General features: G+C 68.4%; 96 protein-coding genes, 2 tRNA genes and 5 pseudogenes (1 of these 103 running past the window's edge). 63 read left to right on the forward strand and 40 right to left on the reverse strand.

Features of this window, described 5'->3' with window-relative positions:
* The 5 genes from dnaA to ACQPYA_RS00025 all read left to right on the forward strand — a co-directional run bounded on the left by dnaA (position 1) and on the right by ACQPYA_RS00025 (position 6,428).
* Positions 1-1,830 carry a chromosomal replication initiator protein DnaA gene (gene dnaA / locus ACQPYA_RS00005; RefSeq protein ID WP_433530584.1) on the forward strand — a complete coding sequence of 610 codons (1,830 nt, stop codon included), beginning with the start codon at positions 1-3 and terminating at the stop codon, positions 1,828-1,830.
* 772 nt (positions 1,831-2,602) lie between these two features.
* Positions 2,603-3,736 (forward strand): DNA polymerase III subunit beta, encoded by a 1,134-nt coding sequence (dnaN, locus tag ACQPYA_RS00010; protein WP_433530585.1) that lies wholly within the window; start codon positions 2,603-2,605, stop codon positions 3,734-3,736.
* A gap of 43 nt (positions 3,737-3,779) precedes the next feature.
* Positions 3,780-4,652 carry a phosphogluconate dehydrogenase (NAD(+)-dependent, decarboxylating) gene (gene gnd, locus ACQPYA_RS00015; RefSeq protein WP_433530586.1) on the forward strand — a complete coding sequence of 291 codons (873 nt, stop codon included), beginning with the start codon at positions 3,780-3,782 and terminating at the stop codon, positions 4,650-4,652.
* Positions 4,653-4,666: 14 nt separating this feature from the next.
* Positions 4,667-5,800, forward strand: a complete 1,134-nt coding sequence (gene recF / locus ACQPYA_RS00020) for a DNA replication/repair protein RecF (RefSeq protein ID WP_433530587.1) — start codon at positions 4,667-4,669, stop codon at positions 5,798-5,800.
* A 34-nt stretch (positions 5,801-5,834) separates the two neighbouring features.
* Positions 5,835-6,428, forward strand: a complete 594-nt coding sequence (locus ACQPYA_RS00025; protein ID WP_433533711.1) for a DUF721 domain-containing protein — start codon at positions 5,835-5,837, stop codon at positions 6,426-6,428.
* A 79-nt stretch (positions 6,429-6,507) separates the two neighbouring features.
* Here the strand turns inward: ACQPYA_RS00025 and ACQPYA_RS00030 are convergent, their stop codons facing one another.
* Positions 6,508-7,089: a hypothetical protein gene (locus tag ACQPYA_RS00030; RefSeq protein ID WP_433530588.1), complete on the reverse strand. Its 582-nt coding sequence runs from the start codon at positions 7,087-7,089 to the stop codon at positions 6,508-6,510.
* Positions 7,090-7,619: 530 nt separating this feature from the next.
* On the opposite strand from ACQPYA_RS00030, the gene gyrB reads away from it, so the two are divergent.
* The 7 genes from gyrB to ACQPYA_RS00065 all read left to right on the forward strand — a co-directional run bounded on the left by gyrB (position 7,620) and on the right by ACQPYA_RS00065 (position 15,447).
* Complete coding sequence (gyrB, locus tag ACQPYA_RS00035; RefSeq protein ID WP_433530589.1) at positions 7,620-9,566, forward strand: DNA topoisomerase (ATP-hydrolyzing) subunit B; 1,947 nt, start codon at positions 7,620-7,622, stop codon at positions 9,564-9,566.
* Positions 9,567-9,696: 130 nt separating this feature from the next.
* A complete protein-coding gene (gene gyrA, locus ACQPYA_RS00040; RefSeq protein WP_433530590.1) occupies positions 9,697-13,476 on the forward strand; it encodes an intein-containing DNA gyrase subunit A in 3,780 nt (1,259 codons plus the stop codon).
* 4 nt (positions 13,477-13,480) lie between these two features.
* On the forward strand, positions 13,481-14,401 hold the full coding sequence (locus ACQPYA_RS00045; protein ID WP_433530591.1) for a DUF3566 domain-containing protein: 921 nt from the start codon (positions 13,481-13,483) through the stop codon (positions 14,399-14,401).
* 172 nt (positions 14,402-14,573) lie between these two features.
* Positions 14,574-14,647 (forward strand) — tRNA-Ile (locus ACQPYA_RS00050).
* 44 nt (positions 14,648-14,691) lie between these two features.
* Entirely contained in the window at positions 14,692-14,820 is a 129-nt protein-coding gene (locus ACQPYA_RS00055) for a DLW-39 family protein (protein ID WP_217705935.1), read from the forward strand.
* Positions 14,821-14,854: 34 nt separating this feature from the next.
* Positions 14,855-14,927 (forward strand) — tRNA-Ala (locus ACQPYA_RS00060).
* Between the two features lie 37 nt (positions 14,928-14,964).
* Positions 14,965-15,447: a hypothetical protein gene (locus tag ACQPYA_RS00065; RefSeq protein WP_433530592.1), complete on the forward strand. Its 483-nt coding sequence runs from the start codon at positions 14,965-14,967 to the stop codon at positions 15,445-15,447.
* A 57-nt stretch (positions 15,448-15,504) separates the two neighbouring features.
* Here ACQPYA_RS00065 and ACQPYA_RS00070 read toward each other — a convergent pair.
* The 3 genes and pseudogenes from ACQPYA_RS00070 to ACQPYA_RS00080 form a co-directional block, all read right to left on the reverse strand.
* Positions 15,505-16,536: pseudogene (locus tag ACQPYA_RS00070) on the reverse strand (recombinase family protein); the annotation flags it as partial.
* A gap of 1,068 nt (positions 16,537-17,604) precedes the next feature.
* A complete protein-coding gene (locus ACQPYA_RS00075) occupies positions 17,605-18,549 on the reverse strand; it encodes a replication-relaxation family protein (RefSeq protein WP_433530593.1) in 945 nt (314 codons plus the stop codon).
* Positions 18,550-18,986: 437 nt separating this feature from the next.
* Complete coding sequence (locus ACQPYA_RS00080) at positions 18,987-19,877, reverse strand: DUF2637 domain-containing protein (protein WP_433530594.1); 891 nt, start codon at positions 19,875-19,877, stop codon at positions 18,987-18,989.
* 938 nt (positions 19,878-20,815) lie between these two features.
* Between ACQPYA_RS00080 and ACQPYA_RS00085 the strand changes: the two genes are divergently transcribed.
* The 4 genes from ACQPYA_RS00085 (at position 20,816) to ACQPYA_RS00100 (ending at position 24,038) form a co-directional block, all read left to right on the forward strand.
* On the forward strand, positions 20,816-21,943 hold the full coding sequence (locus tag ACQPYA_RS00085; RefSeq protein ID WP_433530595.1) for a hypothetical protein: 1,128 nt from the start codon (positions 20,816-20,818) through the stop codon (positions 21,941-21,943).
* A 199-nt stretch (positions 21,944-22,142) separates the two neighbouring features.
* Positions 22,143-22,394 carry a hypothetical protein gene (locus tag ACQPYA_RS00090; protein ID WP_433530596.1) on the forward strand — a complete coding sequence of 84 codons (252 nt, stop codon included), beginning with the start codon at positions 22,143-22,145 and terminating at the stop codon, positions 22,392-22,394.
* 97 nt (positions 22,395-22,491) lie between these two features.
* On the forward strand, positions 22,492-23,130 hold the full coding sequence (locus ACQPYA_RS00095; RefSeq protein ID WP_433530597.1) for a hypothetical protein: 639 nt from the start codon (positions 22,492-22,494) through the stop codon (positions 23,128-23,130).
* 5 nt (positions 23,131-23,135) lie between these two features.
* Positions 23,136-24,038: a hypothetical protein gene (locus tag ACQPYA_RS00100; protein WP_433530598.1), complete on the forward strand. Its 903-nt coding sequence runs from the start codon at positions 23,136-23,138 to the stop codon at positions 24,036-24,038.
* 3 nt (positions 24,039-24,041) lie between these two features.
* On the opposite strand, the gene ACQPYA_RS00105 is transcribed toward ACQPYA_RS00100, so the two are convergent.
* Positions 24,042-24,389, reverse strand: coding sequence for a hypothetical protein (locus ACQPYA_RS00105; protein WP_433530599.1), 348 nt, complete (start codon positions 24,387-24,389; stop codon positions 24,042-24,044).
* A 266-nt stretch (positions 24,390-24,655) separates the two neighbouring features.
* On the opposite strand from ACQPYA_RS00105, the gene ACQPYA_RS00110 reads away from it, so the two are divergent.
* Positions 24,656-25,624, forward strand: coding sequence for a hypothetical protein (locus ACQPYA_RS00110; protein WP_433530600.1), 969 nt, complete (start codon positions 24,656-24,658; stop codon positions 25,622-25,624).
* 192 nt (positions 25,625-25,816) lie between these two features.
* Here ACQPYA_RS00110 and ACQPYA_RS00115 read toward each other — a convergent pair whose 3' ends face one another.
* The 7 genes from ACQPYA_RS00115 to ACQPYA_RS00145 all read right to left on the reverse strand — a co-directional run bounded on the left by ACQPYA_RS00115 (position 25,817) and on the right by ACQPYA_RS00145 (position 31,362).
* Positions 25,817-27,169: a serine hydrolase domain-containing protein gene (locus tag ACQPYA_RS00115; RefSeq protein ID WP_433530601.1), complete on the reverse strand. Its 1,353-nt coding sequence runs from the start codon at positions 27,167-27,169 to the stop codon at positions 25,817-25,819.
* Positions 27,166-28,089 carry an aKG-HExxH-type peptide beta-hydroxylase gene (locus ACQPYA_RS00120; RefSeq protein WP_433530602.1) on the reverse strand — a complete coding sequence of 308 codons (924 nt, stop codon included), beginning with the start codon at positions 28,087-28,089 and terminating at the stop codon, positions 27,166-27,168. The genes ACQPYA_RS00115 and ACQPYA_RS00120 overlap by 4 nt, the downstream gene beginning before the upstream one ends.
* Positions 28,090-28,190: 101 nt before the next feature.
* Positions 28,191-28,355 (reverse strand): hypothetical protein, encoded by a 165-nt coding sequence (locus ACQPYA_RS00125; protein ID WP_433530603.1) that lies wholly within the window; start codon positions 28,353-28,355, stop codon positions 28,191-28,193.
* Between the two features lie 111 nt (positions 28,356-28,466).
* Positions 28,467-29,357: a protein kinase domain-containing protein gene (locus ACQPYA_RS00130; protein WP_433530604.1), complete on the reverse strand. Its 891-nt coding sequence runs from the start codon at positions 29,355-29,357 to the stop codon at positions 28,467-28,469.
* Positions 29,358-29,368: 11 nt separating this feature from the next.
* Complete coding sequence (locus ACQPYA_RS00135) at positions 29,369-30,004, reverse strand: hypothetical protein (RefSeq protein ID WP_433530605.1); 636 nt, start codon at positions 30,002-30,004, stop codon at positions 29,369-29,371.
* A gap of 3 nt (positions 30,005-30,007) precedes the next feature.
* Entirely contained in the window at positions 30,008-30,742 is a 735-nt protein-coding gene (locus ACQPYA_RS00140) for a hypothetical protein (protein WP_433530606.1), read from the reverse strand.
* Entirely contained in the window at positions 30,739-31,362 is a 624-nt protein-coding gene (locus tag ACQPYA_RS00145) for a hypothetical protein (RefSeq protein WP_433530607.1), read from the reverse strand. The genes ACQPYA_RS00140 and ACQPYA_RS00145 overlap by 4 nt, the downstream gene beginning before the upstream one ends.
* A 131-nt stretch (positions 31,363-31,493) precedes the next feature.
* Between ACQPYA_RS00145 and ACQPYA_RS00150 the strand changes: the two genes are divergently transcribed.
* Entirely contained in the window at positions 31,494-32,882 is a 1,389-nt protein-coding gene (locus ACQPYA_RS00150; RefSeq protein ID WP_433530325.1) for an IS1380 family transposase, read from the forward strand.
* 137 nt (positions 32,883-33,019) lie between these two features.
* Here the strand turns inward: ACQPYA_RS00150 and ACQPYA_RS00155 are convergent, their stop codons facing one another.
* Together ACQPYA_RS00155 and ACQPYA_RS00160 are read right to left on the reverse strand one after the other, a co-directional pair.
* A complete protein-coding gene (locus ACQPYA_RS00155; RefSeq protein WP_433530608.1) occupies positions 33,020-34,933 on the reverse strand; it encodes a radical SAM protein in 1,914 nt (637 codons plus the stop codon).
* A gap of 36 nt (positions 34,934-34,969) precedes the next feature.
* A complete protein-coding gene (locus tag ACQPYA_RS00160; protein ID WP_433533712.1) occupies positions 34,970-35,404 on the reverse strand; it encodes an NUDIX hydrolase in 435 nt (144 codons plus the stop codon).
* A gap of 390 nt (positions 35,405-35,794) precedes the next feature.
* Between ACQPYA_RS00160 and ACQPYA_RS00165 the strand changes: the two genes are divergently transcribed.
* Together ACQPYA_RS00165 and ACQPYA_RS00170 are read left to right on the forward strand one after the other, a co-directional pair.
* Positions 35,795-37,207, forward strand: coding sequence for a hypothetical protein (locus tag ACQPYA_RS00165; protein WP_433530609.1), 1,413 nt, complete (start codon positions 35,795-35,797; stop codon positions 37,205-37,207).
* Between the two features lie 7 nt (positions 37,208-37,214).
* Positions 37,215-38,099, forward strand: coding sequence for a phosphotransferase (locus ACQPYA_RS00170; RefSeq protein ID WP_433530610.1), 885 nt, complete (start codon positions 37,215-37,217; stop codon positions 38,097-38,099).
* 108 nt (positions 38,100-38,207) lie between these two features.
* On the opposite strand, the gene ACQPYA_RS00175 is transcribed toward ACQPYA_RS00170, so the two are convergent.
* From ACQPYA_RS00175 to ACQPYA_RS00185, 3 genes are all read right to left on the reverse strand, one after another.
* The gene (locus ACQPYA_RS00175) at positions 38,208-38,765 is read right to left on the reverse strand and encodes an HD domain-containing protein (protein WP_433530611.1); all 558 of its coding nucleotides are present in this window, start codon (positions 38,763-38,765) and stop codon (positions 38,208-38,210) included.
* A gap of 90 nt (positions 38,766-38,855) precedes the next feature.
* Positions 38,856-39,326, reverse strand: a complete 471-nt coding sequence (locus ACQPYA_RS00180; protein WP_433530612.1) for an NUDIX hydrolase — start codon at positions 39,324-39,326, stop codon at positions 38,856-38,858.
* A gap of 3 nt (positions 39,327-39,329) precedes the next feature.
* Complete coding sequence (locus ACQPYA_RS00185; protein ID WP_433530613.1) at positions 39,330-40,100, reverse strand: XRE family transcriptional regulator; 771 nt, start codon at positions 40,098-40,100, stop codon at positions 39,330-39,332.
* Between the two features lie 175 nt (positions 40,101-40,275).
* Between ACQPYA_RS00185 and ACQPYA_RS00190 the strand changes: the two genes are divergently transcribed.
* The 7 genes from ACQPYA_RS00190 (at position 40,276) to ACQPYA_RS00220 (ending at position 48,101) form a co-directional block, all read left to right on the forward strand.
* Positions 40,276-40,629, forward strand: a complete 354-nt coding sequence (locus ACQPYA_RS00190) for a helix-turn-helix domain-containing protein (protein ID WP_433530614.1) — start codon at positions 40,276-40,278, stop codon at positions 40,627-40,629.
* Positions 40,630-40,968: 339 nt separating this feature from the next.
* Positions 40,969-41,223 carry a hypothetical protein gene (locus ACQPYA_RS00195; RefSeq protein ID WP_433530615.1) on the forward strand — a complete coding sequence of 85 codons (255 nt, stop codon included), beginning with the start codon at positions 40,969-40,971 and terminating at the stop codon, positions 41,221-41,223.
* 620 nt (positions 41,224-41,843) lie between these two features.
* The gene (locus ACQPYA_RS00200) at positions 41,844-42,473 is read left to right on the forward strand and encodes a GOLPH3/VPS74 family protein (protein WP_433530616.1); all 630 of its coding nucleotides are present in this window, start codon (positions 41,844-41,846) and stop codon (positions 42,471-42,473) included.
* A 44-nt stretch (positions 42,474-42,517) separates the two neighbouring features.
* A complete protein-coding gene (locus tag ACQPYA_RS00205; RefSeq protein ID WP_433530617.1) occupies positions 42,518-44,011 on the forward strand; it encodes an APC family permease in 1,494 nt (497 codons plus the stop codon).
* Between the two features lie 13 nt (positions 44,012-44,024).
* Positions 44,025-44,684 (forward strand): GNAT family N-acetyltransferase, encoded by a 660-nt coding sequence (locus tag ACQPYA_RS00210; protein WP_433530618.1) that lies wholly within the window; start codon positions 44,025-44,027, stop codon positions 44,682-44,684.
* A 313-nt stretch (positions 44,685-44,997) separates the two neighbouring features.
* Positions 44,998-45,273 carry a hypothetical protein gene (locus tag ACQPYA_RS00215; RefSeq protein WP_433530619.1) on the forward strand — a complete coding sequence of 92 codons (276 nt, stop codon included), beginning with the start codon at positions 44,998-45,000 and terminating at the stop codon, positions 45,271-45,273.
* Positions 45,274-45,575: 302 nt separating this feature from the next.
* On the forward strand, positions 45,576-48,101 hold the full coding sequence (locus ACQPYA_RS00220; RefSeq protein ID WP_433530620.1) for a BsuBI/PstI family type II restriction endonuclease: 2,526 nt from the start codon (positions 45,576-45,578) through the stop codon (positions 48,099-48,101).
* Between the two features lie 45 nt (positions 48,102-48,146).
* Here the strand turns inward: ACQPYA_RS00220 and ACQPYA_RS00225 are convergent, their stop codons facing one another.
* Entirely contained in the window at positions 48,147-50,027 is a 1,881-nt protein-coding gene (locus ACQPYA_RS00225; protein WP_433530621.1) for a UvrD-helicase domain-containing protein, read from the reverse strand.
* The gene (locus ACQPYA_RS00230) at positions 50,014-52,059 is read right to left on the reverse strand and encodes an ATP-dependent nuclease (protein WP_433530622.1); all 2,046 of its coding nucleotides are present in this window, start codon (positions 52,057-52,059) and stop codon (positions 50,014-50,016) included. The genes ACQPYA_RS00225 and ACQPYA_RS00230 overlap by 14 nt, the downstream gene beginning before the upstream one ends.
* 418 nt (positions 52,060-52,477) lie before the next feature.
* Between ACQPYA_RS00230 and ACQPYA_RS00235 the strand changes: the two genes are divergently transcribed.
* The 3 genes from ACQPYA_RS00235 to ACQPYA_RS00245 all read left to right on the forward strand — a co-directional run bounded on the left by ACQPYA_RS00235 (position 52,478) and on the right by ACQPYA_RS00245 (position 54,524).
* The gene (locus ACQPYA_RS00235; RefSeq protein ID WP_433533713.1) at positions 52,478-52,744 is read left to right on the forward strand and encodes a transposase domain-containing protein; all 267 of its coding nucleotides are present in this window, start codon (positions 52,478-52,480) and stop codon (positions 52,742-52,744) included.
* Positions 52,745-52,886: 142 nt separating this feature from the next.
* Positions 52,887-53,291: a hypothetical protein gene (locus ACQPYA_RS00240; RefSeq protein WP_433530623.1), complete on the forward strand. Its 405-nt coding sequence runs from the start codon at positions 52,887-52,889 to the stop codon at positions 53,289-53,291.
* Positions 53,292-53,724: 433 nt separating this feature from the next.
* Positions 53,725-54,524, forward strand: a protein-coding gene (locus tag ACQPYA_RS00245) for an IS5 family transposase (protein WP_433533714.1) whose coding sequence is annotated in 2 segments (ribosomal slippage) — positions 53,725-54,061 and positions 54,061-54,524 — 801 coding nt in all. Because the reading frame shifts where the segments join, the coding sequence is not laid out codon by codon here.
* Here ACQPYA_RS00245 and ACQPYA_RS00250 read toward each other — a convergent pair.
* Positions 54,487-55,362 (reverse strand): hypothetical protein, encoded by an 876-nt coding sequence (locus ACQPYA_RS00250; RefSeq protein WP_433530624.1) that lies wholly within the window; start codon positions 55,360-55,362, stop codon positions 54,487-54,489. The genes ACQPYA_RS00245 and ACQPYA_RS00250 overlap by 38 nt on opposite strands.
* Positions 55,363-55,738: 376 nt before the next feature.
* On the opposite strand from ACQPYA_RS00250, the gene ACQPYA_RS00255 reads away from it, so the two are divergent.
* The gene (locus ACQPYA_RS00255) at positions 55,739-56,668 is read left to right on the forward strand and encodes a restriction endonuclease (RefSeq protein WP_433530625.1); all 930 of its coding nucleotides are present in this window, start codon (positions 55,739-55,741) and stop codon (positions 56,666-56,668) included.
* A gap of 194 nt (positions 56,669-56,862) precedes the next feature.
* Here ACQPYA_RS00255 and ACQPYA_RS00260 read toward each other — a convergent pair whose 3' ends face one another.
* Positions 56,863-56,958, reverse strand: coding sequence for a hypothetical protein (locus ACQPYA_RS00260; protein WP_433530626.1), 96 nt, complete (start codon positions 56,956-56,958; stop codon positions 56,863-56,865).
* Between the two features lie 180 nt (positions 56,959-57,138).
* On the opposite strand from ACQPYA_RS00260, the gene ACQPYA_RS00265 reads away from it, so the two are divergent.
* From ACQPYA_RS00265 to ACQPYA_RS00275, 3 genes are all read left to right on the forward strand, one after another.
* Positions 57,139-58,551: a hypothetical protein gene (locus ACQPYA_RS00265; protein ID WP_433530627.1), complete on the forward strand. Its 1,413-nt coding sequence runs from the start codon at positions 57,139-57,141 to the stop codon at positions 58,549-58,551.
* An 8-nt stretch (positions 58,552-58,559) separates the two neighbouring features.
* A complete protein-coding gene (locus tag ACQPYA_RS00270; RefSeq protein WP_433530628.1) occupies positions 58,560-58,961 on the forward strand; it encodes a hypothetical protein in 402 nt (133 codons plus the stop codon).
* A 471-nt stretch (positions 58,962-59,432) separates the two neighbouring features.
* Positions 59,433-60,047 (forward strand): hypothetical protein, encoded by a 615-nt coding sequence (locus ACQPYA_RS00275; RefSeq protein WP_433530629.1) that lies wholly within the window; start codon positions 59,433-59,435, stop codon positions 60,045-60,047.
* 135 nt (positions 60,048-60,182) lie between these two features.
* Here ACQPYA_RS00275 and ACQPYA_RS00280 read toward each other — a convergent pair whose 3' ends face one another.
* The gene (locus tag ACQPYA_RS00280) at positions 60,183-60,407 is read right to left on the reverse strand and encodes a hypothetical protein (protein WP_433530630.1); all 225 of its coding nucleotides are present in this window, start codon (positions 60,405-60,407) and stop codon (positions 60,183-60,185) included.
* Between the two features lie 259 nt (positions 60,408-60,666).
* Between ACQPYA_RS00280 and ACQPYA_RS00285 the strand changes: the two are divergent.
* Positions 60,667-61,265: pseudogene (locus ACQPYA_RS00285) on the forward strand (transposase); the annotation flags it as partial.
* 26 nt (positions 61,266-61,291) lie between these two features.
* On the opposite strand, the gene ACQPYA_RS00290 reads toward ACQPYA_RS00285, so the two are convergent.
* Complete coding sequence (locus tag ACQPYA_RS00290; RefSeq protein ID WP_433530631.1) at positions 61,292-62,866, reverse strand: ISL3 family transposase; 1,575 nt, start codon at positions 62,864-62,866, stop codon at positions 61,292-61,294.
* A gap of 69 nt (positions 62,867-62,935) precedes the next feature.
* On the opposite strand from ACQPYA_RS00290, the pseudogene ACQPYA_RS00295 reads away from it, so the two are divergent.
* Positions 62,936-63,397: pseudogene (locus tag ACQPYA_RS00295) on the forward strand (IS256 family transposase); the annotation flags it as partial.
* An 87-nt stretch (positions 63,398-63,484) separates the two neighbouring features.
* Here ACQPYA_RS00295 and ACQPYA_RS00300 read toward each other — a convergent pair.
* The gene (locus tag ACQPYA_RS00300) at positions 63,485-65,053 is read right to left on the reverse strand and encodes a transposase (protein ID WP_433528777.1); all 1,569 of its coding nucleotides are present in this window, start codon (positions 65,051-65,053) and stop codon (positions 63,485-63,487) included.
* 83 nt (positions 65,054-65,136) lie between these two features.
* Here ACQPYA_RS00300 and ACQPYA_RS00305 point away from each other — a divergent pair.
* Positions 65,137-65,388: pseudogene (locus ACQPYA_RS00305) on the forward strand (transposase); the annotation flags it as partial.
* Here the strand turns inward: ACQPYA_RS00305 and ACQPYA_RS00310 are convergent.
* Positions 65,369-65,860 (reverse strand): hypothetical protein, encoded by a 492-nt coding sequence (locus ACQPYA_RS00310; RefSeq protein ID WP_433530632.1) that lies wholly within the window; start codon positions 65,858-65,860, stop codon positions 65,369-65,371. The pseudogene ACQPYA_RS00305 and the gene ACQPYA_RS00310 overlap by 20 nt on opposite strands.
* 423 nt (positions 65,861-66,283) lie before the next feature.
* Here ACQPYA_RS00310 and ACQPYA_RS00315 point away from each other — a divergent pair, with 423 nt between their 5' ends.
* Positions 66,284-66,976, forward strand: coding sequence for a DUF4184 family protein (locus tag ACQPYA_RS00315; protein ID WP_433533715.1), 693 nt, complete (start codon positions 66,284-66,286; stop codon positions 66,974-66,976).
* A gap of 345 nt (positions 66,977-67,321) precedes the next feature.
* Positions 67,322-67,648, forward strand: coding sequence for a transposase (locus tag ACQPYA_RS00320; protein WP_433530633.1), 327 nt, complete (start codon positions 67,322-67,324; stop codon positions 67,646-67,648).
* Here ACQPYA_RS00320 and ACQPYA_RS00325 read toward each other — a convergent pair.
* Positions 67,594-68,535, reverse strand: a complete 942-nt coding sequence (locus tag ACQPYA_RS00325) for a hypothetical protein (RefSeq protein WP_433530634.1) — start codon at positions 68,533-68,535, stop codon at positions 67,594-67,596. The two genes, ACQPYA_RS00320 and ACQPYA_RS00325, sit on opposite strands and share 55 nt — an antisense overlap.
* A gap of 60 nt (positions 68,536-68,595) precedes the next feature.
* The gene (locus tag ACQPYA_RS00330) at positions 68,596-74,913 is read right to left on the reverse strand and encodes an RHS repeat domain-containing protein (protein ID WP_433530635.1); all 6,318 of its coding nucleotides are present in this window, start codon (positions 74,911-74,913) and stop codon (positions 68,596-68,598) included.
* A 635-nt stretch (positions 74,914-75,548) separates the two neighbouring features.
* Between ACQPYA_RS00330 and ACQPYA_RS00335 the strand changes: the two genes are divergently transcribed.
* The 4 genes from ACQPYA_RS00335 (at position 75,549) to ACQPYA_RS00350 (ending at position 77,782) form a co-directional block, all read left to right on the forward strand.
* On the forward strand, positions 75,549-75,761 hold the full coding sequence (locus ACQPYA_RS00335; protein WP_433530636.1) for a Txe/YoeB family addiction module toxin: 213 nt from the start codon (positions 75,549-75,551) through the stop codon (positions 75,759-75,761).
* Between the two features lie 293 nt (positions 75,762-76,054).
* Positions 76,055-77,266, forward strand: a complete 1,212-nt coding sequence (locus ACQPYA_RS00340; protein ID WP_433530637.1) for a helix-turn-helix domain-containing protein — start codon at positions 76,055-76,057, stop codon at positions 77,264-77,266.
* A 133-nt stretch (positions 77,267-77,399) separates the two neighbouring features.
* Positions 77,400-77,606 (forward strand): hypothetical protein, encoded by a 207-nt coding sequence (locus ACQPYA_RS00345; protein ID WP_433530638.1) that lies wholly within the window; start codon positions 77,400-77,402, stop codon positions 77,604-77,606.
* Positions 77,603-77,782, forward strand: a complete 180-nt coding sequence (locus ACQPYA_RS00350) for a hypothetical protein (protein ID WP_433530639.1) — start codon at positions 77,603-77,605, stop codon at positions 77,780-77,782. Before ACQPYA_RS00345 ends, ACQPYA_RS00350 begins: the two co-directional genes overlap by 4 nt.
* 272 nt (positions 77,783-78,054) lie before the next feature.
* Here ACQPYA_RS00350 and ACQPYA_RS00355 read toward each other — a convergent pair.
* Positions 78,055-78,442 (reverse strand): annotated as a pseudogene (locus ACQPYA_RS00355) (transposase family protein); the annotation flags it as partial.
* A 51-nt stretch (positions 78,443-78,493) separates the two neighbouring features.
* Entirely contained in the window at positions 78,494-78,841 is a 348-nt protein-coding gene (locus ACQPYA_RS00360) for a hypothetical protein (RefSeq protein ID WP_433530640.1), read from the reverse strand.
* 385 nt (positions 78,842-79,226) lie between these two features.
* On the opposite strand from ACQPYA_RS00360, the gene ACQPYA_RS00365 reads away from it, so the two are divergent.
* The 5 genes from ACQPYA_RS00365 (at position 79,227) to ACQPYA_RS00385 (ending at position 85,358) form a co-directional block, all read left to right on the forward strand.
* The gene (locus ACQPYA_RS00365; protein WP_433530641.1) at positions 79,227-82,184 is read left to right on the forward strand and encodes a FlgD immunoglobulin-like domain containing protein; all 2,958 of its coding nucleotides are present in this window, start codon (positions 79,227-79,229) and stop codon (positions 82,182-82,184) included.
* 229 nt (positions 82,185-82,413) lie between these two features.
* On the forward strand, positions 82,414-83,100 hold the full coding sequence (locus ACQPYA_RS00370) for a hypothetical protein (RefSeq protein WP_433530642.1): 687 nt from the start codon (positions 82,414-82,416) through the stop codon (positions 83,098-83,100).
* Position 83,101: 1 nt separating this feature from the next.
* Positions 83,102-83,434, forward strand: coding sequence for a hypothetical protein (locus tag ACQPYA_RS00375; RefSeq protein WP_433530643.1), 333 nt, complete (start codon positions 83,102-83,104; stop codon positions 83,432-83,434).
* A gap of 27 nt (positions 83,435-83,461) precedes the next feature.
* Positions 83,462-84,232, forward strand: a complete 771-nt coding sequence (locus ACQPYA_RS00380; RefSeq protein ID WP_433530644.1) for a hypothetical protein — start codon at positions 83,462-83,464, stop codon at positions 84,230-84,232.
* A gap of 10 nt (positions 84,233-84,242) precedes the next feature.
* On the forward strand, positions 84,243-85,358 hold the full coding sequence (locus tag ACQPYA_RS00385) for a S8 family serine peptidase (protein WP_433530645.1): 1,116 nt from the start codon (positions 84,243-84,245) through the stop codon (positions 85,356-85,358).
* A 9-nt stretch (positions 85,359-85,367) separates the two neighbouring features.
* Here ACQPYA_RS00385 and ACQPYA_RS00390 read toward each other — a convergent pair whose 3' ends face one another.
* The 3 genes from ACQPYA_RS00390 to ACQPYA_RS00400 form a co-directional block, all read right to left on the reverse strand.
* Positions 85,368-85,640 (reverse strand): hypothetical protein, encoded by a 273-nt coding sequence (locus ACQPYA_RS00390; RefSeq protein ID WP_433530646.1) that lies wholly within the window; start codon positions 85,638-85,640, stop codon positions 85,368-85,370.
* A gap of 92 nt (positions 85,641-85,732) precedes the next feature.
* Entirely contained in the window at positions 85,733-88,123 is a 2,391-nt protein-coding gene (locus ACQPYA_RS00395; RefSeq protein ID WP_433530647.1) for an ATP-binding cassette domain-containing protein, read from the reverse strand.
* Positions 88,124-88,258: 135 nt separating this feature from the next.
* On the reverse strand, positions 88,259-88,960 hold the full coding sequence (locus ACQPYA_RS00400; protein WP_433530648.1) for a TetR/AcrR family transcriptional regulator: 702 nt from the start codon (positions 88,958-88,960) through the stop codon (positions 88,259-88,261).
* 103 nt (positions 88,961-89,063) lie between these two features.
* On the opposite strand from ACQPYA_RS00400, the gene ACQPYA_RS00405 reads away from it, so the two are divergent.
* On the forward strand, positions 89,064-89,786 hold the full coding sequence (locus ACQPYA_RS00405; RefSeq protein WP_433530649.1) for a DUF4386 domain-containing protein: 723 nt from the start codon (positions 89,064-89,066) through the stop codon (positions 89,784-89,786).
* A 38-nt stretch (positions 89,787-89,824) separates the two neighbouring features.
* Entirely contained in the window at positions 89,825-90,331 is a 507-nt protein-coding gene (locus ACQPYA_RS00410; RefSeq protein ID WP_433530650.1) for a hypothetical protein, read from the forward strand.
* 112 nt (positions 90,332-90,443) lie between these two features.
* On the opposite strand, the gene ACQPYA_RS00415 is transcribed toward ACQPYA_RS00410, so the two are convergent.
* Positions 90,444-91,244, reverse strand: a complete 801-nt coding sequence (locus tag ACQPYA_RS00415; RefSeq protein WP_433530651.1) for a prepilin peptidase — start codon at positions 91,242-91,244, stop codon at positions 90,444-90,446.
* A gap of 598 nt (positions 91,245-91,842) precedes the next feature.
* Between ACQPYA_RS00415 and ACQPYA_RS00420 the strand changes: the two genes are divergently transcribed.
* The 12 genes from ACQPYA_RS00420 to ACQPYA_RS00475 are packed head-to-tail and all read left to right on the forward strand — an operon-like array spanning position 91,843 to position 100,995.
* Positions 91,843-92,409: a hypothetical protein gene (locus ACQPYA_RS00420; RefSeq protein ID WP_433530652.1), complete on the forward strand. Its 567-nt coding sequence runs from the start codon at positions 91,843-91,845 to the stop codon at positions 92,407-92,409.
* The gene (locus ACQPYA_RS00425) at positions 92,403-93,413 is read left to right on the forward strand and encodes a hypothetical protein (RefSeq protein ID WP_433530653.1); all 1,011 of its coding nucleotides are present in this window, start codon (positions 92,403-92,405) and stop codon (positions 93,411-93,413) included. Before ACQPYA_RS00420 ends, ACQPYA_RS00425 begins: the two co-directional genes overlap by 7 nt.
* The gene (locus tag ACQPYA_RS00430) at positions 93,410-94,072 is read left to right on the forward strand and encodes an SAF domain-containing protein (protein WP_433530654.1); all 663 of its coding nucleotides are present in this window, start codon (positions 93,410-93,412) and stop codon (positions 94,070-94,072) included. The genes ACQPYA_RS00425 and ACQPYA_RS00430 overlap by 4 nt, the downstream gene beginning before the upstream one ends.
* 2 nt (positions 94,073-94,074) lie before the next feature.
* Entirely contained in the window at positions 94,075-94,875 is an 801-nt protein-coding gene (locus tag ACQPYA_RS00435) for a ParA family protein (RefSeq protein WP_433530655.1), read from the forward strand.
* A complete protein-coding gene (locus ACQPYA_RS00440; RefSeq protein ID WP_433530656.1) occupies positions 94,865-96,385 on the forward strand; it encodes an ATPase, T2SS/T4P/T4SS family in 1,521 nt (506 codons plus the stop codon). Before ACQPYA_RS00435 ends, ACQPYA_RS00440 begins: the two co-directional genes overlap by 11 nt.
* A gap of 30 nt (positions 96,386-96,415) precedes the next feature.
* The gene (locus tag ACQPYA_RS00445; protein WP_433533716.1) at positions 96,416-97,291 is read left to right on the forward strand and encodes a type II secretion system F family protein; all 876 of its coding nucleotides are present in this window, start codon (positions 96,416-96,418) and stop codon (positions 97,289-97,291) included.
* Positions 97,288-98,151: a type II secretion system F family protein gene (locus ACQPYA_RS00450; RefSeq protein ID WP_433530657.1), complete on the forward strand. Its 864-nt coding sequence runs from the start codon at positions 97,288-97,290 to the stop codon at positions 98,149-98,151. The genes ACQPYA_RS00445 and ACQPYA_RS00450 overlap by 4 nt, the downstream gene beginning before the upstream one ends.
* Before the next feature lie 27 nt (positions 98,152-98,178).
* On the forward strand, positions 98,179-98,415 hold the full coding sequence (locus ACQPYA_RS00455; protein WP_433530658.1) for a hypothetical protein: 237 nt from the start codon (positions 98,179-98,181) through the stop codon (positions 98,413-98,415).
* Between the two features lie 36 nt (positions 98,416-98,451).
* Positions 98,452-98,949 (forward strand): TadE/TadG family type IV pilus assembly protein, encoded by a 498-nt coding sequence (locus ACQPYA_RS00460; protein ID WP_433530659.1) that lies wholly within the window; start codon positions 98,452-98,454, stop codon positions 98,947-98,949.
* Positions 98,934-99,401 (forward strand): TadE/TadG family type IV pilus assembly protein, encoded by a 468-nt coding sequence (locus ACQPYA_RS00465; RefSeq protein WP_433530660.1) that lies wholly within the window; start codon positions 98,934-98,936, stop codon positions 99,399-99,401. The genes ACQPYA_RS00460 and ACQPYA_RS00465 overlap by 16 nt, the downstream gene beginning before the upstream one ends.
* Positions 99,398-99,823, forward strand: a complete 426-nt coding sequence (locus ACQPYA_RS00470) for a pilus assembly protein TadG-related protein (protein WP_433530661.1) — start codon at positions 99,398-99,400, stop codon at positions 99,821-99,823. The genes ACQPYA_RS00465 and ACQPYA_RS00470 overlap by 4 nt, the downstream gene beginning before the upstream one ends.
* 14 nt (positions 99,824-99,837) lie before the next feature.
* A complete protein-coding gene (locus ACQPYA_RS00475) occupies positions 99,838-100,995 on the forward strand; it encodes a LysM peptidoglycan-binding domain-containing protein (RefSeq protein WP_433530662.1) in 1,158 nt (385 codons plus the stop codon).
* Between the two features lie 98 nt (positions 100,996-101,093).
* Here ACQPYA_RS00475 and ACQPYA_RS00480 read toward each other — a convergent pair whose 3' ends face one another.
* Entirely contained in the window at positions 101,094-101,945 is an 852-nt protein-coding gene (locus ACQPYA_RS00480) for a Rieske 2Fe-2S domain-containing protein (protein ID WP_433530663.1), read from the reverse strand.
* Positions 101,946-102,100: 155 nt separating this feature from the next.
* On the opposite strand from ACQPYA_RS00480, the gene ACQPYA_RS00485 reads away from it, so the two are divergent.
* Complete coding sequence (locus ACQPYA_RS00485; RefSeq protein WP_433530664.1) at positions 102,101-102,847, forward strand: crotonase/enoyl-CoA hydratase family protein; 747 nt, start codon at positions 102,101-102,103, stop codon at positions 102,845-102,847.
* A gap of 182 nt (positions 102,848-103,029) precedes the next feature.
* Here ACQPYA_RS00485 and ACQPYA_RS00490 read toward each other — a convergent pair whose 3' ends face one another.
* The 6 genes from ACQPYA_RS00490 to ACQPYA_RS00515 all read right to left on the reverse strand — a co-directional run.
* Positions 103,030-107,316, reverse strand: a complete 4,287-nt coding sequence (locus ACQPYA_RS00490; protein WP_433530665.1) for a discoidin domain-containing protein — start codon at positions 107,314-107,316, stop codon at positions 103,030-103,032.
* Positions 107,317-107,420: 104 nt separating this feature from the next.
* A complete protein-coding gene (locus ACQPYA_RS00495; RefSeq protein WP_433530666.1) occupies positions 107,421-110,300 on the reverse strand; it encodes a discoidin domain-containing protein in 2,880 nt (959 codons plus the stop codon).
* Positions 110,301-110,453: 153 nt separating this feature from the next.
* Positions 110,454-112,091: a glycoside hydrolase family 13 protein gene (locus tag ACQPYA_RS00500; RefSeq protein WP_433530667.1), complete on the reverse strand. Its 1,638-nt coding sequence runs from the start codon at positions 112,089-112,091 to the stop codon at positions 110,454-110,456.
* Positions 112,092-112,116: 25 nt separating this feature from the next.
* Complete coding sequence (locus ACQPYA_RS00505) at positions 112,117-113,004, reverse strand: carbohydrate ABC transporter permease (RefSeq protein WP_433530668.1); 888 nt, start codon at positions 113,002-113,004, stop codon at positions 112,117-112,119.
* Positions 113,005-113,017: 13 nt separating this feature from the next.
* Complete coding sequence (locus ACQPYA_RS00510) at positions 113,018-113,974, reverse strand: carbohydrate ABC transporter permease (RefSeq protein ID WP_433530669.1); 957 nt, start codon at positions 113,972-113,974, stop codon at positions 113,018-113,020.
* 83 nt (positions 113,975-114,057) lie between these two features.
* Positions 114,058-115,343 carry the 3' portion of an ABC transporter substrate-binding protein gene (locus ACQPYA_RS00515; RefSeq protein WP_433530670.1) on the reverse strand. It continues 94 nt past the right edge of the window, so 1,286 of the gene's 1,380 nt are visible here — the last part of the coding sequence; the start codon falls outside the window, past its right edge — the gene reads right to left on this strand; it ends in the stop codon at positions 114,058-114,060.

Below are 115,343 nucleotides of genomic sequence, written 5' to 3' on the forward strand. Positions count from 1 at the left end.
GTGGCCGGTACGACCGACCTTGCCGCGGTGTGGACGGCGACCACGGACGAACTCGCCGACGAGATCATTTCCGCGCAACAGCGGGCATACCTGCGGCTCACCCGACTACGGGCCATCGTCGAGGACACCGCCCTGCTGTCGGTGCCGGACGCCTTCACCCGGGACGTGATCGAGTCACGGTTGCGACCGGCCATCACCGAGGCGCTCACCCGCCGGCTGGGCCGGCCGATCCAGGTCGCGGTGACCGTCCGCGCACCGGAGGACGGCCGCGGCCCGGGCACGGTCTACCACAGCGCGCCGAATGCGGGTACCGGTGAGCACGACGGCAACCCGGTCGCCTTCGACGGTCTGGCGGCGAGCCCGGACCCGGCCACCGACGCCGGCCGGCAGCAGTTCCCGCTCATACCCGAGCAGCCGCACCCGGGCCGGTTCGACCGGCCCGCCCCGGACGCGCCGCCGGCCGACGGCGGGCCCCGCACGGGCCCACCCGTCGCCGATGGTCAGGAGACCCTCTTCGGCACCGCGTTCGTCGAGCCGCCGGCCGACCGGTCGCCGGAGGCAAGCCGGCGGCCGGCCGATCGACTCGGCTTCACCGAGCACCCCAGGCCCCTGGATCCACCGCCCGGCGGCCCGCGTGGCTTCGGCACCCGGTTCGGCGAGGAGTCCGGCGTCTCCCCCCGGGACCAGCACGTCATCCGGGCCCTGCCGACCGACGGCGGCACCGACAGCGGGCCGGGCCGCAGTGGCGCGGATCACCGCCCCCGGGACGACCGGCGGCTGCCGACGGGCGCGGACAGCGGCGGTAACCGGCTCAACCCGAAGTACATGTTCGAGACGTTCGTCATCGGCTCGTCGAACCGATTTGCACACGCCGCCTCCGTGGCGGTGGCCGAATCGCCGGCGAAGGCGTACAACCCGCTGTTCATCTACGGCAGTTCCGGGCTGGGCAAGACCCACCTGCTGCACGCCATCGGGCACTACGCCACCACGCTGGGCAACGCCCGCTCGGTCCGGTACGTCTCGACCGAGGAGTTCACCAACGACTTCATCAACTCGCTGCGGGACGACAAGACCAGCGCGTTCCAGCGCCGCTACCGCGACGTCGACATCCTGCTGATCGACGACATCCAGTTCCTGGAGAACCGCGAGCGGACCCAGGAGGAGTTCTTCCACACCTTCAACACGCTGCACAACGCCAACAAGCAGATCGTGATCACCTCGGACCGCTCGCCGAAACAGCTGGCCACGCTGGAGGACCGGCTGCGGACCCGGTTCGAGTGGGGCCTGCTCGCCGACATCCAGCCGCCGGACCTGGAGACCCGGATCGCGATCCTCCAGAAGAAGGCCGCCCAGGAGCGGCTGTACGCCCCGCCGGACGTGCTGGAGTTCATCGCCTCCCGGGTGTCGAACTCGATCCGGGAACTGGAGGGAGCGCTGATCCGGGTCACCGCCTTCGCCAGCCTGACCCGCTCGAACGTGGAGCTGTCGCTGGCCGAGGAGGTGCTGCGGGACTTCATCCCGGACGGCGCCGGTCCGGAGATCACCGCCGACCAGATCATGGTCTCCACGGCCGACTACTTCGGGGTGAGCCTGGAGGATCTGCGCGGGCACTCCCGCTCCCGGGTGCTGGTCAACGCCCGCCAGGTCGCCATGTACCTGTGTCGCGAGCTGACCGACCTGTCGCTGCCCCGGATCGGCCAGGCGTTCGGCGGCCGGGACCACACCACCGTGATGCACGCCGACCGCAAGATCCGTCAACAGATGGCCGAGCGGCGTTCGCTCTACAACCAGATCGCCGAGCTGACCAACCGGATCAAGCAGAACACCTGAGCGCCACCACCTCGACGCCATCATCGAGCGCCCGGACGGAGCACCGGCCGGGCTTTTCCGTGCCCGACGGTTGACTCTCGACGAGGTCCAGACCACAGCATCGAAGGCGTGACCGCTTCGGCCCACGCTCGTTGTCCACAGCTCGTTGTCCACCGGCGGTGGAAAACCACGCTCCGTCTGCACCCAGTTACCCACAGCCTGTGGAGAAACCCTGGGGACAACGCTGTGGATGCCTGGGGACGGCTGGGGACAACCGGGCGCTCTGTCCACCGGCGACGGTCCGCCTGTGGGCGACCTGTTGAAGGTTCTGGGGATTACGGGGTCCCGAGCCCCCGCGTCAATCCACAGGACTGGGGAGAAAGTCGGTGGATTACCGGTGGACAACCGGTGGACGACGGTGGACAACCCGGTGCCCGGGGGCCGCCTGTGGACCGAGAGCCGGGTTGTACCCCTGGTTCTCCACAGCAAAACCACCGGTGGATAACCTCCTGACCAGCCCGGACACGGGTTCTCCACAGTTTGCACAGGTGCGATGAAGACGATGAGTTATCTCTTCTAAAAGAACGAAAACCAATCATCACCGTTGGACTTCCTGTGGATCGGCCGACTGCTGTCGGGAAGACCCGTCAGCAGCGACACGATCCACGGGGTCGGGCGCACAGCCGATACCCTCGCGCCCTAAGGTGCGATGGGTACCCGCACGCCAGGCGGGTCGGTGGGCAGCGTCCGGCATGAGAGAGTTGACGACGTCGACGTCGACGCGGAGGCATTAATGAAGTTCCGAGTGGAGCGCGACGCGCTCGCCGAGGCCGTGGCCTGGACCGCGAAGAGTCTGCCCAACCGGCCGTCCGTGCCGGTGCTGGCCGGCGTGATGCTTCGCGTCACCGAAGGCAGCCTGCAGGTTTCCGGCTTCGACTACGAAGTCTCCAGCCAGGTGACCGTGGAGGTGCAGGGCGACGCCGACGGCGCCGCGCTGGTCTCCGGGCGCCTGCTCGCCGAGATCACCAAGGCGCTGCCGGCCAAGCCGGTCGACATCGCCGCGGTGGGTGCACACCTCGAACTGGTCTGCGGCAGCGCCCGGTTCACCCTGCCCACCATGCCGGTGGAGGACTACCCGACCCTGCCCGACATGCCGGAGAGCGCCGGCACCATCGACGCGGCCGCGTTCGCCGCCGCGGTGGCCCAGGTGGCGATCGCCGCCAGCCGGGACGAGACGCTGCCGATGATGACCGGCGTACGCGTCGAACTCTCCGGCAGCACCGTGGCCATGCTCGCCACCGACCGCTACCGGCTGGCACTGCGTGAGATGGAGTGGAACCCGGACGACCCGGAGATCAGCATCAACGCGCTGGTGCCGGCCCGGACGCTCAACGACACCGCCAAGACCCTCGGCCCGATCGGCGGCCAGGTCACCCTGGCCCTGTCCCAGGCCTCGGCCGGCGAAGGAATGATCGGTTTCTCCGGCGGCACCCGGCGGACCACCAGCCGACTGCTCGACGGCGCCAACTACCCGCCGGTGCGGTCGCTCTTCCCGGCCAGCCACAACGCGGACGCCCGGGTGGCCGTCAGCACCCTCATCGAGGTGGTCAAGCGGGTCGCCCTGGTCGCCGAGCGGACCACGCCGGTGCTGCTCAGCTTCAGCGCCGACGGCCTGGTCGTCGAGGCCGGTGGCACCGAGGAGGCGCGGGCCAGCGAGGCCATGGAGGCCACCTTCACCGGTGAACCGCTCACCATCGGCTTCAACCCGCAGTACCTCATCGACGGGCTGGCCAACCTCGGGGCCCAGTTCGCCGTGTTGCAGTTCGTAGACGCCTTCAAGCCGGCGGTGATTTCCCCCGCCGGTGAGGATGGCGAGCTGATCCCTGGGTACCGGTACCTCATCATGCCGATCCGCGTCTCCCGCTGAGATTGGCAGAGCACACCCGCACCCACGAAAGGTAAGAAACGAGATGCAGCTCGGCCTGGTAGGACTCGGCCGGATGGGCGGCAACATGCGCGAGCGGTTGCGCACCGCCGGTCACGAGGTGGTCGGTTTGGACCACAACGCGGAGCTGAGCGACGTCGCGAGCGTGGCCGAGCTGGCCGACAAGCTGGATGCGCCGCGAGCGGTCTGGGTGATGGTGCCCGCCACCGTCACCGACCAGACCATCGACGAGCTGGCCGAGGCGCTCGGCGAGGGCGACCTGATCATCGACGGCGGCAACTCGCGGTTCAGCGACGACGCCCCCCGGGCCGTCCGGCTCAACGAGCGCGGCATCGGGTACATGGACGTGGGGGTGTCCGGCGGGGTCTGGGGCCGGCAGAACGGCTACGGCCTGATGGTCGGCGGCGCCAAAGAGCACGTCGAACGGCTCATGCCGATCTTCGACGCGCTCAAGCCCGACGGCGAGTTCGGCTTCGTGCACGCCGGTCCGGTCGGTGCCGGCCACTACGCCAAGATGGTGCACAACGGCATCGAGTACGGCCTCATGCACGCCTACGCGGAGGGCTACGAGTTGATGGCCGCCTCCGAACTGGTGACCAACGTGCCGGGTGTGATCAAGTCCTGGCGGGAGGGCACCGTGGTCCGCTCCTGGCTGCTGGACCTGCTCGACCGGGCGCTCGACGAGGATCCGGAGCTGAACCAGCTCAGCGACTACACCGAGGACACCGGCGAGGGCCGCTGGACGGTGGACGAGGCGGTCCGGCTCGCCGTACCGCTCAACGTCATCACCGCCTCGCTGTTCGCCCGGTTCGCCTCCCGGCAGGACGACTCGCCGGCGCTCAAGGCCGTCTCCGCGCTGCGCCAGCAGTTCGGCGGGCACACCGTCCGCAAGCGCTGACCGGCACCCGCCCCGTGTACGTCCGCCGGCTCGAACTGGTCGACTTCCGCTCGTACGAGCGGGTCGGCGTCGACCTCGAACCGGGGCCGAACGTCCTGATCGGCGCCAACGGCGTCGGCAAGACCAACCTGGTCGAGGCGTTGGGCTACGTGGCGACGCTGGACTCGCACCGGGTCGCCACGGACGCGCCGCTGGTGCGGATGGGCGCCGGCGCGGCGGTGATCCGGTGCGCGGTGGCGCACGAGGGGCGGGAACTGCTGGTCGAACTGGAGATCGTTCCCGGCAAGGCGAACCGGGCGAGACTCGGCCGTTCCCCGGCCCGCCGCGCCCGGGATGTACTCGGCGCGCTGCGGTTGGTGCTCTTCGCCCCGGAGGACCTCGAACTCATCCGGGGCGACCCGGCCGAGCGCCGGCGCTACCTCGACGACCTGCTGGTGCTGCGCCAGCCCCGGTACGCGGGCGTCCGCGCCGACTACGACCGGGTGGTCAAACAACGCAACGCGCTGCTGCGCACCGCGTACCTGGCCCGCAAGACCGGCGGATCCCGGGGCGGGGACCTGTCCACCCTGGCCGTCTGGGACACCCACCTGGCCCGGCACGGCGCCGAACTGCTCGCCGGCCGGTTGGAGCTGGTCACCGCGCTGACCCCACATGTGGCCAAGGCGTACGACGCGGTGGCTGCCGGGCGCGGTGCGGCCGGCATCGCGTACCGGCCGTCGGTCGAGCTGGTCGAGCCCACCACGGACCGGGAGATCCTCGCGGCGGTGCTCGCCGCGGCGCTGGAGGAGTCCCGCGCCGCCGAGATCGAGCGGGGCACCACGCTGGTCGGTCCGCACCGCGACGACCTGACGCTCAGCCTCGGCCCACTGCCGGCCAAGGGGTACGCCAGCCACGGCGAGTCCTGGTCCTACGCGCTCGCCCTCCGGCTGGCCGGCTACGACCTGCTCCGCAGCGACGGCATCGAACCCGTGCTGGTGCTCGACGACGTCTTCGCCGAGTTGGACGCCGGACGCCGGGACCGGCTGGCCGAACTGGTCGGCGGGGCGAGTCAGCTGCTGGTGACCTGTGCGGTCGCCGACGACGTGCCGGCTGCCCTGGGCGGCACCCGCTACGAGGTGGCCGAGGGGACGGTGAGCCGTGTCGGATGAGCCGCAGCGGCCGGGCCGCACCGGTGAGGGGCCGCTGCCGGACCGCGCCGGTGAACCGGCCGGGCAACCGGGCCGCCCGGCCTCGCCCGCCGGCGCGGAGACCCCGGTGGCCGGCGGTCCGGACGGGGTTTCGGGGCCGCAACTCGCACGTGCGGTGCTGGACGCGGCGAAGGCCCGGCGGGAAACGGCCGGGCGCAACCGCAGGCGCGGCGCGACCGGTGGGGCTGATGGCGAGCGCCGGCTGCGCGGCTACTCCGGCCCGGGGCCGGACCCGCGCGACCCGCAGCCGCTCGGCAAGGTGCTGGAGCGGCTGGTCAAAGCGCGCGGTTGGCAGCAGCCAGCCGCCGAGGCCACGGTGTTCGGCGCCTGGGAGCGGGTCGTCGGACCGGAGGTGGCCCAGCACAGCCGGCCGGTGAAGCTGGAGAACGGCGAACTGACCGTGGAGGCCCGGTCCACCGCCTGGGCGACCCAGTTGCGACTGCTCGCCGGCTCGCTGTTGCAGCAGATCGGCCGTGAGGTTGGCCACAACGTGGTGCGCAAGCTGCACATCCACGGCCCGGCGGCCCCCTCGTGGTCCCGGGGCCCGCGCCGGGTACGCGGCCGCGGGCCCCGGGACACCTACGGCTGAGCCGGCCGGCTCCCGCTGCCGGCTCCGGGTGCACCTGTGGTCGTCGGAGTAACCACAGATGCACCCAGAGCGTGGGCGGTTACGAGTGGGGTGCCCGACGTGGGGCGGCCGACTCGGCGTAGACGGCGAAACCACGATCGGCGCAGCGCCGGTAGAACGCGGCGACCACACTCAGCTCGGCGCAGGTGAAGGTCCACTGCGGCGCGGCACCACTGTCGTCCCGCAGCGCGTCGAGCCGGCTGTCCAGCCAGCGCAGCTGCTGCTCGGCCAGGCGGCCGTCGGCGAGCAGCGAGCGCAGCACCTCGCCGACCGACTCGAAGGTGACCGCCTCCCCGTGCGGGCGGTGCGCGGCGACGAAGCGCTCGATGCCGCCGGCGATCCAGGTGCACCCGTCGGGGTCGATCACCGGGTCCTCGTCCTCGGCGGCGGACTCGGTGGCGTAGAGCACACCATCCAGCCCGAGGATCAGATCCACCACCTCGGTGTACGCGGTGGCCCGGACTGTGCCTGTCTTCGCGATCAGCTCGGCGAGCGCGGCGGTCGGTGCCGAGATTCCCGGCACGTCCACGATGTCGCCGAAGTCGACGAACTCGGCCGGTGCGACCGGGTCGTAGAAGCGGCCGGTCCGCGGCCACTGGACCGCGACGTTGTCCAGCCCCATCTGGTGTCACCTCTCAACGGGCGCGGTTCGAGTCGATCGGGTCTGATCGTCCGGTTCTCGCCGTGAAAGATCAAGGCCGGCCCGCCAACCCGACGGACGGGACCAACCGGTGGGCCGGTCCCGCCGGACACCGTACGGCGGGACGGCGTCGCCGTCACGCGACGGATCCGGTGATCATGCCCTGGCGTGTAGGGGGAGTCGCAGACAGCGCGGTTCGGGCCGCTACGTAGATCTCAGCCGCCGCGAAGGGGTGCCGAGTGGTGGTTCTATCGCCCGCGCACAGTAAGATTGGTGTGAGACGAAGGCCCGGTGCGGAGTGACGGGTCACGGGTCCGGTGCGGGCCCGCGATCATCCGTCCGACTCGGGTCGAGCCGATCGCGATCCGCGGGCATCCGCGGCGACCGGCGCGTTCGACCCGTACTCCGGAAATGTCCCCGGTGCTGGTCCGCGTGCCGACGTCGCGTCCTGTCCGCCGAACCCGCGCCCGACCGTACCTCACGGTGCGCACGGCGCGAGAAAGTGGCCGAGGGTGGCAGCGCAGGACAATCAGCAGTACGGCGCCGAATCGATCACCGTCCTCGAAGGGCTGGAGGCGGTCCGCAAGCGGCCCGGCATGTACATCGGCTCGACCGGCGAGCGCGGCCTGCACCACCTGGTGTGGGAGGTCGTCGACAACGCGGTGGACGAGGCGCTGGCCGGTCACTGCGACACGATCAACGTGGTGCTGCTCGCCGACGGTGGTGTCCGGGTCACCGACAACGGCCGGGGTTTCCCGGTCGACCTGCATCCCAAGCTCAAGAAGCCGGGCGTCGAGGTGGCGTTGACGGTGCTGCACGCGGGCGGAAAGTTCGACGGCAAGGCGTACGCGGTCTCCGGCGGCCTGCACGGCGTCGGTGTCTCGGTCGTCAACGCCCTCTCCACCAAGATGGCGGTGGAGATCCACAAGGACGGCTTCGTCTGGCGGCAGCAGTACGACCACTCCAAGCCGACCCCGCTGGAGAAGGGCGAGTCGACCGAGAGCACCGGTTCGGCGGTCGCCTTCTGGCCCGACCCGGACGTCTTCGAGACCGTCGACTTCGACTTCCAGACCATCTACCGCCGCCTACAGGAGATGGCCTTCCTCAACCGGGGTCTCACCATCCGCCTGCTCGACGAGCGGGTCCGGGATGGTGAGGAGGGCAAGACCCGCGAGGTCACGTTCTGCTACGCGGGTGGCATCGCCGACTTCGTCCGCCACCTCAACGCCTCGAAGACGCCGATCCACAAGACGGTGGTCGAGTTCGGCGCCGAGGAGGAGGGCATGTCGGTCGAGATCGCCATGCAGTGGAACGAGTCGTACGGCGAGTCGGTCTACACCTTCGCCAACACCATCAACACCCATGAGGGCGGCACCCACGAGGAGGGCTTCCGGGCCGCGCTGACCAGCGTGGTGAACCGGTACGGGGCGGACAAGAAGCTGCTCAAGGGCGACGAGAAGCTCTCCGGCGAGGACATCCGCGAGGGACTTGCCTCGATCATCTCGGTCAAGCTGGCGAATCCGCAGTTCGAGGGGCAGACCAAGACCAAGCTGGGCAACACTCCGGTCAAGAGCTTCGTGCAGCGGGTCTGCAACGAGTGGCTGGTCGACTGGCTGGACCGGAACCCGGCCGAGGCGAAGATCATCATCACCAAGGCGTCCCAGGCCGCCCGGGCCCGGATCGCCGCCCAGCAGGCGCGCAAGCTGGCCCGACGCAAGTCGCTGCTGGAGTCCGGCTCGATGCCGGGGAAGCTGGCCGACTGCCAGTCCACCGACCCGCGCGAGTCCGAGGTGTTCATCGTCGAGGGCGACTCGGCCGGCGGCTCGGCCAAGCAGGGGCGTGACCCGCGTACCCAGGCGATCCTGCCGATCCGTGGCAAGATCCTGAACGTGGAGAAGGCCCGGATTGACCGGGTGCTGAAGAACAACGAGGTGCAGGCGCTGATCACCGCGTTGGGCACCGGCATCCACGACGACTTCGACATGGAGAAGCTGCGCTACCACAAGGTGGTGCTGATGGCCGACGCCGACGTCGACGGCCAGCACATCCAGACGCTGCTGCTCACCCTGCTGTTCCGGTTCATGCGCCCACTGGTCGAGCTGGGCCACGTCTACCTGGCCGCCCCGCCGCTCTACAAGATCAAGTGGAACAAGAAGGGCGACGACGCGCAGTACGCGTACTCCGACCGCGAGCGTGACGGGCTGATCGCTCTGCGCCAGCAGAAGAAGCCGAACGCCAAGCCGGACGACATCCAGCGGTTCAAGGGTCTCGGCGAGATGAACTACCCGGAGCTGTGGGAAACCACGATGAACCCGGCCACGCGTACGCTGCGTCAGGTCACCCTGGACGACGCGGCCACCGCCGACGAGCTGTTCAGCGTGTTGATGGGTGAGGACGTCGAGGCCCGTCGCTCGTTCATCCAGCGCAACGCCAAGGACGTCCGGTTCCTGGACATCTGACGGATTCGGCAGCCGGGCCGGTGACCCCACCGGCCCGGCTGGCAGTCCACAGAGTTATCCACAGCTTGGCCGGTATCCACAGCCGTTATCCACAGCACGAAAACGACTCTCAGTCTGATAAGGGTTAACAGTGACCGAATCCCCCGAGTCCACACCCAACGAGCCCGAGATCCCCGAGGCGCAGGCCGCCGTCGTCTCGCACGACCGGATCGAGCCGGTCGGGCTCGAGGTGGAGATGCAGCGCTCCTACCTCGACTACGCGATGAGCGTCATCGTCGGGCGGGCCCTGCCGGACGTCCGGGACGGGCTCAAGCCGGTCCACCGCAAGATCCTGTACGCCATGTTCGACTCCGGCTACCGACCGGACCGCGGCTACGTGAAGTGCTCCCGTGTGGTCGGCGACGTGATGGGCCAGTTCCATCCGCACGGCGACTCGGCCATCTACGACGCCCTGGTCCGGATGGCCCAGCCCTGGTCGCTGCGCTATCCCCTGGTCGACGGCAACGGCAACTTCGGTTCGCCCGGAAATGATCCGGCTGCCGCCATGAGGTACTGTATTACGGCAAATGCCCGGATTCGTACCGTCGGCGGGAGCGTGCGGATCGGCGATGTGGTGCCCGGCGCGGTGCCGAGCAGCGAGACCGACATCGACCTCAAGGTCCGCGACCGCAACGGCGACCTGGTCCGCGCCTCGGCGTTCTTCCACTCCGGCGAGCACCCGACGCTGCGGCTGCGCACCCGCGAGGGGTACGAGCTGACCGGCACCCACAACCACCCGGTGCTCTGCCTGGTGGACGTGGCCGGCGTGCCGACCCTGCTCTGGAAGCTGCTCGCCGAGATCTCCCCCGGTGACCGGGTGGTGCTCCAGCGCAGCGTGCCGGACGAGATCGGCTACCCGATGCTGGAACACGTCGAGGCGGCCGTCCTCGCGGGTGCCTTCGTCAGCGAGGGTTGGGTCTCCGAGACCCGCGCCGGCTTCAACAACGTCGACCGTGAGTTCTTCGTCCGCGTTCTGGCGGCCTACGACCTCGCCGTCGGTGGTCCGCGGTACGTTGCCGAGCGCGTGATCGCCTCCGGGAGCGTCCTGCACGAGCTCGACATCCAGGACCTCTCCGCACTGCGGGCCAGCGTCCTCGGCGAGATGGTCGGGACGCGCAGCGCCGACAAGTTCGTGCCGGAGTTCGTCTGGCAGGGGCCGGCCGCGATCAAGCGGGCCTTCCTCCAAGCCCTCTTCGAGGGCGATGGCTCCTCCTCGCTGCTGCCGCGCAACACCATCCAGATCTCGTACTCCACCCGCAGCGAGCGGCTGGCCCGAGAGGTCCAGCAACTGCTGCTGGAGTTCGGCGTCGTCAGCCGGCAGTGCCGGTACGACGACGGCGAGATCAAGGTCGTCATCACCAACCGCCGCGACGCGCGCAGCTTCGCCGCCCACGTCGGTTTCCTGGGCCGCAAGCAGGCCAAGCTGGAGTCGGAGCTGGCGTCGGTGCCGGCGAGCAGCACCGCGCTCTCCAGCGACCACGTGCCGTTGGTCGGTGACTTCATCCGTGAGCACGGCGCGAGCCGCTGGACCGAGCGGGACTGGCTGCGCCGGCACAACGTGGACCGGATCGAGCGCTGGGAGCGGGACCGCGACGAGATCGCTGCGCGGATCACCAACGCCGAGGTGCTCGACGTGGTCGAGCCGCTGGTGGACGGGCGCTTCTACTACGCCGAGGTGGCCGGCGTCACCGATGCGGGTGTGCAGCCGGTCTACAGCATCCGGGTGGACACCGACGACCACTCGTTCGTCTCCGACGGCTTCGTCAGCCACAACACCGAGTGCAAGCTCGACCCGCTCGCCATGGAGATGTTGCGGGACATCGACGAGGACACCGTCGACCTTCAGGACAACTACGACGGCCGGGCCAAGGAGCCCACCATCCTGCCGTCGCGGATCCCGAACCTGCTGATCAACGGTTCCGAGGGCATCGCGGTCGGCATGGCCACCAAGATCCCCCCGCACAACCTGCGTGAGATCGGCGCGGCGGTGCAGTGGTGCCTGGAGCACCCGGAGGCGGACGAGGCCACCACCCTCGAAGCGCTGCTGGAGATCGTCAAGGGCCCGGACTTCCCCACGCACGGTCTGATCGTCGGCCAGTCCGCCATCCAGGACGCGTACCGTACCGGTCGCGGTTCGATCCGGATGCGTGCGGTGGTGGAGGTCGAGGAGGACAAGCGCGGGCGGCCGGCGCTGGTGGTCAGCGAGCTGCCGTATCAGGTGAACCCGGACAACCTGGCCGAGCGGATCGCTGAGCTGATCAAGGAGGGCAAGCTCGCCGGGATCGCCGACATCCGCGACGAGTCCTCCGGGCGTACGGGTATGCGGATCGTGCTGGTGCTCAAGCGCGACGCGGTCGCGAAGGTGGTGCTGAACAACCTCTACAAGCACACCCAGCTCCAGGAGACCTTCGGCGCGAACATGCTGGCGCTGGTCGACGGGGTGCCGCGCACGCTGAACCTGGCCCAGTTCATCCGCTACTACGTCGAGCACCAGATCGAGGTGATCCGGCGGCGGACGGCGTTCCGGCTGCGCAAGGCGGAGGAGCGGGCGCACATCCTGCGCGGTCTTGCCAAGGCGTTGGACGCGCTGGACGAGGTGATCGCCCTGATTCGGCGTTCGCCGACGGTCGAGGACGCCCGACAGGGTCTGATCCGGCTGCTGGAGATCGACGAGATCCAGGCGACCGCGATCCTGGACATGCAGCTGCGCCGGCTGGCCGCGCTGGAGCGGCAGCGGATCCTCGACGATCTGGCCAAGCTGGAGGTCGAGATCGCCGACCTCAAGGACATCCTGGCCAAGCCGGAGCGGCAGCGGCGGATCGTCTCGGAGGAGCTGGGCGAGATCGTCGCGAAGTGGGGCGACGAGCGGCGTACCCAGATCATCCCGTTCGACGGCGAGGTCTCGATGGAGGACCTCATCGCCCGGGAGGACGTGGTGGTGACGATCACCCGAACCGGGTACGCCAAGCGGACGAAGGTCGACCTTTACCGTTCGCAGCGGCGTGGTGGCAAGGGTGTCAGCGGTGCCACACTGCGGCAGGATGACATCGTCAGCCACTTCTTCGTCTGCTCGACGCACGACTGGATGCTGTTCTTCACGAACAAGGGGCGGGTGTACCGGGCCAAGGCGTACGAGCTTCCGGAGGCCAGTAGGGTGGCCAAGGGCCAGCACGTGGCCAATCTGCTCGCCTTCCAGCCGGACGAGCAGATCGCGCAGATCATCGAGATTCCGAACTACCAGGTGGCCCCCTACCTGGTACTGGCGACGAAGAACGGCCTGGTGAAGAAGACGCGGCTTGAGGAGTTCGACTCCAACCGGTCCGGCGGCATCATCGCGATCAACCTGCGCGATGAGGACGAGTTGGTCGGTGCTGCACTCGCCGGCCCCACGGACGACCTGCTGCTGGTCTCCAAGAACGCTCAGGCGATCCGGTTCAACGCCACCGACGAGGCGCTGCGGCCGATGGGCCGGGCCACCTCGGGTGTGATCGGGATGCGCTTCAGCGAGGAGGACGAGTTGCTGGCCATGGAGGTCGTCCGGGAGGGTCTGGACGTTCTGGTGGCCACGAACGGGGGATACGCGAAACGTACTCCGATCGAGGAATACCCGGTCCAGGGCCGGGGAGGTAAGGGCGTGCTGACTGCGAAGATCACCGAGCGACGCGGTGGTCTGGTCGGTGCGGTGGTGATCGACCCGGACGACGAGCTGTTCGCTATCACCAGTAATGGTGGTGTCATCCGGACTCCGGTGAAGCCTGTACGCCGTACGCGTGACCGGAACACAATGGGGGTCAAGCTGATGGACCTTCCGGACGGCGTGACTATCGTGGCGATTGCTCGCAATGCCGACGAGCCTGACGAACAGGACTAGTTGAATGACGGAGACACAGGCGAAGTCGGGGAACGCGGGGACCTCGGCCAACCCGGTCGACGAGGAGGCCGCGCAGAGCGGCACGCCACCGACCGGCCGCGCGGCCGTGGGCCGGGCCACGGTCCCCGCCGACGCGCCTGCCCCGAAGTTCACCCGGGCTCCCGGTATGGCTCCGCCGCCGGAAAAGCCAGCCGACGCCCAGGAGGCCGACGTCGCCGAGGAGAAGGCGGGCGCCGAGCCCACCAGCGCGGTGGGTGCCGCGTCGACCACCGCCGGAAAGCCGTCGACCACCCAGCCGATCGGCACCCGACCGGGCCAGTCCCCGGCGGGTGCAACCGGCGTGCTGCCGACACCCGGCGGCACCGGCGTGACCGGCACCCAGCCACGGGTGACCGGGCTCGGTCCGCAGGCCGACACGACCCGGTCGATGGGCCCGGGCCGCCCGGCGAACGGTGGCGGGCTGCCCCCGGGCATCGGCACGCCCGCCGTGGGCGCCGCCCGGGTGGGTGAGGCGGTACGTGCCGCGCGTACCTCGGTCAGCTCGGCCGCCTCCCGCGGACCGCGCCGGGCGCGGCTGAACCTCAAGCGGATCGACCCGTGGTCCGTGATGAAGTTCGCGTTCGCGGTGTCGGTGGTGCTGTTCATCGTGATCGTCGTCGCGACCTCGGTGCTGTACCTGGCGCTGGACGCGATGGGCGTCTTCACCAGCGTGAACGACAGCCTGAGCGACCTGGTCAACGCCGGCGGTGGGCAGAGCACCAACGGCTTCCAGATCACCGCGAAGGGCGTGATCTTCAGTTCGATGCTGATCGGCGCGGTCAACATCGTGCTCTTCACGGCGCTCGCCACGCTCGGGGCGTTCGTGTACAACGTCTGCGCCGACCTGGTGGGCGGCATCGAGCTGACCCTCGCCGAGCGCGACTGACCCGACGACGCCGCCGGGCCGACCGCGGGAAGCGGCCGGCCCGGCTCCGTATCTGGGTGGGGGTGCCGGCGCTGCTCCGGTAGGTTCAGGGGCGACGGCAGGGGTGCTGGTGTGCCGCGACCCCGATTTGGGGCGGCGTGGGCGGATGAGTTAACCTTGCTCGTCGCTACGCGGGGCTATAGCTCAGTCGGTTAGAGCGCAGAGCTGATAACTCTGAGGTCGCTGGTTCGATTCCAGCTAGCCCCACCGCACATGGTCCGACGGCACGTCGAGCGTGAGGGGTAGCCCCGATGTTCAAGAAGCTGTTGATTCTGGCCGGCGTCGTCGGTGTGGCCGCCGTGGTGGCCAAGAAGATCAAGGAAGCGAACGACGAACGCGCCCTCTGGCACGAGGCGACCACCTCGCCGGACCTGCGCTGACGCGGCCGACCATCAGGCGGCATCGTCCGCCTACGGGGCCCTAGCTCAACTGGCAGAGCACTGCCTTTGCAAGGCAGGGGTTAGGGGTTCGAGTCCCCTGGGCTCCACCGACCGCACCATTGTGCGAACCGGTGGTTGTTCATCGTGAGTGCCCCCGTCCGGGTTGGGCGGGGGCATTGTCGTGTCGGTGGGGATCTTGAATACGGGTACGACCCCCTGGTCGGTGATCCGCACCTCGGCGATGAGGGTCTCGATAGCGGCTTTGCGTTCGGTGGTGCTGCCGCTGGCCATGATCGTGGTGAGGTGCTCGCGGATCCGGGTGATGGTGGCGGGCGGCGGGGACGCGGGTTGGGTGGCGAGGTCGGCTTCGAGTTCGGCGTGGCGGGTGTGGAGTTGGGCGAGTCGTTGGCGGAGTTCGCGGATGCGAGGTCCGGCGGTGGCGTCGTCCATGGTGCCGTTCTCGAAGGCGCTGTGGTAGCGGCTGATGGCTGCCTCGGTGGTGGTGATCTGGTGGGCGGTGGCGCCGAGTTCGGCGCGTCGGTCGTCGCTGGTGGTGTCGCGTTGGGCGTGGGCGCGTTCGATCATGGCGGTCAGGACGGGTTCGGCGGTGGCATAGAAGTCGTGTAGGGCCTGGAGGACCATCTGGTCGAGGTCGTCGGCGGGCAGTCTGGGTGCGGGGCAGGTGGCGTGTTTGCCGTAGCGGGTGCGGGTGAAGCAGGTGTAGTAGCGGTAGCGGCGGGTGCGGCCTTTGGCGGAGGTGCCGATGTAGCGCTGTCCGCAGTGGGGGCAGGTGAGTAGGCCGGTGAGGTAGTAGTCGGAGTCGGACATGGCGCGTTGGGTTTGGGTGTCTCCTCGGGCGTTGGCGATGTCTTGGGCGCGTTGGAAGGTGGCCCGGTCGATGAGGGGGTCGTGGGCGTCGGGGACGTAGACGTCGCGGTAGGCGATGTCGCCGACGTAGGCGGGGTTGTCGAGGATCCGGTTGATGGTGTGTCCGGACCACTTTCTGCCGGTGCGGTTGGGGACGCCTCGTTCGTTGAGGATGGTGGCGATGGCGCGGGTGCCGTGTCGGTCGCGGGTGTAGAGGCGGTAGATGTCGCGGAGGATGGGTGCCTCGTCGGGGTGGGGGACGAGGCGGTGGTTGGGGTCGAGTTGGTAGCCGTAGGGGCGGGTGCCGCCGGCCCATTTTCCTTTGCTGGCTTTCGCGGTCATGCCACTTTTCACTCGGTCGATGATGATGTTGCGTTCGAATTCGGCGAAGACGGCGAGGAGTTGGAGCATCATGCGGCCGAAGGGTCCGCCGGTGTCGACGGGTTCGGTGGCGGATGAGAATCGGACGTTTGATGCTTCGAGGATGGTGATGAGGTCGAGGAGGTCGGCGACGCTGCGGCTGAATCGGTCGAGTCGGTAGACGAGCAGGATGTCGTAGAGGCCGGCTTTCGCGGCGTGGAGTGCTTTCTTGAGTCCGGGGCGTTCGGTGGTGGCGCCGGAGGCGTCGTCTTCGTATTCCGCGACGACGATCCAGCCGGGCTGCGACGCGACGTATTTCTCCAAGGCGGCGCGTTGGGCGTCGAGGGAGAAGGGTTGGTGTTCGTCGTCGGTGGAGCGGCGGATGTAGACGCAGACTCGGCGAGGGCCGGTCGGCTGCTCGGCGGCGGTGGTCGGGTGGGCGCGTCGGCCGCGTCGCCTCGGCGGGGTGAGGGGTGGCGTGTCGGGCATTGTGGCAGGTCGTCCTTCGAGGTCAGAGGCTCCGGAGTGCTGGCGGCCGGAGTCGGCCGCCAGCGGTTGTCCGGGTTGGCTGGTCTACGGGGTGAGGTGGGGGTGGTCGTCGAGGAAGTGGTTGAGTAGGACGGCGAGGGCTTCGGCGGCGTTGTCGAGTTCGTCGGCGGTCATGGGTACGGTGTCGATCCGCGCGATAACCATCGGGACCGATTCTTGCGTTTTGCTGGTGTGGTCGGATATTGCACCACCATGTGTTGTGGTGGTACCGGGGTACGTTTCGTCAGGATACCTCCCGACGGCGTTTTCGTGGTGGGGCGTTTTCGCCACTGTCCTCCGAAAAGCATGCGAGTCAACTGGAGTCGGAGTCCTTCACGCATGGGGTGTCCTTCCTGCGCGACATGAACGAGCATTAGCGGTGCTGAAAGTGGATGGATCGTTCGTGTGTCTGGGTTGAATTTGGCGATGGTTGAGTGACGTGCGGCCCAGCGGCCAGCGGCGCTGGCAGTTAGGTCAGGGCGTGTGCTGGCCAGGATGACTTGACCTTTTGGCAGTGGTGAGCGTCGATCGTGTCCGTGCCGTCGGTCGGGTAGGCGGGCGGCCGACCATGTGCTCCCTTCCGAGGAAAGGTCTGCCGTGCCTCGCGAACGACTCAGCCGCCTGGCTGTCATCCCTGACGATGTGACCGATCCGCTGCTGTGGCGGTTGGCCTTCGATGTCGTCGCCGCTCATCAGCCCGACTCCCGGGGCGACTGCCGGAACCTGCAGTGTGTCGGGCAGCGGGGCGTGTGCGCTGCCGCCCGCAACGCCCGCCGGGCGATGAGCCTCGCTCGCGAGAGTCGACCGGCGCCTCCTCGACCGGGGCCAGTGGTGAGGGGTCGTGCTTCCGTGCCCGCCCGGCAGCGGGGTGCCTCCTTCAGTTGGTTCACCCGGCCGACGTCGATGCCGCGCCGGTGGACGGAGCCGCTGGTAGCCGCCTGACGGTCACGGCGGACGCAAGCGGCCCATCGGTGGGGCAGATGCGGCTGTTCGGCGGCGTGTAGCCCACACACCCGCTTTCCTGGGCCGTCAGGGCGCCCATCCGTTCATGCCTGCCGGCGTGGGGGTGGGGAACTGGGTGTCGTGGCGGGTGTCGGTGTAGGGCAGGTCGACCAGCCGCATCCGGCCGACGGCGCCGAGGCCTGCGAGTTGCCAGACCGGTTCGGCGGGACTGGCGTTGAGGGCGGTGCGGAGTTCGGCGGTGGTGGTGGCGATAACCGTCTCCAGGCCGGGGACGGCGGCGAGGCGGTGGTGCAGGTTCGCCTCGCGGCGGGCGGAGGGGAGGTGGAACAGCACGGGCCACGCCCAGGTGCTCATCGCGAACAGCCGCTCGTATTTGGCGATCTTCTCGGTGAGGATGTCGAGGCGTTCGCGGCCGGTGTCGTACTCGAGGAAGAAGGGCACGGACCGTCCGTGTTCGGTCCACACCCCGGCCCCGTCGGGGCGGGGCAGTCCTGTCGGTCCGTGGACCATGATCTGCGGGTTGCCGCCCTTGCGGTAGAACACGCCGGGGCTGTGGAAGGCGGAGGCGGGTTGCCAGCGGTCCAGGGCCGTGTGCGGGTGGGTGCGGGCGTGGGCGGCGAGGTCGATGAAGAACTGGTTGCCGCCGAGCAGGTGCGGCAGGTCCCGGCGTGAGGTGAGGGACTGTTTGCGGCGGCGGGCCTGGTCCCGGCGTGGTGGTCCGAGTCCGCGTTGGGCGTGGACGTGGTCGTAGCCGAGCTGGTCCAGGACGTAGTGGTACGGGTAGGAGCCGCCGTCGGGTCGGTTGGGTCGGAACCGGTCGGTCGCCCCCACCGTGGTGAGGCGCAGGAGCCGGCGTTGGGCGAAGTCCAGGGACGGGAACAAGGCAGCGGCGACCTGGTCGGTGGTCAAGGCGCCGTGGTCGTAGAGCCAGCCGAGGAGACGGTCATCGCGGCCGGTGATGCTGGCCTGCAACCGCAGCAGCGGATCCGGAGCCGGTAGGCGTTTACGCATACGTGCCCCCAGGGGGGAGACCCCCAGGATGAGGGTCTGTCTGGAGCCGGACCGCAGCCCTGGGAGCGGGGCTGACCTGGGCTGTGAGTCGGGGTAGGGGGTCGGTTCGGGGGTCGGTGTCAAGACCGACGGTCACACGGCGATCGACACCGACAGCCACACGGCCAGCCACACCGGAACCATGACCTTGGTGGTGCGAGAAAACGCGCGACGTGGACCGGCGACCGTGTCGCCGGCCGAGATAGTGAACGTTGAGCTGGGTGAACACGTTCATGCTCCTTGATCGCAAGTGTTGGCTGGTGCACCTTGGTCGTACCGGCGAGACGGACGGCGGGCGCACGCTCGTCGGACCGGTCAGGTTCTGTCAGACATGGACTTCCTGACAGAACCTGACCGAGCCGCGAAAGGGGCTTCGACTGACAGAAATCGGGGATCTGTCACGCGACATCTGCTGGGGACAGATCCGGCGAGAGCTGACGGGGTGGGGTGGGTTCGGCGCGCAGGACACGTACGAGCGCCGAGGCGGTGGCGTTGGACAGTTGGCGCCCGTCAGCGCGCAGCTGTCGAGCGAGGGCCTTACGGGACAACGGTGTCCCCTGGGCCGCGAGGGCACGGGCGGCGGTCCGGGCGACCGGGACCAACGCCTCGATCTCCGGCCCACCGTCCCGGACCCCCGCGTGGCTGTTGCGCCGGTCCGGGACCGTCGACTGCCCGTCCAGGGCGGTGGCGGTGACCGCCGGGGTGGAGTCCGGGACCGCGGACGTGCCGGCGTGGACCGGCGCAGCCGGTCCGGGGACCGTCTCAGCGGAGTCCGGGACCGTGGCGTCGGTGCCGGAAACTGGTCCGGACCCGACCCGCCCGGACCGGCTGTCCGAGGCGGGCGGGGCTGTCCGGTGGTGGAGCGGGGCAGGATCAGCGCGGCCGAGGGCGATCTTCACCATCGCCAGGAAGCCGAGCGCCGGCAACGCGGCGGCGATCCAGCCGATCACCGACGGCTCCGCCCCGACCACCTGAGCCGCCAGAGACAGGAACACCGCCACCGTCAACACCGTCGCCGGGAACGCGACGCTCTTGCCCAGCCGCCGGTTGCGGCGCAGCTCCAGGCCCGCCGCGATCGACGTCAGCTCCAGCACGACCGCGTCCGCCCACGCCAGCCAGCCCGGCTGCCCGTGCGCGGCGGCCACGTCATGGACGTGACGGAAGGACGCCGCGCCCGCCGCACCACCGATCAACAACATGATCAGCACCTGGACGCGATCCTCCAGCCGCTCCCGCCCCGACCGCACCTCGCCGGACCGGTCATCGGGTCGATGCTCAGGTCTCGCCAACGGCCCACCACCCGTCGACAGACCGCCCGTGCACGGCCCCAGCCAAGACGGCCAGACCAGCGCGAACCGAAACCGCGGGCTCGACGGACACCGCCGCCAGCCCCACCACATTGATGTTGAATGAAGTCACTTTGTTTGCTCCATGAATGGTCGTAGGGTTTCGAGGTAGGCGAATGAAGGCCGCCCGGGACGACCGCCTGCGATCACGCTTCCGGACAGGCGTGTTCCTGCCGGGTGACGCCCGGCCGGGCGGACCTCATTCGCACGCAGAGGTCGTACGATCACTGTGGACGAATCAACGAACAAGCCGGACCCCGCGCAGGGGCAGGCGAAAAGGGCAGAACGCGTCGCGCAGCCCGCACGACAGGCCACGCTCAGCAACGGACACAGGACACGGGCCAGCAGAGCCACAAAGGGGCAGAACTCACCAACAGCGCGCACGTAGAGCGCCCGAGGTGAAGCGGCGGCTCAACTCGCCGGCAGCCGAACCTTCATGTGGGTCCTCCCATCACTCCACGCCCGCGACAACGTCGACACGAACGACAGCAGGCACCCCAACTCCGGGAATGCCTGCCTCTCCATGGCCCCACCGCGCCAAGCGGCGGTACGAGAACGCACAACCAGTACGCCCCGGCACCACCCGCCGAGTCAACCCCGAATTCACCGGGCAACCCGCCCGCCCCACGCCGCCAGTCCGGATGAGTCCAGGACCATCGCCTCCAATGACAGGCAGTACCTCTGCGTCCACACAGCCACCGCGAAATCCCCTGCTGTTCTGCTCACTCCTTGGGACGGTCTTCTCATCATTCAGGCGATGCGGGCGGAGGCGGTCAGCGAGTAGGGCCGTCTGCACATGGTCACGGCACTGCCGCCCGTCTCCATGCAGTGGTGAGTGTCGTTCCTTGCGGATCAGGTCGTAGCCGTCGAAGGTCGAGAGCATGCAGAGATGGGATCCGCTGAAGGAACATCAACTGCTGGTGCTGCGGCGAATCGGCGACGGGGACGACCTCAGCGGCCCCAACGGGGCCGACCAGCGTCACACGGCTCGGGCCTTGCAGACCCGTCGCCTCGTCGACATCAGCCGTCGAGGTGGCGTGTGGCGGGCCCAGATCACCGACGCCGGCCGCTTCTACCTCGACAACGGCATCCACCCCGACCACCCCGACCGTCTCTCGGCCGGCACGACGGCACCGCGTCAGCGTGTCCGGACCACCACCACCGCCAAGCAAGGCAAGCCGGCCCCGGCCCACTTGGGAGCCGGTGACGCCTCCGAGGCGGCCGGCTCGACGCCGTCCCCCGCCGCCGTGACGGTCGAGCAGGCCCGACAACTCGTCGAACGCCTCCAAGCCGAGGGCGGAACCGTGCGAGTGGAGAGTCCCGATCCCGAGGAACGCGCCCGGTATCGGCGAGTCATCCACGCCGCCAAGCAGCACGGCCTCGTACCCGCCGGGTCACATCTCAAGCACACCGGCCGCGCCGCCGGAGATCTGATCATCCGCCTGTCCAACGACAACAACCCGGACGAGACGGACTGGAACCGGATCCGACTCAACACCCGTCGCGTCACCACCGATCCTGACCTCGTGTTCGCCGCCCTGGACAAGAACCCAGCCGGGCTGGAGGTCACCGAGGCATCCGTCCCCCGGGCGCTGGACCTGATCCGCGGCCTCGCCGCCGAGGCCCGACGACGAGGCCACCGGGTCGGAGTGAACACCAAGACCAAGAACCCCTCCGTCTACCTCCAGGTCGACAAGACCCGCCGAAAGGTCAGGCTGATCGAGGAGTACGACGAAGTCCCCCACGTCCCCACCGCCGAGGAAACCCGTCAGCTGCGCCGCAACCGGTGGCTGGTGATCCCCAAAACCGACAAGGTCGCCTCCGGCCGGCTGCGGCTGGAGATCGCCCGCGCCGGCTGGGACAAGAAAGACACCTGGACCGACGACAAGCGCACCACGCTGGAGAAACGCCTCCCCGAATCATCCGAGACGTCGAAGCCGGCATCACCGCCGACGAGGAAGCCAAACTGGCCGCCCAGCGAGCCCACGACGAATACGTCGCCGAGATGAAGCGGCAGGAGGCCGAAAAGCGTCGCCGCTGGCAGACCGCCCTCGACGAGGCCCGCCCCCAGGCCGCCGAACTCCTACGCAAGAAGGCATTCCGGCGCGCCTACGACTCCTGGACCTCCGCCAACGAGATCCGCGCCTTCTGCGACGCCCTCGAACAAGCCACGCCCAACGAATCGGCAAACTCGGCAAACCGCGCCCGATGGATCGACTGGGCGCGAGCCGCCGCCGACCGCCTCGACCCACCCGAGGAGACCGCTCCCTCGCCGACATCGACTTCGACATCGAACCCAAGCCCAGCGACCTACGCCCCTTCATCGGCGACTGGAGCCCACACAAACCCCACCGCGAATACCGCTCCGAACGCGACCAACAGGCCATCGACAACACCCGTCACCAAGCCGACACCTGGCACCACGGCATGCGCGGCCGGGCCACCTGGTGGCGCAAGTAGTCGCGACCGCCAACGGCCGGTGGACCACCAGCACTGTCGGTGGTCCGTGGGACGCTCAAGGCAGCAACCAGAGGATTTCGAGAAAGGTGGTGGCCGGGTGGCCGAGCTACACCCCTCGACGTACCTACAAGCGGCAGCCTGGGTACCCGATGACGACCCGGAGCGACCATGGGAGGACGCCGCCGACCTTGCTGCGGACTGGATCTGGGGGCGCAGCAAGATCGAAGGGGTAGCCCCGCTCCTGGTGACCAACACCTTCCAGAACGGCGTCGACATCGGATGCCTAGAGGAGATTGCTCGCCGTGGCGGTCGGGCCACGCCGCAGGGCAAGCAACGGTTCGATCGCGGTCCTGTGCTGGCCTACGTGCCGGATGAGCGAACGTTGAAGTTCGCGCTCGATCTCGCCCGCGGCTACTCGCTCGCGGTCGTGGAGACGGTCAGCTTCCCGCTTGCTGAGTGGGCGGCGGGTGCGGAAGCCATCAACCTGCTCGACGGTAGTACGAGCACGAGCAGCATCCCGGACGACGTCAAGGCCGACCTCGATCACGCGGTGTCCTTCGGCGGCGATAACGGTTGGACTGGCCTGCACGAGAAGCAGCACGCCCACACCCACCTCGGACACCATGTCCAGTCCGGCCGTCTGCCACCGGCGCAAGCAGCGTCCTACGTCTTGTCGCAGGGCGTCTCCGACAAGGGAGCCAAGCGACTGCGCCTACTTCTCGAGAAGCTGGCGTAACGGCTGTGCAGGAACTTTACGATCTCGCCTTCGCGCGACTCGACCGCGTGTCCGTCAAGCGCCAGGAGTTCGCTCAGTGCTGGGCGAGGTATATCTCGGTGCATCCGTGGGACATCGACGTCCGGAATGTCAATCCCTGCACACTGGAGATCCTGGCAGTCATGCGCGAGCCAGCGCCGGTCGAGCTGGCCCTGATCTTCTCCGAGTGGCTGGCAGCGCTACGGGCATCGCTCGACAACGCGATCTACGCCCTGGCCGCCGCGACCACCGGCCAGAATCCACCGCCGCAGGCAGAGCGCATCCAGTACCCAATCTGCTCGACTCCGACCGAGTTCAAGAGCCAAGCAAAACGCCTCACGATGCTGTCGAGGCACATCATCGAGGCGCTTGAGAAGTCGCAGCCCTACCAGTCCCCATGGGGCCCTGAGAGCAACCTGACCTGGTGGGTCAACGAGCTGGCCCGGAAGGATCGCCACCGAGTGCTCCACGTCGGGCTCGGCCGTGTCGACGAGCACCGCATCCGGGTTGCGCCACCGAGCGGCGTCACCGTTCAGTTCGACGATACCGTCGAGCCGTACAGCCACATCGAGCGGGAACTGGTGGTCGGGCGCTTCACGGCCAGCCAACCGCTGCGGCCACGGGAGATCACGGCGGACTTGACGGGCGTTGCCATCGCGCCGGAGATCCAGGCATGGGCTGGCTTCCGATTGAATGGCAGGCGCCAGTCGCTCCAGGACCGGATGGTCTACACCGAGATCTTCACGCGCAACCATCTGGAAAACATAGCCCTGATGGGCGAATGCGTGCCGCCTGGCGGGTTCAGGACGTTCGATCCCGCTGAACCGGAAGGTGGGGCGCAGCAGGCCAAGCAAGCCGACCGTCAGTCACGCATACGACCCGTGCCTTGAGCGTCACCAGATCCGGCTGTGCTGCCCTAGGTCACTGCTCAGGGCCTCAGGAGGTGGGCTGAAGATGTGATCTCGGTACGTACGCTGCGGGACGAGACGCCGGCCAGCCTGAGCCCTCTTGAGCCAGTCGACGAGTTCGAGGATGTCCTCCTCGCGCATGCCTTCTCGGCGTAGCTTCGCCACGAAGGCATCAGGTGTGATCCCGAGCCACCGGTCGCGGGCGTTCATGAGATCGGCCTTGAACTTCGCCTGTTCGTTCCACTTCAGGTGGTTCTCGTAGCCCCTGGCCATCATTGCGAGGTACTCAGCAATGCTGGCAACGCTGGGTGGGATGTCTTCGGCGTGGGCCATGAGTCAGTTGTACTACGGAGGTACGACATCGCCAGCAAGCTCGACTTCCGGACAGCGGCACTGCGGTCCGACGAGGCACCCGGCATTGGCATCTTCCTTGGATTGCTGTCTTACCGGGAGCCCCGCCTCACCCGGCTATCGACTTATCCGGGTTGCTGACCGGCGCTATCCAGTTGAAGATGGCTCAATGCAGGCGCCTAGATGATTACAGAAAGGCCTACGCGAACCCGCACATCACCGCTGGTGCCCCGCTCGTTAGTACGACTGTGACTGTCCCCGAAGATCTGGTAACTGATGTCGAGCGACGAAGGCGACGCCGCGAGGAGCGGCGGGAGCTTCTCCGCCGGTTGGAAGCGGAGGCGGCGGGGCCTCCGCCCTTCAAGGTGACCCTTACCCAGGCTCGGGCTCGCTGGCCGGAATGGGAGGCAGCGCATGATGATCGACGGGAGAAGGGGCTCCGCTCCGCCACTGAGAAGTTCGGGCCAGTCGCCGCAAATCTCCTCCTCGACATACATCTACCGCCGCTGCCGTCACCTACCGAGATCGTAGCCTTCGCGCTGACACTTGAATGCGGGCACGAGGACTTCTCACTGGTTAAGCGCACCGATGAACCCAAGCCACCACCCGAGCGGGCGCCGTGCCCGATCTATTGGTCGTGCCAGCTCAACGACGGCCGGACCGCCATTCGTTATGTCGAGCCAGGCGAACCCGAGCCGGAACACGCCGGACTCGGCCTGACGCTGCAGCGGTGGTCGGTCACCCTGGCGTGTGGGCACGCAAGCTCGGTACTGCGAGCTGAGAACGAGGAATCCCGGGTCGGTGACTTCATGGTGTGCCGCATGTGCGCACCAGAGGATCCAGACGCCGACGTCGAGATCGTCGCACTCGGCAAACAACTTCCCGACGTACTGGTTCAGAGCTGGAAGGTGGAACTCAACTGCGGGCATCTTGGCACCGACCACTTTATCCCAGTCAGCTTTCAGAATGATCCGGCCGCCTACCGAGCGCAACACCCCCGCCGCAAGGGGCTTCGCTGCATCGACCAGGCCTGCCACGAGCGCGAAGTGCGCAAGGTTCGCCGGCTTGGGGTGCTGGGCAAGATCCGCGCCCAGAAGCCAGCGGCTACGCCGCCGGATCCTGTTGCTCTTGCCGCCCGCGACTTGAGGCGACGCTTGACCAAGCAGGAGCGGCAAGCCCTCGTCCGTGAACTTCAGGCGGATAATGAGCGGCGATAGTCACGCTTGCGCTTCCGGTGGCGCCTACGGGAGAGCCTGGAGATCGACCGCGATGCACGGGGCCACGTTGGCGACCAAGGTCGCTGGTGTCACTGGCACCGACATATCCCTGATTCTTACGAGCTGGTCTGCTGCACGTAGCCATTTCATCGTGAGTAGAGCGGCGGGGCAACTGGCCTTGTTTCGGCTTGGTCAGTCCGACGATTTGCGGTAGTGCAGTCCCGGTGCGCGGTCGAGATCGAGAGTGAAGCCGTCGGGCATCGGCACATTGCCGTCCGCCGTATAGGTAGGGAGGGTAAGGGTGTAGCCGTTGGCGGCGTACGTGGCGGGCCCGGTGCAGGTGAGACGGTCGAAGGCCCCCCGCCTCCACAGGTACAGCGAGCCCGTGCTGCGGGTCAGGCGTACGGTGCCGGGTACCTCGTCACAGGCGAAGGTGCCGAGCGTGCTGTGGGGCGCTTCGGCATCAACGCTGTCCTGCGGTGTGGCTTGGTGGACGGGGCAGCTGGCCAGGGCACGAGAGAGGATTTCATCCGGTTTGGCGTCGAGGTCATGGGTGATGTCGGAGCGTGCGGCGGTGGCCACAAAGTCGGCAGGGATGCCGGCGTGGTTGGACAGGCAGACGACTCGAAGCCCCGAGTTCGTGAGGTAAGTGGCGGCAGAGAATCCCTGTTCGTGGCCGTAGTGGAAGACGGCGGTGCGACTGGGGCGAGGATCGGCGTAGAGCCCGGCACCGTACGTGAATGGCGGGTGGTCGCTGGGCCAGTAGCCGAGATCCTGATCGAACGGAAGGCCGTCGTCGGCCGAGGGGTGCCATTCGTGCCAGAGATGGGCGAGCCAGCGATCCAGGTCTGCGGCCGTGCACCACAGGGAGCCGGGGCCGGGGAGGGTGACCGGGGACTGCTGGTGCTGCCATCCGTCGGCGGTGGCCCGGTAGCTGGCGGCGGCATGAGGGATTACCTCGCGCGGATCGGTCTTGAAGCGGGCCGAGGTCATGCCGAGTGGGGTGAAGACTTGCCGGTGGGCGATCTCGTTGAGTCCGGCTCCATAGACGTGTTTGAGGGTTTCGGCGAGGAGGAGATAGCTGGTGTTGCTGTACAGGAAGCGACCCGGCTCAACAGCGCGGCGTTGCTGACGGTAGGCGAGTTGGAGCAGGTCGTCGGCGGTGTAATGGTCAAGGTCACGGAATCCGGCCAGGGCCAGCAGAGATTCGGCGTCGCGGAGGCCGCTGCGGTGCGCGACAAGGTCGCGGATGGTGACGTCGCGGATGCGGAAGTGCGGCAGGATGTCGCCTACGCGCCTGTTCAGGGTGAGGAGACGGCCGCGGTCGGCGCGGATGGTCAGGTATGCGGTGATTTGTTTCGCGACGGAGCCGACGTTGAAGGCGGTCTTCTCCGCAACAGGCGCGGAGTGCTCAAGGTTGGCCGCGCCGACATGCGCCTGGATCGGCGGACCGTCGGTGTGGCGTACGTACAGTGCGACGCCAGGCTCGCCCAACTGCTTATTGACGCCGGTGGTGGGAGCGGTCGATGTGTTGGTGGGGTTCATAGGCTGAGGGCCTCGTGGTGGACGGAGTGAAGGCGTTCCCGCAGTTCGGGGGCGGCGATCAGGGCGAGGGCGCGGTCGTGATCGGTGGCGGTGGCGGCGAGCATCCCGCGCTGTTGGTTTAGGTAGGCGGTCAGGAAGCGGTACACGTCGCCGTTCGTCTCGGGCAGGACGCGAGCGGTGTAGATCATGGTGAGGGGGAAGGCGAAGCAGGCGTGCAGGAAGCCGAAGGCAGGCCGGGCGGTCTTCTTCCAGGGGGAGTAGAACGTCACCTCGTCGCTGATCTTGCAGGCGGTGGCGCTCAGGGCGTCGTTGAGCCAGTTGTGGCCCGCCTCGTGGATGAGGTCGCGGGCTAGCACGACGGGCTCGTTGACGTGGTCGCAGTAGACGGTGCCGGGCAGCCGGGTGATGGTCCAGCTGTCGAGGGTGTCGCCGAGCTGTTTACGGCGCAGTAGGCAGACGACAACGGCGTGATCGGCGAGAAGGTCGGCGAAGCCGTTCCGCGCGCCGGTGGCGTACGCGGCTGCAGCCAGTTCTCGCAGGTCCGGCGGGGCGGCTGTGGTGTCCGGACCTAGTACGTAGTAGGGGGTCTCGGAGATCGCCGAGCGAGGCAGACGGTCCAGATCGGGGGCAAGGACGATGCGCGAACCGAGGATGCTAGGTGTCGAGAGCGCGGAGGCGTTCGCGTCCGGGTGGGCGCCGTACCAGTCGAGCATGGCAATCTCGCGGGCACGGGCGGCGGCCTCAGCACCTTCGAGGACATGGTGGGCCAGGCAGTAATCGGCGGCGTCCGTTCCCGGGGAATGGGGGGCGCTGGCCCTGTGCTGGGCTGCGGGCTTGAGGATGGCACGGATCCGGCGGGTGCGGTCGCGATGGTGGGTCTGGATGGCGGCAAACGAGGAGAGGACGGCGGGTACATCCACGGGGTGGATCCTTCCGATGGGCTGGGCCTGGGGCCGGCCCGTGAGGATCCGGCCCCAGATGGTGCTCACCGACGGCCTGCCGTCGGTGTGGTGCGCGGCGTTCAGAGGTCGGTGTCGGCGGGCGGCGCGGTGCCCGCCGGGTCCTCGATGGTTGGCCAGCCCTCGGCGGAGACGCTGGAGGTGTGGCGGGTGCTGCGTACGGTCTCGTCGTCGCCGCGCAGTTCGTTCACCGTGGCGAGGAAGTCGCTGATCCGGTCGTTGTCCATGAATGCGGTCGTCCTTTCCGAAATCGGGGTAATGGGCCGTGCACCTCTTGGAGTCGAGTAGTGCGGCGGCGAGCGGGCGGTAGACACCACGTCTCCTTCCAGTGAGGGTGGTCAGTTGCTGCGTCGAGCCGGAGTGGCGGCGGAGGTGGCCGCCATGCGCAGGGCGTCGCGCAGCTCGCTCATGGCCGGCCGGTCCTCGGGTACTGGGGCGAGCGCAGCAGTGATGATCGGGCGGAGGCTGCCGGATACGGCGTCCAGTCGGCAGGGGCCGTGGCGGGGGATGTCGGCGCATAGGTAGCGGTAGGCCAAGACCGCGAGACTGAAGGCGTCTGCGGCTGGGGTGGCGCGGTCGTAGGAGGTGGCGTACTCCGGGGGCCAGTGCACCTCCGGGCCGCGGCCGGCAGGACCGCGCGGGGTGTCGGTGCGGCGCGCGGCCCCGAGGTCGGTGATCAGTCCTTGTCCATGGTGGATGAGGATGTTCTCCTGGTAGACGTCGCGATGCACGATCTCGTGCTCATGCAGGGCGCATAGGCCCTCGGCGGCGTCAGCCAGGATGCTGAGCCCGGCCGCCACTTCGTCTCGGTTGAGGGTGGTGGTGAGGTGGGGTCCGAAGTTGCCGCCAACGCAGTGGGGCATGGTGTACCAGTCGAACCGGTCGGTGCTGCCGTCCTCGATCAGCGGCACGACGTGCCCGGTGCCCTGGGCGGCGCGGGTGACGGCGATCTCGTGGCGGAAGTCGTCGCGGGTCAGTGCCCGTTCGGCCTCGGTCATCTCCGCGTACCAGTAGAAGCCGTAGGCGGCCTTTCGGGTGTCCTCGTCGAGTTCGGCTAGGACGTGGTTGCTGCCGAAGCCGGCCTTGAGGACCACAGGGAGTGTCCCGTCGCGGCTGACAAGCACCAGGGTGCTGGCGCGGGTGAAGGAGAGGAGGTCGTGGACGCGCCAGCCGGCGTCGCGAAGCTGATCAAGGATCCAGCCGACGGGGTGCATTGGGTGCAGGTGCATGGGCCGGTTCCTCATGTTCTCGCCGCATGCGGGGCGGTTTCGTGTAGCCGGTCCAGGCAGGCGCCGGCCAGCAGGTCGAGGTCGGACTCGGTGGCGCACGGGTGGCGCAGCAGGGGCAGGCCGGTCGTCTCGGTCCACGCGTTGGCGGCCTGCTCGTACAGGTCGGCGAGCCGGGCGGCGGTCGACGGGTCCTCCCCGAAGCGGCGCGTCGTGGGTCGCTTCGACAGCCGGGTATGGCACAGCTCAGGCTCGGTGGTGAGCAGGACGGTCAGCTTGGCCCGCGCGGCCGTGACCTCGGCGACCTGCTGGACGTAGTGGGCGACAGGACGGTCGTACAGGAGGGCGAGGAGGCAGGCGGTCGACAAGGCGAATCGGTCGGCGACGACCGGACCGAGGGATAGGGCGGGGGTGAGGTTATGGCGGGCATGGAGGTCCAGGTCGCGGCGGACCGCGGCCATCGCTCGCACGGCGGTGGAGGCTGGGCGTCCGACCCGCAGGCCGATGATGGTGCGGGTGGCGTCCAACGACAGCCAGGCGAACTGGCCGATGTGCCCGAGGCGAATGTCCTCATAGGCGGCGGTGGCCAGGAGCCGGTCGCGCAGCGTGCTCTTCCCGGCTCCGGCGATTCCCTCCAAGGCTAGCAGCATGCCTCACCCCTGATCCTTTTCGGCGATCAGCCAGCTGATGAACTTCGCGACGCGGCCGCGGGTGACCGGTTCGGTGCCGTGGGTGAGCTGGGAGCCGTAGAGCAGGGCCGTACCCGGGGCGGGGCTCACACTCCAGCGGGTACGGGGCATGGCTGTATACCAGTCAGCGGAGTGGTCGGCTCCGTCGTGGGCCAGCCACATGCCGTCCGCGTAGCCGTGTCCCTGTGCGTCGTGGTCCAGGCGGGCATTCCACAGGCGGTCGCTGGACGTGCTCTCGACGTAGAATGCTCCTCCGGTCTCCGCCTCGTGGATCACTACGCTGATGCCGGCGATCTGCCGTGGCCAGGCGAGCGGGTCGGGGGCGATGCCGTCGAGGTGGCCGGTGATGTGCTGGCTGGGGCCGTACTCGACGTAGGTCCACGGCCGGCAGGCGGTGATCGACGGCATGACGCGGGACAGCGCGGGGCGGGCGCGGTCGAAGGCGTGCTGCAGGAGGTCCTCGGCTTTGTCCGGGATCCTTGGGACCTCGATCCGCCCGGCTGGCTCGTAGACGGCCATGGCTTGCTGGTTGGAGTGGCCGGGGATCTCATGGATGGAGGTGGCTCGCTGTGAGCCGAAGCGGAGCCGTGCCTCCTCGTTGAGGAAGTCTTTCATCATGGCGGCGAGCCGGTCCCGGTCCTCAGCGTCGAGGAACTCTTCGACGCTGCCGACCGCGACGGTCTCGGCGATGTGGATCACGAGTCGGTCCTCCTCGTCTCGAGTACCTGGCGGACGTCGTCCAGGCTGGTGCAGTGGTTGAGCCAACTGGCCACGGGGCGGTGGGTGGTGGCGATCGGGTTGGCCCATAGGGCCAGCAGTTCGCCGGTCAGTGGCAGTTCCTCCACGCCGGGCAGCGACTCTGGCACGGTCAGCCGGTCCAGCGCCGGGCATGAGGCGTCGTGCTGGGCAGCGAAGACTCGTCCCAGCCGGGCCGCCGCCACGAGGCCGCAAGAGCGCAGGAACGTTTTGGCGGGGTCGGCCTGCCGGTAGCTGCGGTACTCGGTCTGCGCCCACCCCTCGGCGACCGCGGCGGCTGTGGTCGCAACACGGCAGGTGGCGCAGCATGCGCCATCGACTTTTGGGCACGGCTGATGTTGGGCCGGGAGGGTGGCCGCGACCTCGACAAGGGCGACCCAGGCGGAGGCCGGCAAGACCTCGTCGAAGGTCCTGCGGACCGAGCGCGGGCCATGGTTGCAGCACGTCGGCCCCGGCCATCGCGCCGTGCTGGGCCGGAGGGCGGGCTCGATGAACAGAGCGTGGAAGTACACGATCCGCCCCAGCAACTGGTGGATCGTCAGCGAATCCGTGGCACTACTCACGCCGCCTCCTCAGCCTCGATCCACCGATGAAGGTCGGCTCTGCAGGACCCCGGATATAGAAGGTGCCCTCTGAACTGGAAGGATAGGAGTTGCGAAGCTTCTATCACTCGGTTCGAGAGGGCACCTCGTAAGTGAGATTACGCTATGGCGCGCCGGTGACGGCCGTGACGTTCGATGATCCAAATCTGGTGTCGTGTGCCGGCCTGGTTTCGGTGATGCGCCTTGCCGAGCAGGCGGGCCTGTATGACGCGGTCGCCGAGCGGGTGAGCGTGCCGACGGACAAGGGCGCGAACCCGGCGGGCAAGGTCGCCACGATCGTGTCCGGGATGCTCGCCGGGGCGGACAGCATCGATGACCTCGACGTCGCCCGGCACGGGGGTATGCGGTCGTTGTTCACCAGCGTGTACGCGCCGTCGACGCTGGGGTCGTTCCTGCGGACCTTCACCCACGGGCACGTGCGCCAGTTGCAGGCCGCGGCCCGCGACACCCTGATCGGGCTGTCGAAGCGGGCGCCGATCCTGGCCGGTGCTGGCGTGCTGTGCTTTGTGGACATCGACTCGATGCTGCGCCGGGTCTACGGCAAGCAGAAACAGGGCATCGGGTTCGGTCACGCCAAGGTCGGCGGCTACAACGTGCGGCTACGCGGCTACAACCCGCTGGTCGCGACGCTGTCCACGCCGCTGTCGGCGCCGGTGATCGCCGCGACCCGGCTGCGCGCCGGTAACGCCGGTTCCGCTCGCGGCGCCGCCAGCATGATCGCCGAGACGATCACCACCGCCCGTGCGTGCGGCGCTACCGGCGAGATCGTGGTTCGGGCCGACTCGGCGTTCTACGCCAAGACCGTCATCAGCACCTGCCGGCGCCGTGACGTGCGGTTCTCCGTCACCACCCGCATCGACGCGAAGATCCGCACCGCATGCGAGAACATCAGCGCAGACCAGTGGATCGACATCAAATATCCGCAGGCGGTCTGGGACGACGACGCCCAGCGGTGGATCTCCGACGCGCAGATCGCCGAGACCACCTACACCGCGTTCGCCGGCAGCCGACACGCGGTGACCGCCCGGCTGATCGTGCGCCGGGTCCGCCGCGACGACCCGACCCAAGCCCCGGGCCAGGAAGAACTCCTGCCCGCCTACCGCTATCACGCGGTGTTCACCGACAGCCCGTTCACCCTGATCCAGGCCGAAGCCCAGCACCGTCACCACGCTGTCATCGAGCAGGTCAACGCGGACCTGATCGGCGGGCCACTCGCGCACCTGCCATCGGGCCGGTTCAACGCCAACAACGCCTGGCTGACCTGCGCCGGCATCGCCCACAACCTCACCCGCACAGCCGGACACCTCGCCGCCGGCACCTGGCCGACCGCCCGCACCGCGACGATCCGAGCCCGGATCATCACCGTCGCCGCCCGCCTCGCCCACCGGGCCCGGACCGTTCACCTGCACCTACCCGACTACTGGCCCTGGCAGGCCGCGTTCGACAACCTGTTCACCGCCGTCCACCCCGCACCCAGCTGACCACGGCACACCGACCGGAACCAAGCGGCCCGACCACAAGCCACGAACCCCGTCCCACCCCTCAGCAACCACGCACGGAGCAAGCCGATCACGTAATCGGCAACCCCACCCTGCTCCAGAACCGCCCAATACCGGAACTATTCAACAGGCTCAGCACGAACCGCGTCGGTGGATCGAGGCTCAGTGGTCGGAGTGGTGATCTGCGGCAGCGGGCAGCAGCAGCCGCCCTCGGTGGGCCGGTCGTCCCGCAGCGCGTCGGCGACGGCACGGGTGGCCGCGTCCACGGCGTCGAAGTACGCCGGCCAGCCGTGCCCGGGGGCCGGGCGCAGCGTTAGGTCGAGCACGGGGCTCCTGCGTCCGGTGGCCTCGCACGTCAGCTCCGCCCGCCCGACGGTCAGCTGGACCGGGGCGGGCAGGTCGGTGGCCGCTGCGGTGACCGCGCGGCACAGGGCGGCGGCAGCCTGCGCGTATTCGGTCCGGTCGCGGGGAAGGATGCCGACCCGGCGCTCGGTGGGCTGCAGATCGAGACCGGAGTAGGGATGTCCCTGACAGCTGTCGTACGTGACCAGGCTCCAGTCCCGGGTGATGGCGTCGACCAGGGAACGGACTCCGGGCTCGATCGCCTCCCGCCACTGGGGGTGGGCCGGGTCCAGGTCATCGGCCTCGTGTACCCCAGGCAGGCCGACTGTGTTGATGTTGCCGTGCGCGCTGGTGTAGAGCCGCACAGGCGGACGGGGCGCGTTGGGATGGTCCCAGCGCGTAAGGAAGGCGGCGGCGTCGCGCATGCTGTTCGGCGTACGGGGGTGCCAGCGCACCCTTCGGCACCAGGCACCCGCCGGGTGGGCGGGCTGGGTGAGGAGCGCGGCAGTGCCGTCGATCATTCGCATCCGGTAGTCGCAGTAGGCGTCCTGGTCCCCGGCCTGGTCCTGACGCCAGCGAGTAGCCACACAACCTCCGCCACAGGTCGACCGGTACGCGCAGGTGGTGCACCGCCCCATCAGGGCCTTGCCCTGGTTCAACAGCGGCAGCCGCCGTTGGGCCGCGACGACGGCGCCTTGCGTGGAGACTTGGTTCAGGCGGGTCAGCTCGGCCTGAGGCCAGGGCAGTTCGTCACAGCTGCCGAGCCGTCCGTCCGGATAGAGCGTGAAGACGTGGTCGCACTTCAGGTTGGAGAAGTGGCAGAAGCCGGTATCCAGCCCGCGCAGCCGCCGGATGGTCGATACGGCCGGTTCCAGCTTCAGGCGGGCGAAGTATCCGGCGCCGATCCAGCGAGCGGTCGCGGCGAGCACGAACTCGGCGTACTGGTTCGGGCTGGTCGCCCACGCGGGTCCTGCTGTGCCGCGCACGGCCGCGAACTGGAGGAGTCGGCTCGCGGGAAGACGCCGACCCTGGGCGGCGGTGGGGCCCTGAACGGATGCATCGAAGCAGGGCACGAAACTGACGGCGTTGACTGCCTCGAAGCCGGCGAGATGGTCCAAGACGGCCTCTGCGCGGCCGAGCACGGCCGGGGTGACCGCGGCGATCACGCCCGCCCTCCGACCGCGCTCGGCCAGCAGCCGCAGCGTGTCGGCCACGCGCGGATACACCGCCCGGCCGTCGTACCCAACCCGCCAGGCATTGCCCGCCGCATCCCCGTCTAGGGAGATGCCGACCTGAAGGCTCGGGCAGAGGGCGTCAAACAGGTCCAGCCACTGCTCATCGAGAAGCACGCCGTTTGTCTGCATCGAGACCCGCACGACACTGGGCTGGGCGGCCAGTTCACGCAGGACCTCGGCAACGTGGTCGCGCCCGGCGGTCAGGGGCTCGCCGCCATGCAGCTCGACGGCGAGTGGACGCCCCGAGAAGAGTTCGGTGAGTCGACGTACCTGGCCGGCATCGATCCGGGCGCCTCCCGGGGCCTCCTTACGTTTCTCGTAGCAGTACAGGCAGTCGATGTCGCAGGTCTCACCCCGTAGCTTCAAGATCACCGAGACCGCGCTGCGGGAGTGCTCGGCGTCAAGGCCGCAGTACAGCTGAGCCATCGGGTCGTGCTGTTCGGTGGTGCGGCGCATCGGCTGCCTCCAGGGGATGGCCGTGACCGGGCGGGATCAGTCGTAGAGGCGTCCCAGCAGGGCGCCCTGGCCGGACTGGAGGATGTGGGCGGAGTCAAGCGGGATCCAGAAGCACTCGAAGTGCGTGGGCTCCTGCTCCCCGTCGTGGTCCTCCTGGCTCATCCACCGCTCCGGCGCCGACTCGGTCAGCTCTAGGTGGAAAACGTGGCGACGTTGGAGCTCGAACCGGTACGGGCTGATGTCGTACTCGGTTTCGCCGAGCTTCCGTACGATCTTGAAGTCCTTGAGTCCGGTCTCCTCCTGGGCCTCGCGAAGCGCTGCCCCTTCAGGGGTCTCGCCCGTGCGGATGCTGCCGGCTGGGACCTGGATGCCGACTTCCTCGTAGCTGTAGTCGGTGTGCCGGAATACCAGCAGCTTCCCGTCGCGTACGACGTAACACAGAACCTTTTCCTTAGTGACCTTCTCCGGCACCGAAAAACCCCTCTTCAGTCGTGGGAACCGGACGTGCATCCAGCAACGCCCGAGGTCGCGGCGCATGACCGCATGGCCCTGGCGACGGATAGCCGGTCGCCGGACAAACGACCTTGAGTCTAGGTCCTGTGGCCGGGCGTCACGAAAATCCGAGGTGGTCGACAAACTGGCTATGGAACCTCAAGCTACGGGGCGTGGGATTGCTCCAGATTCCCGTTTCGGGTCGCGGTTGTCGACGCCATGGTGGGGGGTCACCGTGGGGGGCCACGGAGGGCTGGAACTGGCGTCCCTGGCAAGGATCATAGTTCCTGCGGCTTCGGGTTTGGCCGCCGGCTTGTCGTAGTCGCGTTGCTGAGGCAGTGTCTTGGTTTGCCAGCCGGGCGGAAGGAGGTGCCCGTGGGAGTCCATGTAGATCCCTTGTGGTGGACGTCTGGGAGCTGGGAAGGGCGGCCAATCCGCGAGTACTTGCAGCACCGCGATATTGCCGCCATCTTTCGGTTCCTTCATGCACGGGGCATTTCCTACGGTGCCATCGCCGCACTCGTAGGGATTTCCGCCAACCGCGCCGCTGAGGTCGCCAAGGGCGCGCGCCAAGTGACGGCCTACGAGGTGCTCGAGCGAATCGCGGTCGGACTGGCCATTCCCCGTGGGCTGATGGGCCTGGGACAAGAGCGGGCCGTCGATGCAAGCCAGCGAGGTAAGTCGAACTTAAGGACGAGATACATTCGTCCGGTCGACGAGGGCACTGCTAGCGCCGCGTGCGGAGAGACCAGCTGGCCAACGGTCGGAGATAAAGCCGGTGGGGACGTTGGCTCAATCGCACATCTTCGCAACTCCTTGGACGAAGTACTGGCGTCGTCGAGTGTGGCGCCGCGACAACTTGAACTGATCGAAGAGTCCGCCAGTGAGCACATGAAGATCTATCCATCGACTCCGCCGACCATGATGCTGTCGCAGCTAGCCTCGGAGTGCATCGAGATCCAGGCGTTGTCTCGGCGCAGGCAGCCCGCGGTGATTCAGGCCCGACTGTCTGGCACGGCTGCTCTGTTGGCAACCATGTGCGCGGACGCGCTCATGCGGCTCGGGGTCGTTGATGAGGCTCGCCGCTGGTATAGGACGGCCGCGTGCGCCGCCGATGACAGTTCGGAACCCCGGCTGAGGGTACTGGTCCGCGCGCAATCGGCGATGCTGCCGTACTACTTCGGCGACCCGCAGCAGACACTCTCTCTGACCAGGTCAGCATTGGCCGTCGCCGAGACGCCGACATCGTCGTCGAGCGCGCTCGCAGCGGCTGGACGCGCGCGTGCTCTGGCACGCCTTGGCGCGGTCGAAGAGGCGCGAGCCGCCATCGGTCACGCTAGGAAGATCTTCGATCAGGTTGGCGACGACGATGGTGACGAGGCCTTCCGGTTTCCCGCCAAGCGGATGCTGCTGTATCTCTCAGGGGCAAGCACATGGCTGGGTGACATGACGGAGGCCTATCGGGTCCAGGAGGAGGCACTCCGGTTGTACGGACCCTACCCGTCAGCACCGATTGATCCCGCACTCATCGCGCTGGATCGGTCGATGTGCCTGGTTCAGGACCGGCGAGCGGCAGAGGCCGCAGCGTTGGCGCTTGAGGCCGTCATGGGCCTTCCAGCACCACAACGTACGGAGATCGTGCTGACCAGGGCCGGCGAGGTCGTCTCGGCTATTCCGGCGAGGCACCGCGGCGGCGAAGTAGCCGCGCTGACCGACTATGTGCGGGCCTGTCGCGAAGGTGGCCGTACGCTTGCTGCCGGAACCCCTGTGCTCGATCCCTAGGAGCAGCATGTTCATCGAAGCGCGAACCCGGCCGGTTCTCGCCGAGGTGTGTCGTCGCTTGAGGATCTCCAGCGCAGACGCCCGTCTGTTACGTCATCACACGAACGCCGTGTACGCCGTCGGCGACGTAGTGGTCAAGATCGCCCCGCAAGAATTCGACCTGGATCGCACGCGCGTCGTGGTGGCCGTGGTGCAGTGGCTGTCTGCGCGCCAGTTCCCCACCGTGTCCCTCAGCCCTCGTCTGCCACAACCACTGCTCGTGAGCGGGCACGCCGTAACCGTGTGGGAGAGGCTGGACCCGGCGCATGGTGAGCCAGTCACGACCAGCGAACTCGGCATCCTTCTGCGAGAACTGCACACTCTTCCAGCCGCGCCGGTCAGCCTGCCGAGGCTCCAGCCGATCGACAACGTCCGCCGATCAGTCGCCAAGTCGAGGATCATCAGCGCCGAGGATCGGGACCTACTGCTGAAACGCCTCGACTCGCTGGCTGCTCGCTGGTCCGCGCTGGACTTCCCACGAGGCCCGAGCCTGATTCAATCCGACCCCCAGACACGTAACGCCCTCCGCCGCTTCGACGGAACTCCGGTGCTTGCCGACTGGGACGGTGCCGCAATCGGTCCGCCGGAATGGGACCTCGCGACCGTCGCCGTCCACTGCCGCCGCTTCGACCTGCGCGGCTTTGCGGCCTTCGCTGACTTCACGACTACATACGGCTGGGACGCGACGTCATGGCCAGGTTTCGACGACTTATGCGAGCTTCGCGAACTACAGATGATCGCAACCAACGCCCGCAAGGCCCGAGCTGGCACCGAAGCCGCAACCGAGGTGCACCGCCGTATCGATGGCCTTCGTCGAGAGGGCCGACACCTCGGCCAGTGGCAGATCCTCTGACCGCCGACGCCGCGATGACGACGACGCCTCGGCCCGCCATCAGCTGCCCATCACGAACTTAAGTCGCGCCATGGAGTGCATCCCCGCTTGGCCGCCGTTTAGCGGTAGTCATGGCTCGGGGCGGTCGAGCCTGGCCAATGTTCGGCGGACGTGTGCGCGAAGGACGGGCGCAGCATGCTGAATCGCCCGGTGAACGGGGCTCTGGGAAGGGTAGCGGCGCAAGATCTCCTCGATACGCTCTCCGACGTCGAGCCGCTGCCCCTGCGGCCCAATCGTGAGGTCGGCGGTAACGAGAGCGTCCATCAGCGGCCCGTCGTCGAGCGGATAGTCCTCAAGTTGGTCAGCCAAGCCGCGCTCGGCCGCCTCGAACCTAGCGCACGTGTGATGGGCGATCAGCCCCACAAGTTGCGGCGCGTAGCCGTGTTGCCGCAGGTATCGCGCACCGTCCAACGAGTGCAGGCCGGTAGCCGCGAGGCCAGGCGCGTAGCCGATGTCATGTAGCCACGCCGCCGCCACCAGCAGGTTGCGCTCGGCTGGCTGGACCGTGACCGACAGCTCAGCAGCTCGTCGACCGACGCCTTGTACATGAGCCCATCTTTCAACGAGCGCGGGGGAATCGAGCAGCTCACCGGCGAGCTGCTGAGCTTGGGCGATGAGGTCAGACACTCTCCGAACAGTAGCCGCGTAGTGGGGACTTCCCCACCCACTCGTCGGGGCCTGCTGAGGCGTCAGGAGGTGTGAGCGTCCTTTCCGATCTCAGCCGACGTACGGTGTGGCCTGGCCAGCGAGCGCGTGGTCGATGCGCAGTCGCATTGACGGATGGATGTTGAGCTCGTCGAGGTGAGAAGGATCCACCCAGCGGACCTCGCGCGACTCCGTAGAGGTAGCCAGTTCCCCTCCTACAGGCCTGGCCATGAAGCAGATCGAGAACTGCTGGCGCACCTCGCCGTCGTCGTAGGCCATCACATGTCGCGGGTTGGTGTAGAGGCCGACCAAGCCCGCGACCTCTACCTCGATACCCGTCTCCTCGCGCACCTCCCGCACTACCGTGTCGGAAATCGACTCACCGACGTCGTGCCCACCACCGGGTAGCGCCCACAAGTTGTTGTCGGTTCGGTGAATCATCAACAACTCGCCGCGCTGGTTGCGTACCGCCGCGACAACCGACGGTACGACGCTGTTGGCTTTCGGGGCGTTGGCGTCATTGAAGTAGTCACGGCGCGGCATCCGTCATCTCCCGTCGAAGGCGGCTATCACCGCATCAATGTTCGTTGTGGGTTTTGCCTGGTTCCAGACTCGGTCGAAGCTGGTGAGGTAGTGGTCAACGACACGACCACCAGGAACGCGCCGCAGGTGCAAGACTGGATTGTGGGCGGCGGTGGAGCCGTACACGTGCGTGTTGACCAGCATCGTCTCGTCCGCACGAAAGATGGAAGCGTACAAGGTCGTGTCGTGCAGACGTAACTGCACGCCGGGAATGGTCAGGATCGGCTCGTAGTAGCGCAAGCTCAGCAGCACGCGGTGCGCGAGTCCGATACCGAACCCCTCTTCTCCTCCTCGGCGACGTACTCCGGCGCCATTCGGGTCGGCCAGCAGAGCCCGTATCCGGCAACCCTGCCGTGCTCGCTCGCCGAGCCGGGTGATGTCGTGGAGTTCGGGAAGGAACAGGCCGGCGTAGACGAGGATGTCGACCGACTCGCGCGCCTGCTCGATCAACGAACGCCATAGCTCGAGCGGCACCGCGGAGCGGGACGGGTAGAACTCGACCATTTCGGCCCGCCCGGCGGATGTAACCCTGGGATCGTCCGCGACGGATGGCCATAGATACGTCTCGTCAACGCCGAGCAGGTCCACAGTGGCAGTGCGGTGAGCGCGGTGTGGCACACGGTCACGCGTGATCCAGCGCTCCACCGTCTTCGGGTCGACTCCGATTAACTCGGCGCATCGCTGTGTGGTCAGCCCCTTGGCCGACAAGGCACCTCGCAGGCGCTCGTTCGGCATCAGGCTTTGAGCGCGACAGAGGGACGCATGGGGGCCTTTATATCACCATCAAGACGTCCGCGAAAGTCCCTAACGGGTGGTGACGGCATCCATGCGAGCAACGGTCTGATGGGGAGAGCCGCCGCCTAGCGGCTGAGCAGGTAGCGAACCCTTACCTCATGTTCCGGAGCCCATAATGATCACTAAAGCGCCCGCCGGCCGCGTAGATGTGATTGCGGAAATGCCGCTGAGCGACGCCGGCTGGCGGCCCCATGGTCACGTCGACCCGCGCTGGTGGACCGTCGGCAGCTTTGAGGACCGGCCTCTGACTGCCGCGCTACGTCAACGTGACATCGGCACTGTGTATCGCTTCCTCAAGTCGCGTGGTTGGAGTCAGTCAGCACTTGCTGCCGCTACCGGCACCACGGAGAACCAGGTTCGCGCAGTGATCCGTAGGCATCAGCGGGTCATGTCGTACGACGTACTCGAACGCATTGCGACAGGGCTAGAAATCCCGCGTGGCCTGATGGGGTTGGCATATGGCCCCTGAAACCCACTCGGAATCGGGGGACCTCTGGTCGCGTCAGATTTGCAACTGCCACCACGAGGTCCACGATGGGCCACCACGGTGGGGTTGGTTCTGGCCTACCCGTAGAGCGATTGTCGATACGGAAACCTCGGGCGGCAGGGCCAAACACGAGCGGACTTGCTGCTAGGGCACAGTCGGCGCGAGCTGACGGAGTAGGACCTGCGGGATAAGTCCCGCTCGTGAGCCGGATGCAGGCCCATGCCTCCCCAAAGGGGAACGGGCCAAGGCATTCAATCGGTCGGGTGTGCGGTCGGTGCCGGGGAGGGCCCGGCCGCGCATCTCAAACCACCCAGGAAGGCGATGGCAGTGCGCATCAAGTGGTTCGTGCCCAGTGACGGCGAGCAGTCGTTCAAGCCCTTCGGCATCGAATGCGAAGGCTTTGCGACGCCCTACGCCCACGGTGGTGGACCTGCGCCCACCGGCAAGAGCGGCGACTACACCGCATCGCCCACCGATCTTGCCAAGAACAAGCACACCTATCGAGCAAGGCTCGACCGGCCCCTCCCCCGCATCGGCCTGCGCCCGCGTTCGGAGCAAAGGAGGACTCAGCCGTGAACCGCAGTCCTCGGCCCCTCCCCGACGTCACTCCGGGCACCCTGCTTCGGCTCGATCCGAACGACTGGTCCTACGGTCGCGACCTCACCCCCGGTACTTCGATAGCTGTCACTCTGGCCGCCTTTCGCGACCTTCCGAATCGTAGCGACGAGTGGATCTGGGTCCTCGGTCACCGACCCGAGTGCGACTACCCACACGTCGACCGGCACCCGCCGTGCATGGAGGTGCGGGTCAACGTCGCCGCGTTACACCGCCAACTCGCCATTCCATGACCGCGGCACCGACGACAGCGACCGTCCCTTCGACCGCTTCGAGTCGGCGCGCAACACGGCGCTTCAGCATCGCAACGACGGCACCCTGCTTCCACGGCTAGGACGGTGGGTGCGGGCAGCACGTCTGGGCGATCGAGGAACTCTGGCGCCAACCGGGTGGCCGGAGCTCCTTCGGCAGCTCGGGTTTCCCATCACCTCTGACGATTCGACCCAGGAAGGCCAGCCGCGGTGAACACCACACCCCCCGGCGCAGCCGATGACTACGCCCCACACCTGCGCGAGCACGCGGCACCAGTAGAGCCGGCTCGGCCGGTGCGCGCCGTCGGCAGCGCCGCCACGGCGAACACTATGCGTCTCGCTGACGAGTTCTTCTACCTGGCGCACGACGACCAGACCGGCCGCCCCCGCCTGTTCGAGTCCGCGACGGCGCACGGCCTGGCTGCCGCGCTGTTAGGCGAGCTGTACGGCGAGGGCCGGATCACGTTCGAGGGCCGACACGTGCGGGTGATCAACGCCTCGCCGCCGAAGGACTGGCTGCAACATCTGGTCCTCGACCGGCTGGTCGCTGAGCCCCGTCACACCGCGACCCGGACATGGTTGGCGTTCCTCGGCACCACCGCCTACGAGCAGGTCGCGACCCGCATGTGGCAGCTCGGGCTCCTACAACAGCAGCAGGTCGGCCGGCTGTGGCGCCAACGCACCGTCCACGTCCCCACTGACATGAACACCGCCGCCTGGTCCTGGGCTCGCCTCTCCTACCAGCTCCGCAACTACCAAACACTCAACGCCTTCGACCTGGTCCTCGCAGGGCTGGCGCTACATACCCAGCTCGATCCGATCCTGCTCGACGGCACGCCCCTCGCCACCCGGGCGTTCCTGCGCCAACTGCTCGAACATGCCCCCCAGCCGCTCCGCGACCTCCTCACCGATCTCGGTGCCGTCGTCGGCGGTGCCGTGCTGAGTCACCGCACCTCCTGAGTGCGACCCAACCCCATCCATCCCCCTTCGCTGAGAGAGAACTGATGTCTCACTCGAAACCCGACACCGTCTCCGCCGTCCTCGCCCGTGGGCGGCTCGGTATCCCGTCGGTGGTGTTCTTCGTCATCGCCGCCGCCGCGCCGCTCACCGTCGTCGCGGGCGGTGCGACCACCGGGTACGCGGTCACCGGCGTCACCGGCATCCCCGTGTCGTACCTGGTCGTCGCGGCGGTGCTCGCTTTGTTCGCGGTCGGCTACGTGGCGATGTCGCGGCGGATCGTCAACGCGGGCGCCTTCTACACCTACGTCACCCGGGGCCTCGGCCGCCCGGCCGGCGTCGGCGCCGCGATGGTCGCGCTGCTGGCCTACAACGCGATGCAAATCGGGCTCTACGGCGGGGCCGGCGCCGTCACCGCGCAGTTCCTGAACGACCGGTACGGCTGGCAGCTCACCTGGTGGATGTGCGCCCTCGCGGTGTGGGCAGTGGTCGCGGGGCTCGGTGTCGCGCGGATCGATCTCAACGGCCGCGTGCTCGCCGTGGTGCTCATCGCCGAGTGCGTCGTCGCGCTGACTTTCGACGCCATCATGGTCACCAACCCCGCTGACGGGAGCGTCACCTTCGACACCCTAGCCCCGTCGCACATCTTCGCCGCCGGCATCGGAGCCGCCTTGGTCACCGCGATCACCGGGTTCGTCGGCTTCGAAGGCACCGTGGTGTTCTCCGAGGAGACCAAGGACCCCCGTCGCACGATCGCGCGCGCCACGTACATCGCCGTCGCGGTGACCGGCCTGCTCTACGGGCTGTCCGCGTGGGCGATGTCCGTGGCGACCGGCCCCGACCGCATCGTCGAGGCGGCCCGCACCGACGGCACCGACCTCATCTTCAACCTGGTGTCCCCGTACCTGGCCGACAGCGTCATCACCATCGCCCGGGTCCTGTTCATCACCAGCCTGTTCGCCGCCCTACTCAGCTTCCACCACACCGTGGCCCGGTACCTGTTCGCCCTCGGCCGCGAACGGGTGCTGCCTGCCGTGTTCGGCCGCACCAGCCGCCGCACCGGCGCACCCAAAGTCGGCTCCCTCGCCCAGAGCGGGCTCGCGTTCGCCGTGCTCGTCGGCTATGCCGTGGCGGGGGCGGATCCGATCGTGCACCTGTTCTTCTGGGTCACCGTCACCGGTGGCCTCGGGGTGCTGATCCTGATGACCGTCACCTCCGCCGCCGTCATCGGATTCTTCGCCCGGACCACCCATCGAGAAGGAGCGTGGCGGTCGGTGATCGCGCCGGGAGCCGCGACGGTCGCGCTCGGCGGAATCCTCACCGTGACGCTGCGCGAGTTCGCCACGCTGCTCGGCGTGGCGCCGGACTCGCCGCTGCGCTGGGCGTTCCCCGCCGCGTACGCCGCCGCCGCGCTGCTTGGCATCGCGTGGGCACTGGTGCTGCGCTCCACCAATCCGGACGTGTACGGCGCAGTCGGCCTGGGCGCGGACAGCGGCACCGGCCCGCTGCGCGCCTCCGACGTCGTCCGTCAACCAGCCTAAACAGGGAGAAGTTGTGACCGTCACCAACAACAATCTGCTCGTCCGCCCCGCCACTGAGGCCGACGCCGGGCCGCTGATCGGCGTTCTCGCTGAGGCGTTCCACGAAGGTCCCCTCGCGGAATGGCTGATTCCCGACGCCGACGAGCGGCGCACCGTCTACTACCAGTACTTCCGCGACGCCTTCTACCACGGCGTGGAACACGGGCAGGTCTACACCACCTCCGACCAGACGGCCGCGGCCATCTGGTACCCCCGCCTCGAACCCACCCCCACCGACACCCGTCAGCGGCTGGAGGCGCTGGAGCGCATCGCGGGTGTGTACGCGCCGAAGTTCGTGCTGCTGGAGGAAATGTTCGACGCCTTCCACCCCGACGACCCGCACCACTACCTCGCCTACCTCGCCGTCGACCCCACCCGCCAGAACCGCGGCATCGGCGCCGCGCTGCTGGCCGACTATCACCGCCGTCTCGACCAGCTCGGCCTGCCGGCGTACCTGGAAGCCAGCAACACGAGTAACCGGCGGCTCTACCTGCGCCTCGGCTACACCGCAGGCCCCACCATCGTGCTGCCCGCCGAAGGGCCGATCATCTGGCGGATGTGGCGCGGCGCCCCCACCACCACCGGCGGCCGGACCCCGTTCCCGCGCACCAGGCCACGCAGGCGGTCGCTGTGACCACCGCTTCCATGATCGCGCAACCGATCCGACCGGCGCGGGCCGGCGACGTGGCCACCATTGCCGCGCTACTCACCGACACCACCGCCACCGACCCGGTCGCGCAATGGCTCGTCCCGGACCCGGCCGAGCGAGAGCACGTCTTCCACGGGCTGCTCGCCATGGAGATCGACCACGCCGTGGAATGGGGGGCATGTCGATGTCGCGCTCGACATGACGGCCGTTGCCGTGTGGCATTACCACCCGGTGTCGCTGTCTGACTATCACCCGAGCACCTTCACTGGCCCTACCGCGTTTCCAACGCCTGCACACCGTGGGCAGCCGCCACCGGACCGGTGCCGCGCGCCACTGGCTCGTCCCGGGCGCCCGCCGCCACGGCATCGGTCGGGCGTTGCTCGCCAATCACCACCAGCACGTCGACCAGATCGGGCACCCGATCGACACCGCCGTCGCCACCATCACGGCCCGGAACTACCTGACCGGACAGGGCTACCACCCGGGAACACCCCTGCGCCTGCACGGCGGTCCGCGACTGTGGCCGCTACGTCGCGCCAGCCGACCGATTCCGCCCACCACGGTGGCAGGCTGAGCCACCACCTTGACACCCGGTCCCGAGGGCTGACCCCTCAGGGCGGCGGCCCTCGGCGGGGTCCTTTCGATCGCCGCCCTCGCCTGCAAGTGACCCGCACCCGGGCTACCTCGGCGACGCCGCCTGAGTTGGAGGCAATTAGTGGAGGACGTGGCGGGGCCGGCGACGGCCAGGTGGTGGAGATCCGGGCGCAGACGTCGCGGCCGAGAGAAGGGTTTGCATGGAGCGACACCTCAAGCACGTTGAGTACTCCTTGTGGTGGCACCACGATCAGCGCAGCCAGACGCAGTAGGCTGCGCGACGTGCCATCGCATCCCGAACTCGACCTGGTCATCGATGGTCTCCTGTCCCGGGTCGAGGCTCGACGTGATGCCCTGATGCAGGACATGGACCCGATCCAGCAACGGAAGCTCGGCCAGTACTTCACCCCGAAGGTGGTGGCCGAGCGTATCGCGACCGAACCGCGGCTGGCGGAACGCGGGGTTCTGCGGCTACTCGACCCGGGAGCAGGTTCGGGGTCCTTGACCGCGGCGCTGGTCGCTCGGGTGTTGCGTGAGTGCCCTGGCCTACGGATCGAGGTGACCGCGGTCGAGGTGGAGCAAACGTTTCACCAGCAGCTTGAAGCGACTCTGCAAGACTGCCGGGCTACCGCTAAAGCTGCTGGGGGTGATCTTGACTTCGTGATCGTGAAGGCTGACTTCGTGGAATGGGCGAGTGACCACGCTGGCAGCGCCATCGGATTCCATGAGAAGCCCGCACGCTTCGACCTGGTGATCCAGAACCCGCCCTATCGGAAGGTCGGGAGAACGTCTTCAGTGCGAACGGCGCTGCGTCAGCTCGGATTGGATGTGCCGAACTTATACGCGGCGTTCCTCGCCCTCTCGGCGTCGCTACTGGCAGAAGGCGGTCAGCTGGTTGCGATCACCCCCCGCAGCTTCGCCAACGGCACGTACTTCAGGTCGTTTCGCAGCTGGCTATTCGCTCGGCTGGGTATCGACCGGATCAGCGTGTTCCAAGACCGGGGAGCGCTGTTCGCTGACCTGTCAGTTCTGCAAGAGAACATCATCCTGACCGCGACGCGGGGTCACCGCCCCGACAAGGTCGCGGTCGCTACCTCTCGGGGCTACGCGGACCCGGTCCACGAGCACTTGGTGGACTACACAGAGATCGTCAAACCCGACGACCCAGAGGTATTCCTGCATGTCCCCACTGACGTCGAGGACGGGCAGGCCGCGAGCCTCTTTGCTAGCCTGCCTGCCAGCCTGGCCGATCTCGGATTGAAGGTCTCTACCGGCAAGGTTGTGGACTTTCGCGCCAAGCAGGCTCTGCGCGCCATGCCAGACGGTGACACGGTCCCGCTGATCTATCCAGGTCACCTGAGGGATGGGAAAGTGCGGTGGCCGCTTCCCGACTACCGCAAGCCTAACGCCATCGTCGACGATGACTCCACCGCCAGCCTCATGCTGCCCGCCGGAGTGTACGTGCTAGTCAAGCGCTTCTCCTCAAAGGAAGAAACCCGCCGTGTCGTGGCGACCGTCATCCACCCCGCCGACCTGCCTGGCGACAAGGTCGGGATCGAGAATCATCTCAACGTGTTCCACAACAACGGCGATGGCCTCGACGAAAGTCTGGCCAACGGCCTCGCGGTCTGGCTGAACTCCAACCTTCTTGACACCCATTTCCGCCAGTTCAGCGGCCATACCCAGGTCAACGCCACGGACCTGCGGAACCTCCGCTACCCCGACTCCGCTCAGCTGCGCCGCCTAGGCGAGAATGTCCAACGAGGACACTGGCCCACCCAAGAGGAGATCGACGTGCTGGTGCACCAGCACGTCCTCGCCGGAGTAGACGCCACGCAGCGGGGAGGACATGTGAATCAGGTGCCGGAGTCGGTGCAGCAGGCGCGGGAGCTACTGAAGACCTTCAACTTCGATGCCGAGCGGTGCAACGAACGCTCCGCGCTCGTACTGCGGGCACTGCTAGGCCTGTTGCCCGATGAGCCGTGGACGCAGGCCACCAACCCAATGCTGCGCACCGTGGAGATCATGGATTTCCTCCGGCAGCACTACGGCCGTGACTACAAGCCCAACACTCGGGAGACGATCCGCCGGCAGACCCTGCATCAGTTCGCCGCTGCCGGCTTGGTGGTTCAGAACCCGGACCGGCCCGATCGGCCCATCAACTCGCCGCACTGGTGCTATCAAATCAGCGATTCTGCTCTAGCCGTTATCCGCTCCTATAGTAGCGCCGAGTTCGACGCCAACATCAGGAACTACTTGATCGACCTCCCCGGACAACTAGACGCCTACGCCGCAGAGAGGAAGATGCGTCGTATTCCTGTTGTGCTGCCTGGCGGCCGATCAGTCAGTCTCAGCCCTGGCGGTCAAAATGAACTCCTCGAGGTTATGATCAGGGACTTCTGTAGCTACTTCACCCCAGGCGGCATCGTGCTCTACGTCGGCGACGCCGGAGACAAGTGGTCAGTCTTCGAGGAGAAGGCCCTAACCGACCTGGGTGTGGTCCTCGACCCCCACGGCAAGATCCCGGACCTGATCGTGTACATGCCAGACAGGGACTGGCTAGTGTTGCTGGAAGCCGCCCCTAAGCACGGACCCATCGACGCCAAACGACACGCCGAACTTCGCACCCTCTTCGCAGGCAGCACCGCAGGACTTGTTTTCGTCACCTGCTTCCCAAGCCGACAAAACGCACGGAAGTATCTTCACCAGATTTCCTGGGAAACCGAAGTGTGGTGTGCGGACAACCCCACCCACATGATCCACTTCAACGGCGAGCGGTTCCTCGGCCCCTACCCGCTCGAAGCATGACCTCGCCGTAATACAAGCGGAGAGCGTCCGGGCAACGACGATCGCCTAGCCGCCTTCGGTGATTGATCTCCACGGCTCGACCGCGTCGTCGGGGGCAACGATGGACAGACGTTGCGCGGCTCGGGAGAGTGCGACGTAGGCGATGCGTTTGGTCTCGCAGTCGAGGATGTTATGGGTGAGGATGCCGGCCCATGAGTTCGTCGATCGGGGACAACCGCAGGCGAAGACCTGCTTACGTGCGATGAAAACGACACCATCGTACGTTTCGCCTTTGACCTTGTGTGTCGTTGAGAAACTCACTGAGACCTGGTCGGCGCCTTCGACGGCGTAGCCTTGCTGTTCTCCGGCCGGTATAACTAGAGTCCCAACGAGGCGATCGTCTGCGTCCGCGACGGAGCACTCCTCGCGAATCGACTTCAGAGTCGCTGGGGGGAGGGCGAGCAGCGACGCGCCCGAGGACAACGCGCCGTGAGAGATGCGGATGTCAGGGTGGCTGGACGCGGCGGTCCACAGCGTTCTCATATCGGTAAAGAGCGTTTTTCGATAGCTGATGTCGCTGCAGTTCCAGTCGCGGCACAGGGCAGCCCGCATCTCGATGACACTGCGGTGCTCGCCGGTTCGCATGAGTAGGGATTCGTAGGCACGAACGGCGGCGTAGATGTCGCGGCTCTTGAGGTGGTAGATCACTCGGAGGAAGTCGCGCGTGGTGAAGCTCAGCGGGCAGGGCTCGTTGCGTTGAGTGCGTAGCCCGCGGAATTCGGCTTCGAGGATCTGCGCGTCAGTGACACCACGGGTGAGAACCGCGATCGACTTGATCTGATCGGGGTTGCCGTCGTGAGGTTCCGTAGCTTGCAGGTGCTGGGCAAGCGCCAGGACCGTCTGCCGCGCGGCGGTTGCCATCAACTTATCCTGGTAGGTAAAGATCTCGACGGGGGCGTGGTAGGTCTTGTTCTTTCCGGAGTCCGCGCTGCGCAGCTCGGCGCCGTCTGATGCCAGATTGGTAAGGGCTGCGCAGATAGTGGGACTGCAGCGATAGCTCTCGGTGAGCACGGCGGCCCGCCAGCCTGAGCCGGGAGCCGAACGGCCGGCGAACAGTTGCGGGCGGGCGGTGTTCCACTCGTAGATGGCTTGGTTCTGGTCCCCGACGAGCACGATGTGCCGATGTCCCGCCGCTATAAGGAGATCGAGGATCGTGTGCTGGACTTCCGTCATGTCCTGGGCCTCGTCGATCACGATGACCGGGAACCTGCAAGCCAGGGCCTCGGCCAGATCTGAGGATCGGGAAAGCGCCTGCTGGGCGAGGAAGTTGGCGTCCGCTTGTGTAGCGGCGCCGGTGGCCCACACGTACCGCTTCATCGCCTCGATCTTCGAGGTGTTGCCATCGTCCGGGACTGGAACCGGCTTCTGGGCGCCCCCGCCCCAGTTCCGGTTTTGCCGGTCGACTCGGATAGGCCGGCTGTCGGCCCCCAAGGTATAGGCGTCGAACCAAGGTGTCTGGTAGGCGCCCGCTGGCCGCTTCCTGTTCAACGAGAACGGTGAGATCCATTGGCTGTGGGGCTCGCCGACGAGGCGAGGCCGACCGCCCGCGTACCCCATAGGTTCCGCTCCGTAAGGCAGGAACAGGTACTGGTTGATGAAGCCGTCCAGGGTTCCGACGAAGTGCGGCTGACGCAGCAGCACGGCGCCGGCCGGCTGGTTGTTAATCTTCCGTTGGAGTTCATCCTTCGCGACGTTGGTGTAGGACAGGACAGCCATGCCTTGCCAGGGCTGGTGTTCTGTTGCCCAGTCGGTCGCCAGGTTGAGGCAGTATTCGGTCACGGTGGTTGTCTTGCCGGTCCCCGGCCGGGCTGCGAGCGCGACCAGCTCGCGCAGCGGCTGTTGATCGGCGTCCCACAGGGTACGGCGCTGCTCCTCACTGAGCGGCATCGGATTCCTTCCTGGTCACGTCGGCGCCGACGACCCAGCGGATGGCGTCCTTGATGTACTTCGGAACGCTGAAGGCTTTGCGGGCTTCGGTGTCAGTGAGGGACTGAAGTGCCGCGTGGAGGTGGTAGGCAAAGTCCGACTTGGCAGCTTTAAAGTAGGCGTTGGTGTGCCAGCCCGCGTACCACGCGTCGTCGTTGAGGGGCCCGCCTCGCGTGTTGGCTTTCATCTTCTGGTAGGCCAGAGCCGGGCGCTCGTGGTCCAAAAAGTCTCGGACGAAATGCTCGGTTTTGCCGGCGTTGACCACGGCTTCGGGTGCGGCAGCGCAAAGCGCGTCTTGCAGGATCGCCAACATCCGGGGATGCCCAGTGCCGGCGATGGCGGCCCGCAGCAGCCCGAACTCAAGGGTGCCGTACCCGATCGCGGTTGCCGTCGCACCCTCGGGAACCAGGCCCTGGTCCAAGACGAAATCGACGTCGCCTTTAAAGTCGTCATCGGTCTTGACTTCCGCTGGCTTCTCGTCGCCGTCGGTGATGAACACCGCCCGGTAGTCCGGGTTTACGACGGCGTCGAACAGTGGACGGAAATGCCCGAACCCGTTGCTGGATCCGATCGCCACGATCTCGATCCCGTGATCTCGCAGGCTGTAGCCGATCAGCTCGGAGAAACGCTGCAGCAACATCGCCTCGGTGACGCCCTCGACAAAGACGGCCCCGCGCGCGAACAGCAGCTGCGATCTCGTGACATCGAGGAACTTGTGCAGGTACCGCTTGTCATTCGGATGATCACGAAACTGGTAAGCCAGATGCAACGGCAGCACGGATCCCTCATGACCTTCCCGTCGCATGATGATGATCTTGTCGACGTCGGTCTTGGCGGTCAGGGTCGGCGAATGCGAGGTCACGAAGATCTGGTGGTCGGTGATCCGGTTGAGCGCGTGGAAAAAGGAATCCTGAAGCTGTGGATGCAGGTGCGCCTCCGGCTCCTCGATCAGGAAGAACCGATAAGCCTGCCCTTCGGCCCCGGCCTCGCCGCGGCGCGACAGCACGATGCTGGCGTAGATCAACTGGTTGACGCCTAGCCCGTTACTGCTCAGGGGCAGGCCCTCCACGCCGTGCAGGCCGTGCGCGAACACAGGCGTCATCGCCCGGAACAAATCATCGGAGATGCCCGACGGCGTGAAACTGAGGGACCGGTCCGGCATGCGGTAAGGCTTGGCATAGGCGGCCAGACTTGAACTCGCTGCTTCATGATGGGCGTCCGCAGTGACCTCTTTGACTAGCTTTATGAACTCATCCCGCATCTTGACTGGGATGTCGGTGCGGTCGGACTCGCGCCCGGCAATCGTGTGACTGACGAGCAACTTCTCGATCTCTGCACCTACCCGCGCCCGATCGTTGGTCAGATCCCGCAGCGGTGCGAGATACACCGCCCGCATGGAGTCCATGACCTGGTACGACACCGGGTTACCGAGGCCTGGACCACCGCGTAGCGTGCCCCGATCGACCTCGTATTTCGCCTTGCCGGCGTTCCACCGGAAGTCCACCTTGTAGTCGAGGCGGAACACCGAATACTTCGCACGCGCCTTTCCTTCAAGGGCCGCGGACTCACCTGGGCAGTACATCTCATAGAACCGACTGGTGACGTCCGAGCCGGTACGTCCATAGAAGGTTGCCGTAAGAGAAATCTGTCGCGGACCGGGATCCTTGCCGTCAACGCACACGTCGGTCGGTCGCAGCCGGATCGAATCCTCACGGTTCTCGAAACTTCCAAGGCTCAGCAGCAGGCGCAGCGCGTCAATGACGCCGGTCTTCGCGGCGTTGTTTGCACCGATAAGGACGTTGAGGCCAGGCTGAAACGTGAATGTAGAGTCACAAATCGCCCGAAATCCGGCCACCCTCAGGTCGTGGAGGAAGAACACCGGCAAAGGCGTCGCCGGACCGAGGTCGGATCCCGATTCCAGCCCGGCTCCGGCCGACTTGGTAGCCACACCATGGCCGGCGGCATCGTCAGCGTCTCCAGGATAGGAGGACATCAGTTCGCCCCTTAATCACGTCTCCGGGTTCCGACCCCGAAGTGATCTCGTAGGTATCAACCGGTAGGGCGAGCGCGTCGCACCTACTGTGCGACGGTGATCTATCGCGGTTCTTTGAGGGTACCGACCCCGGGGCCAAAGTCCCGGAAGGGCGGCCGGAGGGCGCCAAGGTGATGGGCCGACTCGCGTGGCGTCGCACTTGCGCTTTCCTGTTGCGCGCAGGCCCGCCGGCCAGCTAACAGCAAGCGGGCAACGACCATGCGTGACGGTGGGGTTTTGCGTGATCCAGATGTCTCTGTTCGGTTGGCCCGAGGGCAGCCTGGGCCTGAAGCCAATGCCGTTTAGTTAAGGGCATCAGTGCTGGTCAGGGCGGTGAGCTGACGAGGGGGCGGCCCGGCCGGTACCGTGCCGTGGCGTGATGTCGTCCGGGGTGGAGTCGCTGCGGCCGCAGGGCCGGTTGACCGATCACATCGGGCTCGGGGTGGTGTCGGCCCGGTTCAACCGGGATCTGCTGGAAGAGGTACTCAACCGCAGTGGGCGGCGTGAGAAGCGGATCCGGCGGCTGCCGGCGCACGTGATGATCCGTTACGTGATCGCGATGGGGCTGTTCTGCGTCGAGTCCTCTCACGAGGTGATGCGCCGGCTGGTGGGTAACCTGCGCAGACTCGGTTCCTGGGGACGATGACTGGCAGGTCCCGACGGCGTCGGCGATCACCCAGGCACGTCAGCGGCTGGGCGCCGAGCCGGTGAAGATGTTGTTCGACAGGGCGTGCGTGCCTTTGGCCGGACCGGGCACGAAGGGCGCCTGGCTGGCCCGGCGCCGGCTGATGGCGATCGACGCGACCAGTGTCGACGTGGCCGACACCCCGGCCAACGTGGAACGCTTCGGCCGGGTGGGGTCGGGGCCGAAGGCGTCGGCGTACCCAAAACTGCACATCGCGGCGTTGGCCGAGTGCAGCAGCCACGCGATCGTCGGGGCAGTACTCGCCGATCTCGCCCGCCTTGTCAGGGTGGTCGAGTACACCGTCCCGGACCGCAACCCCGACGGCGAACTCATCGCGGTGGTCACCACCCTCACCGACCATTACGAGGTCCCCGCGATGGAACTGGCGGCTGCTTACCAGCAGCGCTGGGAAGAAGAGTCCGCTCTGGACGAGATCAAAACGGACCTGCGCGGCCGCGGCGAAGTCCTCCGATCGAAGGTCCCCGACCTGGTCGAACAGCAGGCGTAGGGACTGCTGCTGGCCCAATACTCCATCCGCGCACTGCTGCTGGAAGCCGCCGACCCGGCCGGCTGCGACCCCGACCGCATGTCGTTCGTCAAAGGCCTACGCGTCGTGCGCCGCCAGGTCACCGACCAGGCGGCCATTACCCCCTGAGCACCTTTCCACCGCTGTCGACGACGCGCTCACCGAGATCCGCCACCAGCCGAACCCGCCCCGACGCGACCGCAGTTGCCCCCGCGTCATCAAACGCGCCCGCCACAACTCCTACCGGGTCAAACGACCCACCGACCGGATCACTCGTCACAAGGGACCTGCCACGCCCAGGCTGGCCTGCCCAGACGCCCTAACTTAGAGTTCCTAACTAAATGATGTTGGGCGTGTCCTCGGGACGTGAGGGTCGTTCTGTCTGAACGTGAGCAGGGGTGAGCAGCCGCCGTGGATCGTCTCGGACGAGTTGTGGGCCGAGATCGCGCCGCTGCTGCCGCCCCGACCACCCCGCCGGCACCGCTACCCGGGCCGCAAGCCCTTCGACGATCGCAAGGTGTTGTGCGGGATCCTGTTCGTCCTCTACACCGCGATTCCGTGGGAGTACCTGCCTCAAGAGCTCGGGTTCGGGTCGGGGATGACCTGCTGGCGTAGGTTGCGGGACTGGAACGACGCCGGTGTCTGGCAACGACTGCATGAGGTGCTACTCGGCAGGCTCCGGGCGGCCGGGCAGTTGGACATGTCCCGGGCGGTGATCGACGGCTCCCATGTCCGGGCGCTCAAGGGCGGCCCAAAACCGGTCCGAGCCCGGTCGACCGCCGCAAGCCAGGCTCGAAACACCACGTCATCACCGACGCGGGCGGCATCCCCCTCGCCACAGCGCTGACCGGCGGCAACCGCCACGACGTCACCCAGCTGCTGCCCTTGGTCGACAAGGTCCCCCGGATCAAAGGCATTCGCGGCAGGCCGCGGCAACGACCCGAACGCATCTACGCCGACCGCGGCTACGACTACGACTGCTACCGCCGCGACCTACGTGCCAAGGGCATCACCCCAGTCATCGCCCGACGCGGCACCGGCCACGGCTCAGGACTGGGCACCCGACGCTGGGTCGTCGAGCAGACCATCGCCCTGCTGCACTGGTTCCGCCGCCTCCGCATCCGCTGGGAGATCCGCGACGACATCCACGAAGCGTTCCTGACTCTCGCCTGCGCCATCATCTGCTGGCGCCGACTCCAACGCTCAAAGAGTTAGGACCTCTTAATGGCATTGCGTCCATGGCAGGCGTTTCAAGCGCTCCTGCCACGGCCTCGGTGATCTTGCCGCTGTACCCGGATGAAATGAAACAGTCCTGCAGGGCGGGCTTAAACGTGAGCCCGACGGAGTCGGTCAGTTTGCGGTCGTTCATCGCTGCGGCGGCGTAGCCGTCGTACGGGCAGTGCGGGTTCTGTCTGTTCGCGGCCCGGTCGGGTAGGCGCTCCGAGGAGGTGAGGCGCCGCCAGAAGATGGGGCCTTGGTCGCCGGTGATAGACGACGACAGGCCGACACGCCAGTCGAGTCGCTGCCACACCAGACGTCGGCGACGGTGGGTCGACGCGAACTGACGGCTGTGGGCGAGTTCGTACATCCGGCGCAGGACGGCAACGATCTCATCCAGCGAGAGCTCGAAGCTGGGCTCGCTGCCCGGGATTCGTGTCGCTTGCAGCACCCACTGGAGCACGACCAGGCCATTCGGGAAGATCCGCAGCACGTGCGCGGTGCCCGGCCGGCTCTGCTCAGGAGGTGTCCCCGCTATCAGGCGAAGCTCGGCGCTGCCGGAGTAATCGACATAGAAGGGTTCGTCGGCGAAGAACTCTTTCGCCAGCTCGCCGGCCCGGTTAACGAACTCGGCCGGATCAAGGGCGTCGGGCGAGTGGTTCGGAGCGACGGCTACCTTGAGCCAGAAGGCGGCGCCGTGTCCGTCCAGACTTCCCGTGCCGGTGATCGGTCGGTGGTCCGCGATCAACGCAGCCTCGGCCCGGCAGGTCAGTTGCGGCAGGAAGCGGGCGGCGCCCGCCAAAGCCTTCCGCAGAACGGTTTCCAGCACAGCCATGTCCGGCAACCTTCAGACTCGACAATCGCCTACGCCTCGCGCCGAAAGGTGCGCCCTGTGCGTACGAGAAGCTTGACCGTACACCGGGGAGATCACACCGCGCCGCCTTTGCCGTCGGCCGCGCTGTGGCGTCGCGCCCGGATGGTCTTGCAGCGCAGCGAGCCAGGGCACTGTCGGCGAGCGGCCCGTAGTCGAGGCGCGCTTCGCTGCCGGGCCGGCGCCCTACATGTCGACGCGGCATAACGGATGGCCGGAGCGCTGTGAGCGAAGGTGTCCGGCGTGGACGGCTCTGGCGGGTGTGCGTGCGGGTGCCTAATCTCAGTCGGTGGCGGAGCGTTAGAGGTGGCGGCCGCCTCGAGCGAGCGGGATGGAGTCGATGAGCGAGAGCCGGGCGACGAAGCGGATCTCCGGTGCTGCGTACAACGCCTTGCGGGCTGCGCTGGCCGGGGTGTTCTGGTATCGGCCGACGCTGGAGAAGTTTCTGCGGGCCGCGTTGCGGGAGCATCCGCAGTTGCTGGCCGGGGTGAACTTCGGGGTTTCGAAGCGGGAGATCGCCGACGAGGTGGTCGACAGGCTTATTGAGGGCGAGCGGGTCTATCAGCACGCGAGTGTGCAGTTGATGGTCGAGCTGGCCAACATGCAACGGTTTCCCGAGCTGGAGCGGCACGAGAACGCCGAGAAGTGGCTGCCGCGGGCGCAGGCCGCCGTTGCCGACCTGAAGACATACACGGCGGCGTACGAGGATTTGATCAGCGAACGTGAGCGTCTGGATGCCGAGCAGGCGGCCTACACCCAGCAGGTCGAGCTGCAGCGGCGCTTCGCGCAGGACCTCGACGACCTGCGCGGTCGATTCCTGGCCATGCACTCGATGGCCGACGTGCACGAGCGGGGCCGGCAGTTCGAGGACTTTCTCAACACCCTGTTCGCGTTGTTCGACCTCTCCCCACGGCTGGCCTACTCGCTGGCGGCCGAGCAGATCGACGGCTCGATCAGCTTCGACACCGACGACTACATCATCGAGGCGAAGTGGACCAAGGATCCGGTCAGCCGGGAACAGGCCGACGCCTTCGCCAAGAAAGTCGAGCGTAAGGGCAAGAACGCGCTCGGGCTCATCATCAGCATCAACGATCTGAGCGAGCCCGCGCGTACCACCTACAGCGAGGGCACCTGCTTCATGACGATGAGCGGCTCCGACCTCTTCACGATCCTCGACGGGCGCATCCCCTTGGACGATGCGCTGCGACGTAAGAAGCGGCACGCCAACGACACAGGCAGCTGCCACTTCCCGGTCGCCGAAATGTTCTGACCCGGCCCACCGGAGACCGCGCAGGCGCGACCCGACAGCGTTAGGCGGCCGGGGTCAGGTCGGCCAGCAGGACCTCGATCCGAGCGCGGATCTCGCCGCGGGACCGGGCGGACGGCCGCCACGCCCTGGCCGGCCGGGTCGTCGCGTTTCCAGTCCTCATAGCGCTTGCCGGGGAAGATCGGGCAGGCCTCGCCTCAGCCCATCGTGATGACCACGTCGGAGTCCTGCGCCGTCTCGTACTCCCGGCGTTTCGGGGTCTGGTCGGTGATGTCGATACCGACCTCCCGCATCGCCTCGACCGCCGCCGGGTTGATCTGATCCGCCGGCTCCGAGCCGGCCGAGCGGACCGGGCCTTTTGCGTGAGTCAGATCGGCGGGGGCTGGATGGGTCCGCGTGGGTGGGGGTGCCGAAAGGTGTCGGGACTCTCCGTTAACGTGGCTGCGCGGAGAAGCGACGAAGGGCGGGACGGCGTGGCAACGGATGACGACGAGGTTGATCCTGCTGCGGGCATCGTTAACCCGCGGCTGAGTGACGTCTTCGGCCTGGTCATCCGGCAGGACGAGGTGGACTTCGTCGTCCCTCACCTGCGTGAGGACCTTCCGCTCTACCTCGACCCTTTTCTGCTCTGGAAGTCTGAGGACCCGCAGTACCGACAGCTTCACGCCGACCTGCTCGGCTTCGTCGAGGAGGTCCGCCGGCACGCCGTCGACAGGCAGGCCACCCGGGCGGCCGTGCTCCTGTCGGAGGTCAGCGAGCCGGTCGAGCTCGGCCTGGGCTACGCCGCCGGGACCAAGCGGGGATCTGCCCTGGGCCCGGGCACCATCGACGGCATCATCCGCACGTTCCAGCAGGTACCCCAGTTGCAGACCGCGGGCCTGGACCACCTGGAGATTCTCGCGCTGCTCGTACCGGGTATCGCCGAGGACCGCATCAGCGACCTGACCGCCTCGGTCATCAAACGGTGGCTAACCGAGTTCACCGAGCGTCGCTGCCAGCAGTGGGGCATCCCGACGACACGCCGCCGGCTGGTCGGCTGGGACCCGGCTGCGCTCGACTGGCGGCCATTCGACGCGCACCTCCCGTACAACCCGTCCGACGGCTCGCCTGTCCTGCTCGCGCCGCTGAACCTGCTGCGCCGGCTGCCGTGGATCAACTACGGCGACTACTACCGCACTGCTTACGCGCCGCTCGTGCTGCCGCCGGGGCGCGCGGGCCGGGCCGTCGCCAAGCAGGACGTGCTCGCATACAACCGGGCCCACTTCGACACCGTCCGCGGCTACGTCGCCGGGCGGGAGGCCGCCGCCGACGTGTGCGCCCCCGACCCGCTGTTCACCCCGCTGCGCCTCACGACCGTCGCCAAGAAGGTCAAGGAGATCAAGACGCTGCCGACCGGCCGGGTCAACGGCGCGGACAAGAAGTTCGAAGACCTCGCCTTCGACGTCCTGTCTTCCGCGCTCTACCCCGAACTCGACCTCGCCGGCCAGCAGGAACGCACCATCAGCGGCGCCCACATCCGCGACGTCATCTTCCACAACGACGGCAAAATACCGTTCCTGACCGACCTACGCGACCTGTACGGCGCCCGCCAGCTCGTCTTCGAGCTCAAGAACGTCGCCGAGCTCGACACCGAACACGTCAACCAGCTCTACCGCTACCTCGACGACGAGGACATGGGCCGCCTCGGCATCCTCGTCGCGCGCCACCCTCCCAAGAGCAGCGTCCAGCGCAACATCATCAACCTGCACTCGTCCAAACGCCGAGCCGTCCTGTGCCTGGACGACTCCGACCTCGACCTCATGATCGCCCTGCTCGACTCTGGGCGCCGGCCCATCGAGGCCCTGCGCAAGAAGTACGTCGAGTTCACCCGCCTGCTCCCGAAATAGGAGACCGCATGCCCCGCCGCACTGACACGAACAACGCCTCCTCGCCGCCGCCCACCGAGGAGCAGGCCGCGACCTACGACCGGCTCGTCCCAATGCTGGAGGCCGCCCACCGCGAGATGACCGAGCTGTCCAAGAAGAAACAGGACGGTATCGTCAACACCCTCAAGATCAAGATGCTCAATCGGCTCCTCGGCGAGCTCATCAAGATCATCGAAAACGATCCCAGCCACGCCTTCGTCGACATGCTCGACGAGGAAACTCTCCCGCAGAACAGCGATGCGGTCCTCATCCTCAGCCAGTGGCAGGCTGCCCTCAAGCAGTACAAAGACCGCCACTACGGGCTCGATTCCGCAGGGGGCGGGAGGCGGTGGTTCACCGTGGAAAACCCTGGCGAGCGCTACCGCTCGTAGAACAACCCTGGCCGACTTTCACCCGGAGTCGCCATGAGGAGGTCGACCGTCGACCGGGGCCCGCCCGGCCCCGACAGGCGTTACGTCAGCTACACCCGGCAGCCGCGGCCCTGATCTTTGGGCAGGGTCAGGGGCAGCGGGTCGCCGGCGATCGTGGCGGTGTGGTTCGCATGGTGGTACCTCCGGCCCACCGCAGCTCACCAGGAAATATAGCCTGACATCAACATCCTGGGTGGAGGATGTGAGGCACATGTGGGGCACGGTCAAGCCCCACATCCTGTTTAGCCGCGGCGGATCGCCAGAGGCTCGGATTTCGGACTTAAGGATTGAAAGTTCTCAGGCTAGCCCCTTGAGCTAGAAGAGAGAAATTTTGATCTACCGAAGTGATGTTGAGTTTCATCTGTTCAAGGGCCTGAACCCAGCCGGCGTCGAGGTCGGCCCGCCGGTCAGGGCACTCAGCAGGTGGTCACGATGACCGCCGCTACCAGCAACGGCACGGTTTTCCCACGGTGCGCGTGCCGGTCGGCCGAGACCGGCCGACAGTTGGGCGCCCGATGCCCGCAGCGCGGCCAGCCGGGTCATGGCCGCTGGTACTACGACGCGCACGTGCCCGGCCCGGATGGCCGGCAGAAGCGGCTGCGGCGGGGAAAGTTCCTGACCCGCGCAGCGGCTGAGCAGGGCTTGGCCCAGATCCTCGAGCTGGACGGCCCGGACGCCATGGCCGAGACCTGGACGATGAAGCGGTGGTTGGAGTACTGGCTGTCGCTGTCGGAGGATCGGCTGCGCCCGTCGACGCTGCGGGCGTACCGGTCGGTGACCCGCACGCATCTGATCCCGTGGCTGGGCCGGTTCCGGGTGGCGGACCTGGACGGCCGCCGCGGGGTCAAGACTGTCCAGCGGGCGGTCGACGCGATCAGCCGGCAGGAAGTAGCCGACGGCAAGCTGATCGCGCCGGGCACGGTACACAGGGTGGTCGCGGTGCTGCGCAGCGCGCTGAGCGAGGCCCGCCGGCAGGGCCTGGTCTCGATGAACGCGGCGTGGCGGCTGCGCCTGCCGCGGAGTGCCCGGCCGCCGGCGGTGGCCTAGAGCCGGGAGCGGGAAAAGCTGTGGCGGGCCACCGGGGCCAAGCCGCCGGTCGCGATCTGGGAGGTTGAGCACACCGCGAGGTTCCTTGACGGGGTGCGGGAGGATCCGTTGTTCCCGCTGTGGTGGCTGATCGCTCTACGTGGGCTGCGCCGAGGCGAGGCCGTCGCGGTACGCGGCACCGACCTGGACGTGCTCGACCGCGAGCTCAGCGTGCAACGGCAACTGCTGATCGTCGACGGCAAGATGCACCTCGGGCCGCCGAAGTCCGCCGCTGGCGTTGGACGAGTTCACCACCAGCTGTTGCGCAAGCAGCGCCAGTGGCAGCGGGACCGGTTCGCCGGGACCGCACGCAACCCGCATGACTACCTGTTCACCTGCCCAGACGGCCGGGCCCATACGGCCAGACTGGCTCACCCGCCGCTTCCACACCCTGGTCCGCAAGCTCGGGCTGCCGCCCGTCCGGCTGCACGACCTGCGGCACGGCGTAGCCAGCCTGGCCGGCGCGGCCGGGGTCGAGCTCAAGGTGATCCAGCATGACCTGGGCCACTCCAGCGCGGTCACGGGGGCGGACGGGACTGTAAAACGAACGGTGTAACTCCTGATCAAGGAGATGCATTTGATGACCGTCATGACGGATGCCGTGGATACTTCCGCGGTGGCGAAGAAGAAGACTCGGCGAGCAGGCCGGAGGGCGTGGACGCCGAGTTGGTCGGTCGGCTGGTCGAGCAGGCCCGTGCCGCGGGCCTGCAACTGACCGGTGAAGGCGGCTTGTTGCAGCAGGTGACCAAGCGGGTGGTCGAGGCCGTGATGGACGGCGAGATCACCGACCACCTCGGCTATGAGAAGCACGATCCGGCTGGTAAGGACGGCGGGAACTCCCGCAACGGGTCGCGGGCGAAGACGGTGCTGACCGACGTCGGCCCGATCGAGATCGTCGTGCCCAGGGACCGAGACGGCTCGTTCGAGCCGCAGATCGTCAAGGAGCGGCAGCGGCGGCTGACCGGGGTCGAGGACATGGTGTTGTCGTTGTCGGCGAAGGGCCTGACTACCGGTGAGATCAGCGCTCACCTGGCCGAGGTCTATGGCACCGAGGTCTCGCGGCAGACGATCTCCACGGTCACCGACAAGGTCATGGACGGCATGGCCGAGTGGCAGAATCGGCCGCTGGATCGTGTCTATCCGGTGGTGTTTCTGGACGCGATCAACGTCAAGATTCGGGCTCTGTCGCTGGTTGTGTGAAGGGATCAGTGTGCGAGGAGGACGCGTTTGCGCAGCAGATCGAGGCCAGCGCGGCCGAACATCTGCCGTTTGATCATCTTGAGGCGGTTGATGTTGCCTTCGACCGCGCCGGAGCTGTGCGGCAGGGTCAGGCCGTTGCGGACGGCGTCGAAGTCGCGGCGCAGGTTGCGGGCGAACCCGGCCAGCGGTGTGAGAGTGTCGACTTCAACCGCGGTGATCCACACCTCCAGGCGGTCGCCGTGGCGGCCGGTCATCATGACCGCGAAGTCTCGCACGTGCTTGACCAGCCGGTTGATGTCCCGATCTCGGCTGCGCAGCTCGTGAAGCTTGGTCGCGTCACGGGCGTCGAGATGGTCAGGGTGAGTCATGATCCACGAGGTGACTTGACGCACCGATGGCGGTTTCGGGCCGGGGTGCGGGGCGTGGCCGAGTCCTTTGCGGAAGCGGCGTAGGTAACGCTGGACGGCCAGTTCTCCGCCGGGATAGCCCTGCTGTTTGATCTCTCGGAACAGCTGCGTGGCGTTGCGTTCTCCTTCGTTCCAGCGCTGGTGCAGGTGGGCGACGTAGTCGTCGACCAAGTGCGCGCGTTGCTCGGTGACGGCGGTCAACTCGGTGAAGCTGGCGGCGTTCAGGTATTTGCGGACTGTGGCCTGGTGCAGGCCGAGCTTGCGGCCGATCGCGGACTTGTTCAGTCCTTGGGCAGCCAGTTGGTGAACGGCGGTGTGGTGTTCGCGCAGGCGGGTCACGATCTTCTTTTCGGGTAGCGGCTGCACCTCGGCGGGCATGGTGTCGTCCGCTGGCGGGGGTGCCGGAGCGACGAGTCGGGACCGATAGGCGTTGACGGTCTTCTCGACCGCTTGACCCAGGTTCTGCCAGAGATGGAACCGGTCCGCGACCTGAACCGCCTGTGGGGCTCCGGAGCGGGCGCCTTCGCCATATCCGCCGGCCCGGTCCCGGCAGAGTACTTCGATCTCGGGGTGCTGCCGCAGCCACTCGGCGAGGCCGTCACCGTCGCGGCCGTCGAACATGTCGACCGGGCGGTGGCTGTCCATGTCGATCAGCACAGTGCCGTAATGACGACCTCGGCGGAACGCGAAGTCGTCGACGCCGAGGACGGTGATCGGCGTCTTCGGCGGGTCCGGAAGCGCCTTCACCAGCCGCAACAACGTGTCGCGACCGGCAGCGACCCCGATCACCGACGACAACCGGGAACCGGCCCGCCCGGCCAACGCCAGACCTAGCTGCGTCAACACGCCCCGCAGCCCCGGCGTCAATCGCGCATGCGGACTGGTCAACCCCTCGATCTGCTCGACGAACGTCCGCGCCGGGCAGATGGTGTTGTCACACCGAAACCGCCGGACCCACACCTCCAGCAGCAACCCCGTCCCGGCGACCGCGACGTCCCGCAACCGGCGCTGATACCGGCCATGAACCCTGGCTGACCGCTGCTGACACCGACCACACCGCGCGGTCTCCGCCCGGACCCGCGCGGACAGCACCACGACGCCGTCACGCTGCTCAACCGTCTCGATGAACAGAAGCGAGAGATGCGGCAGTAACCGCTCCACAAACGAACACACCGGACATGATCAACGAAAGCACTGAGTTGGCGACGGATCATTCCACATCACAAGATCAGCGACAGAGCCAAGATTCGCGACGGGAAGGTCGCCAACCGGCCGATCTACGTCGCTCTGGCGGTCACCGCCGAGGGCACCCGCGACATCCTCGGGCTGTGGGCCGGCGACGGTGGCGAGGGCGCGAAGTTCTGGTTCCAGGTGTGCACCGAGCTTAAGAACCGCGGCGTCGAGGACGTGCTGATGGCCGTCTGCGACGGCCTGACCGGTCTGCCCGATGCGATCAACACCGTCTGGCCGAAGACGGTGGTCCAGACGTGTGTGGCTCACCTTCTGCGCAACTCGTTCAAATACGCCGGCCGCCAGCACTGGGACGCGATCGCGAAGGCGTTGAAGCCGGTCTACACCGCACCGACCGAGCAGGCCGCCGAGCAGCGGTTCCTGGAGTTCGCCGAGACCTGGGGACGCAAGCACCCGGCGATCGTCAGGCTGTGGGAGAGCGCCTCGGCCGAGTTCGTGCCCTTCCTCGCCTTCGGAGCCTGTCGCAGAATGCCCGATGGCGGTGCGGAGCGGGCTGGCTTGATTGCGCTGCCGGCTGGGCTGGCCTTCGGTGCTGGTGCGTCAGGCTGCCGCTGTGTGGATCTTGCGGATGTTGTAGGCGGCGGCTGCGAGGTTCAGTTCGCTTCGGGCGGCGGCGATTCCTCGTCGGGAGAATCTGTCCAGGATGGTTTTGAGGGTTCCGATGCTGGGTTCGACGGTCGCGCCGCGTCTCTTGTAAGCCTTGGCGCCTTCAGCGGTCCTGAGTCGGTGAGCCATCGCCTCTCGTGTTGTCGCGCCAACGGGTGGCGGGCCGTCGGTAGGTGAACGCAACGCCGCTGTGGCCTGCTCGCGGCTCTTGGCCAGGGCGATGAGCCGGTCCGGTCCGGGCGCGTTCAGGTTGCTGTTGCTGCAGTAGCCGGCATCGGCCAGCACGAGCCCGATCTGATGATCGGGCGAACCGGTTGCCTGGTGCGCGGCAGCGGCAGCGTTGACCGCGGCGGTCATCATCGGCACGAACGATCCCATGTCGTTGGGGTTCCGGTTCACATCGACAGCAGCGATAACGTGGTCGCTGGTGACCGCGACCTGCGCGTTGTAACCCTGGAGGAACCCGCGACGGGTGGGCATCACCCGCGAGTCCGGATCGGTGATGTTCGCGACGGTCTTCGGCAGAGATTTCGCGGGAGCCTGGCGATCGTCTGCCGCTGTGGCCGCGGTTTCGGCCGCAGCGACGACACGGCGGGCTCTGATAATCCGGGAGTGTTCTTCGGTCGGGACAGGCGGAGCACCCATCGGCTTCTTCCCGGCAGCGATCAACGCGGCCCTGCGGGCGAGTTTCGCTTGGTGGTCGCGCAGCTCGCGCTCCAGATGAGCTCTCGCCTCAGCAAGCCGCAATGGCCCATCCGGGATCCGGCCGCGCACCGGCTGACCAGCTCGTGATGCCTCCAGTCGAGCCTGGGCCGCCATCCTCCTCGCCTCATCGTCGGCCTTCAGACGCTGCTGCTGCTCAGCCAGCTCCGCCGCCGCGCGCCGAATACGCTGCGCCCGGCCCGACCGGTCAGCCAAGGCTGTGGGGACACGGTCACCGTTGGACTCGTCGCCGTCGTGACGCGCTTGCGCGTTCTCGGAGGCATCGACGTCAGCTGCCTCCTCGACGATGCCGGTGGCGATCTGCGTAGCCTGCTGGTCGAACCAGTCCTGTCCCCGGTTCGCGTCGATCGACGCGTTCGCGGGAATCTTGGTGCCATCGATCGCGATCGTGCCGAACCGGGCAAGCCCTGCCCGCGCCGCGATCATCAGCACCTGCGTGAACAACCCAGCAAACCCATCCTCGGAGCCCGCCCGGAACCATGCGATCGTCGCGTGATCAGGGATATCTCCGGCGCACAGGACCTCGAACGCGACATCGGTGTGACAGAGCCGCTCGACCTGCCGGGACGAACGCACTCCTCGGCAGTATGCGTAGACCAGAAGAGCCAGCAGCGTCCGCGGGTCATACCCTGCCGCGCCAACCCCACCACGGCGACGACACGCCTCGAACGCGGAGACGTCAAGCGTCTCGACGACATCGAGGACGAACCACACCAGATGATCGTCCGGCAACCAATCCCGCATATCCGGCGGCAGAAGAAACACCTGATCACGCAGCACAGGACGACAACCGCGGGCCATACCCAATTCTCCCAGAAACGCCGCTGACGCCCCGGCTAGACACGGCATACTGCGACAGGCTCTTCGACGCCGAGATCCGCAAGGTCGTCTGCTCGACCAACGCGATCGAGAGCGTGAACGCCCGCATCCGCCGGGCTGTCCGGGCCCGCGGGCACTTCCCGAACGAGCAGGCCGCCCTGAAATGCGTCTACCTCGCCGTGATGGCCCTGGACCCGACCGGCACCGGGCGCCGCCGCTGGACTACGCGCTGGAAACCCGCCCTCAACGCCTTCGACCTCGCCTTCGAAGGACGACTCACTGCAGACCGGAACTGACCCTCAACAAGATCGAGTTACACCGTTTTCTTGACACTCCCATCGATTTCGGAGCGTTCTCGACCAAATGGACGAAGACACCCTTCCATCGAGGAGCCAGTTGGCTTACCAAGAGGTCCCGGGATGCGCTGTACGTAAGGTACCCGTCGATGAACGAGGCGTCGGTTCCGGCGCGCACGACGAGTTTGTCGAGTGCGGTGTCGAGCCGCTGCAGGTGCGTGGGCAGGTAGTGGTCGAAGACCTCGATGTTGAAGACGCTCTCGCCGTCGAGGAAACGGGCGCCCATCTCCGTCTCGACCGCGTCGATCGAGGCAGGATCGTCGAACCGGAATCGGTGGTCTGCGCGGTCTGTCTGGACGCAGTGGAGGATAAAGTTCATCGCGCTGACGCTGATGGCAATGCCATGGTAGTCCGAGCAGTACAGGGTGAAATTCTCGTCGATGTATCCCTTGGCGAGCAGGTCGTGGGCCAAGGGCGACACGAGGCCGGCATGGTTGCGGGCGGAACTGGGGGAGAGTGGCTGCGGCGTGGTGTTGCACCTGATCGATAAGGCGCACATAGAAGGCGAAGGTACGGCCGGGGTCGGCCCACGTGGCGGGCCTGGAGAGAGCGCCGGCGACTGCGGAGGGCTCCCAGTTGTCGTCTTCGGCCAGTTCGAGGAGCCGCTGCTCGTTGAGTGGCAGGTCGCCGATGCCGGCCTTGATCAGCTCACCGGTGACGCTTTGCTTCTGCTTCGACTCCCGTTGGTGGTGCTTGAACACTTCCAGCGGCAGAGGTTGGTGGATTACGGCTGGGTGTCTCTAGGATTCTGCCGAGCGAGGGAGGCGGGCCGGAGGTGCCGTTCACGGGGAGTCACGTCGCGGCTGTGCTGCCGTTGACGCGGTCAGCATGGCTGGTGCCATCGGCCCTGGTGGTTGGGAGCATGGCTCCTGATGTCCCCTACTATCTTCCGCTGCCGGTGAAGGCGACCCTGACCCACTCACTCGTCGGCGTCCTCAGCGTCGACGTGGTGCTGGGTCTTGGGGCGTTGATCCTCTGGCATGGGCTGCTGGCCCGCTTCCTGACCGCCATCTCGCCGGCTCGACTGCGCGAACGCCTACCTTCGCCCGGGTCTCAGCGTCGATGGTCGGTTGGCTACGCGGCGATGCTGGTCGGTTCCCTGGTGATCGGTGCGCTGACGCACGTGCTGTGGGATTCGTTCACGCACGACGGGATGTGGGGTGCTGCTCACATCGGCTGGTTGGCTGAATCGCACCTCGGCACGCCGGGCTATCGCTGGATGCAGCGCGTGAGCACCATCGTCGGCGCCGTCGTGGTCGTGGTCTGGCTGCTCCGATGGTGGCGCAGGCAGTCGCCGGTACCTGAGCAACGGCCGACCGCCAATCGGGTACTCGTGGTGGCCGCCTGGCTGGCCATCGGGCTCGCCGCCGCCGGCGGTGCCGCCCTAGCCGCCGCCGAGGACGTGGCCCCTCAGCGAATGGTATTCCTAGCCGTCACCCAGGCATGCGGTGCCGGTTTAACGGTCGCGATCGTCCTTGCCGCCGGCTACGCCGTCCTGGTCCGGCACGACCAACCAACCCCGCAATGACCGACCAGAAGCTCAGCCGCCGAACCGGAGCGGCCACCCTGTGACGCCTTCAGCAACGACGCCCGCTTCTGCCAGCACGGTGACGGGCGCTGCCGGCGTGGCCGCGTCTACACACTTGAGCGACAACACCTCGGTCTTGCGGTTCCCCTCGTAACGTGGAGGCCAGAACCTGAGGGATAGAGGTTCATAGTTGAGAGACTGTCGGGTAACCGGTCTGGGGCGTTGCGTTACGGCGAGACATGTCGATGTCGGGTGCTCGACAAACGGATTATCCCACCATGATCGCGTTGTGTGCGCAACTGCAACTGCGGCAGGGATGACGCCCGTTCATGCTATCCGTCGAGCTTGACCGGCGCGATGTGGGCGATCCTCGCGCCCTTGATGCCGGTACGCGACCTGCGTAAAGGCGGCCGGCCCCGCAAGTACGGCGACCGGCTGATCCTGGATTCGATCTTCCATGTGCTGCAGTCGGGCTGTCCGTGGCGGATGATGCCTCGCGATCTGGCATCGCCGGATGCGGCGCATCGCTGGTTCACGACGTGGCGGAAGAACGGGACGTCGGACGCGATCCATGACGAGCTTCGCCGGCGGGTGCGGGTGGCGGCTGGTCGTGAGCATTACTTATTGACAGGAAGCGACCCAAACCTCAGGCGGCCAAGGTCCTCGACGTAGACGAAATCCTTGCCATCGGGCGAGAAATCGGGATGATAGGCCTCTTCGCCATCCACGACTTGCAACATCTTGCCACTGGCGGCATCGATGAACCACACCCCATCTCCCTTGCCCCGAGAATGGACCGCCACAATAATTTCTTGACCGTTCGCCGCAAGGTCGGCGATGCCAGGGATTTCGGCGACAAACTGCGTTGACCCACTTTCTGGATCCCACTGCACGAGCTGCCAGGTGAACCCCTCCAACACATCAGATGTCGTCACCGGCAGTTTGCCGAATGAGTTCGACGCGACCAAGAAGAACAATTTCCCGCGAGCAACCGCCGGCGATTTCACCCAGGCGACTGAGCTACAGTCATCGCCCCCGCCACTAATATTGAGCGCTTTTCCATCCACCGTGATGACTGAATCAAGGTCCCTAAGCTCGCCGTCGACGAGAGATTGGATAGCCATGCCACACTCGCGTGACACCTCCGCATATCCGGTCGCCTCACCCTCTACGAGGGCAACATCTCCAAGGAACGAAACCGACGCATGGGGCTCAAGCTGGCGCCTCCCGTCGGAGTAGGCAACCAATTCGGTACGAGTGCCGGAGTCGCACTCCACCGCCACTCTCAGCCCACCAGCGGGCGACCGATGGAGAAAACTGAACGCACCGTCGAGGCAGACCGATTTAGCGGCATCCTGGTCCAAAACAAGCTCCCCGGATCGCCGCGCCGGCTGCTGCCGCCACAGCTGCCTGCCGTCGGAAGCCTCCTCCCGCAGGTAATACACCCAGCCGTCGTTCGACCAGACCGGGTCCGAGATCGTGACATGTACGACCGAGAGCGAAGACCATTGGCACCCACCTGCCAGCGCAACGAGCAGCAAGGCCAGCGGAATAGCCACCAAGCTCGACCAGCTCCGGACGGACACCTTCCGCCGTCGCGACCCAGTTCCTCGCACGTCTCACATCCCCGGTTCGATCATGACAAGCCAGCCATCGCGGGTGCACACCGAGATGTAGGAGGCAGGGCCCTTCTCAGGTGCTACGGGGCCACGGCCGGGAACACCTCCGCCAACCATCAGCATCAGCCTATCCTCTAGCTCCTTCTCGTGCTTGGCGGTGGCACCGACACCGGTCGCGGCCACGTACCACGGTCGAACATCCACGCCGATGCGGGCGCCAACGGAATTGTTGTGCAAATCAGCGTTCGAGTCGGCCGATCCGGGAAGCTCCCCCTGCGTGTCGGTGTCCTTCTCATGCCCGACACCGAGCGTGACCGCGTCGTCATACGTGAAGCCATGCACGGTCATCAGCCCCATCCAGTAAGAATGGCGGAATGCGTTACGGCGCCCCGTTGACCAGCGGAAGTTGTCAGCAAGGCGGTTCGACACGTCGAGCGCCTTCTGTTGAATCAGGATCCCTCTCGCGCAGGCAAGTAGCCCCATATCTAAGCACCACAGCGTCTGATAGATGCCCAGGGAACTACCAGTGAACCCGTCATCCGAATTTGCGCCCGAACCCGGGCTTTTGCCACCCTTGCCCTTTCCTTTACTAATCACGGTGGTCGTCGTGGTAGCGCTGCCTTTCTTGGCACCCACCTTCACCGGCCGCCCGGAAACCTTCACCGTGCTCTTTCCCGAGGATGACTTGACAATCTGGGCTCGACGGCCCTGGCCGTGACTGTCCTCTTCGAAGTAGAGGCCGGTCGGGTCGCTGTAGGTGGCTGGCGAGTTGTTGCTGTAGACGTACCCATGTATTTGTTGCGGGTTTGTGAGGTCCATGATGCGGTCGATGCTGATGAAGCGGCCGAGGGTGGGGTCGTATTCGCGGGCGCCGAGGTGGGTGAGGCCGGTGTCGTCTTGGGTGCCGCCGACGAAGCTGCGGGTGCCGAAGAAGGTGGGTTGGGTGGCGCTCCGGTCTTCGCCGTAGGGCAGGCGGCGCTTGCGGCTGCTGGTGAGGTCGTCGGCGTTGATTTGGACCTGTTCGGTGCCCTGGTGGTCGCTGCCACTCCAGACCAGGCGGAGGAGGGTGCGCACGGCGATGGTGCGGCCTCCGGCGGTGTAGTAGCGGGTGCCGTCGGGTTGGTTGCTGCCGGTGGTGAGGGTGAGTTCGGTGGCGCCGAGGTAGAGGGTGGTCTTGTCCGGGGCGCGGCTGATAAGGCGGTTGCCTTCGGTGTCGTAGACGTAGGTGGTCTCGTCGGTGCCTTCGGTCAGGGTGTCGAGACGGCCTTCGGCGTTCCATTCCAGTTGCTGCACCGCACCGGCCTCGGTGTGCCGGGTGATGGTGTTCCCGGCGTTGTCGTAGCTGAACGCTCGGGTCGGCGTAGCGGCGAGGGGGCCGGTCGCGGTGACGCTGGTAAGGGCGTGGGGTCGGGTGGCGCCGGCTGCCGGGTGGGCGTAGGTCCACACGGTGTTGCCCGCGGGGTTGTGGTCGGTTTGTTTGGTGCGGTTGCCGACGGCTTCGAACTCCCACGATCGCCAGTACGGATCGATGCTGCCGCCTCGTCGCGGTGTCTGCTCGCAGGCGGCGGCGGACGGGGTGTCGCCGGTCCAGGCGGTGGTCAGGCGCCGCAGCGGGTCGTAGCGGAAACATTCGACCTGATCGGCGGTGCCATCGGTGCTGCCGAGGGTGGAGGTGATGTTGCCGATGGCGTCGTAGCCGTAGGCGGTGCCGTATTTGGTGGTGAAGGTGCCAAGGGTGTTTTCCAGGTCGATGCTGGTGGCGTCGAGTCGGCCGGTCTGCTGGTCGATGGTGTTGGTCAGCCGGACCCGTTTGCCGCCGGCGCCGAGCAGAAGTTGGTGGTTGGGGCCGTGGGCGTAGTAGCTGGTGGCCGCGACATAGGTGTCGACACCGGTCATGGTGGTGGCGTAGCCGTTGTTGTCGTAGCCGAACGTGAGGGTTTCGGCGGGTAGTCCGCCTGCGGCGGGTTCGCTACCACTGGTGAGGTGCCCGGCCTTGTCGTAGGCGAACGTGGTGCCGTAGGTGCCGGCGAGGGCGCCTTCCGCGGCGGGAATCGTCAGCGCCTTGCCAGTGGGCTGGTAGCGGTCGCTGTAGCCGATAACAGCGGTGGTGTAGTCGCTGCCCCCGTGGTGGCGGGTGGAGGAGGTCAGGTATCCCTTGGCGATGGTGTCGTAGACGTGACTGGTGATTCGGGTGCCGGTACCGACATCGCCGGCCCAGCTGCCAACTGCCCTGGACTTGCCGTCGTACTGAACAGAAAGCTTCTGTCCACGTCCATCGATGGTGTAGGCCATTCTGCCGGCGCTGTCGTAGTGGGTGGCGCTGGTTCCCGAGTCCGGGTCGACCTTCTGGGTAGCGCGGCCGGCGAGGTCATAGGTGGTAGTCCACGTGTTGCCGTCGGTGTCGACGATGGCGGTGAGTTGGTCGAGGAGGTCGTAGGTGTAGGTGGTGCTCTGATAGGTGTTCGGGTTGGTGACCGAGGTGTACTGGTCCAGGCGGGTGACGTTGCCGCGGACGTCGATGTGGCTGACGGTCTTGGTACCTCCGTCTGGCGGCACAACCGTGACGCGGTCGCCATGGTACGTGGTAGCCGTCTGCCGCCACGCCGTCCCCAGCTTTTTGTCCACCTGGGTCGTGGCCCGGTTCAAGTGGTCGTAGCTGGTTTCGTGGGTGGCCGGGACAGTGGCGAGGTTGGGGTTGACCAGCCCGGCCCCTGCCGCCGAGCTGTTGTGGAACGGGTCGGTGTTGGCGGCGACGTTGCCGCGGGCGTCGTAGGTGGTGGCGGCAACGACACGGCCGCCGTTCGGGCCGGGCTGCTGGGTTTCCCTGCCCCGGCCGAGCCCGTCGACGTACTGGTAGGAGTTCAGGTAGACGGGGCTACCGCTGTGGGATTGCAGCCTTTCGCTCCTGGTCCGCGCGGGGGCGGTGGGTTGGCCGATGCCGCTAGAGGTGATCTGGTAGCTGAACCGCAGCGTCGCCACCGCGGAGGACTTGGCCTGCCCCGGCAGGTACACCTCGGCAAGGCGACCGACAGGGTCGTAGACAAGGTCGGTGACCTTGCCGTTCGGGTCGGTGATCCTCGACGGCTCACCCGTGTGCCGGTCGATCAACGTGGTGGTGGTGTGGTTAAAGCCGCCGCCGATGGTGCTGGTGATCCCGTTGTCGGGCCAGTTCACGGCCGGGCTGTAGGTGGTCGTGGTGGTCAGCCCCGCCGCGTCGGTCGAGGTCAAGAGGCGGCCGGTGTTGTCGTAGGTGCTGCGGCCGCTGGAGACGTAGCTGATCGGGCTGTGGTAGGAGCGGGTCTCGGCGATGTTGCCGTCGAACGGGGCCTGGGAGCCTTCGACAGTGAATGTGTCGTAGAACGTCACCTCCCTCGACAGAAGGGTCCCTGATCCGCAGGTGTCGCCGGTCCAGGTCTCGACTCGCTCCGGGAAGTTGATCATGTAGAAGGAGTTGGGTGCGTTCTGTTGGGCGTAGGTGTAAGAGGTGCAGGTGTTGTCCGCAACCCCGACCTGGTTGTACTGGTGGAACCGGATCGGCAGCCCGTACGTGGACTCGTAGATCGTCTTCTCTTCGCTGTGTCGCCAGCTACCGTCGTCGAGTTTGACGCGGGAGTTCTCCAAGCCAAGTCGGACTTGGCGAGGGTTGGCGTAGCCGGGGCCGTTGTAGCTGCCTTGGATGGTGTGGTCGTAGCGGGTGCTTTCGACTTCGGTGTAGGCGGCGTTGGCGGGGTTGGCGTGGTAGGTGGTCATCCGGTAGTGGCGGGTCTGCAAGACCAAGCCGGCGCGGGCGTAGTGGTCGTCGTAGGTGTTGCCGTCGTAGTCGGTGACGGTGGTCTGTTTGATGCCGCCGCCGCTGCCGGGGTCGTAGATGTCGTGGTACATGCCGCGGAAGAAGTTCGACATCGACACCGTGTACTTACTGGGGTCGGTGCCGGAGCCCTGGAGCACGCGGACGCGGTTGTAGCCGGCAAAATTGCTCCACGACTCGTACTCGTCGGGCACGAGGGGGTTGTTGGGGTTCTTCCACGCCGGGTTCCCGACCGTGTAGTCGTACTGGGTGACCTGGTCCGGCGACCCGCCCACCTGGTCTTTCTCCACGATCTTCTTGACCAGATATTTGTGGAAGATGCCGAACCCGGGATCGGCACCGGGTGGGGTGTGGAAGATCGGGTAGCAGTCCTCGGTGTTGACGTCCCAGTTGCCCACCTTGCCGTTGTGCCAACTGGTGAACCCGGACTGGTTCGACCCGCCCTGCGGACACGGCTTCTGCGTCCCATAGGTGATCTCCGTCCGACCACCGAAACCGTTACGCACGACAAGCAGCCGTGGCATGCGCATCGCCGACACCCCGAGACCGGCCTCGTCGTAGTCGACGCGGCCGTCGCGGAAGTTGGGCTGGACGCCGTCGACGTAGTCGAAGTCCACCGGCGGCAGGTCGATCTTGTTCTCGTCCGCCCCGATCAGGCCGATCGGCCGGACGTAGTCGAGAACGAACGTCCGCTCGGTCAGGCCGGTGGGGTTCGACACCTTGTACCGCAACTGCACCCGGCTGATGTTGTTCCACGCTCCGGTGCCGGCGTTCCACTGGTACGACGTCACCCGGTCCAGGATCCTGCTGGTGAAAAACGACTGGGTGTAGTTCCCGCACGACGACGACCCACAGACCAGGTCACCCGGCACATCCGGGTAGGAGTTCGGGTTCGACGACAACGACGGACACGCCGCCGGCTCGTTGTTGAACGGATCATCCTCCGCCGTGCGCTCCACACACCGGTGCGCCCACCCGAACACCACCCGGCCGACCGGCACCGCCCCGGTCTCGGTGACGTTCTTCGCGTACTCGATCTCCGACAGGTACCCGCCCCGGTCGTACTCCAGGATCGACCCACTCAACGCCCGCTTGTAGTGGTTCGTCTCCCGCGTCCAGTGCAGATACGTCTCGTTCTCGTTGGCGTCACGAACCCGGTCCAGGTTCCACCGCCACGGATCCCGACACGAACCCGGATACGAGCCGTAACACGGCTCCCCCGGCTCGTCGCCGAGAAACGACATCTTCCACACCGAGTCCCGCACAAACCCGAACCGATACTCCGTACCGTCCTGCGTCCACACCTTCCAATAACCGTCGTCCTCCGCCCCACCCGCAAGGAACTCCACCCGCCACCCGAAGTCGTCGACCGGCTTCCACACCCCGGCGGTGGTCTTCACGATCTGCGTCGACTGCCCCTGCAACGAGATCGTGATATGCGAGGCCGTCACGTCGTTGGTGGCCGCCTCCCCGTCCTCACCATCCGGGGACTCCCAACACATCTCCGTCGTATGCGTCCGACACGGCTTGTACGTCCGCTCGATAAACCCCGGCGAGTACGACCAACCCAACCCTGCTGGACCCGACTGATTGTTCGTGCCATGCGTCATCCCATCCACCGACGACGAGCTGTACGACAGTTGCAAGCCCAGCGTCTGCCCGTAGGGCAGGGGCGGCTCCGGCAACGGATACGAGTAGGAGAACGAGCCGGCGCTCTCCCCCACCTGCCACGACCCCGAAGGCTTCAAATCCGTCGCCGTGTAGGAGCCGGTCGACCCCCCGGAGGCCGACGACGCCAGCGCGTACACACCGATCGACTCGACCGTCAACTCCGGCGCGAAACCCTCGAACACGCCCGTGCGGCGCCCGGCGGCGGTCGGGTCGCCGCCGACCTCGACGACGGCCGTTAATGTCTTCGCGTGCGGATCGTTCGTAGCTGACACCCACACCGGATCCGCCGAACACTCCGGCACCTCCGGCGTCGTCGCCGCGCACCCCGGCAACCGCACCAACGTCAACCGGTCAGCGAACGAACCTCCATACGCCTGCGCGAAATCGGAGTAGTCGACCACGACCTGCACCGCACCCGCCGCCGCCGAACCATCCGCCCGGGCGAGCGAATACAGGGGGCCCGAGTTGCCCAACGCCACCGACGTGGCCCGGTCGAACGATCGCACCCGCACCGACCCGACCCCGACAGCCGACACGCCTCGCCCGGCCACACCCTCACCCGCGGTCGACTCGCTGGCCGGCTCGACCGTCAGCCCGAACACCACCCGATCCCCAGGGTCACCCTGAAGATCGAGGACCGCCTCACCGCCCTCGGGGAACGTGCCCGCGGGAAGGGGATCCGTCACCGTGACCTCGGCATCCGGATCCGGATCCTGCGCCTGCTGCCGCACCGCCACACTCGCCACCGACGCGGAATCACCCGGCTCCAACACCGCCGCCACCGCAGCCGCCGGAGCTTGCAGCTGCACCACCGGCAACAAGCCCAGCAGCACCGCCACCGCCAAGACCCCGGCCCTGACCCTCCCCCGCACACCGAAACGGTCGAAGGCAGTGCCCCCACAGCGGCCAGCAAGCATGACAACACTCCCCGTCGATCAAGAAAAGTGATCGACACGCTAGACACCCCGGAGACGCCGACACAAGAGCACGACCGACCGCACGAAAGGCACCGTCTAACACGGACGATCACCCTGCGCACATATCCATGTGCAAGGGCCCGTCCTGTCGCCGCCCGTTACCGTCACAAAGTTCGCACTAAGCTCACCGCGCCGTCGCCACCCGGCCGACACGCTCACGCAAAGCGATCTTCAGCAAGTTTTCAGTTGGCGCAAGGACCGCCGTCGAAAGACAACGTCGCGAAGCGCTCACCATCGACCCGCCTCCCGAAGTCTCAAGCTTGCGGCTGACCTCCCGGCGGCAAGATCCAGCATCCGGTCATGCCGCCCTCGCGCGTCACGTTTTGTAACGGCACGCGCCAGTGCTCGGCGCCCGCTCGTGCCGATTTGAGTGCGGTCGATGATTCGCGCCGTGCTGACGATTGATGACCTTAAGTAGCTGTAGACGATGTGGCCCCTGTAGTTGGCACAGCACGCGAGCCTCGGAGTCCACCTCGGTATTCCAGTAGAGGCGTGGAGTGCCGTGCTCCTCGGCATCTCGCGCCACCCACGACCTGATCGCGGACGTATCGCGCAACGGCTACGAAGGCATCGGCAAGCCGGAACCCCTGCGGGGCCATCTGTCCGGATTCTGGTCCCGCCGGATCGACCACGAACACCGGCTGGTGTACCGGATCACCAAGGACGACGTCGAGATCGTCGCTTGCCGCTACCACTACGGCGGCCGATAGCGGACCGGTGTGGCACCAGCAGCGCGCGGCGGTCATCGGTCGAGCGTCTCTTACAAACGGACTCGTGGTGCCAAGTTCTGTCGACGTCAGCGGGCGACGCATCGAGTTTCACAAACCCGCGGGTGCCTCGCCAGGGCATCCTCCTCTTACAGGCGAGAGGTCGGCATGCCTGCCAGGGCACAGGAAGTCGCCGGCGTGTGAGGGTTATGGGGCGGCCAGCGAGTCAGTAGCGTTGAACGTGGTTGCGGCCGTTGGGCCGATGGTGCGTCTCGCGCTACGCGAGGAGGTTCCGGGTGGATTCCTTGCCGGAGTTGACGTTCGGGCAGCGGTTGAAGGTCTATCGGGAGCGGTCCGGTAAGACTCGGGCGGTGCTGGGTGGGTTGGTGGGGCGTAGCGCGGAGTGGGTCAAGGCGGTGGAGACGGATCGGATTCTGCCGCCGCGCATTCACATGCTGGATCGGATCGCGCGAGCCCTGAAGATCGACGTTTCTGCCTTGGCTGTGGAGTTGGGTGACCGGTCTGCTGTGGTCAACGGGCCGGAGCATCCGGCGCTGGTGTCGGTCCGGGATGCCGTGAACCGCGTCGTGTTCTCCGGTGACGTCCCGGCGGAGTCGTTGTCCGGTCTGAGGGAGCGGCTTGCGGTGGCGTGGCGGGCGCGCCATCAGGCGTCGGATCACCGTACGGTGCTGGGCGGGTTGTTGCCGGGGTTGCTGCGGGACGGGCAGCGCGCCGTGTTGGCGTATGAGGGTGAGCAGCGGCGGCAGGCGCAGGCCCTGTTGGCGGAGATGCTTGGGCTTGCGCAGATGTTCATTGCCTATCAGCCTGCTGCGGAGTTGCTGTGGCGGGTGGCGGATCGGGCGATGGTGGCGGCGCAGGAGTCTGGTGATCCGGAGGCGGTCGCCGGTGCGGGGTGGTTCCTGTGTCAGGTGCATCGGGATGCCGGGGACTGGGACACGGCGATGGTGGTGACGTTGGACGTGCTGTCGGCTTTGGAGTCGCAGGCGGTCGACGGGAGCGCGAATCTGCTGGCGTTGTGGGGTGCGTTGAACTTCGAGGCCGCGTATACGGCTGCTCGTGCTGGTGAGGAAGGGCGGGCCTGGCGGTACTGGGATCGTGCTGACCAGGTGGCGCAGCGCCTGCCGCAGGGCTTCTACCAGCCGCAGACGTCGTTTTCGCGGGTCATCATGGGTGCTCATGCGGTAACGGTGGCGGTGGAGTTGCAGAAGTCGGGCGAGGCGGTGCGGCAGGCCCGTCGCCATGATGCGGCGGCGATCCCGTCGAGGCCGCGTCGGGCACGCCATCTCATCGAGGTCGCGCGGGCGCACTACGGCAAGGACGACGCGGAAGCGACCGTGGCGACGCTGCGGCAGGCGTACGAGTCGGCTCCGGAGACCATTCGTTACAACGGGTACGCCCGTCAGATCACCTTGGACCTGCTCGACGGTCCACGGTCTACCCGGGATGACGCCCGTGACCTCGCGGTCAGGGTCGGGCTCGTCTCATGATCCAGGGGTAGGAACCTTACCCGTTCCACCCCGCCACCGAACGTAGCTTCTCGCTCACGAGATGCGGCGGGCGGTGCGAGTGAACGCCCGGTCGCCGCGTCTCCCTCAACCAGAGGGCGAAGAGGCCGCCCTCGTGAGCAACGAGGGAGGGTACGTGCGGCGCGTCTCGTACGACGAGTACCTCTCCGCTACGGCGTTGACCTTCGCCCGACGGCATCGGCCGGTCTGGTCCTGGCAGCACTGGCGGCGCATCTGCCGCTGCGGAGCCGACCTGCCCTGCCGGGCCCGGCACCGGATTCCGATCGGTCGGGGTCACTGGCCCCAGGAGGGTGAGCAGTGACCGGAAGCCCGGAGCGAGCGATCCTCGCGGTCCATGTTCGAGGGCTCGACGGCATGTGTGCCGGCTGCCGAGCGTGGTGGGCGCGGCTGGCCCCGTACCCGTGCTGGCAGGTGGAATGGGCGACCAGCCGGCAGGCCCGCGCGAGCGCCGCCCGGTTCCTGGACGGTGTCCGGTGAGCACCCACGGCCCGATCCTGCCGATCTGGAGCTGCGGCGGCTGCGACCACCCCTGGCCCTGCCCCACCCGGCGGCGCGAACTGCGCGCGGAGTACGCCGACGCGCCGGTATCGCTGGCCCTCTACCTCGGCGCCTACCTCGTCCAAGCCGCCGAGGACATGCCCTGGGCACCCGCCGGCACCCTGCACCGCCGCTTCATCGGCTGGACCAGACAGCCACCGGAAGCACCGCAACGAAGTACCGCAACCGTGCCAGCCGAACCCGACCGGCACGGCGAGTTTCTGGTCGATACCGTAGGTGCGGTAGACGATGGTGTCGTTGCGGTTACCCGGCTGCGGGTCGCCGAGGGCCACGACCAAGCGGGTGTGGGCGTCGATGGCGACCTGCAAGGTTCGTGCTTTAGCGGTAGTTCTTGCTCGCGGCAGCCAGCCGATGGTCCCGGGTCGGAATCAGGGTGCCGTCGACGATCGCGATCTGCTCGACCCGACGCCGGCCTACCGGGGCCAAGGCCAGTAGCGGGCCGAGGGTGTCGCTGACCCGGTGCGCGGCGGAGTGCGACACCCCGAACAGCGGACCGATCTGCCGCATCGTCAGGTTCGTCCGCCAGTACGCGGCCACCAGCACCACCCGGTCAGCGAGGTCGCTAGACCACTGCCGGCCTAGTACGGCAGCCGCACTTCGTAATCGAGGGGTTCCTGTGGTCCCGGCCGGCTAGTCCACTTGTCGTGCGCTTGCCAGAGTGCCGATCTTTTCGACAAGGGCCACGGGTATCAGGAAGGCGATGTCCCACGCCTCGTCGTCGTGTCCGATGAGTACCGTCGCGGTCTCAGGATCTGCGCCCTCCCCGGGAGCACACCAGAAAACCCTGCTGCCGGCGCTTGTTCCAGCCGCGATCGCCCTACGTTCGTCCCACACGGCGGCTCGGACGCCAATGAGCTGGGCCAGATCCTCGAAGGTCGACCAGACGTTTAGTTCCCAATCGTCGCCACCTTGGAGCTTCAGCACCACCTCGTGCGGCGGACCCGCGGCACCGAGTGACATGTCGATGATCGGTTGCATGCGGCGATCGTAAGCCGGGAAGCGGACACTCAGAGCGGCAGCCGAGCTCGCTGGTCTTGGTAGCGGGACTGCGAGAGGTGCGACCACCGCGTGATCATCGGTGACTTGTGGAGACAACTTCAGATCGTGCGGTGGCCGCGTGCCGCAGCGTAGCGGTTGCGCGGTGGAAGCGCGTGCTGACCGAGGTGCTGGGGTGCTTCGCGGGGCGGTTCGGGCGGGTGGATTCAGACGAACCGGCGTCGGTCGAAACGGGGACCCGAACGACGTTCGTTCGCTGCTATGCTGCGGCCTTCATGTGCGTGGGGGGCGCCGTGCAGCGGGGGCTGTCGATCAGGTGCTGCCGCTTCTCCTCACCACCTCCCCCTGTGGTTTCCGAGGAGGAACGGTGGCACGAACCAGTCAACGGCCCGTCATACGGACGGTGCGCGGCTCGGCAGTCCTGAGCATGGCGATGTGCCTCGTCGGCACGCTCGTCGCCGTACCCGGTCCGGCGGTCGCCGCCGCGCCGCAACCGGCGTCGGAGCTGGTGCTGCCCGCCGAGCAGCGGGCCATCCCCCGTGCCACCCGGATCCTCAATGCCGGTACCACCGGTTTCCTCTGGGCGCAGGAGGACGACGACCGTCTGCTCTGGACGGAGTACGCCACCGGCGTGGCCACCGCCCTCGACCAGCGGCTGCCCGAGCCGGTCCGGTACGACATCGACGGCTGGTGGCCGTCGGCCCCGTCGTTCCATCCGGGCTGGTACGGGGCCGGCTCCGACACTGTCGCGGTCTACTCCGCCGAGCCGTCGCCGCGGGTGGCCCTGCTTCAGGGTGCCTCCGGCGGCAGCACCGTGTCGCTGCCCGAGGGACGGTCGTACCAGGGCACCTTCGGCGACACCGTTCTCACCCGCACCGACGATCTGGCGTACCACCTGTTGCGGGCCGGCACCGACACCGCAGTGACCGGGCTGCCCGCCGATGTCATCGAGGTCTCCGTCGAGGATGGCGACAACCGATCCGTCCTGCTCCGCTACCGCACAGGTGACCCGTCGGACCACTGGGGGCACTGGGGTCTGATCGACCTGGCCGCCGCGACATTCACGGCACTGCCCGACCGGCCGGATCCGGACAACGGCTGGGAGGTGAGTGGCTTCCGGCTCGCCGCCGAGGCGGTGCTGCGGCTGCGCAGCGGTCGCGGCAAGCTGGACGTCCTCGACCGCAGCGACCCGTCGGCGCAGCCGTACACCATCGACACGGGCTTCTTCACCTACGAGGCCACGCACGGCATCGTCGGCTCCCATGTGCTCTCCATCGAGCCGGTCTGGCCGGGTAACAGCATCTACCGTGGGCAGCCGCTCTGGGCCCAGTCGGTCGACGCGCCCGAGCACCGCCAGGCCACGGTCATGAGGCCCGCCGCGCACCAGATCGTCCAGGCTCCGGACGGCTCCGCGCTGGTCGCGGGCGCGCATCAGTACGTCGATCAGGGTGACCTGGATTGGGGGATCTACCGGATCACGCAGGCCGCCGACGGCTCGGTCGAGCGCCACCGGGTCACGCCGGTGCAACCGATGCCGGCGCAGATCCACGGGCTCGCCCTCGGCAGCGGCATCCTCAGCACCGCCGACAACAGCACCGTGTACGCCCCGAGCAGCGCCATCGGTGTGTACCGCAGCACCTGGCTGACCACGCCCGCCGACGGCGGCGCACCGGCCGTCGAGCGCGCCACCCTGGACGCGCCGGTCGACAGCAATGACGGCTCCTGTTCCAAGTACAACAACCCGCGCTGCATCCCGATGTTCGCCGACGGTACCGGCTATCACGGCCGTGAGTCGTCCACCGCCAGCCGGCTGATGATGCTGTACGCCAACGGCGCCAACGGCTGGGGCCCGACCATCGACCCGAGGGCCTCCTCGATACCGAGCCTCGCCGACCTGTCCGGGCGGTACACGGTGATCAACGACGGCACCCGGAGCATGCAGCAGATCGGCGAGTTCCGGTACGGGGCGGATGGCGTCGTGCTGCAACGGCGGGAGTTCGTCGGTGCCGCCGTCTGGGGCTCGACGCTGTGGAGTGGCTCGGCCGCCTCCGGCGAGGTGACGGCCACCCAACTGCCCGCCGGCGCCACGCTGGAGAGCTTCACCACCAGCAATGGTTGCGCCGCCACCCAACTCCAGGCCGTCGGCCGCTGGGTGCACTGGGTCTGCGTGGACGACTGGAACGACACGCGTGGCTCGGGCGTCTACGACCGGACGACCAAACGCCACATCGCCGCCCCGGCGCGCGACGTCCTGCTCGGCGACGGCTACCTCGTCGAGCAGGTGGGCGGGCCGAACGGCGGGCTGCGCCTGATCGACCTGCACGGCGAGCGGCCCGCCCGGATGCTGGTCGGCGCGGACGACCTCGACCCGGACGGCGGCCCGCGCACCACCTGGACGGTGGACCGGTTCGGCGGCGGCGTCGCCTACGTCGACCGGCAGCAGCGGGTCCATATCGTGCGGACCGGGATCCCGGCCTCCGGGCTGAGTGTCATCGACTCCACGGTCGCCAACGCCGCCGCGAACTGGTCCGGCGCCTGGTGGCTGTCGAAGCCGGCCGCGTCCTGGCAGCTGACCTTCCGTGACGCGGCCGGCGCCACGATCCGTACGCTCTCCGGCTCGTCGGCCCGGGGCCTGCTGCGGGCCTCGTGGGACGGCAGGGACTCCGCCGGCAAGGCCGTCGCCGACGGCACCTTCACCTGGACGCTGACCGCCCAGCCCGCGGACGGCGTGGGCAGCGTCCTGAGCGTCGCCGGCCCGCCGGTCCCCGCGCCGCCCGCTCAGCTGAAGGCGACGAAGACGCCGTCGATCTCGGGCACCCTCGCCGTCGGTTCCACGGTGAAGGCGGTACCCGGCACGTGGAGCCCGGCGGCCACCTCGTACGCGTACCAGTGGTCGGCGAACGGGACCGCGATCAAGGGTGCGACCAGCACGTCCCTGAAGATCACGGCGTCGGTGGTGGGCAAGCGGCTCACCGTCAAGGTGACCGCGAAGCGCAGCGGCCACCCGTCCGGCGTCGCGACCTCGGCGGCATCGGCCAAGATCGCCAAGGGCAAGGCGCCGAAGGCGACGAAGAAGCCGACGATCAGCGGCACCGCGAAGGTGGGCCGGACGGTCAAGGCCCTGGTCGGCACTTGGTCGCCGAAGGCCGACTCCTACCGGTACGAGTGGCGGCTCAACGGCAAGGTGATCAAGGGGGCGACGGCCAAGACGCTGAAGCTGACGTCCTCGATGCGTAACAAGAAGCTCACGGTGACCGTGATCGCCCGCAAGTCGGGCCACGTGGACGGCAAGGCGACCAGCAAGGCGGTGACCGTACGCCGCTGAACCGAGGCCCTGAAGCAGCAGCGCGGATGCGAAGCAGTCACTGACGGGGGGGCGTACTCGCGCCCCCGCCGCAAAGCCATTGGCGGGTGGGCCACTCGTCCGTGATCGCGCGTATTGCGAGCAATATGGAGGGTGGGCTTCGGCGCTCGGCGTCGACCACTACTGTCGGGACGCCGCAGCCGTCGAAGCGGTGTGTGACGCTCCGAGCGGTGCTGAACGGGGAGGCGTCTTGTCGTCGTACGGATCCAGCAGCAGCCGATGGGACGACCCGGCCAAGGGTCTTGCCCGACTTGCCACGTCGATGCGGTCGTTCCAACGCGTGGTGCGCTCCGCGACCCGGGCGGAGGGCCACTACCAGGGCAGCGACGCCCGAGGCGTGGTGACCATGGCGGCGGACAGCGCGGGCCGGGTGGAGTCGGTCGACATCAACCGTGAATGGTTCGCTCGCCAACCGGCCGCCAGCCTCGGGCCGGCGCTGTTCGAGGCGTACCAGGCGGTGCTGACCGAGGTGCTCAACGCCAGCGTCGAGCGCATGGAGGCCGCCGAGGAGGCCGAAGCCCACCGGCACGAGCCGGTCGCCGACCAGCCGGGCAGGTCGACGGATATCGGCGTACGGTCGACCGCTCCCCTGCCGACCTTCGCCGACGTCCAGGCCGCGCTGCGCGACCTGGAGGAACGCCAGTACGAGCGGGAATCCCGGCGGAAACGCCGGCTCGCCGAGGCTTCCACGGAGCAGGTGGTGCACGGGCCGAGCCGGATGGTCTCGGTCACCGTGCGCGGCGGGGAACCCGCCGAGATCACCGTGGCCAACGGCGTACGCCGGGACCGCGTTGCCGACCTGGCGCAGGACGTCGTTCTCGCGTTGCGCGCGGTGCGTGAGCGCGCCACAGGGCACAACCCGAGCACCGGGAGGTGAGATGCCGGAGAACAAGGAAGACCTCAGGGTCATGCTCGGCGCCTTCGAGGGGGAGGCGCAGAAGTGGGAGGAACTCGCCGATCTGATGGCGAGCCTGCGTGGCACCGTCGACGGGCTCTGGCTCAACTGGCCCGCGTTCTTCTGCGGCAATCCGGCCAGCGCCATGTCGCTCTCGGAGTCGTACAACGAGATCCATGGGCTGGTGGCCACGCTCATGACCGATGCGGAGGCGGAGTTCACGCAGCTCGCCGAGGCGCTACGGATCGCGCGGGACCTGTACCAGGAGGGCGAGGACATGACCGCCGCCGACTTCGTGAGAATCTACGGGGAGTAGTCGTGGGCCGACAGGGGGGAGCCTCCGATGGCTCCGGGTACTGACAGCGCCACCGCCGAGCGCACCTTGCAGGAGGCGATCGACAAGCTGACCACCGAGGTCGACCGGCTGGATCCGGAGTACCGCGGATTGATCAACGCGATCAACAGCGCGTTGCGGACAGCCTCGTTCGTCTCTCCGCTCGGCGCCTTTCTGTTCAGCAGGAAGGTGCAGAGCGAGGTCGACCGGCTGCACGGCAAGCTGAGCGAGATGGCCACGGAGATCGGTAAGTTCCTGGCCGCCTCCACACCGGTGTTCTCGTTGATCAACCGGGGCTTCGGCTGGACCGAGCAGGTCCTGCCGAAGGTCAGCGGTGCGGTGGGCGTGGCGCGCGACATCCGCCCCAACGCGCTGCACCACTGGGGTGGCGAGGCGGGTCGCGCGTACATGGAGAAGCGGTGGGGCCAGGAGAAAGGGCTCCAGGGCACGACCAACGTCGTCAAGGACGTCGGGCCATGGCTCGTCGGCGTCGCCGCGCTCAACGCCAAGTTCCTCGCCGACATCACCCAGCCGGTCATCGACCTCGTCGAGGCGATCATCGAGGCCGCCATCGAGATCGCGACGGTCTTCGGTGTCCTTGAGGCGATCGACACGGTCGCGGCGGCGATCGCCGACTGCATCGGGGCCGTCCTGGAGATTCTCAAGGAAGCCACCAAGCACATGTTCGACAGCCTGTCGATGCTCGCCGAGGCCCGGGTCATCCTGAACAACAACGATCTTTTCCCCGCTGGACAGTGGCCACAGGCCGTCAACCGGTAAGGACGTTGCATTGGGGTTCCGGACAGCGAGGCCGATCCGCCTCGCGATGGCCGCCGTGGTCGCGGTCGTGACACCGCTGCTGGCCACTCCGGCCGCCGCCGAGCCGCTCCGCGACCAGCAGTGGTACCTGGACCGGATCGGCATCCGCCAGGCGCACGCCGCGGTGGAGGGTGACGGTGTGCTGGTCGGTATGTTCCTCTCCTCGGTCGACGCCGGTCACCCCGATCTCGGCGGGCAGGTTCGGCCCGGCCGGTACGTCGGCTCCGGTGGCGAGGTGAAGGAACGTCCGGCGGAGCTCGACACCGCCGCCGGGCGCGACGTGGACACCGCGCTGGCCGGCCTGGTGGTGGCGCGCGGCGGCGACGGCGTCCTCGGTGTCGCTCCACGGGCCCAGATCCAGCCGATCAGCGGACCGGTCGGCGAGGAGAAGGTGTCGCAGGCGCTGCGCTGGTTGGTCGACCAGGGCGCGCAGGTCATCGACATGTCCGGCGGGTTCACCGTGGACGGCGACGTCGAGTCCATCGACGGCGTACGGTACGCGCTGGCCCAAGACGTCGTGGTCATCATGGATGCCCGGCGGGCCGACCGCCTGCCCGGGTCGGCGAGCACCGGTGTGCTGGTGGTCGGCGGCATCACCGCGAAGGACGAGCGCGACGGCGCGGCGTCGTTCGACAGCCGGATCGACCTCTCCGCGCCGGGCGCGACACTCGGTCTGGTCGGGCTCGCCGCCGGGCCGTCACCCGATCGGCGGTACGCGCCGATCGCCGCGCAGGGCGACATGCAGGCATCCGCCATCGTCGCTGGCGTGGCGGCGCTGGTCCGGGCGAGGCATCCGCAACTCAACGCCGCGTCGGTGATCGACCGGCTGCTCGGTACTGCTCAGGATCTCGGGCCGGCCGGCCCGGACCGCACCTTCGGTGCCGGCGTGGTCGACGCGGCGGCGGCGGTGACGACGGAGCGTCCGGTGGTGGTCGAGAACCCGCTCGGTGATCCGGGTCCGCCGAGCGTCGGTCTCCTCGACCGGGTCGGCGGCGTCGCCCTGCTGGCCGGTGCGCTGTGCTGCCTCGTCGCGGTGCTCGCCGCCGTCGGGGTTGCCCTGTCGGTGGCCCGTCGACGCCGTCGCTGAGGTCGGCGTTCAGCCTCGGGCGATGCGCCGCATGCAGGTCACGTGACCGCTCACATCCACGGTCACCACCTCCCAGCCACGGGTTTCCAGGAACTCCACAGCGGAGAGCATCTCGTCGGGCGGCCCGTTGTTGCCGGTCTTGAACCGGTACGTGGACCGGGCGGAGAACACCGAGGAGAGCGATGGCGTGATGTAGATGTACCGGAACGGGTAGGCGTCGAGCGACACCCGGCCGGCGAGGATGTCGTCCGCGGCGAAGATCCGGGGCGGGCGCGGCTGCATTGACCCACTATGTAGCACGCCGGCCCGCCCTGCCATCCCGGCCGCCGGACCGGCGGTGACCTCCGCACCGGGCCGGTCCGGGGGCAGCCGCGTCAGGTGCCGACGTAGGCCGCGAGGTGCTCGCCGGTGAGGGTGGAGCGGGCGGCGACCAGGTCGGTCGGGATGCCCTCGAAGACGATCCGCCCGCCGTCGTGGCCGGCGCCGGGGCCCAGATCGATGATCCAGTCGGCGTGCGCCATGACCGCTTGGTGGTGTTCGACGACGATCACCGACTTGCCGGCGTCGACGAGCTGGTCGAGCAGGCCGAGCAGGTGTTGGACGTCGGCGAGGTGCAGCCCGGTGGTCGGTTCGTCGAGGACGTAGACGCCGCCCTTCTCCGCCATGTGGGTGGCCAGCTTGAGCCGCTGCCGCTCGCCGCCGGAGAGCGTGGTGAGCGGCTGGCCGAGGGTGAGGTAGCCGAGCCCGACGTCGGCGAGCCGGCCGAGGATGGCGTGTGCGGCCGGGGTGCGCGCCTCGCCGTCGCCGAAGAACTCCTGGGCCTCGGCCACCGACATCGCGAGCACCTCGCTGATGTCACGGCCGCCGAGGTGGTACTCCAGCACCGACGCCTGGAACCGCTTCCCCTCGCACTCCTCGCAGGTGATGGCCATGCCGGCCATGATCCCCAGGTCGGTGTAGATGACGCCGGCACCGTTGCAGTTGGGGCAGGCACCCTCGGAGTTCGAGCTGAACAGCGCCGGCTTCACCCCGTTGGCCTTCGCGAACGCCTTGCGGATCGGATCCAACAGCCCGGAGTACGTGGCCGGGTTGCTCCGTCGGGAGCCGCGGATCGGGGTCTGGTCGATGGACACCACACCCGCGCCGGCCGGGATCGATCCGTGCACGAGCGAGCTCTTGCCGGAGCCGGCGACGCCGGTGACCACGACCAGCACCCCGAGCGGGATGTCGACATCGACCTTGCGCAGGTTGTGCGTTGTCGCGCCACGGATCTCCAGCGCGCCGGTGGGCGTCCGTACCCTCTCCTTGACGGCGGCCCGGTCATCCAGATGGCGGCCGGTGATGGTGCCGCTGGCCCGCAGCCCCTCGACGGTGCCCTCGAAGCAGACGGTGCCACCGCCCGTACCGGCGCCGGGGCCGAGGTCGACGACGTGGTCGGCGATCGCGATCGTCTCCGGCTCGTGCTCCACGACGAGCACCGTGTTGCCCTTGTCCCGCAGCCGCAGCAGCAGGTCGTTCATCCGCTGGATGTCGTGGGGGTGCAGCCCGGTGGTGGGCTCGTCGAAGACGTAGGTGGCGTCGGTGAGCGAGGAGCCGAGGTGACGGATCATCTTGGTGCGCTGCGCCTCGCCGCCGGAGAGCGTGCCCGACGGCCGGTCGAGCGAGAGGTAACCCAGCCCGATCTCCACGAACGAATCGAGAGTACGCGCCAGCGCGGCGAGCAGCGGCGCGACCGACGGCTCGTCGAGCCGGCGGACCCATTCGGCCAGGTCGCTGATCTGCATCGCGCAGGCGTCGGCGATGCTGATGCCCTTGATCTTCGACGACCTGGCCGCCTCGCTGAGCCGGGTGCCGCCGCACTCGGGGCAGGTGGTGAACGTCACCGCCCGCTCCACGAAGGCCCGGATGTGCGGCTGCATCGACTCCTTGTCCTTCGACAGGAACGACTTCTGGATCTTTGGGATCAGCCCCTCGTAGGTGAGGTTCACACCCTCGACCTTCACCTTGGTCGGCTCCCGGTAGAGGAAGTCCTGCATCTCCTGCTTGGTGAACTTGCGGATCGGCTTGTTCGGGTCGAGAAGGCCCGACTCGGCGTAGATCCGCACCGTCCACCAACTGTCCGACTTCCAGCCGGGGATGGTGAACGCGCCCTCGGCGATCGACTTGGAGTCGTCGTAGAGCTGACTGAGGTCGATGTCGGAGACCGACCCCCGGCCCTCGCAGCGCGGGCACATCCCGCCGGTGCGGGTGAAGGTCTGTCGCACGGTCTTGGCCGCGCCGCGCTCGACCGTGATCGCGCCGCTCGCGCGGACCGAGGCCACGTTGAAGGAGTACGCGTTGGGCGAACCGATATGCGGCTTCCCGAGTCGGCTGAAGAGGATGCGCAGCATCGCGTTGGCGTCGGTGGCGGTGCCGACCGTGGAGCGGGGGTCGGTGCCCATCCGCTGCTGGTCGACGATGATCGCGGTGGTCAGCCCGTCGAGCACGTCGACCTCGGGGCGCGCAAGCGTCGGCATGAAGCCCTGCACGAAGGCGCTGTAGGTTTCGTTGATCAGCCGCTGCGACTCCGCGGCGATCGTGCCGAACACCAGAGAACTCTTGCCCGAGCCGGAGACGCCGGTGAACACCGTCAGCCGGCGCTTCGGAAGCTCAATGCTGACGTCCTTGAGGTTGTTCTCGCGCGCGCCGTGCACCCGGATCAGATCATGGCTGTCGGCAACGTGCGGCGCGGGTGACCGCGTGTCCGTCCTCGTCCCCTTGCTCATCGTGTCTCCATCTGTCGGGCGGGTACTTGCCGAGCGCGGATCGCCCTGGCGGCCCACTCTATTGCGCCCCTGTGACCTGCACTTCTTGAATCCTGACCGGTCCGTCAACGGGCGGCCGGCCCGGTGGAGCGGACCTTAGCCTCGGGTGCGTTCGAGGCCGTCGAAGAGCAGGTCGAGGGTGAACTCGAACTCGACCTGGCTGTCACACCAGCCGAGCGTGGGATCGGCGGCGTCATGCACCTCGGCGGCCACCATCGCGGTCAGGTGGGGCAGCGCCTCGGCCATCGCGGCCAGTTCCGCCTCGGCGCTTTCGACATCGGTCTCCCCGCCCGCGGACGCCGGCCGGAACACCTCCTGGGCGAACCCGAGCGCCAGGCTGCCGAACGCGTGCAGTGCCCGGTGGGCGATCCGGTAGGAGAACCCACCGTCGAGCAGGGTGGCGATGATCGCGTCGTAGTAGGTGTACACCCCGACGGGGACGTTCGGTCGTGAGCTGAGCAGCCCGGGCGCCCACGGGTGGCGCAGCATCACCGTGCGGGCCGCGAGGAAGCGCTGCCCCAGTCGCGTACGCCAGTCTCCGTCGGCCGTGGTCGCCTCGGTGTGGCCGGCAGCGGTCTCGATCTCCGCGATGACGGTCTCCACGAGGCCGTCGAGCAGTCCCTCCTTGCCGGGCAGATGGTAGTAGAGCGACATCGCCTCGACGCCGAGTTCGGCGGCGAGGCGGCGCATGGTCAGCGCCGCCAACCCCTCCGTGTCCACCAGCGCGATCGCCGCGGCCAGCGCGCGGTCGCGGCTCAGCGGCTCCCGAGGGTTCTTCGCTCCCATCCGGCTTCCCATCTTCCTTTACCTTACATCGTATGGTTGCCTTACGTCGTAAGGCACCGCGTACTTCGGTCCCGTCGAGGGACGGCGGGCGACGCGCAATCGAAGGAGAGCCACCATGCACCCGCTGATCCGTACCGCCCGCGCGACCGGGCTGCTGTACCTCAGTCTGGCCATCACCGGCGGGCTGGGCTTCCTGATCATCCGTCCACGGCTCTTCGCCGCCGGTGATGCCGACGCCACCCTCGCCCACCTGGTCGAGCAGGAGTCCCTCGCGCGCATCGCGATCGCCCTCGAACTGCTCGTCGTCCTCACCCAGACGCTCACCGCCGTCTGGTTCTACCGCCTGTTCCGTACCGTCGACGCCACCGCCGCCGGCGGCATCGCCGCATTCGGACTGGTCAACGCCGTCGCGATCCTGGTCAGCGCCGCCCTGCTCGCCACCGCGACCCAGGTGGCGGTCGACCCGCTCGGCGACGCCGCCAACACCGTCCAACTGCTGTACCTGGTCAGCGGCAACCTCTGGACCGCGGGCGGCCTCTTCTTCGGCCTCTGGCTCGTCCCGATGGGCTGGTGCGTACTCCGGTCGGGATGGCTGCCCCGGGCGCTCGGCTGGATCCTCGTCGCCGGCGGCGTCTGCTACGTGCTCAGCGCCTTCGTCACGTACCTCGCCCCCGGGGCGGGAATCGTCGGCGACCTCCTCGTCGCCCCCGCCTCCGTGGGCGAGTTCTGGATACTCGGCTACCTGATCATCTGGGGCCTCCGACGGCAGGCCCTACCGGAGGACACCGGGTCACCGCGTCGAGTCGTTGATCCGGTTGTGCCCGTCACCCGCCGGTGAGCACGGTGGGGACGCCGACCGTTCCGGGAGGGACGCCGATGACCAGTGAACGCGAGACCGTCGAGGTCGATCCCGCGCTGTTCCAAGCCGTCTACGACTCGCCCGCCTCGCTGCCGGGCCGACATCGCTGGACCACGCCCGAGTCCGACGTACGGCGGATCGAGAAGCTGCTCGGCATGCCGCCACGCACCATCGGCGCGCCGCTCTGGGTCAGCGGCGACCAGCCGGACTGCCCGAAGTGCGGACGACGGATCACCTGGTACGACATCGTCTCGTCCGCGCTGAAGGGCGTGCACGACCCGATGATGATCGCGACGGTGATCCTCGGTGACCGCCGGTACGTCAACACCGGCCTACCCGCCGCCATCCCCGGCGTACGCTGCGCCGACTGTCGCTCGCCGATCGAGGGACTGCGCAGCTTCAAGTGCCACAACTGGGCGTACGCCTTCGAGGAACTGACGGCCGTACGGCAGCGCATGTCCGGCGGATCAGCCCTCGGCGCCCAGGGCGAGCCGGTGCCGCCGCCCGGAGCACCCGTCGAGTGACACCTCGCCGGCCGGGCCGATCCCGGCGCGCCGGAGCACCGCCACCGCGCACCGCTCGAACTGTTAATAAGGGTCCCTTCCTCTACCGGAGGCGTTAACAGGGGGCCCTTCCTTACCAGAGCAGTAGGAGGGTGGCGAGGATCAGGTAGGGGCCGAATGGCAGGTGACTCGACCAGCGGGCCCGACGGGTGATCAGCAGCCCTGAGGCAACCAGGCCGGAGAGGGTCAGCGCGAGGAACAGCCCGAGCAGCGGCACCGTCCAGCCGTACCAGCCGAGCAGCATGCCGGCGCTCAGCGCCAGCTTGGCGTCGCCGATACCGAAGCCCCGCGCGCCGAGCAGCAGGGTGGTGCCGGCGAAGAAGAGCGCCAGCCCGAGGCCGGCCGCGGTGGCGCGCAGCCACGGTGCCGGGCCGGCACCGGCGAGCGCGGCCAGTCCGAGCAGCAGCCAGGTGCCGGCGGCGGCCGGCCAGGTGAGCCGGTCGGGCAGCCGGTGCACGGCGACGTCGATGAAGAGCAGCGGCACCGCGAAGGCCAGCCACCAGGCGGCGGCGAGCAGTTCGACGGCGGGTGGGCGGGCCAGCAGCAGGACGAGCACGGCCGCGGCGGTGGCCAGTTCTACGGTGGCCGGCGGCGCGCCGACTCGGGCCCGGCAGTTGCCGCAGCGGGCCGCCGGACCGAGCACCGGCCAGGGGTGATCCAGCCCGATCGGAGCGCCGCAGGCGTCGCATCCGCTCCGGCGATCGGTTCCCGGCGGTACGGCGTGCCGGGCGACGGCGTACCGCAGCAGTGGGGTGACCGCCAGGATGGCCAGCGGTCGCTGCCCGCGTCGACGGGTGGGGACGGCGGACTCCTGCGGCGCAGTGTCGATCCGGCTCCCGCCGGCCGCCGGTCCGGCGGCGTTCGGCCGGGTCATGCCGGCTCTCCAACGATGAGAGCAAACACGGAACGTAGTCTGTCCAGTCGGTTTTGGTGGCGGTCCGAAGGTCCCGGCACGGATCCCCGCTCGACGGCCACCCGCCGACGGAAATGCACCGGGGGAAGCGATGGAATTCCCATAGAAAGCAATTGGCGTCGAACCCTGACCGATTTTCCGGGGGACGGATCGGGCGACATGCCATTTCCCACCACATCATGACCGCCTCGCCGGAAGCCCGCCCCGAGACCGATCACCTCACCCCGCCCGCCGCCCCGGCCCCACGCCCGCACGGCACCGACAGGTGCCCGCAACGCCCCGGTAACCATCCGCCACCACCACCATTCCTAACTCAGAGTGATCGCATGAATTGCCTCTGTTGCATCGGCCGGCGTCAGCCTATGCTCGCCCCTTGGATGTGAGGAAACCCACGTCCGATGGCCACAACCACCCCGAGGCAGCGCATTTGTAAAGGTCCACAAGTGTAAATGCAGCAGCGCATTGGAGAGGACCGGAGACCGCCTTCCGGTCGCGCTGCCGCACGCCCGGAATCGTCGGCAACGGCGATTGCCGGGTCGGCACCGAGGAGGGCACGAGGGTGCGAACACGGCAGCTGAGCCGCTGGACGGCCGGCCTGGTCGCGGTGGCCGCAGTCGGTACGACCACCGCCTGCGGCGGCGCGCCGGAGGCGGCCACCCCGACAGCGGCCGATCGGAAAGAGCCCGCCAGCGCCCGGCGAGACGTCGACCAGCAGACGGCGGAGCAGGCAGCGCTGACGGCGTACTCCGGCTACCTGACCGCCTCCCGTAGGGCGGGACGACACAGCGATCCACAGCACCCCGAGTTGACCCGGTTCCTCGCCGACCCGCTGCTGACCCGGGTCCGGCTGAGCCTGCGGCAGGCCCGCGAGCACGGTGCCGTCAGCACCGGCACGCTGCGCTCCGAGCCCACCGTCACCTCGGTGAACCTGGACGCGAACCCGCCCACCGTGGAGATCCAGGACTGTCTCGACGCCACCGGCTACCGGATGGTCTACGTCGCCAACGATCGGGTGGTGCCCGGCACCCGTGGCTCCCGCCACCTGGCCACCGCGACGGCCACCCGCTACCCCGACGGCCGCTGGCTGATCAGCACCGGCGCGGCCCACCAGGACCAGCCATGCTGACCCGGGGCGCAGCGCCGACCGACCACCGCGCCGATCACTCCCGCGACCGGGCCCGCCCTTCGCCCGGCCGGCCGCGCCGGACCGGCCGGCCGCCGGCCACGACCGCCCGCCGGGCGCTGCTCGGCGCCGCGCTCGCGCTGCTGCTGGCGACCGGTCCGGCGGTGCCGGCGACCGCCGCCGACCCCGGCGCCGAGTGCCCACCCGCCCAGCCGAACTGCAGCGTCTGGGACGACGACCCCGGCACCCCCGGTGGTGGTGGCAACGGTGGCAACAACGGCGGTGACAACGGGGGCGGGGGCGGCGGGGGCGTCTGCCAGTGGAACGGACGCACCATCCCCTGCTACGACGACGTGCTGGGCTGGTTCAACAGCAACGACGGCTGCTACTACAAGCTCGCCGAGCCACAGCCAGAGGCGCCCGAGGGCTGGCAGTGGTACCTGCGTACCTGCTACGGCGGCGAGGTGGGCTTCCAGGAGGCACAACTGCGGGAGACGCCGCCACCGGGCTTCGGCGCTCCGCCGGACCCGGAGGAGTTGGCCCGCCGGGCGCTAGCCTCGATCAGCCTGCTCGCGCCCCGAGCCGCCGTCGCACCGCGCAAGCGCATCGGACCTGGCCTGGTCGGCCTGCCGGTCTGGATGTGGGCCGAGCGGGGCGCCAACCAGTTCGGCCCGCTGAGCGCCTCCGCCTCGGACCGCGGTCTGACCGTGACGATCCGGGCCGAGGTCGACCGGATCGTCTGGAACATGGGCAACGGCATCCGGGTCACCTGCACCGGCCCCGGCACCGAGTACGAATCCACCGGCCGGTACGCCGGTCGGCGCTCCCCCGACTGCGGCTACCACACCGGCTATCCGAAGGCCGGCACGTACCGGGTGCAGGCGACCACCCACTGGTCGGTGCGGTGGAGCAGCAGCAGCGGCCAGAGCGATTCCATCCCCGGCATCACCCGTACCACCGACCCGGTGGAGATCCAGATCAACGAGCTTCAGGTGGTGACCCGATGAGCGTGGCGACCCGAGACGGAACCCCTCCGGTGGACGCGCCGGTCGCGCCACCCCGGGTGGTCCGGCAACGCCGGGTCCGCCCCGGGTTGCTCGGCCTGGCCGTTCTGCTGATCGCCCTCGGCGGGCTGGGTTCGGCGTTCGCGGTCACCTCGGTCCGGGCCACCGGCAGCTACCTGGCGGTGGCCCGGCCGGTCGAGGTCGGCACCGTGGTCAGCGCCAACGACCTGGTGTCGGTGCAGGTGGCCGGCGGGCAGGGGCTCGACCCGGTGCCGGTCGACCGGCTCGCCGACGTGGTCGGCATGCGGGCCGCCGTCTCGCTCGCCCCGGGAACGCTGCTGACCATGGCGCAGCTCACCGACGAGCCGCTGCTCGGCCCCGGGCAGCAGCAGCTCGCCCTCGGGCTGAGAACGGCCCAGGTGCCCGCACCGAAGCTCCGCCCCGGCGACGAGGTCCTGCTGGTCAGCACCCCGAGCAACGACAACGGCGGCAGCTCCTCGTCCAGTGCCACCCGGTTCACCGCCACCGTCACCGACGCCGTCAGCACCGATGGCCGGGACGAGGTGGTGGTCTACCTGGCACTGGCCGTCCGGGACGTACCGGCGGTGGTGGCGTTGGCCGCGCAGGACCGGATCGCGGTCGTGCTGACCCGGGCGGCCTGAGCATGGCGATCATCGCGATGGTCTCCGCCAAGGGCTCGCCGGGGGTCACCACCACCGCGCTGGCCTGCGCGTTGAGCTGGCACCGGCGGGTGATCCTGGCCGAGTGCGACCCGGCCGGCGGCTCGGTCCTCGCCGGCTACCTCGGCGGCGCGTTGGACGGCCCACGCGGCATCGGGGAGCTGGCCGTCGGCGAGCTGCGCGACGGCAACCTGGAAACCGCGTTCTGGTCCCAGCTGGTCGACCTGGACGCGCCACGGCGCGAGCGGCTGCTGCTGCCCGGGGTCGTCGACCCGGCCCAGGCCGGCAGCGTCACCCCGCTCTGGCAGCGGTTCGCCGACTTCTTCACCGGGCTGGAACGGGGCGACCCGCCGTACGACGTGATCGTCGACTGTGGCCGGATGCACGTGGTCGGCCCGCCCTGGCCGCTGCTGCGCGCCGCCTCGGTGGTGCTGGTGGTCACCCGGGCGCAGCTGCCCGACCTCTCCGGCACCCGGTCCCTGCTGCAAACCGTCGAACGGGACTTCACCGAGCACCGGGTGGAGCCGGGCGCGCTACGGCTGCTGCTGGTCGGCGGCGGGCACGGCAAGAGCGAGATCAGCAAGGCGCTACGGCTGCCGGTGATCGCCCGGCTGCCGGACGACCCGCGTACCGCGCAGGTGTTGAGTCTGGGCGGCACCGTGCGGGCCGGACGGCCGTTGCTGCGCGCGGCCCGTGAGCTGGAGGTGCCGGTCGGCGCCCTGGTGGAACGGCGGCGGGCCCGGCTGGCGTGGCCGGTGTCCCAGGGGGTGCCCGATGCGATTTGAGCCGGTGTCGTCGGACCCCCGCCGGCAACCGCCGGGGGCGACCTCCACCGCCCCGCCGCTGCCACCGGTCAACGGCCACCATCCGGCGCCGCCGGTCGTGACGCTGCCACCAGAACCGCCGCCCCGGGCGCGGGTGGACTTCCAGGTGGTCCGCGAGCTGCGGCGGGAGCTGAGCGAACGGCTCACCCGGTGGCAGCGCGGCCGGGAGTTCAGCGTCGACGAGGAGGACACCGAGCGGGCCCGGCTCGCCGTGCTGCTGGTCGCCGAGTACGCCGACTCGGTGCGTCGCGCCGGCACGCCGATGGCCGCCGGTGAGGAACGGCTGCTGCTCGACCAGGTCACCGCCGAGCTGGCGGGCCTCGGCCGGCTACAGACGCTGCTCGTCGACGACACCATCGAGGAGGTGCACATCCTCGGCTGCGACCAGGTGCGCATCACCCGGCACGGCGGCGGCGTCGAATGGGCCGACCCCATCGCCGACAGCGACGACGAGCTGGTGGAGATCCTCCAGGCGGCGGCCCGCCGGGCCGGCGCGACCGAGCGCTCGCTCTCCACCTCGAAGCCCACCCTCGACCTGCAACTGCCCGATGGCAGCCGGCTGGCAGCGGTGTTCCTGGTCAGCCACCGCCCGTACGCGGTGATCCGCAAACACAACACCCTCGACGTGACCCTGGACGACCTGGCCGGCAGCCGGGGTGACCTGGACGAGATGATCGATCCGCTGCTACGCGACTTTCTCCGGGCGTCGATGCGGGCCGGGCTGAACATCATGGTCGCCGGGCTGGCCGGTGCCGGGAAGACCACCGTGATCCGGGGCCTGATGAGCGAGATCCCGCCGGACGAGCCGTACGTGCTGCTGGAGGAGAGCCGGGAGTTGCTGCCGGCCCGCCGGACCGGCCGGCACCGGGCGGTGATGAGCTTCGAGGCCCGGGAGGGGCACGGCGAACGCGGTCCGGACGGCCGACCGGCCGGTGAGGTGAGCATCGCCGACCTGATCCCGGTCTCGCTGCGGATGGGCGTACTGCGGATCATCGTCGGCGAGGTGCGGTCCCGGGAGATCGTGCCGATGCTCCAGGCGATGACCACCAGCCGGGGATCGATGTGCACCATCCACGCGCGTACCCCGGCCGGGGTGAGCGAGCGGATCATCGAACTGGCCCTGGCGCACGGCCGGGAGATGACCGTCGACCAGGCCCGCCGGATGGCCGGCAACGCGCTCGACCTCATCGTCTACGTCACCGTCGAGGACGAGACCGCGATCGGCGGGCGCAAGCACCGGTTCGTCTCGCACGTCGAGGAGGTGCTCGGCGTCAGCGAGGGCAGCCGGATCACCACGACGCAGGTGTTCGGCCCGGGGCCGGACGGCCGGGCGGTGCCCCGGCACCTGCCCGAGCGGGTGCGGGAGCAGTTGCTGCGGGTGGGCTACGACGCCCGGCTGCTCAGCCGCTGGATCGAGGCCGGTCAGGGCGCCTGGCGGCGGCCCCGGCAGTCCCGACTCGGTCGGCGGTGAGTCGTGCGCGACGACATCGAGCTGATCGCGATGGTCTCCGGGGCGGCCTGCGTGGCCGGGCTGGTGCTGGCGGTCGTCGCGCTCGTCGGCACCCGTCGCCCCGCCGGGCCGGCGCCCGGTGCGGGCCCGGGGCTCGGCCGGCTATGGCGCGGTTCCGGCAGCACCGTTCGCGAGCAGCGCGCCCACCAGGCGCTGCTGATCGGAGCGCTGGTCGCCGGGGCGCTGGCCTTCCTCCTCACCGGCCTGCCGGTGGTCGGCCTGCTGGTCGCGGTGGCGGTGCCCGGCACCCCGTGGCTGTTCTCGGTCGGCCGGGCCGAACAGCGGGCGATCGCCCGGATCGAGGCGGTCGGCGAGTGGACCCGCCGGCTCAAGGACGTCTCCGCCACCGGGCAGGGTCTCCAGCAGGCGATCATCGGAACGGTCCCCACCGCACCCGAGGAGATCCAGGAGGAGGTACGCCTGCTCGCCGCCCGGCTCCAGGCCGGCTGGCTGGCCCGTTCCGCCCTGCTGGCCTTCGCCGACGAGATCGCCGACCCGGTCTGCGACCAGGCGGTCGCGGCGCTCATCCTGCACCTGACCGACCGGGGCGAACGGCTCGGCGACGTGCTCGGCTCGATCGCCTCGGCGGCGGCGGCCGAGGTGGCCACCCGGCGGGAGATCGAGGCCAAGCGCACCCAGCCCCGCTTCGCGGTCCGCTTCCTGACCGGGATGACCCTGGCCACCATCGCGTACGGGCTGTTGAACCGCGAGTACGTCCAGCCCTACGGCACACCGTTCGGTCAGCTGGTGATGGCGGTGCTCGGCGGCACCTTCGTGGGCCTGTTGGCCTGGGTCCGCTCGATGAGCCAGCCGCCCCGACCGGCCCGCTTCCTGCCTGCTCCGGATCAGGCGGAGGTGGTGGCGTGAACCTGCACCTCACCATTGCCGTCGTCGCCGGAACCGCGATCGGGTTCGGCGTGTTCCTGGTGATCCGCGAGCTGGTGCCGGCGACCCCCGCGCTCGGCCCGGCGTTGCGTCGGCTGCACCAGCCGGCCGGCACTTCCCGGAGCAGCACCGCCAACCGGCAACTGGAGTGGCTCACCGGCCTGGCCCGCTGGCTGCGCCCGCCGCACCGGCAACTCGCCCTGCTCGACCGCACACCCGAGCAGTACGCGCTCTCCCTGCTGCTGTCGGCGCTGATCGGGCTCGCCGCGCCGGCACTGCTCAGCGTCACGCTGTTGGCCGTCGGGGTCTCGCTGCCGCTGGCCGTACCGGTGCTGGGCAGTCTCGGCCTGGCGTTGCTCTGCGCCCTGGTGGCACACCGGGCGGTGCTGGCCCGCGCCGACGCCGCCCGGGAGGAGTTCCGGCAGGCGGTCTGCACCTACCTGGACCTGGTCGCGTTGCAGCTCTCCGCCGCGCACGGCCCGGTGCAGTCGCTGGAGCGGGCCGCCGCGATCTGCGAGGGCTGGGTCTTCGACCGGATCTCGGAGGCGTTGCGGATGGCCCAGATGCAGATGCACTCGCCCTGGGACGAGCTGCGCGATCTGGCCGACCAGATCGGCATCCCGGAGCTGGGCGACGTCGGCGCGATCATGCGCTCGTCGGGCAGTGAGGGTGCCCAGGTGCACGAGACCCTCCGCAGCCGGGCGGACTCGCTGCGCGACCAGATCCGCACCGACAACCTGGCCCGGGCCGAGGGGGTGACCAGCCGCCTCGACATCCCCGGTGCGCTGCTGGTCTTCGTCCTGCTCGGCTTCGCGATCTATCCGTTCCTGGCCCGCCTCTGAGTCCGACCCCGATCAGAAGGAGCACCAATGTCCGTCCTCACCAACCTGCCCGGCGCGCTGGGAGCGCGGCTGATCCACCTGCACGTCGCGCTACGGACGCGACTGGCGGAGTTGCGCGGCGATCGTGGCGACAGCCCGGTACCGACCGCAGTGATCATCTTCGGCCTGGTGGCCGTGGCGATGGCGGTCACCGCCGCCGCCCTCGGCGCAGCCAACGACTGGATGACCAACATCCCGAAGCACACGAACCCGACGGCGCCCTGACCCATGCGCCGTCTCCACTCCGCCGGCCGGTGCCGGATGGTCGTGACCATCCGGCACCGTCGGCTGCCCAACAGCAGTAAGCCGTCCGGTGACGGCGGCGAGCGGGGCGGCGGAGAGCGGACCGGCGGCGGCAGTGAGCGGGGCGGCGAGTGGGCTGGCGGCGGTGAGCGGGGCGGCAACCCGGTCGAGCTGGCGGTGGCGCTGCCGGCGATCCTGCTGATGGTCTTCGCCTCGATCCAGGTCGCCGCCGTGTTCGTCGCCCGCTCCACGGCGCTCAACGCCGCGCAGAGCGGGGTCAACGCCCAGCGGCTCCACCAGGCACCGGCAGGGGCCGGTGCGGAGCGGGCGACCAAGTTCCTCGACCAGGCCGGTGACTGGCTGGTCGGCTGGAAGGACCCGGGGCCGAGCTGCGTCGCCACGGCGACCGACGTCACCTGCACGGTGACCGGCCGCTCCCTGTCGGTGGTGCCGGGCGTCAGTTTCTCCATCCGGCAGACCGCACACGGGACAACGGAACGATGGACCGCGCCATGAGCCGGGGCTCGGTCTCGATCGAGGTGGCCGTCCTGGCACCCGCCTTCGTGGCGCTGATGGTGCTGGGCGGGGTCGCCGGGCGTACCGCGGTGGCCAGCGAGGCGCTGGAGGCCGCCGCGCACGACGCGGCCCGAGCTGCCTCGATCTCCCGGGACGCCGCCACCGCCCGCCGCGAGGCCCGGGACGCGGCCCGCCGACAGCTCGACTGGCGGGGCGTCTCCTGCTCCGGTGCCCCGGCGGTGACCTTCCGTGGCACGGTCGGCGGCCGGTCCACCACCTTCAACGCGGCCTTCAACAGCCCCGTCGGGCAGGACGCCACGGTCACCGTGGAGATCGCCTGTACCGTCTCCTACCAGGACATCCGGCTGCCGGCGCTCAAGAGCATGCCGGCCGGGAACCGGGTCACCGCCTCGTTCACCTCGCCGCTGGACCGTTACCGGAGCCGGGGATGACGGCCGGGCGGGGCGACGCCGGGCGGGTGAGTCTCTTTCTCGCCGTCGCGATGATCGGCGTACTCGGCATCATCGGCATGGCGTTCGACGGCGCAGGGCAGCTCCGCACGCTCCAGCGCGCCGAGAACCTGGCCGCCGAGGCGGCCCGCGCGGGCGGCCAGGCCATCGACCGGGCCACCGCGATCGAGGGCGGGCCCAAGCGGATCAACCAACCCCAGGCCCGAGCGGCGGTCGCGGACTACCTCTCCGCCGCCGGCGCCAGCGGCCACACCGTGAACTTCCCGGTGGTCAACGGCGAAACCCTGATCCGGGTACGCGTCACCATCACCTACCACCGGGCCATGCTCGGCCTCTTCGGCTTCTCCAACACCGTCACCGTCTCCGGCGAGGCGACCGCGCGGGCGCTGACCGGGGTTCCCTAGGAAAGAAGGTAGCCATGGCCGCATCGGGTGGTACCGCCGTACGGCGGATCGGTCGCATGCTGACCGGGTTCGGTGCCTTGATCGTGCTGGTCGGCCTGCTGGTCGGCGGGCCGATCGCGCTGCTGGCCTTCGCCGGCAACCCACTACCCGACCACGTACCCACACTGGCGGAGATCGGCACCACCCTGACCAGCCGCGACGACGGTCAACTCTTCCTCCGGGCGCTGGCGATCGTCGGATGGTTCGGCTGGGCCACCTTCACCCTCTCCGTACTCGTGGAACTCGGCGCACAGGCACTGCGCCGGCCAGCGCCACGGCTACCCGGGATGGGCCGGCAGCAGCGGGCGGCGGCGGCGTTGGTCGGCTCGGTCGCGCTGATCCTCGCCGCCAGCCCGGCCGCCGCCGCTGCCGCCACCGCCTACACCACCCCGACGTACGCGGCCCCGGCGACCACGGTGTCCACGATGGCCGCTCCGGCGCGGGCGGACCGGGTCCCGGCACCGGCGGACACGGCGGTCTACCGAGTGGCCAAGGGCGACTACCTCGGCAAGGTCGCCGACCGGTACCTCGACGACTTCGAGGACTACCGGAAGCTGGCCGCGCTCAACAAGCTGCGTGACCCGGACCAGATCCGCCCCGGCCAGCTGATCAAGCTGCCGGCCGAGGCACACGACCAGGGTGCCCGGCCGCACGCCACCGGTCGCCTCGTCATCCCGAAGGCCCGACCCGCCCCCGGACCGGCCACACCGGGATCGGTCGTACCCGAGCGGGGTGAGGAGGAGCGGCCAACGCCGGGCGGGACGGTCGAGCAGCCGGGCGGCGGGACGGAGCGGCCGGGTTCGGCGACGCCCGCACCAACGCCGGGCAGCCCGGAAGGGGCGCAGCCGCCGGCGCGCGGTGATACCTCGGAGGAGCATCCGCCGGTGGTGACGGTGGGTGCGGCCCGAGCCGGCGAACCCGACCGGGTGAACCGTCCCCTTGCCGTCTCCGCCGTACTGGCCGTGGCCAGCATCGTCGGCGCGCAGATCGGCGCGGTGCTCGGCCTGCGCCGTAGGCCCGCCGGGCAACCTCACCCGGCTCTGCCGGCGACCGGTGATCGTGCTGTCCTTGGTGGACACGATCCGGTCAGCCCGATGCGTGAGCTGCCGGTGGGCCGCCACCGCAGAGACTGATCCAGCACGCTGGCGGTTCCTTGATCGTCTGCACAGAAGTGACTTCCGGATCGGCGTGTCGTGTCACCGAATGCAGACGATCAAGGGTGGCGGGTGGGTCAGGGGAGGCGGGTCTCCAGGCGGCCGTTGACGACCCGGGTGGGCAGGATCTGCTGGTCGTTGGAGGAGGGGCCGTGGATCACCTCGCCGCCGTTGAGCCGGAAGGTGCTGCCGTGCCACGGGCACACCACGCACGCGTGGCCGTCGATCTCGGTCACCTCGCCCTCGCCGAGCGGGCCGCTCTGGTGCGGGCAGCGCTCCAGCATCACGGTGACCTCGTCGTCGTGCCGGTAGAGGATCAGCGACACGTCGTCCACCTTCCGGGTGACCAGCTCCCGCTGCGGCAGGCTCGCCATCTCGGCGATCGAGTGCCAGCCGTCGCTGATCAGGTGCAGGTCGGAGACGCTGACGTTCACCTGGGCGCCCTGCTTGTATGCCAGGTGCCCACCGAGGTACGCCCCGGCGCTGACCGCACCGAGCCCGAGCCAGCCCAACGTACGGCCCAGGCCGTGCCGGCCGGACAGCCGCGCGGCCAGTGAGCCGCCGTACAGCACCATCCCGACCGTGTTCGACGCGGCGTGCACCAGGCCGATCCGCCGCTGGTCGCGGGCGAGCGCCGCCCAGTCGTTGAGCCCGGCGACCGCCGCCGGCACCGCGCTCACCGTGCCGATCGCGGTGAGCGTGGTGGCGGCCCGCCGCTGGCCGGGCATGAGGTCCAGCACCGCCGCGCTCATCCAGGCGCCGACCGGTACCTGCACCATCGCCGGGTGCAGCGGATGCCCCAGCCAGACGCCGTGCAGCAGGTCCCGGACCCGCTGTCCGCGCAGGGCGCCCTGCACCGCCCGCTGCAACCGGTCGCCGATCCGATCCATGCCGGAGGTCTGCTCGATCTTCGTCAACAACGCTCGCACACGGACCGACTTCCCGCCGTACCCGGTCGTAAACCGGTCGTCCGGCGCAAATCGCCACCGACGGTGCCGGGCCTCCTGATGGGTTACGCCCGGTCCAGAATCGAGTGGCCTCGGCCGGGCGGGCGCGGTGAACGGCCACCCGTCATGCTGGTGCGATGGCGGTACGGGTTGAGCATGACGGGCCGGTGACCACGGTGATCCTGGACCGGCCGGAGGCGCGGAACGCGGTCGACGGGCCGACCGCACGAGCGCTCGCAGATGCGTTCCGCTCGTTCGAGGCCGACCCGGAGGCGGCGGTGGCGGTGCTCTGGGGAGCCGGCGGCACGTTCTGCGCGGGAGCCGACCTGAAGGCGATCGGTACGCCCCGGGGCAACCGCGTCGAGCCCGACGGTGACGGCCCCATGGGCCCCACCAGGATGATGCTCGGCAAGCCGGTGATCGCCGCGATCTCCGGGTACGCGGTGGCCGGCGGTCTGGAGCTGGCGCTCTGGTGCGACCTGCGGGTCGCCGAGGCCGACGCGACCCTCGGGGTCTTCTGCCGGCGGTGGGGAGTGCCGCTGATCGACGGCGGAACGTTCCGGCTGCCCCGGCTGATCGGCGAGAGCCGGGCGATGGACCTGATCCTCACCGGGCGTCCGGTGCCGGCCGACGAGGCGTACGCGATGGGGTTGGTCAACCGGCTGGTCGGCCCGGGTGAGGCCCGGACGGCGGCCGAGCAACTGGCCGCCGAGATCGCCCGCCACCCGCAGACCTGCCTTCGCAACGACCGCGCCTCGCTGCTCGCCACCGCCACCCACCCCGAGCCCGAGGCCCTCGCCGCCGAACTCGCCTACGGCATGGTCTCCCTCGCCGCCGACGCCCTCGACGGCGCCGCCCGCTTCACCGCCCGCCCCACCCCCTGATACCTCCCCCTCCCCTCCCACCCCCGCCCCACCCCCGCCCCACCCCCGCCCTTGTCGATCATGCAGTTGTGGTGGGCGCTTTATTGTGTTTCGCGCTTTTGGTCGGGCACCACAACTGCATGATCGGCGTCGGCTTGGTGGGGGGGCGAGGGCGGGGAGGGAGAGGGGCGGGGCGGGCGGGGTTAGTTGCGGGTGATGGTGAAGGTTGAGGTGGTGTTGCGGATGTCCTGCCAGTTGTTGGTCAGGCGGAGGTTGGTGAAGGTGACGGAGCCGACGGCGGGGCCTTGGCCGGCTTCGGGCATCTCGTTGGCCCAGATGGCGAAGCCGGACTTGGCGTCGAAGGCGTCACCGCTGCGCTGAGCGCCGCTGATCGACACGTTGGTGAAGACCGTGTCGGTGATCGGGTTCTCCGGCTGGCTGCCGGTGTACTTGGTCTGGAACATGATGCCCGAGTAGGTCGGATCCACGATGTCCACGTCGCTGACGCGGATGCCGCGGAACTCCTTGGACGCGGAGAACACCCAGATCGCCGGGAAGGTCTGCGCGCCCCAGAAATGGCCACCGGCCCGGATCAGCGAGATGTTCTCGAACCGGGTCGGTGGGCTGGCCCCGAACCCGATGAACGGGTAGCCGAAGTCCAGCGAGCTGATGGTGATGCCGGAGTACGTCAGCATGTCCGCGATGTAGAGGTTGCGGAACACGTTGTTGTAGCCGCCGTACACCGCCACCCCGGCGGCCCGCCAGGTCAGCGTGGCGGTCAGGTTCTCGAAGACGTTGCCGTTGTTGCCGGTCGACGCGCCCTGATCGGTCGCGGAGAAGAGCGCGAACGCGTCGTCACCGTTGGACCGGCCCTCCGAGTTGCTGACCAGGTTGTTGGTGCTGCCGTTGGTCAGGTTCACCGCGTCGGCGAAGGTGTTCCGGAACCGACTGTTGGTGATCTTCAGCCCACTGACGTGAACCCCCCAGTACGCGCAGACCGTGTGCTCGACCCAGACGTTGTCCAGGGTCAGGTTGTTCACGTCCTTCAGTTCGCCCCAGACCTTGCCCGGCCCGTCCTGCCGGACGGTGTAGTTGCCGAAGAAGGCGAGGTGCTCGAAGGACGACCCGCTGGCGCTCGGCTCCACCCGGAAACCGGCGTCGGTGTTCTGCTGCGACGACGGCGTGGAGAACCGGGTGAACCACATGCCGGCCCCGACCACCTTCACCGCCTTGCCGTACACCTGGAACTTCTGTGCGGTCTCGTAGTTGCCGGCGGGCAGGTAGACGCCGACCAGGTTGCCGGTGGTGTCCATCCGGACCGCGTCCAACGCGCTCTGCACGTCGGCGTGGCTGAACCCGTTGGGCACCCGGTAGCGGGCCGGGTCCGGGTTCGCCCGCGGCGTCACCAGCTCCAGGTTGACGAAGTCGATGGCGTACGTGGTGGAGTTCGCCGGATCCTTCTGCAACCGGATCCGGCTACCGGCCGGGATGGTCGAGTTGAGCAGCACGTTCGCCTCGTCGTAGAGGTGCCGGGGCGGCCCGGCGCTCGGCGAGTCGCTCGGGCTGGCCTCGGCGCCGTACAGCCAGATGTGCTTCGAGGTGAGGCTGATCGGCTTGTGCAGCACACCGTTGACGTAGATGTTCAGCGTCGAGTTGATCCCGCCGCCGTTCGGGGCATCCGGGATGGAGAAGCGGGTGACCAGGGCGTTGGCGTCCGCCTTGGTGGTCCACTCGACGTACGCGCCGGTGGTGTTGAGGGTCACCGCCCGCCGGCCGGACGCCTCACCGGCCAGGTCGCCGATGGTCCGGTTCGGCCCGATCACCTGCGCGCCGCCGCCGACCGAGCCCTCCTCGGCCTCGTACATGTCGTACGGCAGGTTGGCGCCCCGGCCCACGAAGAGTGGCCGCTCGCTGGTGTTGTTGGCCCGCTTCACCGGCAGTTCGTTGGCGTCGTCGGCGACCACCACCCGGACGGTGTACCGGCCGTTGGCCGCCGTCCAGGTGCCCAGGTTGACCGGGCCGGCCGTGGCGCCGACCCCGATGGTGCCGGTGTACGAGCCGGTGAGCGTACGCACCGCCGTGCCCGAGTCGTTGAGCACGGTGAGCGTGATGCCGTGCGCGCCGCCCGCCGAGGCGATGGTGCCCTGGTTGCGCAGGGTCACCGCGAAGCTGACCGTGGCACCCGCGCTCGGCGTGCCCGGCGACCAGGTGACCGCCGAGGCGACCAGGTCCGAGCTGGCCACCGGGCTGACCGTGAGCCGGGTCGGGCTGGTGTAGGAGTTGTTCGACTCGTTCTGCTCGATGACCGTGTTCGCCGGGTCGACGGTGGCGCTGAGCTGGTAGCTGCCGGCGTCCCGGGCGGCGATCGTGGTCGACACGCTGGTCGACGCGCCGGCCGCGAGGGCGCCGACGTTCGCCTGGCCCACCTTCGTCCCGTCCAGGGCGAAGTCGACCGTGGTCGCGCCGGAGGCCAGCGTGCCGGCGTTGCGTGCGGTGGCGGTGAGGGTGAGCTGGTCGGTCTCCACCGGTGCGGCCGGGGCGAAGGTCACGTTGGTGACGGTGAGGTCCGGGTTCGGCGCCGGGGTCCCGATCACCTGGAACTCGGCGACCTGGCCGTTGGAGGCCCCGGTGTTGGCGGTGAACTGGAGCCGCACGTCGGCGGCGGTCGCCGAGACCGGGATGGTCACCGTGTTGCTGCCGGCCGGGCTGAACGAGTAGTTCGCCGAACCGACCAGCGTGCTGAAGCCGGAGGCGGACTGCTCCCGCCCGAGCACCGAGAAGGTCTGGGTACGCGGTCCCCAGGCCGGGTCGGGGTTCAGCTTCACCACGATCGCGCTGATGCTCGCGTTCGCGCCGAGCGCCACGGTCAGCGTGCTCGGGTACGCCCCCGGCGCGCCCTCCCAGTAGGTGGTGACGTCGTCGTCGACGGCGTTCGCCGCGGCGAAGACGTGCACCATCGAGGAGGCGGTGGCCGGCTTACCGGCGGCGAGGTTGGTCCCGCCCGGGGTGCTGCCGACGCGGGTGACGGTGTTGCTGTTCGCGGAGACGTTGCCGGCGGCGTCCTTGGCCCGGACGTGGTACGACACGGTCGCGCTCGCCGGCTGGGTGTCGGTGTACGTCAACGTCGCACCCGACACACTCGCCCGCAACGAACCATTGGCATACACGTCGTAACCGGTCACCCCGACGTTGTCCGTCGACGCCGACCACGTCAACCGGATCTGCCCGGAACCCGGCTCGGTGAACGCCAGATTCGTCGGCGCGGTGGGGGCCTGGGTGTCGCCGGAGCTGCCGGTACGGGTCACCGTGTTGCTGTTGCCCGACACGTTGCCGGCGGCATCCTTCGCCCGCACGTAGTACGACACGGTCGCGCTCGCCGGCTGGGTGTCGGTGTACGTCAACGTCGCACCCGACACACTCGCCCGCAACGAACCATTGGCATACACGTCGTAACCGGTCACCCCGACGTTGTCCGCCGACGCCGACCACGTCAACCGGATCTGCCCGGAACCCGGCTCGGTGAACGCCAGATTCGTCGGCGCGGAGGGTGGCTGGGTGTCGCCGGTGGCCGGGCCGTACACCTCCAGCTCGGCGAGCTGCCCGGCCGGCCACGCGGTGTTCGCGGTGATCGACAGCCGGACGTAGCGGGTGGCGGCCGAGCCGACGGTGATGGTCACCGTGTTGTTGGCGGTCGGGTTGAAGGCGTATCCGGCGGAGGCGACCAGGGTGTTGAAGGTCGACCCGTTGGTGCTGCCCTGCACGGTCAGCGTCTGGGTCCGCGCGCCCCAGCCGCCGGGCAGCTTGAGCACCAGCCGGTCGACGGTGACCGTGGCACCGAGGTCCACCTGGATCCACTGTGGGAAGGCGTTGTTGACGCTCTCCCAGTAGCTGCCCTGGTTGCCGTCGTTGGCGTTGGCGGCGACGTAGACGTCGGAGTGGCCGCTGGCGGAGATGCTCCGACCGGCCGCCAGGTTGGTCGACGAGCTGGCCGCGCCGTACACCTCCAGCTCGGCCAGTTGGGCGGCGGGCCAGCCGGTGTTAGCGGTGATCGAGATCCGGACGTACCGGGTGGTGGTGGCCGGGAAGTCGAGGGTGACGGTGTTGCCGCCGGCCGGGCTGAAGGTGCGACCCGCCGAGCCGACGATGGTGCTGAAGGCGCTGCCGTTCGTGCTGCCCTGCACGGAGAGCGTCTGGGTGCGCGCCTCCCAGCCGGCCGGCAACTTCAGTTTGACCTGGTCGACGGAGGGGCTGGTGCCCAGGTCGACCTGGACCCACTGCGGGAGGGCACCGCTGCTCTCCCAGTAGCTGCCGGCGTTGCCGTCGGTGATGTTGGCGGCGGCGTACGGGCCGTTGACGCTGCTGGCGGTCGCGGTGCGGCCGGCGGCGAGGTTCGGGCCGCCGGCGGCGACGGCCGGGGGCGCGGGCGCGGCGGTGAGGGCGAGGCCGACCGCGGCGAGCACGGCGGTGAGCCGGGTACGGAATCTGGACATGAGGGATCGACACCTTCTTCCGGGGACGTGGAGAGGCGTTGCGGGGGTGTGGTGCTCTTACGGCGTGGGTGGGCCCCGATCGGCGTACGGGGCCCACCCACGGGTCAGGAGGCGTGCACCTCGAACTCGGCGATCTGGGCCGCCGGCCAGCCGGTGTTGCCGGTGACGTTGAGCCGCAGGAACCGGCGTTCGCCGGCCGGCAGGTTGATCGACACCGCGTTGCCGGTGGCCGGGTCGAAGGTGCGACCCGCCGAGCCGGCGAGGGTGGTCCAGGTGTTGCCGTCGGTCGAGCCGAGCACCGACAACGTCTGGGTACGGGTCTGCCAGGCCGACGCCGGTGGCAGCTTCAGCACGACCCGACCCACCTGCCGGGCGCTGCCCAGGTCCACGGTGAGGGTCTGCGGGAAGGCGTTGTTGACGCTCTCCCAGTAGGTGTTCGCGTTGCCGTCCACCGCGTTGGTGGCCGCGTACACGTCGACGTGGCTGCTGGCCGTGACCGGGCGGCCGATCGCCAGGTTCCCGGCCGGGGGCGGGGTGGTGGTGGGCGGCGGGGTGGTCGGTGGCGGGGTGCTGCCGCCGTACACCTCGAACTCGGCGAGCTGGCCCGCCGGCCAGCCGGTGTTGCCGGTGATGCTCAGCCGGAGGTACCGGCGCTCACCGGCGGGCACGGCGACCGTGACGCTGTTGCCGGTGGCCGGGTCGAAGACACGGCCCGCCGACCCGGAGAGCGTGCTCCACGAGTTGCCGTCGGTCGAGCCGAGCACCGACAGGGTCTGGGTGCGCCGTTCCCAGCCCGACGGCAGCTTCAGCACCACCCGGTCGACGGACCGGGCCGCGCCGAGGTCGACGGTGAGGGTCTGCGGGAAGGCGTTGTTGGCGCTCTCCCAGTAGGTGCCCGGGTTGCCGTCCACCGCGTTGCCCGCGACATAGGTCTGGTTGTGGCTGGACGCGACGACCGGCCGGCCCTGGGCCAGGTTCCCGCCGGGCGGCGGCGTGGTGGGCGGGGGCGTGGTCGGCGGCGGGGTCGTGGGTGGCGGGGTGGTCGGCGGCGGCGAGGTGGGCGGCGGGCTGGTCGGGCCGCCACCCCACTGCGGCTCCGGCCACGGTCCGCAGTACGGGGTCGGGGTGTACCAGCCGGAGTTGCCGGCGCCCTGGGTGATCTGGAAGCCGCTGCCCACGCAGTTGTGGATCGGGTTGGCCTGCGCGATGCCGGTGGCCCGTACGTTGGTGAAGGAGACCTGGCTGGCCGCCTGCACCTGGAGGGCGTATGTGCCAGCGCCGTCGATGCGTACGTTGCTGAGGCTGATCCCGCTGGTGGCGCCCTCGATCCAGTGCAGCGCCGCGTAGGAGCTGTCCAGGATGTCGGTGTCGCTGACCACGATCGACGCGCCCTGGATCGGCTGGTTCAGCGCGGAGAACCAGATCGCGCCGACGCCGAACTGCCAGTTGTAGTCGGAGTTGCCGTTACGGATCAACGTGTTGCGGGCGACCGTGATGGTGCCGGCGACGGCGGTCGGGCCGTTCACTCCGGTGTAGCGGTTGGCCACGTGGATGCCGCCGCCATTGGTGACCGAGTCGGCGGTCACGTTGTCGGTGATCCGGATGTCCCGCCCGCCATAGGTGACCAGGTGGTTGGCGAGGATGGTGACGCTGATCGTGTTGAAGGTGAACGAGTTGCCGACGTTCGGCACGGTGTCCGCCCACATGGCGAGGGCGTCGTCACCGGTGTTGCGGACGAAGGTGTTGGTCACCGTCGAGTTGGTGACGCCCCAGTGGAAGTTCACCCCGTCCGCGGTCTGGTCCAGGATCCGGCTGTTGCGGATGGTGAAGTTGTTCATCGGGCCGTCCATCCAGGCGCCGACCTTGGTGTGCTGCATCCAGACGTTGTCCACCACCGAGTCGGACATCGCCCCGCCGATGGCGTTGACCTGGTCCTCGTCCACCCGTTCCCGGATGTCGCCGATGATGGCGAAGTCGCGCAGCGTCACGTTGCGGCTGGGCCCGCCGGCCTCGTGCGGCCGGATCTCGCCACGGTAGCCGCCACCGTTGACGTACTTGCCGTAGATGCCGGCGGCCCGCTTGCGGTCGGTGGGGTGCCGGCCGCCGAGCACCGAATACCACGGCCCGGCGCCGCGCAGGGTCACCCCGTCGACCACCACGTGGTCCCAGAGCGTGAAGTTGCCCTGCGGGATCCAGACCGCGCGGCCCTGGGCCCGGCCGGCGTCGACGGCGGCCTGGAACCGGGCGGTGGAGTCGGTGGCGCCGGTCGGGTCGGCACCGAAGTCGGTGACCACGTCGAGCACGTTGGCGGGCTTGGCGATCGGCGCGGCGACCAGCTCGAAGTCGGCCAGGTCGATGGTGAACGTGGGCGACTGCGCGGTCGAGGAGACCTGGAGCCGGATCTTCGTGCCGACCTGGTACGTGGTGCCGAAGAGGGTGCGGGCCTCGTCGTAGAAGTGGTGCGGGTTGATGTCGCCCGGGTTGTTGTTGAACGGGTAGCCGCCGTAGTACCAGCCGTACTTCGAGGTCACCGGCACCGCCTTGACCAGGGTGCCGTTCGCCCGCAGGTCGATGGTGGCGTCGCGGCCGGTGCCGGCGGCGTTGTCCGGCAGGCTGTAGCGGAAGGTGATCGCGTTGGCAGGTGCGGTGAGGGTGAACTCGACGTACTCCCCGACCGCGTCGAGGGTGACCGCTTCCCGGCCGCTCGCCTCCGACGGCAGCGTGCCGTAGCGGCGGTCCGGGCCGATCCGGGTGCCGTTGTGCACGGCGTTCTCGGCCTCGTGCTCGATGAACGGGACGGTGGCTCCCCGGCCGGCGATGTCGAACGGGGAGAGCCCGGCGGCGCGGGCCGGGGTCGCGGTGGTGGTCAACGTGACGACCGAGATCGAGGCGGCGGCGAGCGCGGTGCCGGCGAGCGCGGCGAGCGCCGTACGGATCCGGGTCCGGGGTGGGCGGGGATGGTGCGGGGCGGTGTGGTCGGCCATGAGCAGCGCTCTCCCTTTCCTCAGGTGGCCTGGTCCCCCGTGGGTGCGGTGTGCCGTTGGTGCGGGTACCTCCTCGTCGGTGCGGGCTGGCGGGTCGTCGGTGGTCGGTGGGGCGGTGCCGGCGGCGGGACGGGACCGCCGGCACCGCGCGGGCTAGCCGGGCTGGCCCGGGGTACGCAGCCAGACGGCGGTGTCCGGCGGCAGCAGGTCGTCGTCGAGCGGCCCGCTGGCGAGCAGCCGCTCGGTGTGCGGCGGCAGCGGCACCGCCTCGGCGGAGAGGTTGACCAGACAGGTGAACCCGGGGTCACGCCGGAAGGCCAGCACCCCGTCCGGGGCGGGCAGCCAGGCCATCCCGCCGTCGCCGAGCGCCGGTTCGGCCCGCCGGACGGCGATGGCGGCGCGGTACAGCTCCAGCATCGAGCGCTCGTCACCGGCCTGCGCCTCGGCGGTGCGGTCCTTCCAGTCGGCCGGTTGGGGCAGCCAGGGCGCGGTGGCCGCGTCGTCCGGGCTGAAGCCGAACGGCGGCGTCTCGCCGGACCAGGGCAATGGGACCCGGCAGCCGTCCCGGCCCGGGTCGATCCGGCCGGAGCGTTCCCACATCGGATCCTGGCGCAGCTCGTACGGGATGTCCTCGACCTCCCAGAGGCCCAGTTCCTCGCCCTGGTAGACGTAGGCGGCACCGGGCAGCGACAGGGACAGCAGCGCGGCGGCCCGGGCCCGGCGGGTGCCCAGCTCCAGGTCGGTGGGGATCCCCTCGCGCTTGGCGGCGAAGCTGAACGTGGTGTCCGCGCGGCCGTACCGGGTGACGTGTCGGGTGACGTCGTGGTTGGCGAGCACCCAGGTGGCGGGCGCGCCGACCGGCGCGTGCGCGCTCAGCGTGCCGTCGATGCTCTCGCGCAGCGCCGCGGCGTCCCAGGCGCAGCCGAGGAAGTCGAAGTTGAACGCCGCGTGCAGTTCGTCCGGGCGCAGGTAGTTGGCGAACCGCTGCCGGTCCGGCAGCCACACCTCACCGATCAGGGCCCGGTCGCCGGGGTACCCGTGGGCGACCCGCCGCCAGTCCCGATATATCTCGTGCACCCCGTCGAGGTCGTGGAACGGGTGCGGCCGGTCCGCCACGATCTCGGGCAGCGTCGCATCCTTGACCAGCAGCCCGGCCGAGTCGATGCGGATGCCGTCCACCCCGCGGTCGAACCAGAACCGCAGGATCTCCTCGAACTCGGCGCGCACCCGGGGGTGGTCCCAGTTGAAGTCCGGCTGTTGCGGGGCGAAGAGATGCAGGTACCAGTCGCCGGGGGTGCCGTCCGGGTTGGTGGTCCGGGTCCAGGTGGGGCCGCCGAACTCGCCGACCCAGTCGGTGGGGCGGCGGTCGCCGGTCGGGCCCCGGCCCGGACGGAACCAGAAGAGGTCCCGTTCGGGCGCGTCCGGCCCACCGGCGAGGGCCGCCTGGAACCAGGGGTGCGCGTCGGAGCAGTGGTTGGGCACCACGTCGACGATGGTCCGGACGCCGAGCGTGTGTGCCTCCGCGATCAGCGCCTCCACCTCGGCGAGCGTGCCGAAGACCGGGTCGATGTCGCGGTGGTCGGCCACGTCGTAGCCGGCGTCGGCCATCGGCGAGGGATACCAGGGGCTGAACCAGATCGCGTCGATGCCGAGCGCGGCCAGGTAGCTCAGCCGGGACCGGATGCCGGCGATGTCGCCGATACCGTCCCCGTTGCCGTCGGCGAAGCTACGCGGGTACACCTGGTAGATCACCGCTCCACGCCACCACGGACGACCGTCTGCTGTGGACACGAGCACCTGCTTTCTGGGTTGGGGGTTATCCCTTGAGACCGCCGGTGGTCAGGCCGGACATGATGTTCCGTTGGAAGATCAGAAAGATGACCACCGTCGGTATCGCGGCGATCACCGAGGCGGCGATCACCACGTTCATCGGCGTACCGCCGGCGAAGGCGTAGATGCCGACGCTGACCGTCCGGGTCTCCGGTGACGGCATGACCAGCTTCGGCCAGAGGAAGTCCTTCCAGACCGCGGTCACCGCGAAGATCGAGACCACGCCGAGGATCGGGCGCGACATCGGCAGGATGATCGACCAGAGCGTGCGCAGCGGCGTCGCGCCGTCCATCAGGGCCGCCGCCATCAGGTCCTCCGGAATCGAGTCGAAGAACCGTTTCAGCAGGAAGATGTTGAACGCGTTGGCGACCAGCGGCAGCCAGATCGCGAACGGCGAGTCGAGCAGGCTGATGTGCAGGATCGGCAGGTCGATCACGGTGACGTACTGCGGGACGATGAGGACCATCGCCGGGATCATCAGCGTGGCCAGCATCATGCCGAGGATGGCGTTGCCGAAGATCGGCCGCAGCTTCGACAGCGAGTAGGCCGCGGCGGTGTCGAAGACGAGCTGGAACAGCACCGCGCCGGTCGCGTAGTAGAACGTGTTGAACAGCAGCTTGGCCAGGGCCAGGTTGTGCCAGGCGTCGACGTAGTTCTGCCACTGCGGGTCCTGCGGAAAGAGCGACGGTGGGGTCTGCGCGATCTCCTGGCCGGACTTGAGCGCGCCGGTGACCATCCAGTAGAGCGGCCCGAGGAAGACCAGCGTGAACCCGATGATCACAACGGCGAGCAGCGTCCAGTAGATCGCCCGGCCGGGCCCGCGCCGGAGCTGGGCCTGGGAGATGAGGGTCCGGGTCCCGGAGTCGGTTGCCATGGGTCATCCCGTCCTAGTCCTGTTTCGCGGTCAGCCGCAGGTAGACGGCGGAGAAACCGGCCAGCACCACGAGCATGATCACGCCGAGCGCCGCGGCCCCGTTGAGGTCGTTCTGGAAGAAGCCGTGCTGGTAGATGAGGTACGCGACCGAGGTCGCCGAGTCCTCCGCGCCCGCGCCGTTGGCCAGGATCAGCGGCTCGATGAAGAGCTGCATGGTGGCGACGATCTGCAACATCGCCAGCAGCGCGAGGATCAGCCGGGTCTGCGGGATGGTCACGTGCATGATCCGCCGCCAGATTCCGGCACCGTCCAGCTCGGCGGCCTCGTACAGCTCGCCGGGGATGTTCTGCAACGCCGCCAGGTAGATCAGCACCGCGCTGCCCATGTTCATCCAGGTCGACGCGATCACCATCGCCGGCATGGTCATCTCCGGCGACTGCATCCACTGCGAGGTGGGCAGGCCCACGGCCTTGAGGATCGCGTTGAAGAGCCCGGCGTCGCCGGGGTCGTACGCGTAGAACTTGAAGAGGAAGAGCGCGGAGGCGGGCGGCAGCATCACCGGCAGGTAGACCAGGATCCGCAGGTATCCCTTGGCGTGGCGGAACTCGTTGAGCAGGATCGCCACGAAGAACGGCACCGCGTACCCGAGGACGAGCGCCAGGATCGTGAAGTAGAAGGTGTTCTTCCAGGCCGTCCAGAAGCTGGGGTCGTCCAGGATCCGGAGGTAGTTGTCCCAGCCGACCCAGGTGGTCTCGCCGCGCCGGGTGCGCTGGAAGCTCATCACGACGCCGCGGACCATCGGGTACCAGGAGAAGACCGCGAAGCAGAGCACCGCACCGATCAGGAACGCGTGCCCGGTGAGGTTGTCCCGCAGCTTGCGGCCGAGGCTCGTCCGCCGGGGCCCGGGTGGGGATGACGATGCGGGGCGACCCGGGGCGTCGACGGCCCCCGGGGCGGTGGTGATCGCCAAGGCAACTCCTGGTGGCTCGGTGACCGGACGGGGCGGCGTGGCTGGGGTGGGGACCGGCGCGGCGCGGCCCCCACCCGCTCGGGTCAGCCCTGCGCGGCGAGGAGCTGGTTGACCTTCTCCTCGGCCGTCTTGAGCAGCGCGTCGATGTTGGCGTTGCGGTTCGTCAGGACCCCGGACATCGCCGCGTCGAGCACCGCGTAGATCGCCTGCGCGTTGCGCGGCTCACCCTTGATCGGCACCGGGTTCGCCTCGAAGACCGCGAAGTTCGTGGTGTCCACGTTCGCGTTCGCCTTGCGCAGGTCGAACTCCTGCTTCTGCGCGTCGCTGCCGTTGGTGAAGAGCAGCGGCTGCGGCAGGCCGACCGGGTAGTTCTGGGGCTTGGCGCGGGCGTAGTCGAACTGCCCCTTGCCCGGCGTCAGCTTCTGGTACGCGATCCACTTCAGACCGGCCTTGACCTGCTCCGGGGTGAGATCCTTCTTGAAGAAGTAGCCCTCGCCGCCGCCGAGCGTGCCCTTGGCCGGGCCGTCCTGGCCGGGCAGCGGGCCCATCGCCCAGTCCTCGAACTTGCCCTGGAACTGGCTGACGATCGCCTGGGTGGTGTCGGGCGCGCCGATGAACATGCCGACCTTGCCGGCGCCGGCGTTGGTCAGCAGGTCGCCCCACTGGAGCAGCTGGCGGTCACCCATGCTGTTGTCGCCGTACCGCATGTCCTTGAGGTTCTGTAGAACCTGCCTGCCCATGGCGTTGTTGAAGTCGGCCTTGGTGCCGTCCGCGGTCAGCACCTGGCCCCCCTGCGAGTAGAGCAGGGAGGTGAAGTGCCAGCCCCCGGTGTTGCCGGCGCTGTACTCCGCGTAGCCGGCGATGCCGTTGCCGAGCGCGGAGATCTTCTTGGCGGCTTCCCGGACCTCGGCCCACGTCTTGGGCGGGTTGTTCACGTCGAGCCCGGCCTGCTGGAACAGCACCTTGTTGTAGACCAGGCCCATCGAGTAGTTCTTCACCGGAACGGCGTAGAGCTTGCCGGCGTCGGTGAAGACCTCCTTGAGTGCCGGGTCGACGTCGTCCCAGGTGGGGATCGTCTCCGCGGTGGTGTACTCGGAGATGTCCATCGCCTGGCCGGAGTCGAGCACCTGCTGGAGATCGGTCATGTAGCCGTAGAACACGTCGGTGACCGTGCCGCCGGCCAGGCGGGCGGTGAAGTCCGGCGGGTTGTTGCACTGCTCGCCGACGCTGACGCTCTTGATGACGATGTCGGAGTTCTGCCGCTGGAACTCGGCGACGTCCTCGTTCCAGTTCGCCAGCAGTTCCTTCTGGGCGCCGACCGGCTGGCAGTCGACGGTGATGGTGACCTTGCCGCTCGCGTCGTTCTTCG

Origin of the sequence: Micromonospora sp. CA-263727, assembly GCF_050942455.1 — a bacterium.
Classification (GTDB): Bacteria; Actinomycetota; Actinomycetes; order Mycobacteriales; family Micromonosporaceae; genus Micromonospora.

Excerpts from the sequence above, each read along its gene's own strand:
- dnaN (WP_433530585.1), top strand. The coding sequence starts at position 2,603 with ATGAAGTTCCGAGTGGAGCGCGACGCGCTCGCCGAGGCCGTGGCCTGG.
- gnd (WP_433530586.1), top strand. The coding sequence starts at position 3,780 with ATGCAGCTCGGCCTGGTAGGACTCGGCCGGATGGGCGGCAACATGCGC.
- ACQPYA_RS00030 (WP_433530588.1), bottom strand. The coding sequence starts at position 7,089 with ATGGGGCTGGACAACGTCGCGGTCCAGTGGCCGCGGACCGGCCGCTTC.
- ACQPYA_RS00045 (WP_433530591.1), top strand. The coding sequence starts at position 13,481 with ATGACGGAGACACAGGCGAAGTCGGGGAACGCGGGGACCTCGGCCAAC.
- ACQPYA_RS00055 (WP_217705935.1), top strand. The coding sequence starts at position 14,692 with ATGTTCAAGAAGCTGTTGATTCTGGCCGGCGTCGTCGGTGTGGCCGCC.
- ACQPYA_RS00075 (WP_433530593.1), bottom strand. The coding sequence starts at position 18,549 with ATGCGTAAACGCCTACCGGCTCCGGATCCGCTGCTGCGGTTGCAGGCC.
- ACQPYA_RS00085 (WP_433530595.1), top strand. The coding sequence starts at position 20,816 with ATGCAGAGATGGGATCCGCTGAAGGAACATCAACTGCTGGTGCTGCGG.
- ACQPYA_RS00090 (WP_433530596.1), top strand. The coding sequence starts at position 22,143 with ATGGATCGACTGGGCGCGAGCCGCCGCCGACCGCCTCGACCCACCCGA.
- ACQPYA_RS00105 (WP_433530599.1), bottom strand. The coding sequence starts at position 24,389 with ATGGCCCACGCCGAAGACATCCCACCCAGCGTTGCCAGCATTGCTGAG.
- ACQPYA_RS00115 (WP_433530601.1), bottom strand. The coding sequence starts at position 27,169 with ATGAACCCCACCAACACATCGACCGCTCCCACCACCGGCGTCAATAAG.
- ACQPYA_RS00125 (WP_433530603.1), bottom strand. The coding sequence starts at position 28,355 with ATGGACAACGACCGGATCAGCGACTTCCTCGCCACGGTGAACGAACTG.
- ACQPYA_RS00130 (WP_433530604.1), bottom strand. The coding sequence starts at position 29,357 with ATGCACCTGCACCCAATGCACCCCGTCGGCTGGATCCTTGATCAGCTT.
- ACQPYA_RS00135 (WP_433530605.1), bottom strand. The coding sequence starts at position 30,004 with ATGCTGCTAGCCTTGGAGGGAATCGCCGGAGCCGGGAAGAGCACGCTG.
- ACQPYA_RS00155 (WP_433530608.1), bottom strand. The coding sequence starts at position 34,933 with ATGCGCCGCACCACCGAACAGCACGACCCGATGGCTCAGCTGTACTGC.
- ACQPYA_RS00170 (WP_433530610.1), top strand. The coding sequence starts at position 37,215 with ATGTTCATCGAAGCGCGAACCCGGCCGGTTCTCGCCGAGGTGTGTCGT.
- ACQPYA_RS00180 (WP_433530612.1), bottom strand. The coding sequence starts at position 39,326 with ATGCCGCGCCGTGACTACTTCAATGACGCCAACGCCCCGAAAGCCAAC.
- ACQPYA_RS00185 (WP_433530613.1), bottom strand. The coding sequence starts at position 40,100 with ATGCCGAACGAGCGCCTGCGAGGTGCCTTGTCGGCCAAGGGGCTGACC.
- ACQPYA_RS00190 (WP_433530614.1), top strand. The coding sequence starts at position 40,276 with ATGATCACTAAAGCGCCCGCCGGCCGCGTAGATGTGATTGCGGAAATG.
- ACQPYA_RS00195 (WP_433530615.1), top strand. The coding sequence starts at position 40,969 with ATGGCAGTGCGCATCAAGTGGTTCGTGCCCAGTGACGGCGAGCAGTCG.
- ACQPYA_RS00200 (WP_433530616.1), top strand. The coding sequence starts at position 41,844 with ATGCGTCTCGCTGACGAGTTCTTCTACCTGGCGCACGACGACCAGACC.
- ACQPYA_RS00205 (WP_433530617.1), top strand. The coding sequence starts at position 42,518 with ATGTCTCACTCGAAACCCGACACCGTCTCCGCCGTCCTCGCCCGTGGG.
- ACQPYA_RS00225 (WP_433530621.1), bottom strand. The coding sequence starts at position 50,027 with ATGCCGCTCAGTGAGGAGCAGCGCCGTACCCTGTGGGACGCCGATCAA.
- ACQPYA_RS00230 (WP_433530622.1), bottom strand. The coding sequence starts at position 52,059 with ATGTCCTCCTATCCTGGAGACGCTGACGATGCCGCCGGCCATGGTGTG.
- ACQPYA_RS00235 (WP_433533713.1), top strand. The coding sequence starts at position 52,478 with ATGTCGTCCGGGGTGGAGTCGCTGCGGCCGCAGGGCCGGTTGACCGAT.
- ACQPYA_RS00240 (WP_433530623.1), top strand. The coding sequence starts at position 52,887 with ATGGCGATCGACGCGACCAGTGTCGACGTGGCCGACACCCCGGCCAAC.
- ACQPYA_RS00250 (WP_433530624.1), bottom strand. The coding sequence starts at position 55,362 with ATGGCTGTGCTGGAAACCGTTCTGCGGAAGGCTTTGGCGGGCGCCGCC.
- ACQPYA_RS00255 (WP_433530625.1), top strand. The coding sequence starts at position 55,739 with ATGAGCGAGAGCCGGGCGACGAAGCGGATCTCCGGTGCTGCGTACAAC.
- ACQPYA_RS00260 (WP_433530626.1), bottom strand. The coding sequence starts at position 56,958 with ATGCGGGAGGTCGGTATCGACATCACCGACCAGACCCCGAAACGCCGG.
- ACQPYA_RS00270 (WP_433530628.1), top strand. The coding sequence starts at position 58,560 with ATGCCCCGCCGCACTGACACGAACAACGCCTCCTCGCCGCCGCCCACC.
- ACQPYA_RS00275 (WP_433530629.1), top strand. The coding sequence starts at position 59,433 with ATGACCGCCGCTACCAGCAACGGCACGGTTTTCCCACGGTGCGCGTGC.
- ACQPYA_RS00280 (WP_433530630.1), bottom strand. The coding sequence starts at position 60,407 with ATGCGGGTTGCGTGCGGTCCCGGCGAACCGGTCCCGCTGCCACTGGCG.
- ACQPYA_RS00360 (WP_433530640.1), bottom strand. The coding sequence starts at position 78,841 with ATGCAACCGATCATCGACATGTCACTCGGTGCCGCGGGTCCGCCGCAC.
- ACQPYA_RS00375 (WP_433530643.1), top strand. The coding sequence starts at position 83,102 with ATGCCGGAGAACAAGGAAGACCTCAGGGTCATGCTCGGCGCCTTCGAG.
- ACQPYA_RS00380 (WP_433530644.1), top strand. The coding sequence starts at position 83,462 with ATGGCTCCGGGTACTGACAGCGCCACCGCCGAGCGCACCTTGCAGGAG.
- ACQPYA_RS00390 (WP_433530646.1), bottom strand. The coding sequence starts at position 85,640 with ATGCAGCCGCGCCCGCCCCGGATCTTCGCCGCGGACGACATCCTCGCC.
- ACQPYA_RS00395 (WP_433530647.1), bottom strand. The coding sequence starts at position 88,123 with ATGAGCAAGGGGACGAGGACGGACACGCGGTCACCCGCGCCGCACGTT.
- ACQPYA_RS00400 (WP_433530648.1), bottom strand. The coding sequence starts at position 88,960 with ATGGGAAGCCGGATGGGAGCGAAGAACCCTCGGGAGCCGCTGAGCCGC.
- ACQPYA_RS00405 (WP_433530649.1), top strand. The coding sequence starts at position 89,064 with ATGCACCCGCTGATCCGTACCGCCCGCGCGACCGGGCTGCTGTACCTC.
- ACQPYA_RS00410 (WP_433530650.1), top strand. The coding sequence starts at position 89,825 with ATGACCAGTGAACGCGAGACCGTCGAGGTCGATCCCGCGCTGTTCCAA.
- ACQPYA_RS00415 (WP_433530651.1), bottom strand. The coding sequence starts at position 91,244 with ATGACCCGGCCGAACGCCGCCGGACCGGCGGCCGGCGGGAGCCGGATC.
- ACQPYA_RS00425 (WP_433530653.1), top strand. The coding sequence starts at position 92,403 with ATGCTGACCCGGGGCGCAGCGCCGACCGACCACCGCGCCGATCACTCC.
- ACQPYA_RS00430 (WP_433530654.1), top strand. The coding sequence starts at position 93,410 with ATGAGCGTGGCGACCCGAGACGGAACCCCTCCGGTGGACGCGCCGGTC.
- ACQPYA_RS00435 (WP_433530655.1), top strand. The coding sequence starts at position 94,075 with ATGGCGATCATCGCGATGGTCTCCGCCAAGGGCTCGCCGGGGGTCACC.
- ACQPYA_RS00440 (WP_433530656.1), top strand. The coding sequence starts at position 94,865 with ATGCGATTTGAGCCGGTGTCGTCGGACCCCCGCCGGCAACCGCCGGGG.
- ACQPYA_RS00445 (WP_433533716.1), top strand. The coding sequence starts at position 96,416 with ATGGTCTCCGGGGCGGCCTGCGTGGCCGGGCTGGTGCTGGCGGTCGTC.
- ACQPYA_RS00455 (WP_433530658.1), top strand. The coding sequence starts at position 98,179 with ATGTCCGTCCTCACCAACCTGCCCGGCGCGCTGGGAGCGCGGCTGATC.
- ACQPYA_RS00460 (WP_433530659.1), top strand. The coding sequence starts at position 98,452 with ATGGTCGTGACCATCCGGCACCGTCGGCTGCCCAACAGCAGTAAGCCG.
- ACQPYA_RS00465 (WP_433530660.1), top strand. The coding sequence starts at position 98,934 with ATGGACCGCGCCATGAGCCGGGGCTCGGTCTCGATCGAGGTGGCCGTC.
- ACQPYA_RS00470 (WP_433530661.1), top strand. The coding sequence starts at position 99,398 with ATGACGGCCGGGCGGGGCGACGCCGGGCGGGTGAGTCTCTTTCTCGCC.
- ACQPYA_RS00475 (WP_433530662.1), top strand. The coding sequence starts at position 99,838 with ATGGCCGCATCGGGTGGTACCGCCGTACGGCGGATCGGTCGCATGCTG.
- ACQPYA_RS00485 (WP_433530664.1), top strand. The coding sequence starts at position 102,101 with ATGGCGGTACGGGTTGAGCATGACGGGCCGGTGACCACGGTGATCCTG.
- ACQPYA_RS00490 (WP_433530665.1), bottom strand. The coding sequence starts at position 107,316 with ATGTCCAGATTCCGTACCCGGCTCACCGCCGTGCTCGCCGCGGTCGGC.
- ACQPYA_RS00495 (WP_433530666.1), bottom strand. The coding sequence starts at position 110,300 with ATGGCCGACCACACCGCCCCGCACCATCCCCGCCCACCCCGGACCCGG.
- ACQPYA_RS00505 (WP_433530668.1), bottom strand. The coding sequence starts at position 113,004 with ATGGCAACCGACTCCGGGACCCGGACCCTCATCTCCCAGGCCCAGCTC.